Source organism: Nonomuraea sp. PA05 (assembly GCF_008086045.1).
Classification (GTDB): domain Bacteria; phylum Actinomycetota; class Actinomycetes; order Streptosporangiales; family Streptosporangiaceae; genus Nonomuraea; species Nonomuraea monospora.
In genome coordinates this window covers 1-113,611 of sequence record NZ_VSEY01000038.1, presented here as the reverse complement: position 1 = coordinate 113,611, position 113,611 = coordinate 1, and the positions used below count along the sequence as shown (strand labels likewise).

The window sequence follows — 113,611 nt, the reverse complement described above, 5'->3', positions numbered from 1 at the left end:
GGCGCCGGACGAGCGGCTGCGGGCGCTCGGCGAGAGGCTGGCGCCGTTCGTGCTGGTCTACCGGGAGGTTCCCGGGCTGGACGCGCCGTCCCTGTCGATCGACAACGCCGCCGGCATCGGCGAGGTCGTCGCCCACCTGACCGGGCTCGGGCATCGCCGGCTGGTCTACCTGGCCGGGCCGCCCGGCAGCGCGGGCAACGCCGAGCGGCTCGCCGCGCTGCGTGCCGTGCCCGGTGCCGTGCCCGGGGTGGAGCTGGCCGTGCTGGCGTGCGGGTCGATGTTCGGCCACGGGCACGCCGCCGCCGCGCGGGTGGTGGAGTGCGGGGCCAGCGCGGTGGTCGCCTTCAACGACATGGTGGCCTCGGGCGTGCTGACGGGGCTGCGCGAGCTGGGGGTGCGGGTGCCCGGCGAGGTGTCGGTGACGGGGTTCGACGACATCCCGTTCGCCCGTTACACCACGCCGCCGCTGACCACGGTGTCGATCCCGCAGAACGAGCTGGGGCGGCAGGCGTGGGAGCGGCTGCGGGCGCTGATGAGCGGCGAGGGCGGCGGCTACAACGTGTGTTACCGGCCCCGGCTGCTCGTGCGCGGCAGCACGGGCCCCGCGCCGGGGTGACGGTTCTCAGCGGAGCCGGTGGTCGAGGGCGGGGGCCAGGTCCGTGGTGGACAGGAGCAGCGCGACGACGTAGTCGACGAGGTGGTCGCGGCCGGTGTCCACGTCGCCGCGCAGCCAGGCCGACAGCAGCTCCCACAGGCCGCTCACGACGGTCAGCGCGGTCATCCGCAGGTCGGTCTCGCTGAGCGGCACCTCGTCGAGCAGCTCGCGGGCCTGCTCGATGTAGATGCCCGCCAGCGTCTCGATGATCTGCCTGCGGCGTTCCTGCAGCAGCGCGCTGGCGGGGAACTCGTAGGCCAGGACGCGGGCCCTGCGCTGGTCGGCGGCCAGGAAGTCGACGATGGCGCTCACCACGGCGGCGGCGCGCGGCCGCAGGCGGCGCGGGGCCTTCGCGGCGACGGCGGTGATCAGGCCGGTGGCCTGCGCGGCCTGGTCGTCGACCACGGCCAGCAGCAGCGCGTCGAGGTCGGTGAAGCTCTCGTGGAAGTAGCGGTCGTTCAGGCCGGCCCGCGCGCACACGCCCCGCACGGTGGCGGCGGCCCAGCCGCCGGTGCCCAGCACGTCGAGGCCGGCCTCCAGCAGCGCCGCCCGCCGCCGGGCGCGCCGCTGCTCGGCGGGCTCGCCGCGGTAGGGGCGCACGGAGGTTCTGTGGGGCGTCATGTTCCCGATTGTGCCGCAGGTCTTGACGCGTCCGGCAAATCTGGTGATGGTAAACACCAGATTCGGAAGGCGGTGGACGCATGGCGACGGACAACCGTTCGGCCCTCACCCTGAGGGACGTCGACCTGAGCGACCTGCGGTTCTGGGAGCGTTCCGAGCAGGAGCGGGCGCGCGCGTTCGCCTTACTGCGGGCAGAGCCCGGCCTGCGGCGGTTCGCCATGCCGAAGGTGCCGTTCCTGCGGCGGGACCCGGGCGCGTGGGCGCTGGTGCGCCACGCCGACGTGGTGGAGGCCAGCCGCCATCCCGAGGTGTTCAGCAGCGAGCCCAGCGCCACCAGCCCGGCCGACCTGCCGGGCTGGATGGACGGCTATTTCAACTCCATGATCGACATGGACGATCCGCGGCACGCCAAGATCCGCCGCATCGTCTCCCGCGCGTTCACGCCGAAGACGCTGGCCAAGACCGAGGACGACATCGCCAGCCGGGCGCGCCGCATCGTCGACGACCTGATCGCCGGCGGGCCCGGCGACTTCGTCTCGCGGGTGGCGACGCGGCTGCCGGTCGAGGTGATCTGCGACATGCTCGGCATCCCGCCGCACCAGCACGAGAGCGTCGTCCGCCTGACGAACATCGTCGTCGGCTACACCGACCCCGAGTACGTCGGCCGTCCCGTGGACTACGCCGGCGGCACCCCCAGGGTCGGCCGCCTGCGCACCGCCCGCCTGCTGGCCACGGTGTCGCTGGCGGGCTGGCGGCTGCACCGGCTGGCCGCCGAGCTGGGCAGGAAGCGCCGCGCCGCGCCGACGGGCGACCTGACCTCCGCCCTGGTCAACGCCAACATCGACGGCGAACGGCTGAGCCCGCGCGAGTTCGGCGCGTTCTTCCTGCTGCTGGTCGTGGCGGGGAACGAGACCACCCGCACGGCGCTCGCCCACGGCCTGAAACTGCTCACCGACCATCCGGACCAGCGCCGGCTGCTGCTGTCCGACTTCGACGCGCGCATCGGCGGGGCCGTGGAGGAGATCGTCCGGCACAGCACGCCGGTGATCTTCATGCGCCGCAACGTCACCCGCGACCACGACCTGAACGGGCACCGGTTGCGGGCGGGCGAGCGGGTGACGCTCTGGTACGCCTCCGCCAACAGGGACGAGAGCGTCTTCGCCGACCCCGACGCGTTCGACATCACCCGCTCCCCCAACCCGCACGTGGGGTTCGGCGGGCCGGGGCCGCACTTCTGCCTGGGGGCGAACCTGGCGCGGCGGGAGATCACGGTGATGTTGCGTGAGCTGTTCGGGCGGCTGCCGGACATCCGCGCGGACGAGCCGGACCGGCTGCTGTCCAGCTTCATCAACGGCTGCAAACGGCTGCCCTGCACGTTCTCCTGACACCCGGGCCTTCTGACACTGAACATTCCCGGCGATTTCCCCGTACCTCCTGATGGAACGGCGCGAAGGAGGCGGACGGGTGACGGTGTCGGCGAGGCTCGCACGGGCGGCGGCTGCCGCGGCCCTGACCGTGACCGTTCCGGCCGTCGTGCCGGGCGCGGCCTGGGCCGACCCGTCCCCCGCCCAGGTCAGAGCGCGGCTGGTGAAGCTGAACGAGCGGGCCGACCAGCTCGTCGAGCGCTACAACCAGGCCACGGAGGCCTACCGCAAGGCCAGGACGAAGTACCGGGCGCTGGACGCCGAGCTGACCGCCAAGGGCGAGCAGGTGGCGGAGCTGCGGGATGAGCTGGCCGCGATCGCTGTGCACAACTACCAGTTCGGCCCGTCGATGGGCTGGCAGCGGCTGGCCGTCGGCGGGCCGCCCGAGGCGATGCTCAGCGGCATGGCCTCCCTCGACCAGATGGCCCAGGACCGGGCGGCGCGGATCGCGGCGTTCGAGGCGGCCACCAAGGGGTTGCGGGAGCGGCGCGACCAGGCCAAGGGCGCGCTGGCCGAGGCCGAGCAGGCGCGCGACGACGTGCGCGGGAAGCAGGAGGAGGTGGACGACCTGGTCGAGCAGCAGACGAAGCTGCTGCGCCGGCTGGGCGCCTACCGGACCGGCAACCCGCGCGGCACCGGCCTCACCTACACCGGCCCCGCCTCCGGCAACGCGCGCGAGGCGCTGCAGTTCGCCTTCGCGCAGGTCGGCAAGCCGTACCGGTACGGCGGCACCGGGCCGGGCTCCTTCGACTGCTCGGGCCTGACGCAGGCGGCCTGGCGGGCGGCCGGGGTGTCGCTGCCGCGCACCACGTACACGCAGTGGGCGTGGGGCGCCGGCCGGCGGGTGCCCCTGGACCAGGTGCAGCCCGGCGACCTGCTGTTCAGCAAGGGCCTGGGGCACATGGGCATGTACGCGGGCGACGGCAGGATGGTGCACGCGCCGCAGACCGGCGACGTCATCAAGGTGGTCGCTCTCGACGACTACTGGCGGGGGCGGCTCGTCGGCGCCATCCGGCCGTGAGGATCCCCCTCGCCGCGTCGTTGTGAGCGGACGCTGACCTCCGGGTATAGACATCGGGGACCCCCGCCCCGCCACCGGTGCCCGATTGCCCCGATTCTCCGAATCTCCCGGTCGCGTACGGGTACGGCATGGTAATGATCTGTAAGCACCTGCCGCGCGTGGCGGGAGCCCTGGTCATCCGCCCGCCCGGCGGTGATCACGGACAGCAACTCGATGACTACTCGTCGTCGATCGAAGGGTGTGAGACTCATCCAGACGCAAGACGGAGGTGCACGATGCCGTATCTGACCCAGCTCGCCGACGTCGCCCGCCGCACGGGCCATCCGGTGACCGAGGTGGCCGGGTGGCGGAGCCGGGGGCACGGGCCGCAGCCCGAGGTGCAGGGCATCGTCTGCCACCACACCGCCGGCCCCGCCGGTGGCGGTGACTACCCCTCCCTGGCTGTGGTGCGTGACGGCCGTCCCGGGCTGTCGGGGCCGCTGTCGCAGTTCGGGCTCGGCCGGTCGGGCCGCATCTACGTCATCGCGGCCGGGCGTTGCTGGCACAACGCCCCCTCGACCTCGCCGCTGCACGACAACTCCAGCTCCATCGGCATCGAGGCCGAGAACAACGGCTCGCAGCCGTGGCCGGAGGTGCAGCTCGACGCCTACCGGCGGCTGTGCGCGGAGCTGTGCCGCGAGTTCGGGCTGGGCGCCTCGCGGGTCAGGGCCCACCGGGAGGTCAACACCGCCAAGCCCGACCCCCACTCCATCGACATGACCGACTTCCGGGCGGCCGTCGCCGCCCTCATCGCCGGCGCGCCCGGCCCATCCTGGACGGAGGAGATCATGAAGGAACTGCCGCTGGTCCGGCTCGGCGACGACAACTACGACGTCAAGACCGTCAGGGGTTGCCTGTTCGCGCGGGGGCACGTGCCGCCCGCCGCCTACGCCGGGGTGCAGGACGGGCTGGAGGGCTGGCTGAAGTCCACCCGCTGCGACGACGGGCTGGTGGCGCTGGTGCGGGGCTTCCAGCAGGCCGAGGGCATCGAGGCGGACGGCCTGGTCGGGCCGCTCACCTGGGGGCCGCTGCTGCGCGTCTGAGCGGGCGCCCAGCGTCGGACGGGGCGTGGGATACTGCGGGAATGGCGCGGATCGTCTTCATCGGGGCCGGTGACGTGGAGCTGACGCGCCGCGTCCTGTCCGCCCTGATGCTCGCCCCTGCCCTGCGCGGCGAGCTGGAGGTCGTGCTGCACGACGACGACCCCGGCAGGCTGGCCACGGCCGGGACGCTGGTGCGGGCGCTCGACGCCGAGGCGGGCGCGGAGGCGAAGATCCGCAGCGTGTTCGACCGGCGGCAGGCGCTCGAGGGGGCCGACTTCGTGGTCGCCCACCTCGACGTCGGCGGCTTCGAGGCCACGCTGCGCGACTTCGAGATCCCCCACCGGTACGGCCTGCGCCAGACCATCGGCGACACGATCGGGATCGGCGGCGTCTTCCGCGGGCTGCGCACGATCCCGGTGCTGGTGGAGCTGGCCGCGCAGATGGCCGAGGTGTGCCCGCAGGCGTGGCTGCTGAGCCTGAGCGACCCGATGGCGATGACCGGGCAGGCGGTGCACGAGGCCACCGGGTTCGAACGGTTCGCCGGGCTGTGCCACGCGGTGTGCGACACGCATGCCTACCTGGCCGACCTCGTCGGCCGCGACGAGGACGAGATCACCTTCCTCAGCGCCGGGCTCAACCACCAGTCGTTCGTGCTGCGCTTCGAGGCGGGCGGCCGCTCGCTCTACCCCGAGCTGGACGCGGTGATCGCCGCCGACGCCCAGTTGCGCAGGCACGTGCGGGTCGAGCTGTACCGCACCTTCGGCCGCTTCCCGACGATGTCGAGCGAGCACGCCGCCGAGTACGTGCCGTGGATCATGCGCCACCCCGAGGAGACCGCCAGGCTGGGCGTGCCGGTCGAGGAGTACCTGCGGCGCGTCGGCCAGAGCCTGCACCTGTACGAGGAGACCCGGCGGGCCCTGTCCGCCGGCCACAAGCTGCTCATCCGGTGGCAGCACCAGGAGCCCGCCGCGGCGATGATCCTGGCGCTGCTGACCGGCGAGGAGAAGGAGATCTACGTCAACGTGGCCAACCGCGGCCTGATCGGCAACCTGCCCGCGCAGGCGTGTGTGGAGGTGCCCGCCCTGGTCGGCGCCGCCGGGGTGCGCCCGCGGGCCGTGGGCGACCTGCCCGTGCAGCTCGCCGCGCTCAACCGGACGTTCCTGAACGTGGTCGAGCTGACCGTGCGTGCGGTGCTCGACGGGGAGCGGGCGCACATCTACCGGGCCGCGATGCTCGACCCGAACACGGCGGCCACGCTGCCGCTGCCCGCGATCGAGGCGCTCTGCGACGAACTGATCGAGGCGCACGGCGACCTGCTGCCCGCGGCGGTCCGCCGGTGAGCGCGCCGACGGCGACGGGAGGCCGCGATGAGCGAGCCGGAACCGTCGGGGGTCCGATGGCGACGGGAGGCCGCGATGAGCGAGCCGGAACCGTCGGGGGTCCGATGGCGGCGGGGGGCCGCCGATGAGTGAGTCGATGCCGACGGAGGTCCGTCGCGAGCGCATGCTGGCGTTGCTGACCGAGCAGGAGTTCGCCAGGGTCGCGGAGCTGGCCGAGGCGTTCGGGGTGTCCAGCGTGACGGTCAGGGCCGACCTCGACGCGCTGGAGGAGCAGGGCAAGGTGCGCCGGGTGCGTGGCGGCGCCGTGTCGGCCGGGCCCGCGCCGCACGTCGAGGCGTCGTTCGAGCTGTCGCTGGGCACGGCGGCGGTGGAGAAGTCGTCCATCGCCAAGGTGGCCGCCCGGCTGGTCGGCTCGGGCGAGAGCGTCCTGATGGGGGCGGGCACGACCACGACCTACGTGGCCAGGGAGCTGGTGGCGCGCCCCGACCTGACCGAGGTGACGGTGTTCACCAACGGGCTGCGCACGGCGCTGGAGCTGGAGCCCGCGCTGCCCCGCATCTCGGTCGTGGTGACCGGCGGCAGCCTGCGGCGGCAACAGCACTCGCTGGTCGATCCGCTGGGCGGCAAGCTGCTGGAGGGCATCCGCGCGCACACCGTCATCCTGGGGTGCGGCGGGGTGGACGCGGCGGGCGGGGTGACGAACGTGAGCCTGCCCGACGCGGAGATGAAGCAGCGCATGTTGCGCGCCGCGACCAGGAAGATCCTGGTCGCGGACGCGTCCAAACTGGGCGTGGTGGAGATGGCGCCGATCTGCGCGGTCGGCGAGATCGACCTGCTGATCACGGGCGAGTCGGCCGATCCCGAGTGCGTGGCCGCGCTGCGGGACAAGGGGCTGGCGGTCGAGATCGCCCGCTGAGCTAGTGGGCCCGCAGCGCTTGCGGGAGGAGGTCGCCGTGGGCGCGGGTGAGGTCGTCGGCCATCCGCCAGATGTCGTCCACGGTGAGTGAGGCGGCCGTGTTCGGGTCGACCATCAGCGCGTGCCTGACGTGGCGGGGGTCGCCTTCGAGCGCGGCCCGCACCGTCAGCTCGTTGACGCTCACGTACGTCCTGTTCAGCGCCGCGCACTGCGGGGGCAGCGCGCCGACCGCGGTGGGCCGCACGCCGGTGGCGTCCACCACGCACGGCACCTCCACCACGCAGCCCTGCGGCAGGTTGGAGATGAGCCCGTCGTTGACGACGTTGCCGTAGACGACGCGGGGCGTGCCGGTGACGACGCTGTGGATGATCTGCGGCGCGTACTCGTCGGTGCCGGCGATGTCGAGCTCGCCGCCGCCCCGGACCAGGTCGCGGGTCCGCTTGTACTCGGCCAGGTTCTCCTCGCTGACGCGCAGGTACTCCCCCACCGGGATGCGCAGCCGGTCCAGCTCGGAGTCGTGGTGCATCAGCCACGGCACGTACTCGGCCGAGTGCTCGCTGGTCTCCGTCGGGTAGTAGCCGAGCCGCCGGTACATGTCGATCCGCACCCGCCGCCGGAGCTGCGGGTCGTCCACGTCGAGGCGCGGGTAGAGGTCCTCGCCGTCGCGTTCGAAGCGCAGCACCCACGCCTGGTGGTTGACGCCGGCGGCGACGTAGGAGACCTCCTCGTACGGCACCGAGACGAGGTCGGCCAGGCCGCGCATCGTCCAGTACACCGAGTGGCACAGGCCGACGACGTTGCGCACCTTGCCCGACAGGTACCAGACGTTCATCGCCATCGGGTTGGTGTAGTTGAGCAGCAGCGTGTCGGGGCAGACGGCGGCGATGTCGTCGGCCAGCGCGTCGAGCAGCGGGAAGGTGCGCAGGGCGCGGAAGACGCCGCCGGTGCCGATGGTGTCGGCGATGGTCTGGCGCAGGCCGTACCTGGCGGGGATGTCGAAGTCGATGACGGTGGCGTCGTACCCGCCGACCTGCACCATGTTGATGACGAAGTCGGCGCCCTCGAGCGCCTCGCGGCGGTCGAGGTGGGCGGTGACGGTGGCGTTGTCACCGGTGATGCGGCGGGCGACGGCCTCGGCCACCTGGAGGCGTTCCGGGTCGATGTCGTGCAGGGCGATGCGCATGCCGCGCAGCTCGGGGAACTTGACGAGGTCGGCGAGGAGCCCGTGGGTGAAGACGACGCTTCCCGCCCCGACGAACACGATCTTCTTCATGAGGTGGCTTCCTCCCAGGTGGGCTGCGCCGCGGTGCCCCCGGCGGCGCGGGTGGAAAGGGTGCCGCAGGTCACGGCTACCGACATGCTCCGGCTCAGTGGCAGGCCGCGCAGGAGGGCGGCGAGCAGGCCCGCGTTGAAGCTGTCCCCGGCGCCTACGGCGTCCACGACGGTGGCGGGGCGGGCGGGGACCTCGATCAGCTCGCCGTCGGCGAAGGCCAGGGCGCCGTGCGCGCCGCGTTTGACCACGGGGAGGGTGCCGTGGGCGGCCAGTTCCTTGACGGCGCGTTCGAGGTCGGCGTCGTCCCGGTCCGCCCCGCCCAGCGTGACGTCCATCCCCGTGCCTGCGCCTGCACCTGCGTCCGAGACGGCGCGGGCGATGGCGAAGGCCTCGTTCTCGTTGGGGAGCAGGACGTCGGTGACGGGCAGCACGTCCGCCAGCCCCGCCCACCGGCCCGCCGGGTCGTCGTTGGTGTCGAGGGACGTGGACGCCCCCGCGGCCCTGGCCATGCCGAACAGCCCGGCCAGCCCCTGGGCCAGCAGCGGCTGCAGGAAGTACGACGAGACGTGCACGTGCGCGGCACGTTCGAGCAGGGCGGGCGGCACGTCGGTGGCGGCGAGCCGGTCGAGGCAGCCCGCGGCGGTGAGGATGGCGCGGTCGTCGCCGTCCACCAGGACGACGGTCATGGCGGTGGGGACGGCGGGGTCGACGACGCAGGCCGAGACGTCCACGCCGCCGGAGCGCAGGGCGTCCAGGACGAAGGTGCCCGCGGGGTCGTCCCCGACCCGTCCGGCGAACGCGGTGCGCAGCCCGAGCCGGGCGGCGCCGTACGCGGTGATCGCGCCGGAGCCGCCGAGCACCAGGCCGGCGGCGGGGACGAGTTGCTCGCGCTGGCCGAACTCGGGATGGCGAGGCGAACCGGACACGATCACGTCCGGGTTGGCGTCGCCCACGACAAGGAGGTCGAAGGTCGTTCTGGACACCACGGCACAGTCGCAGGAGTTGTGAAAGGTTGTCAACCCTTGCGCTTTTTCGAAGGTATTGACAAGACTTCGAAAGTAGCCATGATGGGCTCCAACATTCCGGGAGGGAGCATCCACAGTGCGAAGAAGAACCGTGGCGGCCCTGGTCACGGCGATCATCCTGGCGGCCTCCGGCTGCGGGGGACCGTCCCAGGAGGGCGCCAAGACCGTGGACCCACAGGCGAAGGTGAAGCTCACGTGGTGGTCGGGGCAGACCTCCGACGCGCAGAAGATCCTGGAGGGGCTGGCGGCCAAGTTCACCCAGCAGCATCCCAACGTCACCATCGAGGTCACCTCGGGCGCGTCCACCACCGACGAGTTGCTGCAGAAGCTGTCAGCGGGCTTCGCAAGCGGCGTGTATCCCGATATTTCCTATGCTTTCGGTAGTTGGGCGTCTCAGCTTCAGGAGTCCGGCAAGACCCTCGACCTGACCGGGAAGGTCAAGGACCCGGCGGTCGGGTGGAGCGAGTTCCCCGAGTCGGCCCGCACCACCGCCACGCCCAACGGCCAGGTCATCGGCTTCCCCGCGCTGGTGGACAACCTCTCCCTGCTCTACAACAAGAAGCTCTTCGACGCCGGGAACGTGCCGTACCCGACCGACGAGTGGACCTGGGACGACTTCAGGGCGGCGGCCAAGAAGCTCACCGACCCGGCGGAGAAGATCTACGGCACCGCGTACTCGGTGAGCGCCTCCGAGGACACCACCTGGCACTTCTGGCCGCTGCTGTGGCAGCGCGGCGGCGCCATCCTGTCGCAGGACGGCAAGCAGGCCGCGTTCAACTCGCAGGCGGGCGTGGACGCGCTGGAGTTCCTGCGCGCGATGGCCGTGGACGACAAGAGCGTCTACCTCGACCAGACCGACGAGCGCTACGCGCCGCTGTTCGGCGACGGCCGGATCGCGATGATCATCAACGGGCCGTGGTCGCTGCTGGAGCTGAAGCAGAAGAAGACCGACTACGGCGTGGCGTTCCTGCCCGGCCACAACGGCGACCACCAGACGGTCTCCGGCCCCGACCTGTGGACGCTGTTCGACAACGGCGATGCCAACCGCGCCTACTGGTCGTTCGAGCTGATGAAGTGGCTCACCTCGGCCGAGGGCGACGCCCAGTGGAACCTCGCCCAGGGCAACCTGCCGCTGCGCGCCTCGGAGAAGTCGCTGCCGGAATACCAGACCTTCGTCAAGGAGTACCCGGGCGTCGAGAAGATCGTCGCCAACCTGGCCAACGCCAAGCAGGCCAGGCCCACGATCAGCGGGTACGTCGAGATGTCGCGCTACGTCGGCGAGGCCATCGCCAAGGCGCTGCAGGGCGCGGCCACGCCGAAGGCGGCGCTGGACGAGGCCGCCGCCAAGTCCCGCCAGGCGCTGGCCGGGGGCTGACGATGTCGCTGCTGTTCGCCGGGCGGCGCCAGGCCGCCGCCCCCCGCGCGGCGGTCCCGTCCGGCCGGCTGCGGTGGCTGCACCGCAGCCTGGTCGGATGGGGGTTCGCGGGGCCCGCCACCGCGCTCGTGGTCGGGCTGTCGATCTTCCCGGCGGTGTGGGCGTTCCTCATCTCCCTGCAGAAGTGGAACGGCATCGCCCCCGCCAAGCCCATCGGCCTGCTGAACTACCAGCTCATGCTGGAGGACCCCGACTTGTTCGCGGCGGTGCGGCACACGATCGTGTTCACGGTGCTGTTCGTGCCGTCGTCGATCTTCCTGGGCATGCTCGTCGCCGTCGCGCTCAACCGGCCGATCAAGCTGGTCGGCTTCTACCGTACGTGCATCTTCATCCCGTTCGTCGCGTCGGCGGCGGCGACCGGCATCCTGGCCAGCTTCGTCTTCAACCCCCAGTACGGCGCCGCCAACAGCGTGCTGCGCACGCTGGGCCTGCCGCAGCAGCAGTTCCTGGAGAGCCAGTCGCAGGCGCTCCCGGTGATCTGCCTGATCGCGCTGTGGGGGCAGGTCGGCTTCACCGTGGTCGTGTACCTGGCCGCGCTGCAGGACATCCCGAAGGACGTGGTGGAGGCGGCCAGGATGGACGGCGCCGGCCGCTGGCGGGTCTTCCGGCACGTCACGCTGCCCGCGCTCGGGCCTGTCACGGTGTTCACCGCCATCTGGCAGACGATCACCGCGTTGCAGCTCTTCGACCTGGTCTTCACCACGACCAGGGGCGGCCCGCTGGGGGCGACGCAGACGATCGTGTACTACGTCTACGTCCAGGCGTTCAAGCTCACCAAGTTCGGCTACGGCTCGGCCGTCGCCTACGGGCTGTTCGCCGCCACCCTGCTCATCACCGTCGGGATGATCGTCTACTCCCGGCGCAGCAAGATCGAGGCCTTCTGATGAGACGTCTGCCGTTCAGCCCCTGGCACCTGCTGCTGATGCCGCTCGCCCTGCTGTTCGCGCTGCCTCTGGTGCAGATGGTGCTGACCGCGTTCATGCCGGACGGCGACATCAACCGCTTCCCGCCCCGGATCATCCCCAGCCGGCTGCAGCTCGACGGCTTCATCGGCCTGTTCACCGAGTCGCAGGCGCTGCGCTGGCTGCTGAACACCGTCGTGGTGTCCGCGATCGCGGTGCTGTCGCAGCTCGTGCTCTGCTCGATGGCCGGGTACGGCTTCGCCCGGCTGAAGTTCTTCGGCAGGAACGCCGGGTTCCTGATGATCCTGGCGACCATCATGATCCCGACGCAGCTCCTGATGATCCCGACGTACGTGATGTTCACCCGCGTCGGCCTGATCGACACCCTGGCGGCGGCGTTCGTGCCGTGGCTGGCGTCGGCGTTCGGGATCTTCCTGATGCGGCAGTTCTTCCTGTCGCTGCCGGGCGAACTGGAGGACGCCGCCCGCATCGACGGGTGCGGCACGTTCGGCGTGTTCTGGCGGGTGGTGCTGCCGCTGGCCAGGCCCGCGCTGGCGACGCTGACCGTGTTCACGCTGCTCGGCTCGTGGAACGACCTGGTCTGGCCGCTGGTCGCGATCAGCGACGAGAGCCTGTACACGATCCAGCTCGGGCTGGCCAACTTCCAGGGCACCCGGCACACGCAGTGGTCGCTGCTCATGGCCGGGAACGTGGTCGCCACGATGCCGCTCATCATCGCCTTCGTGCTGGCGCAGCGGCAGTTCGTGGCGACCATGACGTTCAGCGGGTTGAAAGGCTGAGCCTCACCAGGTCACGCGCGTCTTACCAGGTCACGTGCAGGGACGTCAGCCCGTACACGACGTTCATGGCCCGGAACGCGGGCGGCGGCCCGGCCTCGCGCAGGCCGGGGAAGCGCTCGAACAGGGCGCCGAAGGCGATCTGCATCTCCATCCTGGCCAGCGGCGCGCCCAGGCAGTGGTGCACGCCGTGGCCGAAGGCCAGGTGCCCCAGGTCGCCGCGGCCCAGGTCGAGCCGGTCGGGGTCGGCCACCAGCGCGGGGTCGCGGTTGGCGGCGGGCAGCGCGACCACCACCAGCGCGTCCGCCGGGATGCGCACTCCCGACAGCTCGACCTCGGTCGTGGTGCTCTTGAACGTGCCGTTGTGCACGATGCTGAGCCAGCGCAGCAGCTCCTCCACGGCGGCTGCGACGCGCTCCGGCTCCTTCCTGAGCTGGTCGAGCTGCTCGGGATGGCGCAGCAGGGCCAGGGTGCCGAGGGCGAGCATGTTGGAGGTGGTCTCGTGGCCCGCCACCAGCAGCAGGCTGCCGATGCCGATCAGCTCGGCGGTGGACAGGTCGTCGCCGTGCTCGCGCACCAGCATGCCGAGCAGGTCGTCGCCCGGGTCCGCCTGGGCGCGGCCGACCAGCTCGGCCATGTAGGCGCGGGCGGCCTCGCGGATCGGGGTGCGCTCCTTCAGCGACAGCGACAGGTCCAGCAGCCTCGACGTGCGCTGCTGGAACTCCTCGCGGTCCTCGTACGGCACGCCGAGCAGCTCGCAGATCACCAGGGACGGGATCGGCAGCGCGAACGAGGCCACCAGATCGGCCGGCGGCCCCGCGGCCTCCATGGCGTCGAGGTGCCCGGCCACGATGTCCCTGATGCGCGGCTCCATCCGGCGCATGCGGCGCATGGTGAACTCCGGCGTCAGCATCCGCCGCAGCCGGGTGTGCTCGGGCGGGTCGAAGAGCAGCAGATGGCCCGCCCGCTGCGCCTCCACCTGCTCCCTGGGCATGTCGGGCGCGCCCGGCGGGAGCGGCTGGCGCGCGTTGCTGAACCGCGCCGGGTCGCCGAGCACCTCCCTGACGTCGGAGAACCTGGTCACCATCCACACGTCCGCCCCGAACGGGGTGGCGACGCGCCGCACGCCCTCCTGCTCGCGCACCCGCACGAGCTCGGCGTCCGGGTCGAAGAGGGAGCGGCGCATGTAGAGGGGAAGTGTCGCGGAATCGCTCATGTCATCTCCCGAGGGGATCTGGGCTGACCGCCATCTGTGATGTTAGGTGCTCTCGCCGTCCCGTGGGCGGCCCGGCGCGACGAGATCGCCGAGCGGCCGGTGCAGGCGGTGCCCCCGGGGCGCGGGTGGAGCGGGTCACCCTCGGGTGGCGGCCAGGCGGGCGATGCGGCGCCGCTGCTCGGGGGTGATCTCGCAGGCGGGCATGCGCAGCTCGCCGGTGCCGTGGCCGAGGTGGCGCAGGGCGAGCTTGATGCCTTCGACGGTGCCGCCGAGCGTGTCGAGTACTTCGTCGGCCTGGGCCTGCGCGTCCCGTTCCGCGGCGGTGTCGCCGGCGGCCACGGCGTCGGCGAGGCGGGCGAACGGCTCGGGGAAGGCGGCCGACAGCCCGGAGACGACGCCGGTCCCGCCGCCGCGCATCACCTCGGCCAGCCGGGTGTCGGAGCCCGACCAGAGCCGGTTGCCCGGCGGGAGCGCGGCGGCGTACTCGGTGAACCGGTCGGCCGCGCGGCCGCTCAGCTTGGCGCCGGACAGCCCGGTCGCGGCGGCCAGTTCGGCGGGTTCGACGTGCACGCCGGTGCGCTCGGCGAACAGGTAGCCGTACACGGCGGCCGGGCCCGCCGCCCGCACCACCGCCTCGAAGTGCCGCAGCACGGCGCCGGGGTCGGCGGGCAGATAGTACGGGGTCAGCGCGGCCAGCCTGCGTGCCCCGAGCGCGACCGCGTCCTTCGTCAGCGCCACCGACTCCCGGGTGGCGGCGGCCCCCACGTGCACCACCACCCGCTCGGGGCCGAACACCGCCAGCGCCTCCTGCGCGAGCGCGTGCCGCTCGGCCCGTTCCAGGGCGGGGAACTCGCCGGTGGTGCCGCAGACGAAGACGCCGTCCACGCGGGGGGCGAGGCCGGCGAGGTAGGCCTTGGTGGTGGCGAGGTCGAGCTCGCCCGCCTCGTCGAAGAAGGTCGGGACGGCGGCGAGCACCTCGGCGCGCGCGACGTTGTTTGGCATGGCACTTTCGGGCATGGCACTTTCGGGCATGGTGAGGCCTCGCTGTGGCGGCTCAGGGGGGAAGGGCCGGTCCGAGTCAGGAGGTCCACTGCGGACCGGCCCGGCCTGGACGAGAATCGGTGTCAGAACGCGGGCTGCGGCTGGGGCCTGGGCCGTTCGCTCAGCGTGGCGCGGATGCGGCCGCAGGAGCCGTCGAGGTGCGCCGCGAGGGCGGTCAGCGCCGCGTCCACGTCGCCGGAGCGGACGATCCCGCTCAGTTCGGCGTGGTCCTCGGCGACGGGGATCAGGTCGCGGTCGGTGTTGGTGATCTCCAGCACGGTGGCGAACAGCGGCCGGTGCAGCTCCCACGTGGCGGTGAGCCAGCGGTTGGCGCCGAGGACGTAGAAGCCGCTGTGGAAGTCGAGGTCCGCGGCGGCGAACTTGGCGGGGTCCGGGGTGGCCGCGGCGGCGCGCATCTGCTCGATCGCCTGCTCCAGCGGGCTCCAGTCGGCCGCGTCCAGCCGGGCGACGGCCTCGCGGATGGCCAGGCCCTCCAGGGCGCCGCGCAGGGAGTAGAGCTCGACGAGGTCGGTGTCGGACAGGCCGCGGACGAAGACGCCGCGCTTGCGCGTCTCGACCAGCCCTTCGATCTCGAGCTGGCGCAGGGCGTCGCGGACCGGCCCGCGGCTCACCCCGAAGCGCTCCGCGATCCGGCCCTCGACCAGGTGTGTGCCGACGCTCAGCTCGCCGCGCACGATGAGCGAGCGGAGCTGGGTGAGCAACTGGTCGCCGAGGGGTGGGTGACGCAGCGGATTGGTGATCGTCACCAGCTCTCCTCTCGTGTCCTGGACGGAGCCTAACGTGCCGCGCTGCATACGGTCAACGTTAACCGTTGACGGTTAACCGTCTGCCGAGTCATAGTGTGCGACAACTCAATCCCCGCGGGCAACGGCAGAAAGGGCGTCGCCATGGTCGCGACCTCTCCCCCACGCACCGACCTTCGCTACACCTGGAAGGTCACGGCCTCCAGCTTCCTCGGCAACACCCTCGAGTACTACGACTTCCTCGTGTACGGCACGGCCGCCGCCGTCGTCTTCCCCAAGGTCTTCTTCCCCGAGGCCGGCGGCTTCGTGGCCACCCTGTCGGCCTTCGGCACGTTCGCGGTCGGCTTCCTGGCCCGGCCGCTGGGCGGGCTGTTCTTCGGCAGCCGCGGCGACCGGCACGGCCGCAAGTCCACCCTGATGGTCACGCTCGTCCTGATGGGGCTGAGCACGATCCTCATCGGCCTGCTGCCCGGCTACGCGACGATCGGGGTCTGGGCGCCGATCCTGCTGGTCGTGCTGCGGCTGGTGCAGGGGTTCGCGGTCGGCGGCGAATGGGGCGGCTCCATGATCATCGTGCTGGAGTCGGCGCCGCCGCACCGGCGCGGCTTCTTCAGCGCCTGGCCGAACACGGGCGGGTTCTCCGCGCAGATCCTCATCACGGGCATCTTCGCCTGGGTCTTCACGCTGCCCGACGAGCAGTTGCTGAGCTGGGGGTGGCGGATCCCGTTCCTGCTGTCGGCCGTGGTGCTCGTGGTGACGTTCTGGATGCGGCGCACCCTGCACGAGACGCCGGTCTTCACCGAGTCGGTCGCCGCCGGTCAGGAACGTCCCGCGCACGGGCCGATCCGGCGGATCTTCGCCGACGACTGGCGCAACCTGCTGCTCATCGTCGGGCTGCGGTTCGCCGAGGCGCTGCCGTACTTCCTGCTGACGGTGTTCGCCCTGTCCTACGGCGCGAGCATCGGGATCGAAAAGGGGCAGCTCAACAACGCGATCCTGATCGCCGCCGTGCTCGCCTTCGTCAGCCACGGCGCCTTCGCCGCCCTGTCCGACCGCATCGGGCGGCGGCCCGTCTACTTCTTCGGGGCCGCCGTGGTGTTCGTGATGGCCTTCCCGTTCTTCGCGATGCTGCACAGCGGGTCGATGGTGCTCATCGTGCTCGGGTACGTGCTGGTGCTGAACGTCGGGCACAACGCCATCAACGCCATCCAGCCCGCCTTCTACGCCGAGCTCTTCCCGGCCGAACGCCGCTACACGGGGGCGGCGGCGGGGCGGGAGATCGCCTCGATCTTCGCCGGCGGGCTGACGCCGTTCGTCGCCACGGCGCTGGCGGGGGCGGACGGGTCGCGGTGGCCGCTGGTGGCGGCGTACGTGATGGCAGGCGCGCTGGTGACGATGTTCGCCGTGTACAAGGCGCCGGAGTCGTACCGGCGCGATCTGAGCACCACCGGCGAGTCCGTCCGCTGAGCCCGCCTCGGGATCGCGGCGCCGGGCCCGGCACGAAAGCCGGGCCCGGCACGCGGCTCAGCCCTCCGCTGCGAGCCCGCCCAGCGCGACCGGCCGGGGCCGCTCGCAGGTGCTCCCGACGTCCACCGCCCGGCCCTCGTGGGCGGAGGCGAGGAGCGACTCCATGACGTCGAGCACGTGGAAGGCCAGCGCCCCTCCCGCCCTCGGCTCACGGTCGCCGGCGAAGTCGATCAGGCCGACGCCGCGGCCCGCGCCGGCGTACCCGGCGGAGACGGGAAGCGTGCGCGGCCCGTCGTCGCCGAGCCTGGTCAGCAGGACGTCGCCGTCGAAATGGTTGGGGTCGGGCACCACGAGGGATCCCTTCTCTCCGTGCACCTCGATGTTCGGCGCCTTGGTGGCCACCGCGTCGAAGCTCATCACCAGCGTGGACAGCGCGCCGGACTCGTGCACGAGAACGCCGGTGACGTGGGTGTCCACGGTGACCGGGATCTCCTCGCCCTGCCGGGGGCCCGAGCCGATGGTGCGCTTGGCGCGCGTGCGACTGGCCGCGCCGACCACCGTCGCGACGGGCCCGAGCAGCGTCACCAGGCTGCTGACGTAGTACGGGCCCATGTCCAGGAGCGGGCCGCCGCCCGGGACGTAGTAGAAGTCCGGGTTCGGGTGCCAGCGCTCGTGGCCCGGGGTGAGCATGGTCGCCGTGGCCGCCACGGGGCGGCCGATCAGGCCGTCGTCGATGGCCTGGCGGGCGGTCTGGGTGCCGGTGCCGAGCACCGTGTCGGGCGCGCAGCCGACCCGTACCCCCGCCGCCCTGGCCGCCTCCAGCACCCGGCGGGCGTCCTCGCCGGTCGCGGCGAGCGGCTTCTCGCAGTAGACGTGCTTGCCTGCCGCGATGGCCTGGAGGGCGACCTCGGCGTGGGCGGCGGGGATGGTCAGGTTGAGTACGGCGTCGACGCGGGGGTCGGCCATGAGCTCCGGCACGCCCAGCACGTCCACGCCCGGATAGGGCGCGACGGCCTCGCGGGCCCGCTCCAGGTCGAGGTCGGCGACCGCGACCAGCCGCACCTGCGGCAGCCGTTCGATGGTGCGCAGGTACTGGGCCGAGATGGCCCCGCAACCGACGATGCCGAGGTTCAGCGGCTGGCCCACAACATTCCCCTCTCGATGATGGTGCGCACGCTGTCGTGCTCCAGGACGTCGAGGCTGTGCCCCGGGGTCGCGACGAAGATGCGCCCCTTGCCCCAGCGGCGCGTCCAGATCGCCGGCGAGGTCACCTCCCGGTGCCAGGGGTCCCACGGGCGCACCTTCTGCGTCGTGGTGGCCAGCACGTCGTTGTAGTCGTCGGCCAGCACCCAGTACTGCTCGGTGACGAGGTCGAAGTCGCCGATCCCCTCGGTGATCGGGTGCGCGGCCGCCTCAGGCAGCATGTTGACGGTGTACGGGACGAAGTTGTGCCGTTCGGTGCCCGCGTCCTCGTCGTCGGGGTGCTTGCCGGGGTGGCAGGCGAACTGCCCGCCGATCAGGTGCAGGTAGTCGGAGGAGTTGCGGTAGGAGTCGGCGATGCCGCCGTGCCAGCCGGCCATCCCCGTGCCGGCCTCGATCGCCGCCCGCAGGCCCTTGAGCTGGTCCTGCTCGATGGCGCCCATCGTGTAGCACTGCACGATGAGATCGACCCCCGCCATGTACGCGGGGTCCGCGTAGGGCGCCGGGCTGTCCTCCAGCCGCACCTCGAAGCCGTTCTTCTCGAGGAAGGGGACGAAGAGGTCGGTGGCCGCCACCGGGGCGTGTCCCTCCCACCCGCCTCGCACCACGAGGGCCGTACGTCTGTGCTCGCCCGCCATGCAATCGCCAATCACTCGTTGAACCACAAAGAGGCCGTGCGCCACTTAAGTCCCAAAAGAGGCACACATCACTAATTGTGGCTGAGTGAGGGCCAAAACTCCCAGTGCTATTTTCCGGCGCGTTGCTGATGCCGCCTCACCTTGGTGCGGTTGCCGCAGCGGCTCATCGAGCACCAGCGGCGCCTGCCCGCCTGCGACCGGTCCACGAAGCGCAGGGCGCAGCGGTCCGACCCGCACACCCGCACCCGTCCGACCTCGGGCGACAGCAGCAGCTCGGCGGCGTCGCGGGCGACGAGGCCGAGCGCGGCGGCCACGCCGGCGGCCAGCGGCTCCGCCCGCTGCTCCAGCCGGCCGTCCGCGATCACGAGCTGGAGGAGCGGGCGGGGCGCCGCCGCCACCGCCTCGTTGATCGCGTCCACGTCCGCCGGGGCGGGCAGGCGGCCCTCGGCCGCGCCCAGCACCGCCCGGTCGATCGCCTCCCGCAGCAGCCCGGCCGAACGCAACGCGGCGTCGGACGGGACGGCGAGGCACGCGCCGGGGGCGACCAGCCCGGCGCCGTCCAGCCAGCGCACCAGGTCCTCCGGCTGTTCGAGGGTCTCCCTGGGGACGTCCCAGCGGTCGCGCAGGGTGTTGACGAAGTCGAGGCACACCCGCCCGCCGTCCCGGATCCACGCGTCGTTCGCTGTCATGTCCCTATTTTCCCTGTAATGTCGCTAACCCTATGAAGAGGTTAAGGAAGGAAGGCCCATGAACACCACAGGGGTGGCCTCCGTCGGCGGGATCCGCCTGCACTACACGCGCGCCGGCTCGGGCCCGCTCGTGGTCCTGCTGCACGGCTGGCCGCAGACGAGCCTGTGCTGGGCGCCGGTGCTCGGCCGGCTCGCCGCCGGACACACCGTGGTGGCTCCCGACCTGCGCGGGTACGGGCTCAGCGACAAGCCCGCGACCGGCTACGACAAGCGGCGGATGGCCGCCGACCTCGCGGAGCTGGTCGGCTCGCTCGGCTTCGAACGCGCGTCGGTCGTCGGGCACGACCGGGGGGCGCGGGTGGCGCACCGGTGGGCGCTGGACCGTCCCGACCAGGTGGAGCGGCTCGCCGTGCTGGACATCGTGCCGACCAGGGAGATGTTCCGCCGCCTTGACGCGTCGGTCGGGTCGGCCTACTGGCACTGGCTGTTCCACCTGCAGCCCGACCTGCCGGAGCGGCTGGTCGGCCGGGACGTGCGCGGGTACCTGGAGTACTTCTTCGAGCGGTGGACGTACAACCGGCACGGGTTGCCGGCCGAGGCGGTGGACGCTTACGTGCGGGCGTTCTCGCGGCCGGGGGCGTTGCGGGCGGGGTTCGACGACTACCGGGCGCATGAGGAGGATCTCGCGCTGGACGACGCGGACGCGGCTGCCGGGCGGCGGCTGACGATGCCGGTGCTGGCGCTGTGGGGGTCGGCCGGGTTGCCCGCCCGGTTGCCCACGCTGGAGATCTGGCGTGAGTACGCCGAGGATGTGCGGGGCTTCGAGATCGCGGAGTGCGGGCACTTCATCGCGGAGGAGCGGCCGGACGCGCTGGTCGCCCACCTGCGCGACTTCCTGCCCGGCGGCGCCCCCGCCACCTGACACCCCCGCCACCTGACACCCCGTCACCTGACACCCCCGCCGCGCCCGCCCCGGCACGTGCGTCGAGGCGGGCGCGGCGGGCGGGTCAGGGGGTGGTGAGGGCGCGGCGGGCGTAGGCGCGGACGTCGGCGTCCGTGTCGCCGAGCGCGCCGCGCAACGCCCCCGCCACCTCCGCGCTCCCCGCCCAGGCCCCCAGCGCCACCACCGCCGCCTTACGCACATCCAGGTTGCCGTCCGCCAGCGCACCCACCAGCGGCCCCACGGCGACGGCGGGATCGGCGGCGGCCAGGCAGCGCGCCGCCCCCACCCGCACCTCCCAGGCCGGATCCCCCAGCCCCTCCAGGGCCGGCGACACCAGCGGATCCCCCGTGGCAGCCGACGACTCCAGGGCGGCGGCCCTGACGAGCAGGTCGGTGTCGGCGGCGAGGACGGCCAGGGCGGGCGACGGCTTGCCGATGAGGCCGAGCCCCTTGGCCGCCTGCACCCGCACCTCCCGGGACGGGTCCGCGGCCGCGTCCGCCACCTCGGCTACCGCGTCGAGCGAGACCAGGCCCCTGATGGCCGCGATCCGTACCCGGTGGTCGGGGTCGCGGAGCCCGGAGCGGAACAGGCCGGCCGTCCCCAGGCGCAACGCGCGCAGCACGTCCAGGACGGCCGCCCGTACGGTGGCGTCGCCGCTGGACAGCCGGGCGGCGAGCGCGTCGCCGAGCGCGGCGGTGGCGGGCAGCACCTCGACCAGCTCGACCAGCCCCGTGGCGGCGGCGCGCCGCACGGTGCCGTGGGCGTCGTCGAGCGCCGTCGCGAGGGCGAGGTCCGTGCCCGGCGGAACGGTCTCGGTGAGCGTGGCGATGGCGGCGCGCCGCACCTTGGGGTCGGAGTCGGCGAGGTAGGGGGCCAGGTCGGTGACGGCGGGCTGCTGCTCGGCGAGCCGGTGCAGCTCCAGGATGCGCGGCGAGCGTCCGACGGCGGTCCGCGAGCCCCGGCCGCCGGTGGCGCCCCTGGCGGCGGCGGACGCCTGGGGGCCGCGCGTGCCCAGGACCACCGGCTCGGCGGCGACGGGCGTGAACTCCTCGACCGGCACCAGGTACGGCTCCACCGGCCGCTTGACGAACTCCATCGCCCCGTCGGCGCGCTTGCGCAGGTTGAGGTGGAACAGCCACGCGGAGTCGTCGCGCTCCGGCAGGTCGGCCCGCTCGTGGTAGAGCCCCCACCGGCTCTCGGTGCGGGCCAGCGAGGAGCGCGCCGCCATCTCGGCGCAGTCGCGGATGAAGTCCACCTCGGCGCAGCGCATCAGCTCGTGCGGCGTGCGCGCCCCCATGGCGGCGATCTCCTCCCGCATGCGTTCGAACGACTCCAGCGCGATCTCCAGCTTGGCCCCCGTCTTCGGCGGCGCGACGTAGTCGTTGACGAAGCGGCGCAGCTTGTACTCGACCTGCGGCTGCGGCGGCCCGTCCGGGTGGCGCAGGGGCCGGTAGACGAGCTCGTGGGCGGCGGCGATCTGGTCCTCGGGCAGCGCGTCCGGCTCCCGGTGGTGAGCGGCGGCGTGCGCGCCGGCGAGGTCGCCGAAGACGAACGCGCCGATCATGTAGTTGTGCGGCACGCAGGCCAGGTCGCCCGCCGCGTACAGGCCGGGGACGGTGGTCGCGCCGTTCTCGTCCACCCACACGCCGGAGGCCGAGTGGCCGCCGCACAGGCCGATCTCCGAGATGTGCATCTCCACGTCGTGGGTGCGGTAGTCGTGGCCGCGCCCGGCGTGGAACGTGCCACGGGTGGGGCGTTCCGTGGTGTGCAGGATGTTCTCGATGGCGGTGACGGTCTCGCCTGGCAGGTGGGAGAGCTTGAGGTAGATGGGGCCGCGGGCGGAGCCGATCTCGGCCGACACCTCGGCCATCATCTGCCCCGACCAGTAGTCGGAGTCGACGAACCGCTCCCCCTTGTTGTTGACCTGGTAGCCGCCGAACGGGTTGGCGACGTAGGCGCAGGCGGGGCCGTTGTAGTCCTTGATCAGTGGGTTGATCTGGAAGCATTCGATGCCGCTGAGCTCGGCGCCGGCGTGGTAGGCCATGGCGTAGCCGTCGCCGGCGTTCGTCGGGTTCTCGTAGGTGCCGTACAGGTAGCCGGAGGCGGGCAGGCCGAGCCGGCCGCAAGCGCCGGTCGCCAGGATCACGGCGCCGGCCGAGACGGTGACGAACCTGCCCGAGCGGGAGTCGAACCCGGCCACGCCGACCGCCCGGCCGCCGGAGGTGAGCACCCTGACCGGCATGACCCGGTTCTCGATGCGGACCTTCTCGCGGATGTGGCGCTGCCGCAGCACCCGGTAGAGGACCTTCTTGACGTCCTTGCCCTCCGGCATGGGCAGCACGTAGCTGCCGGAGCGGTGCACGCGGCGCACCGCGTACTCGCCGTGCTCGTCCTTCTCGAACTTCACGCCGTACCGCTCCAGGCGTCGGACCATGTCGTGGCCCCTGGTCGCGGTCTGGTGGACGGTCTTCTGGTTGACGATGCCGTCGTTGGCGCGGGTGATCTCGGCGACGTAGTCCTCGGGGGTGGCCTTGCCGGGGATGACCGCGTTGTTGACGCCGTCCATGCCCATGGCCAGCGCGCCGCTGTGCCGCACGTGCGCCTTCTCCAGCAGCAGCACACGCGCGCCCTGCTCGGCCGCCGTGATGGCGGCCATCGTGCCGGCGGTGCCGCCTCCGACGACGAGCACCTCGCACTCCAGGCGCAGGCGGTCCTCGATCGCGGGGATGTCCATCTTCACAGCTCCTTGAGGATCTTCTCGCGCAGCTCGGCGCGATCGGCGGCGGGGTCGCGGGGGCCGGGGACCTCGATGGTCGTGCGGACGCCGCCGGAGCCGAGCACCACCACGCGGTCGGCGAGCAGCAGCGCCTCGTCCACGTCGTGGGTGACGAAGACGATCGTCGCCCGGGTGTCGCGCAGCACGTCGAGCAGCAGGGCCTGCATGCCGGCGCGGGTCTGGGCGTCGAGCGCGCCGAACGGCTCGTCCATGAGCACCGCGCGGGGCGCGCCCGCCAGGGCGCGGGCGAGCTGCACCCGCTGCCGCATGCCGCCGGACAGCTCGCGGGGCAGCCGGTCCTCGTGCCCTTCGAGGCCGACGCGGGCCAGCCACTCCTGGGCGACCGTCCTGCGCTCGCCCCTGGGCAGGCCGCGGATGCGCAGCGGCAGCTCGACGTTGCGCCGCACGGTGCGCCAGGGCAGCAGCCCGTCGTCCTGGAAGACCATCGCCCGCTCGCGCGAGGTGCCGGTGACCTCCTCGCCGCCGGCCAGGACCCGGCCGCCGTGCGGGGTCAGCAGCCCGGCCAGGGCGCGCAGCAGCGTGGACTTGCCCGAACCGGACGCGCCGACGATCACCAGCACCTCGCCGGGCCGTACCGTCAGGTCGACCTCGCGCAGCACGGGGCCGCGCGCGTAGCCGAGCGACAGGGAGTCCAGGGTGATGCCCAGCGTCACGACGTCTCCTCCGCCCTGGGCAGCCAGCGCGTCACGCGGCGCCCGGCCAGCTCGACCGCGGCCGAGGTGAGCCACCCGAGCAGGCCGATGGTGATCATGCCGACGATGACGGCGGGGTAGTCGACGATCGTGTACGACATCCACGTCCGGTAGCCGACCCCGAACTCGCCCGAGATCATCTCCGCCGAGATGACGCAGATCCACGACACGCCCATGCCGACCGACAGGCCGCCGAACACGCCGGGCAGGATCCCCGGCAGCACCACGTTCGCCAGCACGTGACGCCGGCTGCCGCCCAGCGTCCTGACCGCGTCCTCCCACAGGGTGGGCAGGGCGCGGACGGCGTGCCGGGTGCTGACCAGGATCGGGAAGAACGCGGCGGCGAACGTGATGAACACGATGCCCTGCTCGTCCGTCGGGAACAGCAGGATGGCGACCGGCACCAGCGCGATCGCGGGGATGGGCCGGACGGCCTCGAACAGCGGCGTCAGCACGTCCCCCGCCCTGGCGGACCTGGCGACCAGCACGCCCGCGGCCACCCCCGCCACGGCGGCCAGCCCGAACCCGGTGAGGATCCTGATCAGGCTCTGCAGCAGGTCGAGCCAGTAGAGCTGGGTGGTGACGCGGCTCGCGGCGCTGGCGCCGATCTCGCCCAGGGTGGGGAGCCGGTCGAAGCGCAGCCACAGGTGGGCGTCGGTGACGGTGAGCACCTGCCACAGCGCGGCCGCGGCCAGCAGCGACGCGGCCCTGACGAGCCGCCGCCGCGCCTTCGCGCCGCTCCTGGCCCGCCGCCGCCCTGCCGCGGAAGACGCAGCGGCCGGGACACCCGCTTGGCCATCGGATCGGACACCCGTTCGGTCGTCGGCCGGGACGCCCGCCTGGACGCCGGGCTGGACGTCGGGCACGGGTGGATCGGCGGTCCGGGCGTCGGCGGTCATCGTGCGTCACCCCCTTCCGCTGCCGCCTTGAGCGCGTCCGCGTAGCTGACGGGCTCCACCTTCGGGTGCTCCTCGCGGTAGGCGTCGGCGCCCTCCTGGGTGGTGAAGGGCAGCAGGCTCCCGCCGGGCTCCTTCAGCCAGACCGACTGGTCGGCGAACCACCTGGTACCGGTGACGGTGTCGGGCACGTACGCCGCCCGCACCTCGCCCTGGGCCGTGGCGATCTGGCGCAGCAGGCAGGCGGGCGTGGCGGCGGGCCTGGTGGTGTTCTCGCCGGACAGCCACAGCTCGGAGGCGGTCGCCGGGTCGGTGACGGGCTCGCCGCAGGCGGCGTCGGCGCCGGTGGTCGCGGCGGGGTTCGCGGTCGAGGCCAGGTCCTGGTCGTAGGCGGCGCCGTACGCCTTGCGCAGGTAGCCGTCGTTGACGAACGCCTTGACGTCCACGCCGGAGAAGTCGGGGCTGATCTGCTTGAGGTAGGAGACGTCGCGCTCGTGCGCCTTGAGCAGCGGCTCCTTCAGGGTGAGGTCGAAGGTGGAGATGCCGTTCCTGCCGTTGTAGAGGTAGACGACCTCGGCGGGCAGCCCGGTGTCCTTCGCCACAGACTCGGCGGCCTCCAGCGGGTGTTCGTGCAGGTAGCGGGTGGCGTCCTGCTGGGCCTTGAGGAAGGCGTCCACGACCTCGGGGTGCTCCTTGGCGTACGCCTGCCGCGTCACCACCCCGTGGAAGGTCGGCACGTCCAGGGCCGACCCGTCGTAGATCAGGCGGCCCTTGCCCTGGAAGGCCAGCAGGCCCGGCCAGGCCACGAACTGGGCGTACCCCTGCACGCCGCCCGACTCCAGTTGTGCCGCGCCGATGGCGGGCTGGTGGTTGACCACCTCGGCGGTGATCTTCGCCCGCTCCATCGCCTGCACCAGCGTGCCGTGGCCGGCCGAGCCGACGCTGGCGGAGATCTTGGTGCCGGCCAGGTCGGCCAGCGTACGCGCCTCGGCAGCGGGCGGGACGAGCACCATGTTGAGCCCGCCGCGCAGGTTGTAGCCGGTGATGGAGATCAGCTCGGTGCGGGCGGCCGGGATCGCCTGCGTCCTGGCCGCGTTGATGAGCAGCGGGTAGTCGCCCATCGAGCCGATGTCGATCTTCCCGGCCACCATCTTGGCGGTGATGGGGGCGCCGGTCTCGTAGTCCTGCCACTCGACGGTGTACTGGTCGCCGAGCCGCTTCTCCAGGTAGCCCAGCGAGCGCAGCAGCGTGCCCGCCGTGACGGTGTTGATGGTCTTGGACTGGTAACCGACGACGAGCCTGGTCCTCCCCTCGCCGCCGTTCGCCGCGCCCGAGACCGAGCAGGCCGTCGCCGCCAGCAGCAGGGCGAGGGCCGTCAGAGTTGTCCGCGTTCTCCGCATCGGGCGTTCCTTCATCGCAGCAGGTAGGGGATGTTGATGGTGACCGCGTCGACCGGGCAGCGGGCCGCGCAGGGGCCGCAGTACCAGCACTCGTCCACGTGCATGTACGCCTTGCCCGTCTCGTCGCTGATCGCCAGCGAGTCGAGCGGGCACGCTTCCACGCACAGCGTGCACCCGTCGATGCACAGGGATTCGTCGATCGTCACGGGGACTTCGACCCGCTGCTCGATCAGGGCCATGCGTGCTCCTCCTTCTCGGTACGTCGCAGGTGGCCGCGCATCGTCAGCCGGTCCCCCCTGAAACGGATGAACTCCAGGTCCACCGGCCTGCCGTCGGCCAGGTGCGTCAGCCGTTCGACCATCAGCAGCGCGGCGCCGCGCGGCGTGCCGAGTGCGGCGGCGGTGTGCGGGTCGGCGTTGACGGCCTCCAGGGTCAGCTCGGCCATGCCGAGGGGCTGCCCGGTGATCGTCTCCAGCAGGACGAAGATGTCGTTGCCTGCCAGGTCCTCGTCGAACAGCGGCTCGCCGGCCTCGCGCACCAGGTACGTCAGGTCGAGCGAGAGCGGCAGGCCGTTGAGGCTGCGCAGCCGTTCGAGGTAGACGACCTGCTCGCCGGGCGGCAGCCCGAGCCGGTGGCTGACCGGGGCGGGCGGCTCGATGAGGGTCATCGTGCGGACCTGGTTGACGACTTGCCCGTGCTCGTGCAGGGTCTCGGCCAGGCCGAGCAGGCGGTGCAGGCCGTGCGGGTACTTCTCGGCCGCCACGGTGGTGCCCACGCCGGGGCACCGCTCGACCAGTCCCTCCTCGCGCAGCAGGTCCAGGGCCTGGCGCACGGTGTTGCGCGAGGTGTCGAACTCGCGCGCCAGCGCCGCCTCCAGCGGGAGCTGCCCGCCGGGGAAGCCGCCGTGGATGATCTGTCTTCTCAGCAGGTCGGCGACCTGCCGGGCACGATCCGCCCGGCGCCGCCGATCGTCGAGGGCCACCCGTTCCATGCCTTCAACCTACTAAATAAGTAGGAATAAGGGGATAACAGGGAGGTTGCGCCACCCTCCAGCGGGTCACATCCCCGCGCTCACCTGGGTTTCCGCCCCGGACCGAGGAAGATCTGCCACTTCCCCGCCGGGCAACCTGGGCACCGCCGCCACCAGATCCCGCGTGTACGGGTGGCGCGGCGCGGTGAACACCCCGTCCACCTCCCCCTCCTCCACGACCCTGCCGTCCTTCATGACCAGCACCCGGTCGGCGATGTGCTGCACGACGCCCAGGTCGTGGGAGATGAACACCATCGCGGTGCCGTACTCGGCCTGCAGCTCCGCCAGCAGGTCCAGCACCTGGGCCTGGATGGAGACGTCCAGCGCGGAGACCGGCTCGTCGCAGACCAGCACGTCGGGGCGGGGGCCGAGAGCGCGGGCGATGGCGACGCGCTGCCGCTGGCCGCCGGACAGCTCGCGCGGATGCCTGCCCGCCACCTCGGGCGGGAGGCCGACGCGGGCCAGCAGGTCCAGTACGCGTGCCCGCCGCCCGGCCCGCGGCAGCCGCAGCGGCTCGGCGATCAGGCGGGCGGTGGTGTGGCGGGGGTCGAAGGAGTCCAGCGGGTTCTGGGAGATGAGCTGGAGGGTGGGGCGGCGGGGGCGGCGGGAACGCTCGGGCAAGCCGCTCCACGGCTCGCCGTGCAGGGTGACCCGGCCGTCGTCGGGCTCGATCAGGGCCAGGGCCAGCCGGGCCACCGTGGTCTTGCCCGAGCCGGACTCCCCGACGATGCCCAGCGTCTCGCCCCGGTGCAGGGCGAAGGAGACGTCCTCGACGACGCGGCGGGGGCCGAAGGAGCGGGTCAGGCCGGACACGGCGAGCACCGGGGCCCGCACAGAGCTGACAGGAGTGCCGTTCGCGTGGCGTGCGGCGAGGGGGGCGCCGTCCGTGAGGCGGGTGCCGCGGGAGGTGGCCGACGGGACGGCGGCCAGGAGGGCGCGCGTGTAGTCGTGCGCGGGCGCCGCCAGCACGTCCAGGGCAGGCCCCTCCTCGACGACCCGGCCGTCCCGCATGACGAGGATCCGGTCGGCGATCGAGGCGACGACGGCGAGGTCGTGGCTGATCAGCAGCAGCGCGGTGCCGGCCGCCTTGCGTTCGGCGAGCAGCCGCATGATCTGGGCCTGCACGGTGACGTCGAGCGCGGTCGTCGGCTCGTCGGCGATGATCAGCTCGGGTTCGGCCGCGATGGCGGAGGCGATGAGCACGCGCTGCCGCAGCCCGCCCGACAACTCGTGCGGACGCCGGCGTGCGTGCAGCTCCGGCTCGGGCACGCCGACCGACTCCAGCAGCTCAAGCGTCCTGCTCTCCCGCCACCGGCGCGGCACGACGTCGTGCGCGGTCAGCACCTCGCCGATCTCCGCGCCGACGGTCCGCAGCGGGTCGAGGGAGACGAGCGCGTCCTGCAGCACGAGGCCGGCGAACCTGCCGCGCAGCCCGCGCCACTCCCGCTCGCCGAACGTCAGCGCGTCGCGCCCCGCGACGGTGAACGCGGACGCCCGCACGGACGAGCCCGGCCCGGCCAGCCCGAGCAGGGTGCGGGCCGTGACGCTCTTGCCCGAGCCGGACTCCCCCACGACGGCCACGCACTCGCCGGGCGCGACGGACAGCGAGACGCCGCGCACGACCTCCGTCCCGTTGAAGCCGACCCGCAGGTTCCGCACGGCGACGAGCGGGGAGGCGCCCGTGTCCTCGCCGGAGTTGGTGATCATGGGGTCCTTCCTTCGAAGCGGCGCTGGAGACGGCGTCCGACGACGGTCAGGCAGACGACGGTGAGCGTGATCGCCAGACCTGGGAAGAGCGCCTCCCACCAGGCGACCCGCAGGTAGTTGCGGGCCTCGGAGAGCATCGCGCCCCATTCGGCGGCGGGCGGCTGCGGGCCCATGCCGAGGAAGCTCAGGCCCGAGCTGGCGATGACCGCCTGGCCGAGCCCGATGGTGGCCAGGACGGGGATGGGGCCGAGCACGTTGGGGAGCACGTGCCCGGCGGTGATCGCCAGGCGGGGGCGGCCGAACGTGACGGCCTGCTCGACGTAGCCGGAGTGGCGCACGACGAACGTCTGGGCGCGGATCACGCGGGCGTAGTTGGGGATCTGGGCGACGGCGATCGCGAAGATCACGTTTCCGGTGCCTGGGCCGGTGATCGCCACCACGAGCAGGGCCAGGAGCAGCTCGGGCAGGGTGGACAGCACGTCGAACGCGCGGGCCAGCGCCTCGTCCAGCCATTTGGGTGACAGGCCGGCCGTCAGGCCCAGCAGCACGCCCGAGGTGACGGCCAGGACGGTGGCGGCGACGCCGATGCTGATGGAGTGGCGGGCGCCGTGCACGACCCTGGACAGCACGTCGCGGCCGAGGTGGTCGCTGCCGAACCAGTGCCCGGCACCGGGGGGCGCGAGCGCGCTGAGCGGGTCGGCGGCCAGCGGGTCGGCGCCGGTGAGCAGGGCGGGCGCGGCGACGGCCAGCGCCAGCAGGACGAGGAAGGCGCTCGGGAGGAGCAGCCCTGGCGCGATGGGCAGGCGCAGCGAGGCCGGGGTGGAGCGCGGGGTGGAGGCCGGGGTGAGTGCGGACATGGGCGGTCAGCCTCGGATTCGCGGGTCGATGGCGCGGTAGGCCAGGTCGAGGAGCGTGCTGATGGTCACGTACACCAGGGCCGACAGCAGCACGACGGCCATGACCACCGGCATGTCGCGCCCGGTGACGGCGTCCATGGCGACGCGGCCGAGCCCGGGCCGCCCGAACAGCACCTCGGTGATGACGGCCCCGCCGAGCAGCGTGCCGGTGAACCAGCCGGCCAGCGTCACGGCCGGGATGAGCGCGTGGCGCAGCGCGTGCCGGGCGACCAGCGCCCGCTCCGTCAGGCCGCGCGCCCTGGCGGTGACCGCGAACGGCTGCTCCAGCGCCCGTTCGAGCCCGCCCCGCAGCACCTGCCCGAGCACGCCCGCGATGGGCAGCCCGAGCGCGAGCGCGGGCAGCACCAGCGCGGCCGGCCCCTGCGCGCCGGAGACGGGGAACCAGCCGAGCGTGAACGAGAAGACGGCCAGCAGCACGATCCCGATGAGGAACGGCGGCACCGACACCGCCACCAGCTCCGCCACCGAGGCGACCGAGGCCATGCCCCGCGCCGCCCGCCCGCGCCCGGCCGTGACGAGCGCGATGACTGCGGCCAGCGTCACCCCGACGGCCGCGGCGGCCAGGGTGAGCTGGACGGTGGGCGCGATCTGGGTGGCCAGCACCTCGCCGACGCCCCGCTGGAGCTGGTAGGAACGTCCGAGGTCGCCGTGCAGCAGCCGCCACAGGTAGGCGAGGTACTGGACGACCTCGGGCCGGTCGAGCCCCCACTCCCTGATGATCGCGGCCCGGATCTCCGGCGTGTCGACGCCGTCGCCGATCAGGATGTCCACGGTGTCGCCCGGAGCGATCAGCAGCGCGACGTAGGAGGCGGTGGCGGCGGCCCACAACACGGCCAGCCCGGTCCCGAGCCGCCTGACGACGCCGAGCCGGCCGATCATGTGCCTATCCGCACGTCGTACGCGCCGGCGGGCGTGCCGGAGGCGGGGTTGAAGCCGAGCCCCTGGACGCTCTTCTGCGCGGCGATCTGGTCGGCGGGCACGTAGATCGGGAACACGATGGCCTTGTCCCGCACCACCACCTGCTGCACCTTGGCGTACAGCTCCTTGCGCCGCTCCTGGTCGGAGGTCCGCGAGGCCTCGGCGATCCACTTCTCGACGTCCGGGTCGGAGAAGTGGGTGCGGTTGAGCGCGCCCTTGCCCGGCAGGAGCAGATTGAGCGCGGCGCCGGCGTCGGAGTCGCCGCGGGAGTTCTCGAACACCTCGTAGTCGTTGTCGTCGAGTGCCTTCTGCGCCGTGCCCTGGTCGACGATCTTGACCTGGAAGTCGATGCCCGCGTTCTGCTTGACCTGCGCCTGGATGGCCTGGGCGAGGATGTCGCGCCGGTCGCGGATGAACGCCGCCGAGGCGATCGTGCGCACGCTCAGCCTCTTGCCGTCCTTGACCCGGTAGCCCAGGGCGTCGCGCTGCTTCCAGCCGGCCTCGTCGAGCAGCGCGTTGGCCTTGGCGACGTCGCCGCCGAAAGTGTTCTCCAGCGAGGTGTCGTAGAACGTGCTCGCCTTGCCGACGACGCTCCACGCCCTGGTGGCGGTGCCCTGGTAGACGGCCTTGAGCACGGCGTCCAGGTCCACGGCCGCGCGGAAGGCCTCGCGTACGCGCTGGTCGTCGAACGGGGCGCGGGAGGTGTTGAAGTAGTAGGAGAAGGAGGTGCCCGAGTTGAGCGCGGTCTGCAGCGTCAGGCCGGGATCGTTCTTGATGAGCCCGGCCTCGGTGGCGGGCACGCCCTCGATGACCTGCACCTGGCCGGAGGTGAGCGCGCCGACGCGGACGGCGGCCTCGGGCAGGAACCGGTAGGTGATCTCCGACAGGTGGGCGGGGCCCTGGTGGGCGGCTCCGGCGGGCGGCCACTGGTAGGCGGGGTTGCGGCGGTAGTGGATCTCCTGGCCGGGCACGTACCTGTCGAGGATGAACGGCCCGGTGCCGGCCAGATCGACGCCGCCGAACTTGAGGTCCTTGGCGCTCTTGAGCGACTTCGGGGAGACCTGACCGGCGTAGGGGGAGGCGAGGAAGTCGAGGAAGAGGGCGTCAGGCTCCTTGAGGGTGATCTCCAGCGTGGCCGGCGAGGTCACCTTCGCCTCCTGGTACGCCCGGAGCTGGATGCCGGCCACGGCCGTGTTGTAGCCCTCGACGAAGAACTGGTCGAGGTTGGCCTTGACGGAGGCGGCGTCGAACTTCGTGCCGTCGTGGAAGGTGACGTCGTCGCGGAGGGTGAGAGTGTAGGTCAGCTCGTCGTCCGACACCTTCCACTCCTTGGCCAGCCAGGGGCCGAACGAGCCGTCCTTGTTCCTGGTCAGCAGCGCGTCGAACTGGTTGAACACCAGCAGCCTGACCTTGTTCTGCGCCCACTGCTGCGGGTTGAGGGTGATCGGCTGGGTCTCGATGGCCCAGGTCAGGGAGGTGGGCGCGGCGGCTGCCCGCTGGGTGGCAGGCTGGGCGCCGCACGCGGCCAGGGCCAGCAGGAGGACGGGGATGAGGCGCTTCACCGGCGGTTCCAGGCTTCTGCGAGCAGCTCGTACGAGCGCACGCGGTCGTCGTGATCATGGGTGATGGTGGTGACGAGCAGCTCGTCGGCCCCGATGACCCGGCGCAGCACGTCCAGCCGTTCGGCGACCTGTCCTGGGGTGCCGACGAACTGGGTGTCGAGGCGGTCCTTGACGAGCTCGCGGTCGGCGTCGGTCCAGGGGTGAGCGGCGGCCTCGGCGGGCGTCGGGAAGGGCATGGCGCCGGCGCCCGTCCTGATGCTGCGCACCCACAGGCCGTAGGGTGAGGCCAGCTCGCGGGCGGTGGCCTCGTCCTGGGCGACGACGGCGTCGGCGGAGACGACGATGTACGGCTCGGCCAGCGCGGCGGACGGTTTGAACGCCTCCCGGTAGGCTTCGACGGCTTCCAGCACGGAGGCGGGGCTGACGTGGTAGTTGGCCGCGAACGGCAGGCCCCGCTCCCCCGCGACCTGGGCGCTCTGCCCGCCGCTGCTGCCGAGGATCCACACGTGCAGGTCGGCGCCCTCACCGGGGACGGCGTGCGCCTCGTGGGTGCCGTCGAGGAAGGCGAGCACGTCGTCGATCTGGCCGGCGAAGTCGGGGGTCTGGGCGCCGGGCTGCTGAAGCAGGGTGGCGTAGTGGGCGAGCTGCGGGTGGGTGACGAGCTTGGCGAAGTCGAACGGCTTGGGGATGAGCAGCCCGTCCACGAACCGCTCGGCCGGCGGTTCTGCGGGCGGCTCGGCGGGGGCGGCCTGGCGGGCGGTCAGCTCGGCGCGGCGCTGGCCCGAGCGGCCGATGCCGAGGTCGAGCCGTCCCGGATAGAGGGCGTCGATGAGGCCGAACTGCTCGACGACCGACAGCGGTGTCTGGTGGCCGAGCTGCACGGCCCCGGACCCCACCCGGATGGTGGAGGTGGCTGCCGCGATCAGCCCGATCAGCACGGCGGGCGCCGAGCCGGCGACGCCGGGCGCGAAGTGGTGCTCGGCCACCCAGTAGCGGCGGTAGCCGAACCGCTCGGCCTGCCGTGCCAGGTCGATGGTGTTGCGCAGCGCGTCGGCGGCCGTGCCGCCGGAGGGGATGGGGGCCAGGTCGAGGATGGACAGCGTCATGAGTCACTTCCGGGGGAGGGGAACGGCCTGCTGGGGATCTCGGCCCGCAGGGCAGGCGCGATCTCGGCCTGGAACAGCTCCAGCGCTCCCCGGTGCTGCGCCGGGGTGAGCCCGTCGGCGTCGGCGTGCAGGTGCATGACCTCGTGCCCGAACCGTTTGTGGTAGCGCAGCACCTTGTCGATGATCTGCTGCGGGCTGCCGACGAGGATGGAGCCGCGCTCGATGGCGTCCTCCAGGGTCGGGAAGACGACCGGCAGGCCGAGGCGGCGCTGGAACAGCACGCGGGCCTCGAAGATCGGCCGGTAGGTGTCGATGGCCTCCTGGGAGGTCCTGGCCGCGTAGTAGCCGGCCGTTCCCGCGCCCACGAGCGCGTCGGCGGGGTCGTGCCCGTAGTGCGCCCAGCGTTCGCGGTAGTGGTCGATCAGCTCGGCGTAGGGGTCGATGGGGTTGGTGACGTTCGCGGAGAACAGCGGGTCGCCGTAGCGGGCGGCCAGGTCCACCGACTCCTTGCTGGTGGCGCTGCCGTGCCAGACCCTGATCGGCCGCTGCAGGGGCCGCGGCCAGGTCTCGGCCTCGGTCAGCGACGGACGGAACCGGCCCTGCCAGGTGACCTTGTCCTCCCGCCACAGGCGGCGGAACAGCTCGTAGGACTCCCGGTTGCGCTCCCACTGGTCCTCGGCGGTGACGTGGAAAAGCTGGGCCTGCGCCGCCCCGTTCCCCTTGCCGATGATCAGCTCCAGGCGGCCGCCCGACAGGTGGTCGAGCGTGGCATAGTCCTCGTAGGCCCGCACGGGGTCGAGCAGGCTGAGCGTGGTGACCGCGGTGAACAGCCGGATCCTGGACGTCTTCGCCGCGATGTGGCTGAGCACCACCGGCGGGGAGGAGGAGATGAACGGCCGCTCGTGCCGCTCCCCCACGCCGAACCCGTCGAAGCCCAGCTCCTCGCCGAGCACGGCGTTGGCGACCACCTCGCGGAACCGCTCGGTCGGCGAGCTCCCGCCGGTGTGCGTGATCAGCGTGATGAGCAGGAATTTCATCGTGCCCCCGCACGGTGACCCGTGTGGTGACCCGCGTGGTGACCCGTGTAACGGCTCGCCGGGCGGGGCAGTCCGAGCAGCTCGCGCAGCGTCCGCGCCTCGTACCTGCTCCTGAACGCCTGACGGCCGCGCAGCTCGGCCGTCAGCCCTGAGGCGATCTGCCACAGGTCGTACGGCACGGCCCCCGGCCGCAGCCGGAACCCCTGGATCCCGGCGCGCCGCCACTCCAGCAGCAGCCCGGCCAGGTCACGCACGTGCCCGGTGAAGACGGCGGCGTCGGAGGCGAGCTCGGCCCCGTCCAGCTCGTCGAGTCGCGCCTTGCGGGCGGCCGCGTCGTCGCCGAGGAACACGACGAGGTCGGCGAAGATCTGCACGTCCGGGGACAGCTCGCTGACCTCGGTCACGATGGCGCGGGCCTGCTCGGCCGAGTGCGGCGTGACGAAGACGACGTCGGCGTGGGCCGCGGCGAACTCGTACGGCAGCCGGCTGTGCGCCAGCGCGGCCACGACCGGCTGGCCCTGCGGCGAGCGGGGGGTGATGGAGGGGCCCCTGACCGAGAAGAAGCGCCCCTCGAAGTCGATGTGGTGGAGCTTGTCGCGGTCGATGAACCGGCCGGTGGGCACGTCGCGGATCTCGGCGTCGTCCTCCCAGCTGTCCCACAGCAGCCGCGCCACCCGCACCGCGTCGCCCGCCTCCGCGAACAGGTCGCGTACGTGCGGGTCGCCGGACAGGTCCACGCCGCCGGGCCGGTTCAGCACCTGGTCGAGGGGCGGGAACTCGCGGCGGCCGAAGTGGCGCGCCTCGAAGCTGCGGGCGGAGACCTGGGGCCGCCAGCCGGCGCGCCCGCCGCTGACGTGGTCGAGCGCGGCGATGCCGATGGCGACGTGGAACGGCTCGGTGTGCGTGGTGGTGGCGGTCGGCACCAGGCCGATGTGGTGGGTGAGCGGCGCCAGCCTGGCGGCGAGCAGCACCGCGTCGAGGCGGCCCCGTACCTGGTCGGTCCGGTCGTCGGGCGTGTCGGGCAGGGTGGACTGCAGGCCGAACGCGTCCTCGATGGTGACGAAGTCGAGCAGCCCGCGCTCGGCCTCGGCGACCAGCCCCGCCCAGTAGCGGGCCGAGAACAGGGCGCGCGGCGCGGCGCTCGGCTCCCGCCAGGCGGCCGGGTGCCAGCCTGCGCCGTCGAGCGCGACGGCCAGGTGCAGGGTGCTCATGTCAGCTCCAGATGTTCGCGCAGGGTGCTGCCGGTGTAGTCGGTACGGAAGGAGCCGCGTTCCTGCAGCAGCGGGACCACCCGGTCCACGAAGTCGTCCAGCCCGCCGGGCGTCAGGTGCGGCACGAGGATGAACCCGTCGGCGGCGCCGGCCTGCACGTGCTCGTCGATGAGCCGCGCCACGGTCCGCGGCGTGCCGACGAACGTCTGCCGCCCGGTCACCTCGATGACCAGCTCCCGGATCGACAGGCCCTTCTCCGCGGCCAGGGCCCGCCACTTGGCGGCCACGGCGGCCCGGTCCTTGATCGCGACGCGCCCCTGGGAGACGCCCTCGTCCAGGGCGGGCTCGATGTCGGGCAGCGGCCCCTCCGGGTCGTGACCGGACATGTCGCGGCCCCACACCTGTTCCAGGAAGGCGATCGCGGTCTGCGGGCCGACCTGGAGCCGGCGGATGGCGGCGGCGTTCTCGGCGGCCTCCTCCTCGGTGTCGCCCAGCGCGAACGTCACCCCGGGCATGATCTTGAGCTGGTGCGGCTCGCGGCCGTACCTGGCCAGGCGGCCCTTGACGTCGGCGTAGAAGCGTTTGCCGTCCTCCAGCGAGCCGTGCCCGGTGAAGATCACGTCGGCGTTGGCGGCGGCGAACTCCCTGCCCTCGTCCGAGTCGCCGGCCTGGATGACGACCGGGTGCCCCTGCGGGCCGCGCGGCAGCGTGAAGCGGCCCTCCACGGAGAAGTGCGCGCCCCGGTGCCCGACCGTGCCGATGGCGTCCGGGGTGAGGAAGCGGCCCGCCGCCTGGTCGCCGAGGACCGCGTCCGGCTGCCAGGAGTCCCACAGCTCGCGTGCCAGGCGGAGGAACTCGGCGGCCCGCTCGTACCGGTCGGCCCGGTCGAGGTAGCCGCCGCGGCGGAAGTTCTCGCCGGTGAAGGCGTCGGAGGTGGTCACCACGTTCCAGGCGGCCCGCCCGCCGCTCAGGTGGTCGAGCGTGGACAGGCGTCTGGCCAGCTCGTACGGCTCGTTGAAGGTGGCGTTGACGGTCCCGGCCAGGCCGAGCCGGTGCGTCACGGCGGCCAGCGCGCTGAGCAGCGTCAGCGACTCGGGCCTGCCCACCACGTCGAGGTCGTGGATGCGGCCCTTCAGCTCGCGCAGCCGCAGCCCCTCGGCCAGGAAGAAGAAGTCGAACTTGCCGCGCTCGGCCGTCCTGGCCAGGTGGGTGAAGGAGGCGAAGTCGATCTGGCTGCCCGAGCGGGGGTCGGCCCACACCGTGGTGTTGTTCACGCCAGGGAAGTGGGCGGCGAGGTGCACCTGCTTGCGGCTCATCAGGCGCCCCGCCCGTGCGGGAGGTCCCAGGTGGCGGGCAGGCCCTCGGTGGTCTCACGGAAGGCGGGGAGGCTGTGGAGGTCGCGGGCGTAGCCCCACAGGTGCTCGAAGCCGGACAGGTCCCACTCGCTGATCTCGTGGTCGCGGTTGTGCAGGGCGTCGTACCTGGCCAGCGTCACCCACAGCCGGACGTCCGCCTCGGTCAGGGTGTCGCCGGTGAGGTAGCGGCGGCCGGCCAGCCGCTCGTCGATCCACTCCAGCGCGGCCAGCACCCGCAGGCGCTCGTCCTCCCGCTCCTCGCCCTCGGCGCGGGCCACCCGGGTGACGCCGGTGTTGATGTCGTGGTGGATCCACGCGTTCAGCTTGTTGATCTCGGGCCGGAGCGCCTCCGGGTAGAGGTCGGCCTCGGGATCGGCCCATCGCCCGAACTGGGTGGCCAGGTCGATGGTGATGTCCGGGAAGTGGTTGCTGACGATCCTGCCCAGCTCCTTGTCCCAGAGCACCGGGACGGAGACGTGCCCGCCGTAGCCCTCCTCCGTGGCCGTGTACGCCTGCTCCAGCAGGGTGAACCCGTTGACCGGGTCGGGGCCGCGCCGCTCCCTGAAGGCCCAGCCGCGGCCGTCGCGCTCGTCGTCCACGTACGACAGCGACACCACCTCCTCCAGGCCCTTGAGCCTGTGGACGATCGCGGCGCGATGGGCGTACGGGCAGACCCAGGCGAGGTAGAGGTGGTAGCGGCCGGGCTCGGCGCGGTGGCCGCTGGAGCCGTCGGCGGTGATGCGGTCCTGGAAGGGGTAGAGGGGGCGGTTCCAGCCCGGTGACAGGTGCAGGCGGCCTGGGCCGTACTGGCCGTAGGCGACGTGATCGACGGGACTCGCGTACGCGGGAATCCCAGTAGAGAGGGTCACACTCGACTCCACGTGCGGAGGGATCAGTCTTCTGGGTGCGGGAGGAAACGGCCGAAGCGGCCCTGGTGGTACAGCAGGGGGCGGCCGGTGCTGTGCGTCTCGACCTCGGCGACGAGCCCGACGACCAGCAGGTGGTCGCCGACCTCGGCCCGCTCGTACGGCAGGCAGACCAGGTGCGCGGAGACGTCCAGCAGCAGCGGCGCGCCGAGCGGCCCCGGCCGCCAGCGGGTGGGCGACGCGAACCGGTCGACACCCTTGCGGGCGAAGCGGGCGGCCAGCTCGGCCTGGTCACTGGCCAGGATGTTGACCGCGAAGTGGTCGGCGGAGGCGAGCAGCGGCCAGGTGGTCGAGGAACGGTCCACGTAGAAGGAGACCAGCGGCGGTTCGAGGCTGACGGAGGAGAACGAGGTGGCCGTCAGCCCGGCGGGGACGCCGCCGGTCTGCGCGGTGATCACCACGACGCCGCTGGCGTGCACGGCGAGCGCGCGGCGGAAGTGCTCGGCGGCGACGGCGCGCCCGGGCAGCGTTTCCGTCATGCCGCGCTCCCCTCGGGGGCGAGGCGGGGGCGGATGGACGGCAGGACTGATCTGGTGGGGGTCACAGGAGGGTCCTCACGGGAGAGCTTTTGCGCTTGTCGAAGGAGGCGGAGGTGTACGCGTGATCAACGACACTGGGCGCTGCTGACGTGGCCGTGGTCCACGTGGGGGCGCCTGGTGAGGAGGAGGCCCTGGCTCATGGTCACGACGCTAAGCCGACATTCCGGATAAGTCAATATTTCCTACTGGTTTTAAAGGAAATAGTGTGCCCGAGGGCCCGCACCCGTCTCCCGTGAGGGTCACTCCACGGTGGGCAGATCCATGGGCGGTCCGGCGGGCAGGCCGAACGGCGGGTCGTTGGCCAGGTCGAAGGCGGCGGCCAGGATGGTGAGCACCTGGATCATGGCCTGGGGCGCCAGCGCGTACTCGCCCCGCCGCCGCTGCATGATGAGCCGGGCTCCCTGCAACGCCCGCAGGTGGTGGTAGAGCTGCCCCGTCGTGGTCTGCTCGCCGTCCCTGCTGAGGCATTCTTGCAGGTCAGTGCTGGTGCACCGGCCCTGCCGCAGCAGCTCGGCGAGCAGCGCCAGCCGGGGCCGGCTGCCCAGGGACTCCAGGACGCCGGCCACGGGCGCCCAGTCGGCCGACAGCAGCGTGGCGAGGGAGACCTGCCGGTCCCACAGGCTCTCGCCGCCGGCCATCCGCGAGGCTCCGGCGTACCCGACCGTCCCGGCCTCGTCCGCCTCCTTGGCCTGGCGGAGCATGCCGGTCGCGGCGGCGGCGAGGGACGGCGGCGCAGCGGGCGGGCGGCGCGCCGTGTTCGCGATGCCCGCCCGGCTCTCCAGGCGGGCGATGCGGCGCTCGAGTTCGGCGAGTCTGTCCTCGCTCATCGCACTCTCCTACGTAAATTCATAATTACGAAAGAGCGTAGGCGACACGTGCGGGCCTGACAACCCACCAAGGTTCAGCCGAGCAGGCCGCGCAGCCCCTTGGCCAGGAACAGCAGCGCGAAGACCAGGATCAGCAGCAAGGTGAGCGCCCCGTTGTGCCGGATCAGCCAGCCGCGCATCCACGCGAGCCGCCCTTGCCCGCCCTCGCCGAGCGCGGTGGCGTAGGGGGTGAGCACCCCGAGGCTGCCGATGACGACGAACACGGCGGCCACGACGGCCTGCTGACCGGCGGGCAGCGGCTCGCCGGAGGCTGCGATGGCCCCGCCGGCCAGCGAGGCGAGGTTGACCGGGTTGGCCACGATGAGCAGCGCCGCCACCGCGACGATCTTGGGGGGTGTCATGGTGTCCATGGCGGCGATCCAGCGGGGCGGCTCGGGCGCCGCGCCGTCCGTGCGGCGGACGGCCCTGCGGATGCCGACGGCGGCCGCCGCGAGCAGGAGCACCCCGATGACCAGGGCGAGCCAGCCCAGCCAGGCGGGCCTGGCGTGCCCGCCCGCGCCGAGCGCGCCGAGCAGCGCGATGAGGGCGATCAGCACGACCCAGCTCATGACCAGCCAGGTGAGCGCGAACAGCAGCGCCTTGGCCCGGCCGTTCGCGCTGACCAGCAGGGCGATGACGGCCACGACCGGGAACGGCGAGACGATCAGGCCCATCGTGTAGGGCAGCATGTCGGCGAAGGCCTTACCCATGGTCACTCTCCCGGTGGGCGGCGGCCGCGGCCTCGTTGGAGTCGTAGAAGGTCAGCCCGCTCATGCCGTAGTGGGCCAGCAGGCGCCGCAGCCCGGTGGTGGCGCGGGCGACGGCGAAGGTGACGCCGCGCTCGCGCAGCGCGGCGGCGGTCTCGCGGAGCGCCTCGGCTCCGGTGACGTCCACGTCGGTGACGGCCTCGGCGTCCAGCACGATCCACTCGGCGCCGTCGTCGGCCATGCGGGTGATCTCGCTCTTGAACGTGCCGGCGTTGGCGAAGAACAACTGGCTCTCGAACCGGTAGACGACCAGCGGCCCTTCCGCCGGGCCCTCGGTGTAGCGGCCGTGCTCGCCCGGCCGCAGGGTGGCGGTGCTCGGCCGGGAGGCGCGCCGGACGACGTCCACGGCCGACAGCAGGAACGCGATGACCACCGCGGTCAGCGAGCCGAGCACGGGGACGCCGAGCAGGCACACCACCGCGATCCAGAACTCCGACCGGCGCAGCCGCCACAGCTCGGCCAGCCTGCGCACGTCGATGAGCCGGACCACCGCCACCGCCACGATCCCGGCCAGCGCCGTGTTGGGCAGATAGGCGAGCAGCCCGGAGCAGAACGCGACCAGGGCGGCGACCACGACCGCGCAGACCGCACTCGGTATCTGCGACCGGCTGCCCGCGGCGTCCATCGCGGCGGTACGGGAGGCGCTCGACCCGACGGTCATGGACTGGGTGAACCCGGCGGCCACGTTGGCCAGCCCGAAGGCGCGCAGCTCCTGGTTGGCGTCGAGCGGATACCCGTGCTGCTCGGCGTAGCGGCGGGCGGTGAGCAGCCCGTCGGCCAGGGTGACGGCGCAGATGGCGATGGCCCCGGGGACGAGCGCGGCCCACTGCCCCAGCGTGATCGACGGCCAGTGCGGCACGGGCAGCCCGGACGGGACGTGACCGAGCACGGACACCCCGAGCTTGTCGAGCCCGGCCCAGGTCACCACCGCCGTGGCGGCCACCAGGGCGACGAGCGGCCCCGGCAGCGCGGGCAGGAACCTGCGCAGCGCGACGATCACGACCATGGTGGCGACCCCGACGACGACGCTCCACGGACGCGCCTGCGGGATCCTGGTGAGGATCTCCCACAGCTCGGGGAAGAACCGCTCGGCGGTGGTGTGGATGCCGAGGATCTTCTTCACCTGGCTGGTGAGGATCTCGACGGCCAGCCCGGCGATGAAGCCGACCAGGACGGGCTCGGACAGGAAGTTCGCCAGGAAGCCCAGCTTGAAGGCGTAGAACAGCAGGAACACCGCCGCGCAGACGAGCGCCTGGGCGTAGGCCAGCTCGACGTACTGCGGGCTGCCCGGCCGGGCGGCGATCGCGACCAGCAGGGAGGCGATGAGCGCGGCGATGGGCGCGTCCGGGCTGGCCACGAGCTGGCGGGAGGAGCAGAGCAGCGCGAACACCAGCATCGGCACGATGGCGGCGTACAGGCCGGCGATCGGCGGCAGCCCGGCGATCTGCGCGTACCCGATGTTGAGCGGGACGGCCAGCGCGGCCAGCGTGACCCCGGCGGTGATCTCCCCGGGCCACTTGAGCGGGCCCCGCATGCCGGCGGCGAACCAGCTCACGGCCACGCCCCGCCACCCGCCGCAGGCCGCCCACCCCGAATCCGGTCCATGTCACTTCCCCCCAGTTGCGACTGGCCTACCCTCTGTGACCTGGGCTGACGCCTGATGGCGGCGGCACCCTGGCAGACCTGCCAGACCTGCCAGGAAACGGGACACGCGACCCGACATCGCTGGCCCGGGACGACGGGGCGCCCTGATAGTCGCCTGATGGACATGATCAGTACCGATAAGGTCCCGGCGGCAGAACGGTCCGTGTTCTGGAGGGAGGTGAGCACGAAGGTCTGGACGCACTACGACGCGCTCCTGCGCCTTCCTTGCTCGTCACCGAAGTCACCCAAGTCACCCAAGTCGCCTCAGTCACCTCAGTCACCTCAGTCACCACCGCGCGACCTACAGGACCTGAGCGCCTCCGAGACCTCCCAGCTGTCCGCCCTCGCCCTCGCCCTCGACGTACTGACGCTGTCGCTGGCCGACGCGCTCGACACAGAGCCCCCTGTCCCCCCGCGCACCGGGCAGCAGGCGCTGACGGCCAAGATCCACGCCTTCATCCAGGACCATCTGGGCGACGCGCGGCTGGCTCCGGCCATGATCGCGGCGGCGCACCACATCTCCCTGAGGTATCTGCACAGGCTCTTCCACGAGGAAGGGCGCACGGTCGTCGGCTGGATCAGAAGGCAACGCCTCGAACGTTGCCGTCGCGACCTCGCCGACCCGTTGCTGGCCGGGGTTCCGATCGGTGCCGTGGCCGCCCGGTGGGGCTTCGCCAGTCACACCCATTTCAGCCGGGCGTTCCGCGGCGCCTACGGTCTGACGCCCAGCGCCTACCGGGAACGGCGGTCCGGCTCCTGAGCCGCATTGTGCACGGACGGTCGAACGGTGTGCGTCCACCGGTCCGGACAAACGCGACCGCGGCCCGCATCCTCGGCCTTACGAACCCCGACGATCCACGGCCTCGGCCAGCCTGTGCTGAAGCCTCGACGAGAACGAGGAGACCATGACCATGTTCCGAAGAACACGCATCGCTCTGATCGTGACGCTCGCGGCCATCTTGGCCGCTCCGGCCGCGGTCGCTCACGCGGGCAGCGCGTTCGCCGGCCGCCCGGGCGCGGTGTCGGACTTCAGCGGCGACGGGTTCGCCGACGTCCTCGGCATCGACGCCGCCGGCCGGCTGCTGTACTACCCGAACAACGGGCTGCGCCTGACCGGCCCCTCGCAGATCGGCGACGGCTGGTCGAGGTTCCGGCATGTCAAGGCCGGCGACTGGAGCGGGGACGGGTTCGCCGACGTCCTCGGCATCGACACCGACGGCTACCTCTTCTACTACCCGCACAACGGCAACCGGCTCGACGGCCCGATCCCGTTCGGCCACTTCAGCCGGGCGACGCGCCACCTCGCGGTGGCGGACTGGAGCGGCGACGGCCACGCCGACCTGCTCGTCGCCGACGCGACCAACGGCGACCTGTACTACTTCCCGAATCAGAACAATCAGGCTCCGACGGGCACCGGGCAACGCATCGGGGCCGGCTTCGCGTCGTTGCAGCACATGGTGGCGGCCGACTGGAGCGGCGACGGGTTCGCCGACGTGATCGGCTCGGACAGCAGCGGCAACCTCTGGTACTACCCGCACCAGGGCAGCGGCCTCGGGGCGCGGCAGCAGATCGGTTCGGGCGGCTGGCAGAACTTCCGGTTCATCCGCGCCATGGACTTCAGCGGTGACGGGTTCGCCGATGTCCTCGGCGTCGACTCGGGCGGCAGCCTCTGGTACTACCCGCACCAGGGCAGCGGCCTCGGCGCACGCCAGTCGCTCGGCAGCGGCTGGGGCGGCTTCCTGAACATCCTCTGATCAGGCCCCGGTCGGTGGCACGGTGGCACGGGCGAGCCCCCGTGCCACCGACCGGCCGGGCATGACCGGTTCCGGCCAGCGGCCCGCACTTTGCACGCGTCCGCGATTGACGTAGCTTCGCGTGCACCGGACCTCTGCCGAGGAGGGACATGTTCCCGCGCTCGCTCAGGCGCGCCGCCACGGCCGCCGCCTTGTCGCTGCTACTCGCCGCCCCTCTGTCCGTCCCCGCCGCGGCCACGACCGCAGCGCCCGGAGCGCCGGGCATCGGGGACGTCTACTTCCCCGACTACGGGAACGGCGGCTACGACGTCAGGCACTACAGCCTGAAGCTGGACTACCAGCCGGGCGCCGACCGCCTGGACGGCAAGGCGACCCTGCTGGCCACCGCCTCGCAGTCGCTGACGCGCTTCAACCTGGACTTCCTGCTGGACGTGCGGGAGGTCAAGGTCAACGGCGGCCGGGCGGCGTTCGCCAGGACGGGCGCGCACGAGCTGGAGATCACCCCGGCCCGGCCACTGCCCCGCTTCCTGCCGTTCGTGGTCGAGGTGACCTACGGGGGCGTGCCCAGCTCGATCGAGGTGCCCGGCGTCGTCCGGCCGTGGATCAAGCGGGCCGACGGCGCGCTCGCGCTGGGCGAGCCGGAGATCGCCTGGTGGTGGTACCCGAGCAACGACCACCCGGCGGACAAGGCCACGTTCGACGTCTCGGTCACCGTGCCCGAGGGCAAGCAGGCGATCAGCAACGGCGTGCTCGCCTCGCAGCGCACCTCGCGCGGGAAGACCACCTTCCACTGGCTGATGGACAAGCCCATGGCCACCTACCTGGCCACGCTCTACATCGGCGACATCGAGGTGCACAAGGGGCGCTCGTCCACCGGCCTGCCGGTGTTCACGGCGTACGACAGGACCCTCGGGCCGCGCCTGGAGTTCGCGAAGGCCAGCGTCGAGCGCACGCCGGAGATCATCGACTGGGAGGCGAGCGTGTTCGGCCGCTACCCGTTCTCCTCGATGGGCGGCTCGGTCGTCAACGAGAACGTGGGCTTCGCGCTGGAGACGCAGACGCAGCCCGTCTACGACTCGATCTTCTTCGAGACCGGCCCGGACGTCGCCGTCGTCGTGCACGAGAACGCCCACCAGTGGTTCGGTGACAGCGTCGCGCTCAAGCAGTGGCGCGACATCTGGCTGAACGAGGGCTTCGCCACCTACGCCGAGTGGCTGTGGTCGGAGAAGGAGGGCACGGGCACCGCCGCCGAGCTGGCCAACGCGCTCTACGACGAGCTCCCGGCCGACCATCCCCGCTTCTGGGTGCGGGTTCCCGGCGATCCGACCCCCGCCTTCCTCTTCTACGCCTCGGTCTACTGGCGTGGCGGCATGACGTTGCAGGCGTTGCGCAGCGAGGTCGGCGACGAGGACTTCTTCGCCATCATCAGGGCCTGGGCCAGGACGAAGCAGCACGGCAACGGCGACACGGACGAGTTCGTCTCACTGTCGGAGAAGATCTCCGGCAGGCAGCTCGACGCGCTGTTCCAGACGTGGCTGTACGAGCCGGTCAAGCCCGCCACCCCGCCCGCGGCGGTCACGGCACGGGCGGGGGAGGCTGGGCCGCCGGCCTCGTACGAGCGGCACAAGAAGTTCCATGAGCTGCTGCACGGACCCGCCTGAGTGAGACCGCGCGGCGAGCCGGGTCAGCCCCAGGCGATCGGCAACTCGCTGGGGTAGCGGCTCAGGTCGGGGCGCAGCTCGACCTTCTCCAGCGGGATCGTCAGGCGCAGCCCCGGCAGCCCGCGCAGCGCGATCTCCAGCTCGGCGCGGGCCAGCGGCTGGCCCAGGCACTGGTGGACGCCGTAGCCGAAGGCCACGTGGCCGCGGGCGTTGCGGCCGAGGTCGAGCGCGTCCGGGTCGGGGAAGGCGGACGGGTCGTGGTTGCCCGACAGGAGGTTGAAGATGATGCCGTCGCCGGCGCGGATGAGCCGGCCGCCGATCTCCACGTCCTCGGCGGCGACGCGCACGATGAGGTTCTCGGCGAGCGTGATGTAGCGCAGCAGCTCGTCCACGGCGTTCGCGACGACGGCCGGGTCGCCGGTGTCGCGCAGGGCGGCGAGCCGGTCGGGGTGCCACAGCAGGGCCAGCGTGCCCAGGGAGATCATCTTGGCGGTGGTCTCGTGGCCGGCGACCAGCAGCGTCATGCCGCTCATCGCGGCCTCCTGCGCGGTCAGCTCGCCGGCCGCGACCCGCTCGCGGGCGAGACGGCTGACGATGTCGTCGCCCGGGTCGCTCCGCCTGCGTTCCACCAGCTCCAGCAGGTACGTGAACAGCGCGACCGACGCCTGCGTCTTGTCCTGCTCCGAGCAGAGCGGGTTGACCAGGACGCCGCTGTTGCGCTGGAAGAACTCGTGGTCCTCGTACGGCACGCCGAGCAGCAGCGAGATCACCAGCGACGGGACGGGCAGCGCGAAGTCCTGGACGAGGTCGGCCGGCGGGCCCTTGGCCGTCATCTCCTCCAGGAAGCCGTCCACGATCTCCTGGATGCGCGGGCGCAGCCCGTTGATGCGCCTGAGCGTGAAGTCCTTGATCAGCATGCGGCGGTGCCTGGCGTGCCCGGGGTCGTCCATGCGGGGGAAGGCGGGCGGCCTGGACAGGGCGGCGGCGCTGAGCGGCAGGTTCGGGTTGCGGTCGTCGGCGCTGATCCTCGGGTCGCCGAGCGCGGCGCGGATGTCGTCGTACCGGCTGATCGCCCAGGCGAGGGAGCCGTCCGACAGCCGGACCCGCTGCAGCCCGTCCGCCTCCCGCCAGCCGGCGTACTCGGGCGGCGGGTCGAAGGGGCAGGCCGATGGGCGTGCGCCGGGGAAGGGCGGGAAGTCGTCGTTCATCGATCCTCCTGTGCTGACGGTGGTGCGCAGGATTCCGGCCCGTGAGGTCGGGCAGCCCCTAGTATCCCCGCGCGCCCGCCAGTCGCAGGGCGAAGTCGCCGTACTGGTAGACGAGCTGGTCCTCGGTCAGCTCGCCGTCCTCGCGGTACCAGACCGGCACCCCCATCCCCAGGTCCAGGATCGCGTACGAGGTCAGCTTGGCCGAGGCGACCTTGAACCGCCCCTGGCGCACCCCGTCGGCCACGATCTCCCTGAACTTCCCCTCGTAGCACGCCCGCCGGTCGAGCACCCCGGCGCGGTGCGGCTCTTCGAGGCTGCGGATCTCCCGGGTGCCGACGAACGCCTCCAGCCGGTGCCGGGCGTGGAAGCGCACGTGCGCCTCGGTGGCGCGGCGCAGCCGTTCGGCGACGTCGTCGCAGCCGGAGACGGCGGCCCGGTGCCCGTCGAGCAGCGCGTCCATCGTGGCGATCATGATCTGGGCGAGCAGCTCCTGCTTGGAGCCGACGTGCTTGTACAGGCTCGGCCCGCGGATGCCGAGGGCGGCCCCGATGTCGGCCATGGTGGTCGCCTGATACCCGCGCTCGGCGAACAACGCCAGCGCCGCCGCCCTGATGTCCACGGCCCGCCCTGTCATGCCCCACAGGCTAATGGCTGCTAGCCGGTCTTGACCAGCGCCGCCGTTCCCGCCCAAGATGGGGCTAATGGTCATTAGCCTAGGGAGGGGTTCCGGTGGCGGTCGATCTGTCGCACGTGCCACACGTGGTGGAGCTGGCCGAGCGGACGGCGGCGTTCGTGCGCGAGGTGGTGGTGCCGGAGGAGGAGCGCCACGACGGCGTGGCGGCGCGCGGCGGCGAGGCCATGCGCGTCCGGCTGCAGGCCGCCGCCAAGCAGGCCGGGGTGTTCGCGCCGCACGTGGCGGCCGAGTACGGCGGGCAGGCCCTCGACATGCGCGGGCGGGCGGCGGTCTTCGAGGAGGCCGGCTGGTCCCTGTTCGGGCCGCTCGCGCTGAACGTCGCCGCGCCCGACGAGGGCAACATGCACCTGCTGGAGTTCGTGGCGAGCCGGGCGCAGAAGGAGCGCTACCTGCGCCCGCTCGCGCTGGGCGAGATCCGCTCCTGCTTCGCCATGACCGAGCCCGCCCCGGGCGCGGGCTCCGACCCGGCCGCGCTGAGCACCCGGGCGGTCCGCGTGCCGGGCGGCTGGCGGATCGACGGCCGCAAGTGGTTCATCACCGGGGCCGACGGCGCGGCGTTCGCCATCTGCATGGCCCGCACGTCCGGCGAGCCGGGCGATCGCGGCGGCGCGACCATGTTCCTGGTGGACGCGGACAACCCCGGCATGAAGGTCGTCCGGCACATCGACACCCTCGACGAGAGCCTGTACGGCGGGCACTGCGAGGTGGACTTCGACGGGTGCGTGGTGCCGGACGAGGCCGTGCTCGGCGAGGTGGACCAGGGCTACGACTACGCCCAGGTGCGGCTGGGCCCGGCCCGGATGACGCACTGCATGCGCTGGCTCGGCATCGCGCGCCGGGCCCAGGAGATCGCGCTCGCGCGGGCGGCCGAGCGGCGGCTCTTCGGCTCCCGGCTGGGCGACCTCGGCATGGTGCAGGGCATGATCGCCGACTCCGAGATCGACATGGCGGCGGCCAGGGCGCTGACGTTGCAGGCGTGCTGGGAGCTGGACAAGGGGCACAGCGCCAGCCAGTCCACCTCGATCGCCAAGGCGTTCACCGCTGAGGCGGTCTGGCGGGTGGTGGATCGGGCGCTGCAGGTCTGCGGCGCGCTGGGCGTCTCCGGCGACGTGCTGCTCAGCCGGTTCCTGCGCGAGGTGCGCCCGTTCCGCGTCTACGACGGGCCGACCGAAACCCACCGCTGGGCCATCGCCCGCCGCGCCCTGCGCACGGCGACCCGGTGACCGGCCACCCGCCCGACCATCGCCCGGCTCACGACGACCCGATGACCGGTCATCCGCCGGACCATCGCCCGGCGCACGGCGACCCGATGATCGGCTCCCCGCACGGCCATCGCCCCGCGCCCGACGCCGCGGTGACCGGTTCCCCGCCTGGGCTGGATCTGGGCGCGCTGACGCGGTACCTCGCCGCGCACGTCCCCGAGGCGGCCGGCCCGATCACGGCCGAGCTGCTGCCCGGCGGGCGCTCCAACCTCACCTACCGGCTGAGCGACGGCCACCGCGCGTGGGTGCTGCGCCGCCCGCCGCTCGGCGGCCTCACGCCGTCCGCGCACGACGTGGCGCGCGAGTACCGGGTGGTCGCCGCCCTGCACGGCACGGGCGTCCCGGTCGCCCGCCCGGTCGCGCTGTGCGTGGACCCGTCGGTGCTGGGCTGCGCGTTCTCCCTGGTGGAGTACGTCCCCGGCGTCGTGGTGCGCAGCCGTGAGGACCTCGGCCGCTACTCCGACGCGGAGGCGGCCCGCTGCGCCCGCGCGCTGATCGACGTGCTCGCCGCGCTGCACGCCGTGCCGTACGAGGAGGCGGGCCTGACGGACTTCGGCCGTCCGGACGGGTTCCTGACCAGGCAGGTGGCCCGCTGGTCGGACCAGTGGCGCCGGGTGGCCACCCGGGAGCTGCCCGACGTCGAGACCCTGGCCGCCCGGCTGGCCGAGGCGGTTCCCGCGACGGGCACGGGCACAAGAACGGGAACGGTGGTGCACGGCGATTTCCGCCTCGACAACGCCATCCTGGCCGTGGACGACCCCGGCACGGTGCGGGCGCTGGTCGACTGGGAGATGGCCACGCTCGGCGACCCGCTGGCCGACCTGGGCCTGCACCTGGTCTACCGCGACCCGGCGTTCGAGCCCGTGCTCGGCGGTTCGGCCGCCTCCACCAGCGAGCGCCTGCCGCCCGTCGCGGACCTGGCCGAGCGTTACGCCCGCGCGTCGGGACGCGACCTCGGCCGGCTCGACTTCTACCTCGCCCTCGGCTACTTCAAGATCGCCGTGATCGCCGAGGGCATCCACGCCCGCCACATGAAGGGCATGACCGTCGGCGAGGGCTTCGACACGGTCGGGGCCGCGGTCCCGCACCTGGCCGACGCCGGGCTGCGGGCGCTCCTCAGTTCTTGATGCCGGTGAGCGTGACCCCCTCGATGAAGTAGCGCTGCAGGAAGAAGAACAGGACGATGATCGGGGCGATGACGGCGGCGGAGGCGGCCATCAGGTAGCCCCACTGGGTGAGGTAGACGCTCTGGAAGGAGGCCAGGCCGAGGGAGAGCGTGTACTTCTGCTCGTCGTTGAGGTAGAGCAGCGGCCCGAGGAAGTCGTTCCAGGTGCCGATGAACGTGAAGATCGTGACCACCACGATGGCGGGCCTCGACAGGGGCATGACGATCGTCCAGAACACCCGCCACGGGGAGGCGCCGTCGATGTAGGCGGCCTCGTCCAGCTCGAACGGGATCGTCAGGAAGAACTGCCGCAGCAGGAACACGTTGAACACCCCGCCGCCCGCCCCGGCGAACCAGCTCGGCACGGTAAGCGGGACGAACGTGTCCAGCGCGCCGAGTTCCTGCCACATGACGAAGGTGGGGATCAGCGTCACCGCGTACGGCAGCATGACGGCGCTGAGCAGCACGGCGAAGGTGACGTCGCGGCCGCGCCAGCGCAGGCGGGAGAAGCTGAAGGCGGCCACCGAGCAGGTGAGCACGGTGCCCAGCACGCTGATCACCGCGATGATCACGGTGTTGACGAAGTACAGCCAGAACGGCTGCGCGGTGAGCGCCTCGGTGAAGTTCGACCACTGGAACGGCGAGGGGATCCACTCCGGCGGCGCGATGAACATCTGCGCGTCCTGCATGAGCGCGCTGCGCACCAGCCACACGAACGGCAGCAGTGTCGGCACCGCCCCTGCGGCCAGCGCCAGGTAGAGCAGGACCTTGCCGTACCTTCGGGGTTTGCGCAGGCCCGCGGTGGGCGCCACCTTCGCCGCGCGCGGCGGCGCCTGCACGGCCGTCATCGGGCGCCCGCCATCTCGTAGTAGACCCACCGCCGCGCATTCCTGAACAGCAGGAACGTGATCATCACGATGATCATGAACAGGACCCAGGCGAGCGCGCTCGCGTACCCCATCTCGCTCTCCCTGAACGCCACCCGGAACAGGTAGTACACGTAGAAGAGCGTGGCGTTGTTCGGCCCGCCCTCGGTCATCACGTACGCCTGGTTGAACACCTGGAACGTGCCGACCACGCCCACCACCAGGTTGTAGAAGATGGTCGGCGTCATCATCGGCAGCGTCACGTGCCAGAAGCGCCGCCACGCGCCGCCGCCGTCGATGGAGACGGCCTCGTACAGGTGCCGCGGCACGCCCTGCAACCCCGCCAGGAAGATCACCATGGTGTTGCCGAAGCCCCAGGTGCTCATGACGATCAGCGACGGGATGGCCGTCGACTCGTCGTAGATCCACTGCCCGGTAGGCAGCCCGGCCTGGCGCAGCAGCGAGTTGAGCAGCCCGAAGTCGGGGTTGAAGATCCAGATCCAGAGCACCACGTTCGCGATGGCCGGCACCAGCGTCGGCAGGTAGAAGACGGTCCGCCAGACCGGCAGGCCGCGCACCTTCTGGTTGAGCAGCATGGCCACCGCGAACGACACGATCAGCACCAGCGGGACGGCCCCGAGCGTGTAGTAGGTGGTGGCGCTCAGCGACGTCCAGAACAGCTCGTCGCGGGCCAGCTCGGTGTAGTTGCCGAACCCGACGAACGCCGGCGTCCCGCCCACCTGCCAGTCCGTCAGGCTGAACACGAACGAGGCCAGCATCGGCCCCGCCGTGAAGATCACGAATCCGAGGATGGCCGGGAGCGCCATGAGCACGCCCCAGCGCCGCTCCATGCGGCGCTGCCCCGACAGGCCGGTCCCGTTGCGAGCCACCTCACGGCTCCTGCGTGTGCTGCCACCCCTGCAGCATGCCGGTGATCTTGGGGGTGACCACCTTGAGGACGTCGGCGGCGGGCCGCTTGCCCGACTCCAGCTCCTGCAAGGCAGGGGTGAGGACGTCGCTGGAGATCGCCGACAGGTTCTTGACCCGGTTGCGCAGGTCGGGCACGCCGTGGTCGCGCGCGTAGTCGACGACCGCCGTGCGGAACTCGGGCGGGTGGCCGTCGTTCTTCGTCCAGGAGTCGATGGCCGCCTGGTCCTCGTAGTACTTCTTCTCCTGCGGCATCCACAGCCCCTGCTCGTACAGGTCCACGTAGCGCGGGTCGATGTGGAAGGCGAACAGCTCCACCGCCTCCTCCACGTGCTTGGTCCCGGCGAACACGGACGAGGCGCCCGCGACCTGCGAGGTGGTGAACGGCTCCGCGTACTTGGGCAGCACGCCGATGCCGTAGTCGACCTTGCTCTCGTTCATGTCGAGCAGCGCCCAGTGGCCGTCCACCACCATCGCCACCCGCTTGGTCTTGAGCAGGATGTTGGTGCCCGGCACGTCGTCGCCGGTCGCGGCGAGCTGGCCGGGTCCTGGGGCGACGCGGTGCTTGTAGATGAGGTCCTGGAGGTTCTGGAAGACCTGGATGGACTCGGGGCTGTCCAGCAGGCACGTCCTGCCGGCCTCGTCGGCGAAGTCGGCGCCGTTGCTGCGCAGGAAGCCGTACCAGGCGGCGGCGTAGGTGAGGCTGATCGAGATGCCGAACTGGCGGACCTGCCCGGGGTCGAAGCCGGACTCGTCCGGGTGCTTGCCGTTCTGGTCCACCGTCAGCTTGTAGGCGTTCTCCACGAGCTGGTCCCACGACCAGGCGGAGGCGGCCACGGCCGGTGGCGCGGCCAGGCCGGCCGCGGCGATCGCGGACTTGCTGTACCACAGCAGCTCGATCTCGTTGGCGGTGGAGACGCCGTGCAGCTTGTCCTGGCCGTACCAGAGGTAGGCGTCCGGCAGGTAGCCGGCGAGCTGCGGGTACTTTTGCAGGTACGGGAAGAGGTTGACCAGGTTGCCCTGCTCCGCCAGCCGGAACGACATCGACATCGGCACGTAGCCCACGTCGGGCGTCTTCCCGCCGGCCACGAGGCTGTTGAGCTTGACGTCGTACTCGTCGGGGGTGAAGACCGGTTTCACCTTGATGTCGGGGTTCTTCTGCTCGAAGGCCTTGAGCATCTTCTCGACGGCGGCCTTCTCGAACGTCGAACCCCAGTACATGAACTGCAGCTCGGTGGCGCCGGCTGCCCCGCCGCCACCGCCCGAGCCGCAGGCCGCCGTTCCGGCCGCGCCCAGCGCGGCCAGGGCGCCCATTCTTAACAGATCTCTTCTCTTCATGGGGGGTGTTTCCTTTTCAGGCGTTCAGGCTTGTTGAGCGAGAGGCATCCAGACCCGCATCGGACCGCCGTCGCGGTTGTCCCACTGGTGGTACGGGACGGCGGTGGCGGTCGCGCGTCCGGCGGGGGCTTCGCCGGCGCCGGTGGTGTAGGGCAGCCCGTGCGGTGGCGCGGGCGGCAGGCGGACGGCGTCGGCCTCGATGAGCACGGTCCTGCCGACGCCGGGCAGGTCACGCTCGACGGTGCGCAGCGCGGCGCCGGGGGCGAGGGCCAGGTCGTCGAGATCGGTGTCCTGGTCGATCTGCTCGAAGCAGTAGACGAGGGGGCCGCGTTCGACGGCCGCGCAGCCGCGCAGGGCGTCGATCCTGCGGTGCGGGCGGACGAGGCGGGGCGTCAGGTCCAGGTCGAGGGTGAAAGTGTCGCCCGCCTGCCACTCGCGCCGGATCGCGGCGTAACCGTCAGGGCCCGGGGCCGGGGTGGTGGCGGCGCTCCAGGCGGGCACGCGGAGCCGGAGCGTCCACTCGCCGCCCGGCGCGGACCGGACGGTGAAGCGCACCCGGCCGTCCCACGGGTAGTCCGTCTCGACGTCGAGGGTGACGCCGCCCGCGCGGATCACGCCCGGCGCGTACTGGTGCACCGAGACGCCGTCGTCGCCGGTGGTGGCGACGTAGTGACCAAGCGAGGAGACCAGCCGCATGATGTTCGGTGGGCAGCACGCGCAGGCGAACCACTCCCGCCGCCTGCCCAGGTAGGCGTCCTCGAACAGGTCGGCGCGGCGCTGCAGCGGGTTGACGTAGAAGAAGCGGGTGCCGTCGGCGCTGGTGGAGGCGGCGAAGGCGTTGTGGAGGGTGCGCTCGATCAGGTCGGCGTAGCGGCCGTGCCCGGTGGCCAGCAGCAGCCGCCAGTTCCAGTGCACGCTGGCGATGGCCGCGCAGCTCTCGTTGTAGGAGCGGTCGGGCGGCAGCTCGTAACGCTCGCCGAACGCCTCGCCGTCGTGGCGCGAGCCGTGGCCGCCGGTGATGGCGGTCTTGGTGGCGACCAGGTCCTCCCAGCGGCGTACGGAGGAGGCCAGCAGCTCCGCGTCGCCGGCCTCGACGGCGACGTCCACGACGCCCGCCTCCAGGTAGAGCTGGCGCACGGCGTGCCCGGCGGCGGTGCCGGCCTCACGGACGGGCAGGTGGTCCTGGGCGTACAGGGGGCCCATGCCGGTGTTCTTGATCAGGCCCTTGCCGCGGTTGTCGATGAGCTTGCGGGCCAGCTCCAGGTAGGACCGCTCCCCCGTGAGCCGGTACAGCTCGACCAGGGCCGTCTCGATCTCGGCGTGGCCGTCGATGCCGTCGTCGCCGTCCACGAGGAAGCGCCGGACGAGCAGGTCGGCGAAGCGGCGGGCGACGCCGAGCAGGTCCTCGCCGAGCCCGGCGCGGGCCGCCGCCACGGCCGCCTGGATCAGGTGGCCGGCGCAGTACATCTCGTGGCTGTACTCCAGCTCGGTGAAGATCTTGTCCGGTTTGACGACCTGGTAGTGGGAGTTCAGGTAGCCGTCGGGGCGCTGGGCGCGGGCCAGCAGCGCGGCCGACTCCGCGACGAACGCGCGGTAGGTCTCGTCGTGCTCGTCGTCGGGGTGCCTGCAGTGCTCCCAGGCGACCGCCTCCAGTTGTTTGTACAGGTCGGAGTCCTGGAACCGGTAGCCCTGGAAGACGCCTTCCGCCTCCCCCGCCGCCAGCCTCAGGTTGGGCGCCGCGCCGGACTTCTCCATCTGTTCGAGGCCGAGCGGGATGCTCGCCTGCCGGTTGATCTGCTGCCAGCGGCCGAAGGGGCCCGCGTGGATCTCGACGTCGTCGATGCTCAGTGGCCGCTGGGCCGCGGTGGAAGGCGCCAGCGGGCCGCGGACGCGGCCCGTGAGGTCAGACATCGTGCTCCCTGTGATCGGGAAGAGGTTTTCCTCGCCCGCAATGTAAGATGTGATACAGCACCAGTCAAGAGATCGACAGGTGCGCGAATCCGAGGCAAACGGTTGCCCTCCCTTGCTCCCGCACCGCGTCCTTGATCGCAAGCCGCACTGTCCGAAAACCTTTTCTTCGTTATCGGAACGTTGCATTGCTGCAAGGGGAGCAGAGCGCCCTTGACAGACGGCTACGGGTGGGTTTTGCTTCCGAAAACCTTTTAGATCTTTCGCAATCCCCGCCCTTGCGGCGGGTGCCCGCACCCCCTGGCGAAAGGTTTCCGCCATGAGACGACCGGTCGTCGTCGCCGTCCTCCTCCTCGCGTCCCTCATCGCGTCCCTCTTCACCGCCCCCGCCGGGCCCGCCCACGCGGCCGGCCCCGCGCAGCTCGTCGACATGTTCGGCAGGACCGTCAACTCCTACGGCGTCAAGCTCGTGGACTGGCAGGGCTACCTGGCCAACCCGTACGTCGAGCTCACCGTCAGGCCGCCGGCCGACATGCGCTTCCCGCTCACGATCGACCTCAAGGCCGAGGGCACGTCCAGGCTGATGATGGACCTGCCCAGCCAGCTCACCGCCACCGGCGCCACCAAGACCCTGACCTTCGCCAGCGCCTCCGAGCAGAAGGCCTTCCGCCTGGCCATCCACTCCAAGCGCGGGCCCGGCGCCGACGAGCAGCACACGCTGCGGCTGTCCATCAGGGACGCGGGCGGGGCCACGTACCAGCACTCCCTGCCCATTCACGTGCAGCAGGACGAGAAGACCGCGCTGCAGCCCACCATCCCGATCGCCTTCGACTACCGCTACGACACCATCACCGGCTACTTCTCGAACACCGGCGTGCGCACCGCCGCCGAGGAGGCGGTCAAGGACTGGTTCCGCTTCTTCGACCTGCAGCCGTTCGACACCGTGGCTGCCGGCGCCGAGCCCAACCACCTGCCCGGCAACGACTGGCAGAACACCGTCAACGTCACCAACAACGCCGCCTACAACGGCATGTACGTCTTCTTCCGCGGCATCCAGGCCCCGTACTCGACCGGCTACCCCGCCAGCAACGGCCGCTACAGCACGCGCGGCGGCCAGCAGGTGCCCGGCCCGCTGCACCGCTCGACCGCGATGATCCTCGAGTACGACGAGGCGAACAAGCAGCTGTTCACGTCCCTCGCCGACGAGGACTGGTACCGGACCGAGATCCAGGGCTCCGTCCTCGACGTGCACGGCCTGGTCATGCACGAGTACGGCCACGCCGTCGCCTTCCACAGCGACTGGGCCGGGATGCGCTCCTACGTGGCGGGCGGCGGCAACGACCCGGACGTGGTCGCGTACCAGGGCCGCGCCGTCCCGCTCGACAGCAGCTACCACATCCCCGGCGACCAGCCCAACTGGGACCGCATCAGCGGGCAGAGCGGCGGCTGGACCCACCTGTTCCCCACCCGCCGCTGGATGCTCACCAAGCTGGCGCTCCTGGTGGCCGAGAACGCCGGGTGGAAGCTCAACCGCAACCTCACCCCGTTCCTGCCGCCGTCCATCACCACCACCTCCCTCCCCCAGGCGACGCCGGGGGCCGCCTACCAGCACACGCTGTCGGCCCGGGGCGGAGTGCCCTTCTACGACTGGCAGGTGACCGGCGGCTCGCTGCCCGCCGGGCTCACCCTCGACCGCTTCACCGGCGCCATCACCGGCACCCCGACGACGGCCGGCACATCCACCTTCACCGTCCAGCTCCGCGACTACGACCGGCTCAGCACGCCCGTGACCCGGTCCTTCACCCTCACCGTCGGCGGCACCCCCGCCGCGAACCTCGCCCTGAACGCCACTCCTTCGGCCTCCTACACCTCGCCCTGGGAGAGCGTCGCGGCCCTCAACGACGGCATCGACCCGCCCTCGTCCAACGACACCGTCAACCGGAGGTGGGGGACGTGGCCGCAGACGGGGACGCAGTGGGGCGAGCTGACCTGGGCTTCGGCGCAGACGTTGCGGTCGGCTGAGGTGTACTTCTTCGATGACAACGGTGGGGTGCGGGTGCCTGCTTCTTGGCGGCTGCAGTACTGGAACGGGAGTGGGTACGTTGATGTGCCCGGGACTTATCCGACCGCGGTGAACGGGTATAACCGGGTGACGTTCGGAGCGGTCAGCACCAGCCGGCTTCGGGTCGTGTTGCAGAGCGGGGCCGGGTCGGTCGGGCTGTTGGAGGTCAAGGCCTATGGCTGAGCTTGCCTGGAGCGGCTGAGCCTGCCTGGAGCGGCTGAGCTTGCTTGGAGCGGCTGAGCTTGCTTGGAGCGGCTGAGCTTGCTTGGGGCGGCCGGGCGCTGGATTGCCCTGCGCGGCAGGGACCGGCGCCTGGCCTCCCCGCTTCGCGCTCCTCGCTTAGGCCATGCCGCCTCGCCAAGGCCATGGCGCCTCGCTACGAGCGGCCGCCGCCCTCTCGGCCTGGCCGCCCTGCACAGGCCACACCACCCCACCTAACGCACGCCACCCCACCAACGCACGCCACCGCGCCTCACGCACGCCACCCCATCTACGCACCGCACCGCGCCTAACGCATGCCACCACGCTCAACCCACGCCGCTTCGCCGTGGCCGGACCAGTTCGCGGGGGCCGTGCCGACTGCCTCCCTCAAACCTCACCGGCGGTCGCGGGAGGCGGTATCGGGATGGCCGGGAACGGGTTGTCGGGCAAGAGGATGATCCGTCGCGCCTGCTTCGGCTGCCCCGCCGCATCCAGATGAAGCAGCGCCGCACCGATGCCGGCCGCCCCCACCATGTACCCGGTGTCGGCCGTCACCTCACCGGGCCGCAGCCGCCGGTAAGCCTGGTACCAGCGATAACCCTGCCCGTTGGGGTCGGTGGCGCGCCCGATGAGGTCGGCGGCGAGCGTCCGCGCGTACTCCAGGTGCGCCGGATCCCCGGTCACCGCCCACAGCCCGACGAACAACTCGATCACACCCGCCGCACCACAACACTGGCAGGCAACGTTCCAATACCCCTCGGTACGCCGTCGCGGCACCCCGCTGCGCACGATCCCGCGCGCCAGCCGCTCCACCCACTCCAGATCGCCGGAGTCGCCCGTCACCCGGTGCAGCTCGTAGAACATCCTGGCCACACCCGCCGACCCGGAGCAGAACCCGAGGTAGTGCAGGCTACGGGCGTGCGGCACGTGGTGCGGGACGACCGCGCACGCGCCGGTCACGACGCTGACCTCACGGACGAAGGCCGCGCCGCTGCGGGCCGCGTTCAGGAACTGGTTGTCGCCCGTCACCCCGTACAGGCGGGCGAGCAGGAACGCGGTGCCGGCCGTACCGGCCAGGAAGCCGGGGGTGACGGCGTCCACGGGCAGGTCGGCGCAGTCGCCGAAGCGGTGGCCCGGCACGGGCAGGCGGGCGATGCGGCGACCGGCCTCCACCGCCGCCTCCTCGTACGCAGGCACGCCGAGATGGGTGGCGGCCCGCAGCAGCCCCAGGATGATCCCGCCCTCGCCCCGCTGCGCCGGGTCGCGCGACCACGTCACCCCGTCGCCGCCGCTGCGGCCCCGCTGGACGATGAGGTCGGCGATGGCCGCCGCCTCCGCCTCGAACTCGGGCTCGCCGAGCGTCCAGCCCGCCTCCATGAGGGCGACCATCACGCCGGTCAGCCCGTGGTAGAGGGACAGGTCGTCCTGCTCGCGCCAGGTGGCGGCCAGCCGGCGGGCTCCCGCTCTGGCGTCCTCCAGGTACGCCTCGTGCCCGGTGGCGGCGGCCAATTCCAGGAAGAACAGCACGACTCCGGCCCCGCCCGAGTACAGCGACCAGGGTTCGGCGGTGACCGCTGACGCGCCGCGGGTGTCGGGGTTCGCCCGCCAGCGCCGCCCGTGCTCGTCGTCGGTCGCGGCCGATCGGATCCACCGGCCGGCCAGGATGGCGGCGGTCAGCGGGGAGTCGGCACGTGCGCTCGACGCGCGCATCTCGTCCAGGCTCATGCTGTTATTTTCCCATACGGTTGGTAGGAATACTCGGAATCTTGGAAAATCAACCCGCTGGAAACCGCCTTTCCATTATGGCGGCACCACACGGCATCGCCGGTCACGCGACGGCGACGACACCCGCACACAGCACCCCCCTTCGCCATGAAGCCAACCCTTCCTACTTGCTTTTGGGGTAATTGCTGGACGCGTAGGCTGTGGCGGTGATCAACGTGGTGGAGTGGACCCGGCTGGAGCCGTGGAGGGTGGCCCGCGCCCGTACCGATCGGGACGAGACGGTGATCGTCAAGTGGTCGGGGCCTCACGCCGCTCGTACGCACACCGAGGAGTGGCGGCTGCGGACGGAGGTGGCCGCGCTCAGGTTCCTGGCGGAGGACCTGGGGGTGCGGGTGGCGCCCCGGGTGCTGGCCGATGACCTGGTCGCTGGGCACGTCGTACTGGAGGACCTCGCACCCCGCACCCCGCTCGACGGCCTGCTGCGCCGCGACGGCGCCGGAGCCCACGCGACACGCCTCGCCGCATTCGCCCACGCCCGTGGCGAGCTGGGCGCGCTCACGGCGGGACACGCGAGCCTGTACTACCGGCGGCGCAGCACCCTCGGCCCCGTCGACCCCACCGCCGACCTGCTCGGACACGTCGGCGGGCTGCGAACGTCGGGAACGCCCCAGGCCGACGCACTGGGGGTGCCCGCCAGGGGCGGGGTGGCGCGGGAGCTGGAGGCGGCGCTGGACGAGCTGGCCGACCCTGGACCGTTCCTGGTGTTCAGCAACGGGGATCCGGACATCAACAACGTCCTGGTACACGAGAGCGGCCTGCCCGGCCCGAGGCTGATCGACTTCGAGTTCGCCGGATACAGGCACGCGCTGCACGACGCGGCGTACCTGCACGTGCCGGGGCCTGCGTGGATGTGGGTGGGAGCGTCAACGAGCCGTTTCCCGCTCGCCGACGCAGCGGACTCCCCTGCCTCAGCACGGACACCGGCGGCCAAGGCAGCCCATCCCTCGCGACCGGAAGCCCCCGGCAGCGCGGCATTGCCGGATTTAGGGGACATCTATCGACGTGCGCTGGCGGCCGGCGTTCCGGAGGCCGAGGACGAGGGGCGTTACGGGCGCGGGCTGGTGGCGGCGTGCGTGGCGTACGCGCTGAGCCGCCTGACGCGGCTGCCCGTCCTGGACGCCCGCCCGGCCGGAGACGACAGCCGGGCTCAGCTCGTGGCGACGATGGAGGCCACGGCGCGCACCGCCGACACCCACCGGGCGCTGCCCCACCTGGCCGGATGGTGCCGCCACCTGGCCGCCGCCCTGCGTCGCCGCTGGCCGGACGCGGACATCGACGTCGCGGCGCTGAGCCCGTACACGCCGCGAGCCCGCTGACCCGAACCGCGTCCCGCACCCCACCGACCAGGCCAGATCCAGAGCACATCGCGTCCCCACGCGCCCCGTACCAGCCGGATCCATGCCACATCGCGTATCCACGCGCCCCACTTCCTCCCGCACCCCGTACCAGCCGGATCCGCCACATCGCCTGCCCACGCGCCCCGCCTCCTCCCGCCCCCCGTGACGGTTCGAACGGCATCGCCGGATCAGGACGGCGACCCGAACGCCGCCGCCCCGACCCTGAGTGCCCTCTCCTCCGAACCGGCCGTCAGCTCGTGTTGCCCTCCGCCGACGAGCAACGGTGCAGCACAGTGGCCCGCTTCGTGGAAGCACCGCTCAGCCGCACGAACGGCTGCACGGTGGTCGTCCCCGCCCCGACGCTGATCAGCGCGAACGTCGACCGGGCCTCGAAGAACTCCTGATGGTTGGCGAAGTTGGCCGGCCCGAACGTCCCCTCGAACGGCGCCGACCCGTTGACCGCCCAGCCGAGCCGCAGCTCGGCCCCGGCGTCCACGCCGACGTCCGCGGTGACCTCGGCCTTGATGAACTGCGACGACGTCACTGTTACGGTGCGTGGTGGGGTGAGCGCCAGCCAGCCGAGCGCCGGCGTGACGCCGAACGACCCGGCCTGGCAGCCCGCCTGCGCCGCGGGCACGGCTCCGGCGGGCTGTACGGACGTGACAACCGCCGCGGCCAGCGCCACGGCGCCGATCGCCGCCGCGCCCGCGATCCGGCCGCGCGAGGACCTGGTGATGTGTTTCATGAGACTCCCCTTGCCTGGTGTGCTTCTCCGGCCGGCGCCGCCGGTCGATGCATCGGTCCCCGGGTCGAACGGAACGGCGCCTGCCCCCCAGGCGTGACAATCGGTTCCGCCCTCTGGGACGCCCGTTCCAGGGCCGTGCCAAGGGGTGCGGATCGCGTACCGAACCAGATGAGAAGCCCCTAATGTCCCTCTAACGTGGCAGCCACGGCCGGCCGAGATCCTCATTCATGCCAGGGCGGACGACCCGCCCCGGTCAACTGACGAAAGGTACGACATGAAGGCGATCAAGCTGGCCGTCGCCGGCGCCCTCCTCGGCACCGTGCTCGGCGGCCTGGCCATGGCCACCCCCGCCGCCGCCGACTCGCGCGCCTGCAAGGGCACGATCCGGGCCGCGAGCGTTGACGACGTACACGTCCCCAAGGGCGCCACCTGCACCCTCCTTGGCACCCGCGTGGACGGCAACGTCAAGGTCGGCGGCGGGGGCACCCTGGTGGCGCGCGGTGTCCGGGTTGACGGCGACATCCAGGCGGAGGGCTCCCGCGCCGTCTCCGTCACCAGTGGCTCCAAGGTGGGCGGCAACATCCAGGTGGAAGACAGCGGCTCCGTGACTGTGACCTCCTCCCGGATCGACGGCGACATCCAACTGGAGGACAACCGGCGGTACGTGCGCGTCAACAGCAACAAGGTGGACGGCAACATCCAGCTCAAGGACAACCGCAAGGGTCTGCAGGTGCACCGCAACAAGGTGGACGGCAACCTGGAGTGCGAAGGCAACCGGTCGAAGGTGAGCGGCGGCAAGAACTCCGTGCGGGGCGACAAGGAGGGCCAGTGCCGCCGCTTCTGACGCGATGAGCACGAGCCCCTGAGGAGCCCCGGCCACCCTGGGCTCCTCAGACCATCCGGTCAGTGGCGCGGAGACGCTCGGGCCTGCCCCAGGCCAGGCGTGCTCGGGCCTGCCGGGGTGCGCTCAGGTAGTTGCGGCTGGAGGTCTTCAGGCGTTCTCAGTGTGCAGGCGGCGGAAGTCGGCCAGGCTCTGGCGGTAGAAGGCCAGGTCGCTCTCCAGCTTCACCCTGGTGAAGCGGCCCGGCTCGGCGTCACGCGCCGCCGTGCCCATCTCCGTCCAGAACGCCTCCCGCGGCAGCTCCCCGGCCCCTTCCGGAAGAAACTTCAGCGCCTCGGCGACGGCGTCGGCGGCGAAGCTCCAGTCGGCGACCACGGCGCGGAACCGCTCCGGGTCCGGCGACGGGTCGGCGGCGAAGAACAGGCCGCCTTCCAGAGCCCGGCTCGCGTACGTGGCGCCGACCAGCACCCACTGGCCGGCGTCCAGCAACTCGGACACGCCCGCGCCGAACGTCACGCCCGACCGCTTGGCCGTCCGCTCCGCCTCGTACGGAACCAGCACCTCCACCCCACCTGCCCGCACCAGCCAGCCGTCCGGCGACTCGGACACCGACGCCTGCGCCGACCCGCCGGAGACGACCAGGTCGAGGTACAGGTGCGCCTCGATGAGGGAGCGCGCCCGGCCGTGCTCAGGCATGCAGTACTCCCGGATCGCGGTGGGTGCCGTGCTCAGGCATGCAGTACCTCCGGACCACGGTGGGTACCGGGGGCCGACATGCAGTACCCCGGATCATGGTAGGCGTCGGGGTCAGACATGCAATGCCCCCGGATCGCGGTACATGTAGGGGTCAGGCATGGCGGGCCGCCAGGTCGCGGTAAGTGTCGCGCACGATGAGCAGCCGTTCGAGCTGGAACCGGCCGGGCTCGGCAGCCCGCACCTCGCGACCGCGCTGCGACCAGAACCCGTCGTCGGGCACCTCGTCGGCGCCCGGCGGGATGAACTTCACGACCTCCTCCACGGCCGCCGTCGCCACCGACAGCGTGCGGTGCGCCTCGGCTCCGTCGTCCACCGGCACGTTGCCCGCCGTCAGGTCGGCCACCCACAGCCACTCCCCCGCGTCGAGCAGCTGCGAGGGCTCCGTGCCGCCGAACGTCGGGTAGCCCGACGGCATGACCGGCCGGTCCGGGACGCCGAACAGGTACTCGCGCTGCCTGCCGCAGGTCTCGCAGGTGCCGGAGTAGCGGTTGGCCAGGCCGCCGTCGGCGCTGACCAGGCCGCTGTCCCAGGTCGTGTCGACCGAGCCGCACGTGCACGGGTGCAGGTCGAGGTAGAGATGTGCTTCATCCCTCGTCCGTGCTACCGCGAAGGTCATGTCCGTCCTCTCCCTCGAAGGTTCTTATCATGCCCGCACTGCTTGGCGGTCTGTGCCCGCTCCAGTGCGGGGGGCGTCGGTGCCCGGGTTTGCACGGTGGCCGTCGGTGGCCGGTGCTGTGCGGTGGCCGTCGGTGGCCGGTACTGTGCGGGGGCCGTCGGTGGCCGGATTTGTGCGGTGGCCGCACACGCACGGACCGTCTTCGGAGCACAGGCATTCCTCCTCCTTCTCCTCCTCCTCGGACGGGTACCAGCCGGTGCCGTTGGCGAAGGTGCGGGCGCGGTTCCAATACGCCTGCCGGGCTCCGGGTCTGGGGTCGGCGAGCAGTCTGGCCAGGTCGGCGGCCAGTGGAGCGGGGACAAGGTGCAGCGGGACGGTGGCCGCCACGTCGTGCAGGACGCCGAGCCGGGCGGGGCGTTGGGCGTGTGTGGCGGCGCGGACCTGGCGGACGGCCTCGTACAGTGCGGCGACGGCCGCGTGCTGCTCGGGGTTCAGGCCGAGCACCGCCGCCAGGGTGCTGGCGGCGGTGGCGGCGGCGGTGCGCTCGTTCGCGCCGATGGTGCGGCTTTCGTTCACCTCGAACGTCAGCAGTCGCCCGTCCTCCTGGCCCACCCGGTCGGCCTGCCCCATCCGGCCGATCTGGCCCGCCTGGTGCGCCGCGCCCGCGTGGTGTGGCCGGCCCGGCTGGTGGGTCGGTTGGGTGCCGTTCTTCTGCTTTGTGGGGGTTGCTGGGCGGATCTCGACGGGGATGGGCGGGCGGCCGGGGATTTCGATGTCGAGCAGGCCGGGGCCGTACGTACGGGCGCGGGCGCCCATGAGGGCGACGGCCCTCGCGACGGCGTCGGCGGCGGCCACTTCGGGGAGTGTCGGTCTGGTGCGTAGTGCGGCGATGTGCTCGGGGGCCAGGTCGCCTGCTCTGGCCAGCGCCACGAGCTTCGCCGCCGCGCCCGGCTGGCCCTGGGCCAGGCCTGCCTTCTCGGCCTCGGCTCGGATGGCGGTGGTGATGTCGGCGGTGGTGGGCCGTTCGCCGTTGAGGGCCTCGGCGATCGGGCCCGATGCGGTCGGGTGGCCCTGGTGTGCGTACGAGGCGGTCGGGTGGCCGTTGAGTGACTCGGCGATCGGGCCCGGTGCGGTCGGGTGGCCGTTGTGGGCGTCCGAGGCGACCGGGTGGCCGCCGTGCGCGGCCGGTGCGGCCGGTGCGGTCGGGTGGCCGTTGAGCGCTTCTGCGAGAGTGCGGGGGGACGGCGCGCCGGACAGGGCGTCGATGAGGCCGCGAAGCCTGGCCAGCGTCGCCGAATCCGGCAAGCCGGTGGCGTCCGGCGCACCCGCCGACACGCCGGCGGCGTCCGGCGCACCTGCCGACACGCCGGCGGCGTCCGTCGAACCTGCCGACACGCCGGCAGCGTCCGTCGCACCCCCGGACGTGCCGACGCCACCCGCCGGTCCCCCCGGCGGAGCAGCCGATGGGCGGGAGTGCCACGGCGGGGCGGGTGGGGTGTGGCCGCGGCGTTCGATGTCGGCGGCGAGCGCGTCGATGGCCGCCGCGATCCGCTCCCTGGCGCTCGGATCGCCGCTCTCCCGCCACTTCCGCGACAGATGGGCGTGCTCGTCCAGCCGCGGCGTCAGGCAGTGATCGGTGCCTTCCCTGACGGGCGACAGTTCCCCTCGGACGAGCCCCTGTCCCATGCCCGCCACCTGCGCGGCCCGTTCCTGGGCGACGTGGGAGATCTCGTGCACCAGCACCGACGACACCACGTGCGGGTCCACGCGCGGCCCGATGCGCATCACGTGCGGGTCCTCCGCGGTGCCCGCCCTCAGCTCGGTACGTCCGACGAGCCCCGTTCCCGGGTCCTCCGCCAGGACGCGGACGTGCTGGTCGACCGCCCCCGGGAGCTGGATGACGAGGGTGTTCCGGCCTTTCCAGCCGATGTTGGCGACGGCGCCGCCGAAGTCGGAGGCGATGACGTCCTGGGCGCGGATCTCGGCGACCGTCAGGTCCGGGACGCCTTCGGGGCGGCCCGACGCGGAGAGGGGGCTGCCGGGAAGCTCCGGTGAGGTGACGGACGGCGCACCCGGCGCCGCACCGGACCCGGGGCCCGCGCCGGTCCCCGCCGTAGGACCCTGGCCCGTGCCCTGGCCCGTGCCCTGGCCCGTTCCCTGGCCCGTGGCTTGGCCCGTGGCTTGGAAGGTGCTGCCCCCGGCGGGCGACTGAGCCGCCTGCGAGTCGGGCATCTCCCACACCGGCCGCGGATCCGCGGGCAGCGCGTTCCTGCTTTCGAGCTCCCCCGCCACCTGCTCGGTGAAGGTGCCGGACACGGTGGAGTGCAGGAAGACGTCCCGCAGATCCACCCCGTTCGCATCGGCCGCCGCGAGGATGTGCGGCGGCAGTGTGGCGAACGCCTCGGCGAAGCCGCCGTCCGGCGTCTCGCTGCGCACGCTGCCGTCGAAGCCGACCAGGTACCGGTGCAGGCCGTCCGGCTCCCGCACGTGCACCCTGGCGACCTCGCCCCGCGCGCGGGCCGCGACCCGCGCGTCCTCCATGATCTGGACGATCCCTGTGCGGCCGGAGCCGGGGTGGAAGCGGAAGGTGGGCACCCCGTCGAGGGAGACGGGGGTGTGCAGGCCGGCCTCCATCCTGGCGTGCAGTTCGTTGAGCTCCTCGCCGAAGAGGGCGATGAGGGCCGTGCCGCCGGTGGCGGCCGGTACGCGGACGACCTCGCTGCCGGGCCGCACGTCGCCGTTGCGGTGCCGTTTGACGCGTTCGAAGGTCAGGTCGTAGTCCACCCTGACGCGCACGGTGTAGAGCTTGCCGGTCTCGAACATGCTGCGCTCGCGGCGCGCGCCCTGGTGGGCGCTGGCGCTCTGGGACGACTGCGCGCCCATCCAGGAGTTGAAGCCGACGCCGAGCACCTTGAAGCCGGAGCCGGCGGACATGCCCACGGGCAGGACGTGGCCGCGGGAGACGGACATGTTCTGCGCGTCGGCCTTCCTGTCCACCTCGCCCTTCTCGCCCTCGTACGGCCCGGCCACGACGGTCAGGTCCGACATGCGGGCCTTGACGGTGACGTCCACGCCCTGGTTGCGGAACACCGGCTGCACGGTGTGCGGCAGGACGTCGCCGTCGCGGCCCGCCACCCGTTCCAGGCCGGTGATGAGGCCGGAGTGCGACAGCCACGCGGACAGCGCGCCCGCCCGCTCGGCGACCGCGGCGTGGCCGATCATCTTCGTGAGCCGCCGGCTGATGGCGTCGTACAGCGTGGGCCGGTTCGCGTCCTCGGTGAGCACTTCGGGGAAGTGGCCGGGCTCCAGCTCCACCTGGCGCGGGTCGATCACGACGGGGGCCTTGCCCGGGTCCTGGTCGGCTCTGCGCACCATGTCGCTCGGCAGGCCGCGCTGCAGCTTGACGCCGTACTCGCGAGTGACCGCGGAGCGCCTGCGCCGGATCCAGGTCGTCGCCGACCGGACTCTGGAGGCCGCTCCGGGCGCGCGCCGTTCGAACGGGACCGGCCGCACCCGGGCGGGCCTGGTCTCGACCTCGATGACCAGCCGCATGTCCTGCTCGACGGTGGTCATGCCGTTGAACCTGGCCAGCCGCTGCAGCCGCATCCTGTTCTCGTTGACGGTGCTGGAGAAGGAGCGGGTGCGCTTGGTGGACAGCCCGCCCTTCATCTCGTCCTGGCTGTCGCTGTCGCTGTAGTCGAGGCCGGCGGAGTACGAGCGGGTGTACGACTCGGTGTGCGAGGCCTCCTTGCCGCGGTAGCGCTGGATGATGACGCCGTCCTCGTCGGTCTCGTCCACCAGCACCGCCTTGCGCGGGTCGGCGCCCGGGGCGTGCTCCAGCCGCACCCGGACGGTGACGACCTGGACGGAGTCGACGTCGGCCCCGGTCTGCACGTCGTACTCGCGCTGGAACCCGCGCCGCGACCACATCTCGTCGATGTGCACCTGCGGCCTGGTGCCGTTGAGGTCGGCCCTGATCTGGCGGCGCAGGTTCGGCGTGCCGTCCACGGCGCCCGGCACCGCGGCGTCGAGCGCGTTCAGCACCTCGTCCATGACGTCGACCTCGTTGCCCCGCGTGTCGGAGACGACGAACGCCTGCGGCATGCTCATGCCCATGCCGTGCTCGTACTGCGGGGCGATCACGACGTGCCTGAGCCGCTCGTTCATGGCCTTGGCGGCGTTCAGCACCCGCTGGAGCCTGGTCACCGTGGCGGCGGGGGCGGCGTTCGCCGCCGCGGCGGCGACGGTGACGGTCTGGCCGAGGTCCGCGACCTTCTGCAGCGCTTCGAGCAGCTTCTGGGGTGTGTGTCCTGTGCCGATGCCGAGGTCCTCGCCGCGGGCCAGCGCCGCGGTGCGGGCCTTGACGTACTGCATGACGAGCGGCACCGCGAGGGTCCTGTGCAGCTTCATGGTGCCGTTCATGAAACGCTCGACCGCGTCGGCGACGACGGGCAGCGGCAGCGTCAGGTCGCCGGCGGCGTACAGGCGCAGCGCGTCGTGCTCGGGGACGGTGAACAGGCCGTTGCCGTGGCTGCGGAACTGGCCGCCCTGCCAGTTGCCGGCGTCCTGCCCGATCGGGGTGGCGTGCTTGGCGCGCAGCTTCACCACGACGTCCACCGGCACGTGGAAGCGATACTTCCGGCCGACGGAGATGCCCAGGAACTCGGTGCCCCAGACGGCCACGAGCGCGGTCGCCAGCGCCCTGACCCGGGAGCGGGACGGCAGCCCGAGTGTGCCGGAGTCGCTGGTCGTGCCGCCGTCGTCGGCGTCGCCGAGGCTGTTCATCAGGCCGACCGCGATGTTGTTGGACCCGCCCCAGGAGATGCCCACGCTGCGCAGCGCGAGCAGGATGCGGCCGGTCACCGAGTCCACGACGTCCAGGAACCGCGCCTCGCCCAGCTCGCCGCGCACCTCCAGGGACGTGCGCGTGGGCGCGACGCCGCTGGGGTCGAGCACGAGGTCGTCGGTGACGGGGCCCTCGAACAGGTGGGCGGCGAGGTGGTGGCGGCTGAGGACGGGCCAGAGCTGCACCAGCGGCGCCACCTTGCCCCGCAGGAAGCGCGGCAGCAGCTCCCAGATCTTCTTGATGTCGCCGAGCTCCCGGCCGCCGTCGAAGTGCTCCAGCGTGGCCAGCTCCATGAGCTTCTTCGACGGTTTGCCCATCGCCCCGGCGAAGCGCGGCCCGCCGTCGCGGGGCATCATGTCGCCGGGCACCATCAGCAGGGGGTTGACGGAGCGCGGCTGGACGAGCGGCCGGACCTCGCCGTCGTGCACCAGGTTGACCTCGATCGTCGCCTTGGTGGCGAGGCCCGCGGTGAGCTTCTCCTTGCCGTCCTCCTCCATGCCGACCTTGTTGACCATGCTGGAGGTGCTGGTGCCGGCCGAGTACGTCCGGTCGCCGCCGGCGTTCGGGCCCGCCTTGTGGGTGACGCCGTCCTGCCCCTGCCCGGGGCCGTCGGTCTTGACGACCGAGGCGCCGCCGCCGTAGTTCCGCGACCGGTTGATGCCCCGCCCTGAGGTGTCGCTGGCGATGTCGAGGTGCGTGCGCACCTTGTTGACCAGGCCCTTGGGGACGCCCCGGCCGGCGAAGTCCTGCCGGACGACGATCTGCAGCGCGTGCAGACCGGCGGTGGGGATGATCCCATGCGTGTGGAGGGGGATGAGCACGCCGCTCTGCGCCATCTGGTCGAACCCGCTGCGGATCGGGCTCTCCTCCAGGTGGGCGGCGATCTCGTCCTCGTTCAGGATCTGGATGGCGCGGATGAGGTCGTTGCGGCTGTACTGGCGCACCCCGTTCACGACCTTGCCCACCAGACCGAGCTCGGCGAGCTGGTCCAGGACCTCGTCCTTGAGCCCGTCCAGCCCCTCGACCTCGCGGACGTCGGTCGGGCCCGCACCGCGCATCTGCTGGGGGCCGTCGCCGAGCCACTGCGGCAGCTCGGTCTTGCGTCCCTGGACGGACTGCTGACGGGGCGAGCCGCGCAGCACCGGGTTGCCGTCGGCGTCGAGCTTGGGCTTGCCGTTCTCCATGACGACCGTGTCGCGCGGCGCGGGGTCGCCGGCCAGGAGGGCGTCCAGCACCTGCTGGCGCATCAGCAGCTCCGTGTCGAACGGCCCCAGCTTCTGCGGTGGCTTGCCCGCCCGCTCCACGGTGAACGTGAGCATGGCCACCTTGCGGTAGGCCTGCGAGATCCCGGCCCGCTTGTCCACCTGCGGGTGCACGGCGACCTCGTTCGCGGAGGACGAGGACGACTGCGACACCGGCCTGGTGCCCTTGGCCTCGGGTGTGACCCCGTCGGGCTGGTAGTCGCCCATCGGGCCGAACACGTCCACGCCTGTCAGCGCCTGGTTGAGCCCGGCCGACGCGTGGCCCTCCAGCGAACCGCCGTACTCGACCTTGGTCGGGGACGTGGCGGTCTCGGTGAGCACCTCCTCCTCCAGCGCGTCGGCGGTCCACCCGCCCTCCATCCGGGTCTCCTCCGTCACGATCTCGGCCGTGGCCGTGATGCGGACGTCGGGCTCGCCGTTCACGGAGAGGTTCACCGTCAGGCCGGTGTCCAGCACCTGCCGGAAGCGCGCCTGTACCTCCTGGGTGACGAATTTGCGCAGGTCACGGCGCGCGTTCGTGCCGATCTCGGTGTAGTCGCCGCCGAGGGCGGCGGCCATCGCGTCGAGCGCCGCCTCCAGGCCGGTCATGCTGATGACCTCCTGGTTGGGCGGCTTGGGGCGCCGCTTGTCCGGGTCGATCGTGACCGGGTCGCGCGAGGTGCGGTCGGCGTAGGAGTGCCACACCCAGATCCGCTGGGTGGAGGTGTCGCCGGGGCTGCCGGAGCTGACGGTGCCGGCCGGGCGCCACTCCCCCGCCTTTCCGGTACGCAGCTCCACCGTCCACGTGGCGGCGGCGTCGTACAGCATCGACTCGCTGCGGTTGTCGGCGACGGAGCCGCCCTGCTCGAACATGCTGCCGCCGCCGGAGGCCGACCAGCTCCGCCCGGCGCTCGCGCCGACGCCGACGGCGAACACGTCGGCCACCGCCCTGGCCCAGGTGCCGTCCTGCAGCAGCGGCGTCAGCGCGCTGCTGTTGAAGTCGCCCGAGACGCCGGCGCCGCCGGACGCGGTGGCGGTGTAGGACTGGCCGGTCTGGTAGAACATGCCCACCGTCACCTGGGACGCCTTCACCCCCGGGTCGAGCACCTCGACCAGGTCGGAGAGGGTGAGCTTGAGCCGCAGCTCGGCCGCCTTGCCCCGGCCGGCGCTCAGCACCAGGCCGTCACCCGCCACGACCTTGTGGAAGTCGGCGCGGATGTGGTTCTCCAGCTCGTCCGGCGTGTACCGCTTGGGGATGCCGTTGCGCTTGAGCTGCTCGTTGACGTGGTCGGTGAGCGCGTCGAGGTGGGCCAGCCGGCCGGTGGGCATCGACTCCGGCAGGGAGAACTGGCTGGGCAGCGCCTTGCCCAAGGCCTCCAGGTACCGATCGTGCGCCTGCCTGACCTCGTTCGCGGCGGCCTTGACGAGGGCGGCCACGCCCAGCTCGCCGGGGGCCGGCGCGGGGGCGTTCGGCAGCGCCGCGAGCAGCCGCGCGTACCGCTCGTACGCCTTCCTGGCCTGGGTCGCCTCGTGCAGCGCGGAGTTGTAGGCGGCGGCGATCCTGGTGTGGCGGCCCTGCTTGTCCCTGAGGCTGCCGGCCTCAGCCTCGGCCGTGTCGGCCCGCAGCGCCGCGCCGCTGTCGTGCTCCTCGCGCGCCTGCCTGGCCTTCTTGGCGGATTCGCGGGCCTGCTTGCCGGCCTCCTTGGCGCTGTCCTTCTTGCCGTCCCGCAGCTCCTCCAGGGTCTTCTCGGCGTCCGCCAGCCTCGCGGCCAGCTCCCGCGCGTCCTCCGGGCGCGGGTCGGCGCCGAGCCTGGGTGGCTGGAGGCTCGGCCGTGCGGTCTGCGGGCCCGCCGCCCAGGGTGGAGGCGGTGGTGTGACGCCCCGGGCGCGCAGGTCGTGCAGGACGCCGTCGATGTCCACGGCCAGCAGGCGCTTGTCCGGCATCGTCTGCGCCTGGTGCCACTTCTCCGTCAGGTACGCCAGCTCGTTGAGCCGGGCGGCCACGCACTCGTCGCCCGCCGGTCGGGTGGTCGCGCCGGGCAGCATCCGGCGCAGCACACCCTGCCGTCGGCCGCCCTGGTCGGCGGCCACGTGCTGCAGCGTGTCGGTGATCTCGTGCAGCCAGACCCGGCCGAGCTGCTCGTCGGCGATGCGGGGAGCGAAGGTCACCACGTGCGGGTCGGCGGCGGTGCCCGACGTGACCGTGGTCTGCGCCATCGTCCGCTGGCCCCGGTCGCCGACCACGGCGCGGAAGTGGTGGGTGCCGTTCGCGGTGCGGACCGTCAGGAGGTCGCCGGACCAGGAGACGTCCCGCACCTCCTGGCCACCGTGCTGGAAGTGCGCGGGGCGCACGTCGGCGGCGCCCTGCTTGATCTCGTCCGTGGTGAGGTCGGCGGGGCGGCCGCCGTCGGTGACGTAGCGGGTGCCGGGGATCGGCTGGGATGTGACGGTGCCGGGCGCGCTGGTGTGGGCCGATGGGGGTTCGAAGCCGGGGGTCGTGTCGGCCGACAGCCCGTCGTCGGCCGCCGCGATCAGCAGGAGGGCGGCGGCGTCCACCGCCAGGTCGGCCTGGGTCGTGACCTGGGTGGCGCGGGCGTCGAGTGCCTTGCGGATGCCGGTCATGGTGGCGTTCGACAGGACGCGGTGGCGGCCGTCGGAGCGGGGGATGATCACCTCGCCGTTGGGGCCGATCACCGCGAGGGGGAAGGTGGTGGTGAGGGCCTCCAGCAGTGCCGCCCGCGCTCTGAGCGGGGCTGGGGTGGTGCTGGTGGGTGCGGGGTTGCTCGCCGGGGACGTGCCGGTGTCCGGGTCGGTGGGGATGTCGGCGGTTCGGGTCGCGGTGGTGTCGTCCGCCTGGACGGGGAGGGCGGTGTCCGCGTCGGGTTGCTGGTCGGGGGCGGTGTCGGACTGCTGGTCCGGCACGGTGTCGGGCTGCTGCTGGGGGGCGGTGTCCGGCTCGGGCGCGGTGTCGGACTGCTGGTTCGGCGCGGCATCAGGCTGCTGCCTCGGGGCGGCGTCGGCCTGCTGCTGGGGCGTGGCGTCCGCCTGCGGCTGCGGGGCGGCGTCCGGGGCTGACTGCGCGGCGGATGGCGCGACTGAGGGCGCGGCTGAGGGCGACTCTTGACGGGCTGGAGCGGCGTCCGGGCTCGTGTCCGGGCTCGTGTCCGGGCTCGGCGTCACGTCCGGCTGCTGGTCGGCGTCCACCTCCTCGTCCGGAGCCTGCACGGCGGACGGCTGATCCGGGGACGACGCCGGGCGGCGGGTGGAGACGTCCACGTCCGGCGCCCCAGGCCTGGCGCCCTGAGCACCGGCGCCCGCCGGAGCGGGAGCGGCCGAGGTCCGCCCGGACGAGACGGTGACCGGTTCAGGGGTGCGCACGGCGGTGGCGGGAGCGGCGGGCTGGTTGCCGTCGGGCCCCGCAGGCGCACCGGCCGGCGTGTTGGCGGGACCGCCGGAAGGCCCGCCACCGGCGCGGGCCGCGTCGGTGCGGGCCGCCGCGTCGTGTGCCGAGGCGAGCGTGGAGAGCGGATGCGCCAGCGCCGTGACCACGTCCGGGTTGAACGGGCTGATGCTCCCGGTACGTCCCACACCGCCCATGAAGGCGCCCATCATGGAGTCGGCGGTGAACGGGTTCTGGTACTGCCCGTACACCAGCCCGTTGCCGAGGAAGCTGCCCACCGGCGAGGCGATCACGTTCGTCAGGCCGGTCGTCAGCGCGCGGCCGGTGAAGCCGGGCACGACCTGGGTGACCCGGGAGACGGGCCCGGCCAGCACGGTGCTGGCGGCCGCGCCGCCGCCGGCGCCGATGCTGACGGCCGCGAGCTGCCGCCAGTCCAGGTCCTTGCGGGTGCCCATGTCGATCTGCTGCTTCTGGGCCCAGAAGTCGATGACGAACTCTTCGCCGATCTCCTCGATGAGCTCCTTGCCGAACGGCGACGCGAGCAGCCGCACGATGAGGCCGCGCCCGGTGGCGCCGCTCAGCGCGGCGACCCTGGCCAGTTGTGTCGCGCCGATCTCCCGGCCGGCCATGGCGGTGAGCCTGACCAGGATGCGGCTGATCGCGGCTCTGGCCGCGGCCGCGTACGGGCCGACGAGGGCGGTGGAGGCGCCCGCGCTGAAGAAGGCGACGATGAGCGCGATGGCGATGGCGATGACGGTCACCCAGAACGCCACGTTGATGGAGAGCTTGGAGAACTGGGTGTTCACGGCGAAGTTGCTGGTCTGCTGCGCGAAGGCTCTGGCGTTCCTGCTCACGCCGGCGATGCCTTTGTCGGCGCCGTACAGGTCTCGGGCGCGGTTGACGAACCTGCCGGTGGCTGGGGCGCTCCAGCCGGTCACGATGGCACGCACGGCGGTGCCCGCGGGCTCGGCGGACTTGACGCTGCCGTCGGACAGCCCCGCGTACGAACGTGCCAGCGAGGACAGGCCGCTCTCGGTGGCGTCCGGCCACTTCTGCCCGGCGGACAGCATGGGGATCAGCCAGCGGACGACCCAGTCCGGCAGTTGCTCGGTCTCCCAGACAGGCTGGACGTCGGCGTCGATGCCGACGACTTCGTGCTGTGCCGACACCGCACTGCTGGTGCGGGCGCCGACGTCGCCCTGGTGCGCCATGAAGCCTTTTTCAGACTTCGCGCGTCATGCGCGTGAGATCGTGGTCGATGTCGGCGTCGGTCTGCCGGGTGTTGTCGATGGCCTGGCGCAGCCGGTCACCGGCGTCCACGATCTCCTCGGCCAGCCGCTTGCACTGCGTGATCATCTCGGTGGGCCCGCCGTCGCTGAAGTGCGCCCGCAGGAACGCCTCGCCTTCCGCGCCGACGCCCCACGGCGCCGCGGCCAGGTGTTCCTCGATCTCGGCGGCCAGCTTGGGCAGCTCCCTGCTGACCTCCTCGGCGGTGGTGGACCAGGCGGACATGCCCCGGTCCACGATCGACTTGGCGATGAAGGCGCCGTCCCAGTTTCCGTTCACCGACTGCCTCCCATGTCCTCGGCGAGCCTCGACAGGACGGTTTCGACGTCGCCGTCGAGGTGCGCCTTGAAGTGGTCGGGCGGGATCACCGGCTCGAAGATCTCGATGACGCGCCGCTGGGCCGCCTCGGCGGCCTTGTGCGCGGTCTCGGCGATCGTGTCGGCCAGGGCGCGCGCGTCGGGGCGCCGGTAGATGCGCGGGTCGAGGTCGAGCCGGATCAGCTCGCCGCGTGCTCCGACGGTGACCGAGACCAGGCCGTCGCGGGAGGTCTCGGTGGCTTGGACGGCTCTGGCCTTGGCATGCAGCTCCAGCCCCTCGTCCTGCAGCCGGGTGAACATCTCGCGCAGCTCGTCCGCGTACGCCCGCATCGCCGCCACATCGGGCCGCTCCGGTGACCCCATAACCCCCTCGCGACATTTCCGTCGTGTTACGCCACACCTGCCTTACGTGTCAGTTTCCGTCACATGAACACCAGGAAACAAGGTCTTAGCCTAAAAGTGATGATTTTCGGCGGTGATCCGTACGCTCTCCTCGCGGAGGTCCGTGACCTCCGGCCGGGGCGCCCAGGCCCGCCACACGCCCCGCTCCACCCGTTCCAGCCCCAGCTCGCGCGCGGTGTTCACGGACCCGCCGAGGTGTTCCAGCAGCAGCAGCCCGTCCCACTCGCCGTGCACCTGGAACGGCTCGCCGCGCCAGGTGCACACCACGGTGACGAACCGCAGCCACTCGCACTCGGTCACGGGGACGGTGCGCACGTGGCAGCCGGGCTCGACCGGCTCGAAGCCGTCCAGCGGATCGGCGCTGCGCAGGCGTACCCACAGCTCCAGGGCGTGCGGCTCGGGGCTTGCCGGGAACTCGGCGCCGCGCCAGCGGGCGCGGTAGGAGTGCCAGGAGGTCATGGACGCCTTCCGATCAACAGCCAGCGCCGCAGGTCGCCGTGGTAGATGGCCCGGCGGTGCTCGGTCCCTTCGTGGGTGAGCTCCCAGATCTCGGCGCCGTGGGGCAGGCCGACGCCGTTCACCTTGTATTCGCGGATGACGTTGTCGACGCTGGGCACCAGCCCCATGCCGAAGAACGGCGGCTCCTCGACCACCCAGCCCGCCACGGCGTCCCTGCCCTCCTCGTCGGTCCCCCCGTACGGCGTGCGGTAGAGCTCGAGGCCGACGGGACGCCAGCGCAGGATGTTCAGCGAGCCGCTCTCCGTCAGCAGGCCGGGGCCGCCCAGAGCGGCGGCGAGCACCGCCGGGGTGGCGATGTGCGCGACGTCGAGCGCGTGATGGCAGTAGCCGGACACCCTCGGCTCGGCGGTCATCAGCAGCTCGGGGATGTCGCCGGCCGCGAGCAGCTTCTGCACCACGGGCACCCCCGAGCCGGGGTCGAGCCGCAGGTCCTGCACCAGCGTGGGCACGGCGAGCCGGGCCACCGTCCCCGGTTCCAGCAGGAACGACACCCGCAGCCCCGGGTTGACGGCCAACCCCCAGCGCGGGTCGGGCCAGCCGGCGGCCAGCTCGGTCAGCGAGGCGACCCGGCAATGCGTCGCGGCCCCGCCGGAGGCCAGCCGCATCGCCTCGACGGAGGTGAAGGCCAGCAGCCAGGTGCGCTCGTCCGCGACGGCCGTCGCCCAGGCGGGCGCCTCGGTGCCCGCCGCGGCGGCGGCGGTGATCGGCAGCGCGAGCTCGGTCTCGCGCAGCAGGCTCAGGCACAGGGCCTGCCGCCCGTCGCGGTGCGCGGCCCACAGCCGCTCCTCGAACGGGCCGGCCGGTGGTTGATCATCGGCAGTCATCCGCCCATTTTGTCCTGTTCGCCGCGTACGTAGCGACGCGGGAGGGTTGCTCCCCGTTCGCATCGGGCTGACGATGGAAGTCCATGACCGGACAGCGCGAATCCGCCCGGCGGTTCACCGTCTCGATCGGACTGCACGGCAGCCTGATCGTGGCCCACGCCAGCGGCGACCTCGACTACCGATGCGCCGACCTGCTGCACCGGCAGGTCGCGGACGCCTGGCAGGTCACGCCCTCCATGGGGCTGGTGCTCGACCTCGGCGGCCTGACGTTCTGCGACTCCATGGGCATCGGCGCGCTGGTGGTGCTGCTCAACCAGAGCCGCGCGCAACGCTCCCCGCTCGTCCTGTCGAGCGTGCCCGACCGGGTGGAGCGCATCCTGTCGCTCAGCGGGCTGCGCGACTTCTTCCACGTCGAGGCGTCGGTGGAGGCGGCGATCCAGGCGGCCAACGGTCTGTGAGATCAGCGCACCGGAACGGGGCGTCCCTGCCGGGCGGCGGCGCGCAGGGCCCGGTAGAGGAGGCGGGCGTCGCCCAGCCGGTGGCGCAGCAGCCGCTCCAGGCCGCCGATCGGGACGAGGTTCTGCGGGGCGCGCGGGTCCTTGTAGTCGACGCCCGCCAGGGGCGGCAGGGCGTGGGTGACCGAGTCGGCCAGGCTCACCAGCGTGTCGAGGCCCAGGTCGGCGCTCGCCTCGCAGCGGACGACGCCCGACCACGGCAGGCCCGAGGGGGCGGGCAGCCGGACGTACCAGGCGTGGCGGCGCCAGCTCGTCCCCATGAGGAAGATCGGGGTGCGTTGCCCCGGCTCCAGGCGCGACACGGTGGCGGCCTGCGGGGACGGCAGGTAGGCGGTGTGGTGGGTCTTGATGTAGCCGACGGTACGTGGCAGGTGCGTGCGTCCCCGTAGCGGGCCGTCCACCAGGAGGAGGTCGTCCTCGGCCGACTCGGCCCTGTGCCGGATCGCGAGGTCCACCTCCAGTTGGGTGAGGTGGCTCTGGAGGGCCAGGATCAGGTCGTCCATGCCGGGGCGCGGCGCGCGGCGGGCCCGGTAGCGGGCGGCGGTGGTGGTGATGTCGGCCGCGTGCGGGGAGGCGCTGAACAGGGCGTGGCTCACCTCGACGGCGGCCAGGCGGGCGGGGGCGCCCCGGGCGCAACGGACGATCCCGGCGGCGCAGGACGCGGCGATCCCGGGCACGGGCGCGCCGCCGCCCGAGGCGGCGTCCTGCGGCATGGGCCCGCCACCGGTCGCGGCGTCGCCCGGTGCGTACGTCCACAGGCGGGCGTCGATGCGGCGGACGCCGTCGGCGATCAGCAGCACCTCGGGCGGCGCGGTGCCGGGATCGGGCGTGACCGGGCGCCAGCCGCCGGCGGGCAGCTCGACGTCCAGGTCCAGCTCCGCGCTGGTGGCGTCCAGCTCGGCCAGCGCCTCGGCGTTCAGCGCGGCCGTGTAACCAGGATCCCACGGGTCCACCGTGAACGCGGTTGTCACGCCATCACCCGGTGCAGATGCGATCCCTTGGCGTCCCGCCGCACCTCGAACCGCACCGGGACGCGATCGGCCAGCGCGGGCACGTGCGTGACCACCCCGACCATGCGCTCACGCCCACCGGCCAGGCGTTCCAGGGTGGCGGCGACCGTGTCCAGGGTGGCCGGGTCGAGGCTGCCGAAGCCCTCGTCCAGGAACAGCGAGTCGAGGCTGCGCGCCGCCGTCGCCGACAGCCCCGCCACCTGGTCGGACAGCGCCAGCGCCAGGGCGAGCGCCGCCTGGAACGTCTCGCCGCCCGACAGGGTACGGGCGTTGCGGCGCAGGCCCGCCTCGGCGTGGTCGATGACCTCGATCTCGTTCCTGGCGCCGAGAGCCAGCTCGTACTGGCCGTCGGACAGCTCACGCAACGTGCCGGAGGCGGCGGTGACGAGCAGGTCGAGCGCCTCCGTGCAGAGCCAGCGCTCGAACGCGTCGGCGCGCAGGCACTGGGCCAGCTCCTTGGCGACCCTGGCCCGCTCCTCCTCCGTCCTGGCCCGCTCGTCCAGCTCCCTGGCGGTGGCGCGGTTCTCCTCGACCCTGGCCAGGCGCGCCTGCGCCCGGGCCCTGGCCGCGACCACCAGCTCGCCCAGGCGCGCGCTGTCGGGAGTGGCGCCGGTCGGCGGGGCCGCGGTGGTTCCGGGGACGTCCACGCCGTGTTCGGTCAGGTGCCCGACCACGGTGGACCACAGCGTGCGGGCGTGGTGTTCCGCCTCCGCGACTCGCTCGTCGCCCTTGCTCAACGCCGCCCGCTCCTGGACGGCGGTGGTGTCGCGCCAGGTGAGCAGGTCCGTCCAGGCGTGGTGGAGGTCGTCGCGGGTCAGGGGTGGCGCGCCGAGGGGCACCACCGTGTCGCGGGCGGACTCCAGGTCGCGCCAGAGGCGGTCGGTTCTGCGGGTGAGCTCGTCGGCGCGGCGGTGGGCGGTGGTGAGGCGGGCTCGGGCGTCGCGGGCGGCCTGCCGCAGCTTGGCGGCCCGGCGCTCCGCCGCCCGGACGGCCGCGAGCCGCCCCTCCAGGTCGTCACGATCGACCCCGGCCGGCAACGCGGTCACGTCGGGAACGGCGCGCTCGGCAGGATCGGCCGCCGGGTCGCCGGTAGCGGGCTCGATCAGGCCGGCCGCCGGGTCGCCGGTCACGGGATCGATCAGACCGGCCGCCGGGTCGCCGGTAGCGGGATCGGCCAGGCCGGCCGCCAGGTGGCGGGTCGTGCGGGTGGCGCGTTCGGTCAGGTCGCGGGCCGTGCGTTCGAGGTGGCGCAGCTCGGTCTCCGCCTCCGTGCGGCGGTTGCGGGCCTGCTCCGCCTCCTTGCGGCAGGTTTTGACGTGCCGCTCGGCGGCCCGCAGGCCGGCCGAGACGGGATGGTGCGGCAGCCGTTCGACGGGCCGCAGGCACGTGGGGCACTCCTGCCCGACGACCAGCCGCCGCGCCAGCTCGGCCCCCGCGTGGGCGTCACGCAGCCGCTCCCCCGCCTCCTCAGCCTCGGCGAGCGCGGCTTCGAGTGCGCGGGCGCGCTCGGCGAGCGGTTCGAGGCCCGCCCGCGTCAGATCGGCCCGCTCCTGGACGCCCCGCAGCTCGGCGACGACGCGTTCGTGCTCATCGAGAGTCCTGATCCGGTCGGCCAGCACGTCGGGATCGTCCAGCGCGGCCAGGTCGTCCTCGGCCCGCTGCTCCTCCGCCTCGGCGGACTCGACGTCGCAGGCGTGGTCGCGCACCTCGCCCGCCGCCGCGCGCACGGTCTCCGCCAGGGTGGGCACCTCGGCGGGCATGCCGAGTGCGGCCAGCGCGGCGACCCGCCGCCGGGCGGCCTCCCGCTCCCCGGCGAGGTGGCGGATCTCCTCGGCCGAGTCCCTGAGGGCGTCCAGGTCACCTCTGACCTGCTCGTCCAGGGTGCGGAGCGCGGCCAGCCGGGTCCTGGCCGCCTGTTCGGCGGCCTCGTCGGCGTCGGTGAGGCGGGCCAGCCGCTCGCGGGCGAGCGTGGCGGCCTGCGCGGCGCCGCTCTCCTCCTGGACGGCGCGCTGCCTGACCCGTTCGTAGACCTCGGCGTCGAGGAGCTGCACCAGCAGGTCCTGGCGTTCGCGCGGCTGGGCGTGCAGGAACTCGGCGAACCTGCCCTGCGGCAGCACCACGCACTGGGTGAAGAACTTGTACTCCAGCCCGGTGACCCGCTGCACCTCGGCGGTGACGGCGGCGCCCTCCGCGACCGGCCGGGCGACGGCGCTCATCAGCTCGTCCAGCGTGGCCGTCGCCGGCACGGACGGCACCAGCTCCTCCAGCCGGGCCTCGGCGGTGTGCACCTTGCCCTTGGCGTCCCGCTTGAGCGCGCGGACCACGGCGTACCGGCGGCCTCCCGTCTCGAAGACCAGCGCCACCTTGGCGGCGACGGCGGACGGGGCCAGGGCGTGCGCGATGACGTTCTCCTTGCCCCAGCGGGGCACGGTGCCGTACAGGGCGAAGCAGATGGCGTCGATCAGCGTGCTCTTGCCCGCGCCCGTCGGGCCGACGAGGACGAAGTAGTCGACGTCGGAGAAGTCGACCGTGACGGGCTCGCGGAAGCTGCCGAAGTCGTCCAGGTGCAGCCGCAGCGGCCTCATGAGCCGTTCACCTCCTCGTGCAGCCGGTCGAACAGGGCGGCGACCTGGTCGTTGTCGCGTCCGGCGCCCGCCAGGTAGTCGCGGAACAGCTCGCGCGGGCTGCGTGCGCCGGCGCCGGGCGCCGGGGGCTGGCGGGGGTCGCGTACCGGCTGGAAGCGCTCGTGCACGGTCACCTCCAGCGCCGTCGGCAGGATCTCGCGGACGGTGTCGGCCAGCCCGGGGCGCGGTTTCTCGGCCACGATCACGCGCAGCCAGGTCTCGGTGAGGCCGGCGGCCATGGCCTCCAGCTCCTCCAGTGTGCCCGTCCTGGTGGCCAGGGGGCGGGCCGAGGAGATCGTCGCCTCGCGCACCACGGCGGGGCGGCCCGGCTCGACGGTGACGAGCAGCGCGCCGGGCGTGTTGTCCTCCTCGCCGAAGTCGACGGCCAGCGGCGAGCCGCTGTACCAGATGGGGCAGGGGCCGGGGATCTGCTGGCGGCGGTGCAGGTGGCCGAGCGCGGCGTACTGGGTGGTGGCGGGGAAGGCAGTGGGCTCGAAGTAGTAGGAGAAGATCGACTGGGCGCGGCGCTCGCCGCCGCCGAACCGGCCGCTGGGCAGCGTGCCGTGGGTGGTGACGAGGTTGACGGTGCCGGCCTCGAAGCCGGTGGTGAGCGCCTGGACGAGCTCGGCGACGCGGGCGGCGTAGTCGCGGTTGTGCTCGGCGGGGGTGCCGGTGAGCACGTCGGCGGCGCGTACGACGTACCGGTGCGACAGGAACGGGAGCACGGCCAGCCGCACGGGCTCGCCGGAGCGGGCCGTGAACGCGAGCGCGCCGCCCTGGTCGGGGCGGCGGAACGTGCCGGCGACGTGGATGCCAAGTTTGCCGAGTATCGGCCGGTACACCTCAAGGAGCTGCGGGTTGTCGTGGTTTCCCGCGAGCACCACGACGTCGCGGCCGCCCTCGCGCAGGGCGAGCACCGCGTCCAGCACCAGCGCCTGCGCCTCGGGGGTGGGGGCGGAGGTGTCGAAGAGGTCGCCCGCCACGATGACGGCGTCCACGTCCTCCTCGCGGGCCAGCGCGACGAGCTCGCGCAGCACCGCGCGGTGCTCGTCGAGGCGGTGGCGGCCCTTCAGTACCTTGCCGACGTGCCAGTCGGCGGTGTGCAGGATCTTCATGCGAAGCGTCCTTAAAAGGGAGGGATGTCGTCGTCGGCGCCCGGCAGGCCGGCGAACGGGTCTGCGCCGGCGATGGGGCCGCGGGACACCTTGACGGGCGGCGGGGCCGCCGCCTCGGCCGGGCGGGTGGCCCAGGCGGGGAACGGGAAGGTGACCGCGAGCGGCACGGGGATCTCGGGCTGGGTCACGAACATCGTGCCGGGACGGGCGATCGTGGCACGTTCCCTGGCGGTGGCGGGCAGCCAGCCGTACTCGGGGCGGGTGGCCTCGGCCGGGTCGAGGCGGCCGGCGACGCGGACGGCGCAGTTGGCCACGATGCGCCGCTCGACCTCGGAGGCCGTCTGCTGGGCGCCGATGAGGATGACGCCCAGCGAGCGGCCGCGTTCGGCCACGTCGAGCAGGATCTCCTTGATGGGCGACTCGCCCTCGCGGGGCGCGTACTTGTTCAGCTCGTCCAGCACCACGAACAGCAGCGGCCTGGCGGTGCCCGCGCTCTCCTTGCGGGAGAACTCGCCGCGCAGGGTCACGCCGACGACGAACCGCTGCGCCCGATCGGGCAGGTTGTGCAGGTCCACGATCGACACCTGGGCGTCGGAGACGCCGATCGAGTGCGGGCGGCGGCCGGACAGGTCGCCGCGGACGATCGGCGACAGCGGCCGCACGGCGCTGCGCAGCCGGCGCAGGAACGCGTTCACGGTGCCGAGCGGGGTCGGCGCGCCCGTCCAGGCGGCGCGGGTGCCCTCGTCGGCGAGCTGCCCGCCGAGGAAGTCGACCAGGTCGGCGAACGTGCGGCAGACCGGCCCCGCCTCACCGTCGGGGCGGCGCACCCGCACGGCGCCCGACTCCCCGACCGGCTCCGCCCAGGACTGCAGGCGGGCCGCCATCTGGCCGACGAGCAGGGAGTACTGGGCGCGCTCGTCGTCGGCGTCGGTGAAGACGAACCGCAGCAGCTCCTCGGCGCAGAACTCCGCCAGCGTCCAGTAGTAGGAGCTGACCGCCTGGGTTCTGGCCTGGACGTTCGGCACGCCGTTGGGGTCGCCGGGGCGCGGCGGGGCGAACACGTGCACGCTGCCGAACGGGGCCGCGGGCAGGCCGAGCCGGTCGTACTGGGCGCGGGCGGCGGCGTCGAGGCGGGTGTTGGCGTGGTCGAGGAAGAGCAGGTCCTCGCCTTTCACGGAGAAGATCAGCGCTTTGGTGTTGGCGGCCTCCGCGCCGAGCACTCCGGAGTTGAAAATGGAATACACCAGGAATGTGGCGAACGACGTCTTCGTCGCCACTCCGGAAACGCCGGAGATCGACACGTGGGCGCCGCGGGTGCCGTCCAGGAAATCGAAATTCAGGTACATCGGGCGGCCGTCGCGGCCCAGCCCCATGGGGACGCGGCGGTCCATCACGTCGAAGTAGAGCGCCTGGTCGCGGTCGCCCGCCTGGGCCCGGTAGGCGAGCGCGCCGGGCAGCGGCGGGATGAACACCTCCGGCTCGACCCTGGTCACCCGGACCTCCGCGCATTCGACGACGGCGGCGGGCAGCGCGCCGTCGGCGATGAGGAACACGTCGGAGTCGAAGGCCGCCCCCTCGTGCCTGGCCTCGACCGCCGAGACCACCCCCGCGACCAGCACCTGGCCGAATCCCGGGGTGTCGCGTCTGGTCACCACGACGTCGTCGAGCTGGACGATCCGGCCCGGCTGGAGGCCCACCCAGAACGACAGGGGGGAGGCTGCCTGCGTGCCGAGGACGCGGCCGACCGCCTCCGCCGACGCAGCGCCGTCGGCGTCCGGCGGCCCGCTGCCGTTCGCGCCCGGCAACACGCTGCCCTTTTCGATCACAAGTGCGCTCCCGCCCCAGGGGTTCATCCGTCCTTCCGCTGCATCCTAATCACCAGGAAATTGTTCCTTCGCCCTTTCAATTGATCGTTTCCGCCCATTCCTTCTCAGGCGGCGCGGCCACGATCGGCGGATCCCCCCACGGCGTTTCCAGCGCGACTCGCAGGGCGGCGGCCCCCTGCTCGCCGAGCCGCCGCGCCAGCACGTCCTCCATGACGGCGATACACCGCTGCGCCAGCTCGTGCGCCCGCTGCCCCTCGGCGGTGGTGCGGATCAGCCGGGCGCGCGCCGAGGACGGGTCGGGCACCTGCTCCATGAGGCCCGCGTCGATGAGGCCGTGCACGGCCTGGTGGGCGCTCTGCCGGGTGACGCCCATGCGCCTGGCCAGCTCGGACACCGTGGTGCCCGCGTTGTCGAGCGTGGCGAACACCCAGGCCTGCGCGATGGTCAGCGGGCGCTCGCCCGCGGCCTCCATGCTGGCCAGGAGCCCTTCGTCGAACCAGCGCCTGGCTTCGGCCAGGCGCTGCGGCAGGTTGCGGGCCGGCTGGGTCATGTCGGTGTGCGATCCAAGTCCTCGTCGGTACGGCGTCTTGCCGAAGTCTCCCACCCCTTCTAATGTCAGGTGACCTGACAATACCGTCTCACCTGGGGAGGGACCCCTCATGACCATGGAATACGCCACCTCCTACCGCACCCGCTCACACATCCCTCCCGGCCCGGGCAAGCCGTACTTCGTCGAGAAGGGCATGGGCGACAGGGCCCACCTGTTCGGCGACCTCATCACGGTCTACGCGGGCGGCGAGCAGACCGAGAACACGTTCAACTTCTTCACCTGCGAAGGCCCCAAGGGGAAGATCATCCCCGCACACCTGCACGCCGGCACCTACGAGGTCTTCTTCGTCACCCAGGGCGCCGTGCGGCTGTTCGTCGAGGACCTGGAAGGCGAGCAGCAGGAGAAGCTGCTCACCTCGGGCGACTTCGGGTTCGTGCCGAAGAACTGCCCGCACGCCTACCGCATCGAGCGGCACGCCAGCCAGATCGTGGGCGTGGCGGCGGGGCCCGGCGGCACGTTCGAGCGCTTCTTCGAGTCGCTCGGCACTCCCACGGACGAGCTGGGGCTGCCCGCCGCGCCGTACGTGCCCGCGCCCGAACGCTTCGGCACCGTGCCGCAGCGCTACGACGTGCGGTTCCTGCCCGATCACGAGTGGCGCGCGTGACCGTGCTCCTCCTGCTCAAGTTCTTGCTCGCCGGCGTCCTGGCGGGCGCCCTGTACCGCACGGTGAATTCGCGCGAAGCCCGGCCTGCGCCTCGGCCCGCACCGGAAATCCCGCCCAGCCTCTGGCCTTACTAAGGCGACCGCCTTAAAGTTGGCACGAGCTGTCAACGACATGGGGGCCGCGATGACCTTGCCGAACTATCCCTTCGACCGCGACACCACGATGGACCCACCCCACGAATGGGCCGAACTGCGCGACCAGTGCCCGGTCGCGCACGTCCGGCTGCCCAGCGGCGACACCGCCGTCCTGCTCACCCGCTACGACGACGTCCGCACAGCCCTGACCGACCCGCGCTTCCGCCGCGGCGGCCCCGACGCCGCCCGCGTCTCGACCACCCAGGACGGCGGCATCTTCAACCGGGCCGCGTCCGGCACGGACATGCGGGAGGGCGAGGGCCACCTGCGGTGGCGGCGGCTGCTGACCCGCTCCTTCACGATCAAGAAGATGGAGGCGTGGCGGCCCCGCGTGCAGGCGATGACCGACGAGCTGGTGGACGACCTCCTCAAGTCCGGCTCCCCGGCGAACCTGTCGGCCCAGCTCGCCCTGCCCCTGCCGGTACGCGTCATCTGCGCCCTGGTCGGCGCGCCGAGCCACGACCAGGACAAGTTCGCCCACTGGTCGCAGGTCATGCTCACGCTGACCCGTTACAGCCAGGAGGAGGTCGAGCAGGCCTACCGCGACTTCGACTCCTACGTCTCCGCCCTCGTGGACGCCCGCCGCGCCGACCCGGGCGACGACCTGCTGAGCGAGCTGACCCAGATCTCCGACACCGAGGACGGCCGGCTCGGCCACCAGGAGCTCATCGCCACCGTCCGGGCGCTGCTGCTGGCCGGGCACGAGACCACCTCCAACATGATCGCCATCATGACGGCGATGCTCCTGTCGGAGCGTGAGCGCTACCAGGCGGTGATCGACGACCCGGCGCTGATCCCGGGCACCGTGGAGGAGGTCCTGCGCCTGGACACCACGCTCAGCGTGATCGGCTTCCCCCGCGTCGCGGCCGAGGACGTCGACCTCGGCGGCACGACGGTCCCGGCCGGCTCCACCCTCATCCCGTGCCGGCCCGCCGCCAACAGGGACCCGCGCAGGTTCGACGACCCCGAGCGGTTCGACCCGCGCCGCGCCAACGCCGCCCAGCACCTGTCGTTCGGCGCGGGCGCGCACTACTGCCTGGGCCAGCCGCTGGCCCGGCTGGAGCTGCAGGTCGTGCTCGGCACGCTGATCCGCCGCCTGCCCGGGCTGGCGCTGCGTGACGGCGTGGACGGGCTGCGGCTGCGCAAGGGGCTGCTGTCGGGCGGCCTGGAAGACGTCTGGGTCACCTGGTGACCCCGCCCCGGGTGGCGGCGCCGGTCGGCGCCAGAAGCCTGATCATGGACACGGCCGAGCGGCTGTACGCCACCCGGGGGCTCGCCGCGGTGTCCCTGCGGCAGATCGGCGAGGCCGCGGGGCAGCGCAACAAGTCGGCGGTGCAGTACCACTTCTCCGGCCGGGACGACCTGATCAAGGCGATCCTGGCCGAGCACGCCGAGGCCATCGAGCGGCACCGGCTGGCGATGACGGCGCGGCACGGCGACCCCGAACGGATGCCGCTGCCGGAGCGGATCGGCTGCATCGTGCTGCCGCGCATCGAGCACCACATCGACCTGGGCACCCCCTCCTGGTACGGGCGTTTCCTCGCCCAGGTCACGGTGGAGCCCGCGCTGCGCGAGTACGCCGTCCGGGCGCACCTGGACACGCCGTCGCTGCGCCGCCTGCACGACGCCGGCGCCGCGCCGGGTCCGGGTGCGGCGCGCAGGAAGGACATGACCCGTCAGCTCATCGTGCACATGTCGGCCGAGCTGGAGACGGAGCTGGCGCGGGAGCAGCCGGATCCCGGGGACGCCGCAGCGGCCTGGCGCCGGCTCGGCGCCGACCTGGTCACGGCGGTCAGCGAGCTGGTCGGCGCTCTGGGCGGCACGGACGGCGGGCGGTGAAGGGTCGTTGGGCGGTCGAGGGGCGACGGGCGGTGAAGGGCCGCTAGGCGGTCAAGGGGCGACGGGCGGCGAAGGGCCGTTGGGCGGTCAAGGGGCGACGGGCGGCGAAGGGGCGCTGGCGGCACACCCCGGCCGGGTCACTCCGGCAGCCCCAGCATGGGCCGCAACAGCGCGGCGGTGCGCGCCCCCGTCACCGAGGGCCCGGCCGCGCGGGCGAGGTCGGTCACGATGTTCAGCGCCGCATGCGTCCGGAACCGCAGCTCGGCCGCCTCCTCCCCCACCCGGGCCTGGGCCACCAGCCCGATCCAGGTGTCAACGTGCCGCCGCTGCGCGGCCCGCAGCCGCCGCAGGTCGGCCGGCGGCAGGTTCTCGCTCTCGGAGACGTAGACGGCGGCCAGGTCGGCCTGCTCGAAGGTGATCTCGACGTAGGCGTCGATCAACCGCCCCAGGGCCTGCGCAGGTGAGGACGCACCGGCCAGCGCCGCGGCGGCCGTGTCCGCCAGCCGCCCGGCGGCACGATGGTAGGCGGCGGCCAGCAACTCGGCCTTGCCCGCGTAGTGCGAGTACACGCTGGAGGCGTTGATTCCGGCGGCCTGCCCGATGTCGGCGATGCTCACCTGGTGGTAGCCCCGCTCGTGGAAGAGCCGGATGGCCTCGGCGAGCAGCCGCTCCCGCCGCGGCAGCAGCGCGAACCGATCCTCCCGGTCCCGCCGGGAGGACGTCCGCGGCGGCGGCGCGGGCAGGTTCACGGCGGTGAGGACGGCGACGCAGTCGAGGATCGTGCGCTCGGCCTTGCCCCTGGACAGGCTCGCCCGATGCGTGGCGGGGCTGGCGATCACGCTCAGCGCCGCGGAGATCACCAGGGCGGCGTCCTGTTTGGGCAGCGAGGGCCGCACGTCCAGCAGCAGTTCGCGCAGCGTGCGCACGGCGCCGTCGAACGGCGCGGTCAGCTCCGCCCGCTGCTCCGGGTCGAGGTAGCGGCTCTCCCACTGGTAGAGCCGGGCGACGGCGCGCCGGTCGAGGGTGTAGCGGACGAGCGCCCGCAGGGCGGCGCGCAGCCGGTCGGGCGGGGTGGGCTCGCCGGCGCCGGAGTGCACGCATTCGGCGAAGCGCACGCCCAGCTCCTCGACGGCCGCGGCGAGCACGGCCTGCTTGTTCGGGAAGTGCCGGTAGAGCGCGGGGCCGGTGACGCCGACCTCCTGGGCGATGTCCTCGATGCCGACGTTGTGGTAGCCGCGGGCGCAGAACAGCTCGGCGGCGGCGAGCGCGATCGTCTCCTTGCGGTCTTTGGGCCGTTGGCGCCGGGTTGTCGGCATGGGGAGAGTGTAGCGGGCGCGCGGTGATCCACAAATCGTTATCTGTTTCGCTGAAACGAAGCTTCGAGCTGGGCGAACTCGTAGATAAGTAAGTCGTGATTCGGGCGTATTGACAGTAGAACGATGTTCGGGTTCTGATGGAGACGCCCAATGCCCAGCGAAGGGAGCGTTCGATGGTGACCGAGGAGGACGTGCGCGCGGCTCTAGGGGCGCACACGGTGCCGGAGCTGCTGCGGCGCAACGCCGCCGAGCACGGCGACCGGCCCGCGCTGACCGGCGCCGACGGGCGCACCTGGACGTGGCGGGAGCTGCGCGACGACGTGCTGGCCGCGGCGGACGGGCTGCGGGCGCTGGGGCTGCGGCGCGGCGAGCGGATGCTGATCGGCATGTCGAGCCGCCCCGAGCACTGGATCGTGGATCTGGCGGCGGTCGAGCTGGGCGCGGTCCCGTGCACGACGTACGCGACGCTGACGGCCGAGCAGATCCGGCAGGTCGCGGTGCACAGCGGGGCCGGCGTGGTGGTGCTGGAAGGCCCCGCCGAGCTGGCGCGCTGGGAGGCGGCGCTGGCGGACATGCCCGCCTTGAAGGGCGTGGTCGTGGTGGAGCACGCGGACGACGCCGCAGGGGCGGACGGCACGCACACGCGTTACGCCGACCTGCTCGCGACGGGGCCCGGCGAACCGGCGGACGCCGCAGAGGACGTCGTGGCGAGCCAGGACGACCCGGTGACGATGATCTACACCTCGGGCACGACGGGCGACCCGAAGGGCGTGGTGCTGTCCCACCGCAACGTGCTCTACCAGTGCGCCCTCCAGGAGCTGGTCCAGCCGGTCCCCGCGCACCCCAGGACGGTCGCGTACCTGCCGCTGGCCCACATCGCCGAGCGGGTGCTCGGCATCTACCTGCCGCTCTACGCGGCGGGCCACGTGACGATCTGCGTCGACTCCACCCGCCTGCTCGCCACGCTGAACGAGGTCCGCCCGCAGGCGTTCTTCGGCGTGCCGCGCGTGTGGGAGAAGTTCGCGGCCGGGCTGCAGCACGCGCTGTCCGCCCTGGACGGCCCTCAGGCCGAGGCGGTCGGGCAGGCGCGCGAGCTGGCCGCCGAGGCGTACCGGATCCGCGCCACCGGCGCCGGCCTGCCCGGCGAGCTGGCCGAGGCGCTGGAGCGGGCCGACCGGCTGGTGCTGCGCCCGTTGCGGGAGCGGATCGGGCTGGCGGAGGCGGTCCGGCTGGGCAGCGGCGCCGCGCCCATCCCGGCGCAGGTGCTGGAGTTCTTCGGCAGCCTGGGCATGACGATCATGGAGGTGTGGGGGCTCAGCGAGACGACGGGCGCGGCCACCAGCACCTTCACCCACCACTACCGGGCCGGCACGGTCGGCCTGCCCATGCCGGGGATGGAGATCAGGCTCGCCGACGACGGCGAGGTGCTGGTGCGCGGCCCGCTGGTGTTCCTGGGCTACCTCCAGCCGAACGGGGGGATCCAGCCGGTCGTGGACGAGGACGGCTGGCTGGCGACCGGCGACATCGGCGGCCTCGACGAGGACGGGCTGCTGCGGATCACCGACCGCAAGAAGGAGATGATCATCACGTCGAGCGGCAAGAACATCGCGCCGAGCGCGGTGGAGTCGCTCCTGCGGGCGCACCCGCTGATCGGGTACGCGGTCGTGGTGGGCGATCGGCGGCCGTACCTGACGGCGCTGCTGATGCTGGACGAGGAGGCCGCGCCCGCCTGGGCCGCCGCCCAGGGCCTGGGAGCCGCCGGGCTGAAGGAGCTGGCGGCCGAGCCGCGCGTGCTGGAAGAGGTGACGGCCGCCGTCGAGCGGGCGAACGCGGCGCTGTCGCGGCCCGAGCAGGTCAAGGCGTTCCGGGTGCTGGACCACGCGTGGAGCCCGGCGAGCGGGGAGCTGACGCCTTCGCTGAAGCTGCGGCGGCGGGTGATCGAGCGGCGCTACGCCGAGGTGATCGAGGAACTCTATGCGAAAGGCTCATGATCTTGACCCAGAATGAGGCGCTGACCGACGAGCGGCGCGACTTCGTCGCCGCGATCGAGGACTTCTGCCGGCGCGAGGCGGGCACCCGCGAGCAGTGGCTGAAGCTGACCGACGGCGGCGCCGAGCCGCACAACGCGGAGCTGTACGGGAAGATGGCCGAGCTCGGCTGGCTGGGCGTCTCCGTGCCCGAGCAGTACGGCGGCGCCGGCCAGGGCATGGTGGACCTGCTGCTGTTCCTGGAGACCACCGCCTACTGGCAGGTCCCGATCGGCGGTTTCGCCACGTCCGCGATCACCGCCGCCTCCTACGAGAAGTTCGGCGGCGAGGAGCAGAAGAGCCGCGTGCTGGGCGACTTCCTGCGCGGCGGGGTGCTGGCGGTGTCGATGTCGGAGCCCGGCGCCGGCTCCGACGTCGCCGCGCTGACGTGCAAGGCCGAGCGGCGGGACGGCGGCTGGGTGGTCAACGGCCAGAAGACGTGGTGCTCCAACGCGCACATCGCCGAGCACATCCTGCTCGTCGCGCGCACGTCCGCGGCCGGTGACCGGCACGACGGGCTCACCATGTTCTCCGTGCCGGCCGGCGTCGAGGGGCTGGAGATCCACGGCATCGAGACGATGGGCGGCAAGGAGGTCAACGACCTCTACTTCACCGACTGCTTCCTGCCGGACGACGCGGTGGTCGGCCAGGTCGACCACGCCTGGCGCCAGCTCATGGCGGGGCTGAACCTGGAGCGGATGATCCTGGCCGGGCTGATGCTGGGCACCGCGCGCAGGGCGTTCGACGACACGGTCTCGTACGCGCGGGAGCGCACGCAGTTCGGCCGCCCGGTCGGCAGCTTCCAGGCGCTGCGGCACCGGCTCGCCGACCACGCCACCGAGCTGGAGTGCACCAGGCTGCTGGTGCACGACGTGGCGCGGCGGATCGACGCCGACCCGGCGCGGATGCTGCCGCGCGAGGCGTCGATGGCCAAGCTGAAGGCCACGGAGGTGGCCAAGGCGATGGCGCTGGACGGCATGCAGATGATGGGCGGCTACGGCTACGCCACGGAGTACGGCATGGAACGGCTGCTGCGCTCCACGGTCGTCTCCACCGTCTACGGCGGCACGAGCGAGATCCAGCGCGACATCATCGGCAAGACGTACGGGCTCTGAGAAACGGTGAAGGCGTGCCCCCGGATCACGAAAGGGGGCACGCCTTCTCACATGTTCCGGGCGCCTGCCCTGATCGCCTCCCTGATGCGGAAGTAGGTGCCGCACCGGCAGATGTTGCGGATGCCGTCGAGGTCGTCGTCGGTGATGGCACGGCCCTCGGCGGCGACCCGGTTGACCAGCGCCACCGCGGCCATGATCTGGCCGGGCTGGCAGTAGCCGCACTGGGCGACGTCGTGGTCGAGCCAGGCCTGCTGCATGGGGTGCAGCTCCGTGCCGGCCGTGGCCGCCAGCCCCTCGATGGTGGTGACCTCGTCGTCCGGCTGGAGATCCTTGACGGGGATCGCGCACGGGTTGACCGCTTTGCCGTTGAGGTGGCTGGTGCAGGCCTTGCACACGTTGATGCCACAGCCGTACTTCGGCCCGGTGATGCGCAGCACGTCGCGCAGCACCCACAGCAGGCGCACGTCGTCGGCGACGTTCACGGTGACCTGCTCGCCGTTGACGCGGAAGGTGTGTTCGGGCACTCGGGTCTCCTCGGCTCAGCGAGCGTGGTCGAGGCCGTCGGTCGGGGACGGCGGTACGGGCGGGACGGTGGGCTTGGGGGTGAAGGAGAGCGTGCCGTGGTTGATCGGGAAGCTGGTGGGCATCGTCCCGGTCGCGCGGCCGTACGCGCAGGCCACGGCCGCCATCGAGGAGGCGACGGCCAGCTCGCCCGCGCCGCCGGGCTCGTCGGAGGTGGCGGGCATGATGATGATCCGCAGGTCGAGCGGGGTGTTCCACTGCCGGGTGTAGAAGTAGTTGTCCCAGCTCGCCTCCAGGAAGTAGCCGTCGCGCAGGTGCAGGCTGGAGGTCAGGGCCAGCGCGATGCCGTCCGAGATGCCGCCCATCATCTGCGCCTCCAGGCCGCGCGGGTTGACGGCGAGGCCGGGGTCCACCGCGAAGACGACCTTGGTGACGCGTGGCCCGGTCACGCCGTCGCGAATGGGCCGGTTGACCGTCCCTGACCGGCAGTCGATCTCCACCAGCGCGGCGCTCACCGACTTGTACTCGGCGTGGAAGGCGATGCCCTGCGCGGTGCCCGGCTGCATCGCCCGTCCCCACGCGCCGGCCTCGGCGACCTTCGCCAGCACCGCCCGTGAACGGGCGTCGCGCAGGAAGTCGTGCCGGAACCGGTAGGGGTCCTTGCCCATCCTGGCGGCGAGCTGGTCGACGATCAGCTCGCGGGCGCAGGTGACGTCGGGTGAGTAGACGTTGCGCATGCTGCCGGTGTTGAAGCTCTTGTCCGTCTCGGCCAGGAGCTGGCTGCTGGCGCCGAAGTCGTACGACATCGCCTGGCTGAGGTGGAAGAACGTCTGCGAGAAGCCGACGTCGCCCACGGGGAGCCGTGCCGCCAGGGCGGTGAAGATCTCGCCGAGCCCGTGGCCGAGGTCGGTGGAGACGCTGGTGTGCCGCTGCTTGTAGCTGAGCACGGTGCCGCCGAGGTAGGAGACGCGCACCCGGGAGGTGGCCATCGGGTGGGCGCGGCCCTGGCGGGCGTCGTCGGCGCGGTGCCACATGAGCTTGACGGGCTTGCCGACCTTCCTCGACACCTCGGCGGCCTCCAGCGCGGCGTCGAAGAAGAGCTTGCGGCCGAACGAGCCGCCGCCCTCGGTGACGTGCACGGTGACCTTGCCCACCGGCAGGCCGAGCTTGGCGGCGATGCTCTGCTGGGCGACGATCGGCGACTTCAGCGCCGACCAGATCTCGGCGCGGTCGGCCCGCACGTCGGCGATGGCGCAGTTCGGCTCCAGCGCGCTGTTGCCGCGGAAGTAGAACGTGAACGCGCCCTCGACGACCGGCGTCGGCGGCCTGAGGCCGAGGGGCAGCTCGGCGGCCTGCAACGCGCGCAGCACGCTCTCGTCGGACTTGCCCGCCGCGGTGCCGGGCTTCCACGTCACCTCGAGCGCGCGCACGGCGTCGATGCACTGGCCGAACGTCTCGGCGCGGACCGCCACCCCGGTGGAGATCACCACGGCGTCGGTGACGCCCGGCATGGCGCGCACCTCGGCGAGGTTGGCGACCGAGCCGACCTTGCCGTTGATGGTCGGCGGGCGGCACACCATCGTCGGCTTGGCGTCCGGGACGTCGAGGTCCATGGTGAACTTCTTGCGCCCGGTCACCGCGGCCAGCGCGTCCACCCGGTTGTGCGGCCTGCCGATGACGGTGAAGCTCTCGCGCGCCGCCAGCGTCACGGACACCCGCGTGGTCCGGTTGCTCGCGGCCTTCCCGGCGAGCTCGCCGATGCCGAGGCTGCCGCCCGACCGGTCGCTGATCACGCCGGCGGCCAGCTTCAGCTCGCCGACCGGCGAGCCCAGCTCGGCCGCCGCGGCCTCCAGCAGCCGGAGCCGGGCGACGGCGGCCGCCACCCGGATCGGCGTGTAGGTGGAGATGGTGGTGTTCGAGGCGCCGGTGAGCTGGTTGAACAGCAGCTCGGGACGGGCGTCGGCGAGCGTGACGCGCACCCGGTCCAGCGGGACGGCCAGCTCCTCGGCGATCAGCATGGCCGTCGAGGTGGTGATGCCCTGCCCCACCTCGGCCCTCGGCAGCGCGAACGACACCGTGCCGTCGCTGCCGACCTCGACCGAGATGAGGCCGGAGGTGGGCAGCGCCGCCGCCGTCATGACGTCGTTGAGGTCGATCAGCTCCGTGAGCTCCGGCGAGGGCAACCGCAGGTCGCCGGACGGGGCGGGCGGCGACAGCTCGGCGGCGGCCACCAGCGTGGGCGCCGCCAGCACGTACCCGAGGAACCGCCGCCGCCCGACCGGCTCGCTCAGCACGCCGTCGTGCGGACCGGTCATGATTCCGGTCGGTTGATCGTCGGGATCTCGATCTTGGTCTCCTGGCCCTTCGTGAGGAAGAACAGGATGTACTGCCGTACGGCCTCGTCGATGACCCAGGCGGTCTCGGGCACCAGCGGCAGCGGGATGAGCCCTTCGCGGAACCTGACCAGCTTCGGCCAGACGGCCTTGATCAACGGGTCCCAGATCGGCTCGCGCTTGATGCCGTCCCAGTCGGCCACCTGGTCGCCGACCAGGTAGCGGGCCAGGGCGTTGCACAGGGGACGGCTGATGCTGGCCGGGCTGGTCTGCTCGGCGAGCTGGCTCAGCAGGATGTCCGTCAGCTTGACGCCCTCGGGGGTCGGGCCCATGTTCCTCGGCAGGATCTGGTCCGACTGGGCGTAGGCGGCGTCCCAGGTGGCGGGGATGTACTCGTCCCTGATGCCGAGCAGGTGCGCGGTCACCTGCCACACGTGCAGGTACGCCTCGGTCTCGGCGGGCTTCATCGGGACCCGCCACTCCAGCAGCTTGCGCATCGCGAAGGTCGGCAGCGTGTGCCAGGTGACCAGCATGTCCTCCTGGCTGATGGGGATGTCGCCGCCCCAGTGCGGCGACTGCTGCAGCAGGTGCCGCACCGCGGCGTGCACCAGCCGGGTCTTGACGCACTCGACGACGACGGAACCGCCCGGCCGGTAGGCGTCCAGGGCTCCGACGGCGAAGCCGAAGATGCTCGTCTTGGCGACGCGGTCCTCCATGTCCGCGCCGCCCTTGGAGTAGTAGACGGAGCGGGCCTCGTTGGGGATGGCCGTGGCCAGCATGCCGCCGCCCACCCCGTTGCACAGGTTCAGATAGATGCCTCGGGACTTGTTGAACGTGGCCGCGACCTCCAGCTTGGCCGGGTCGGCCCACGACGGGACCTGGCGGGCCCGCTCCATGAAGTCACGCAGATCGGCCGGCAGCCCGTCGGGTAACGGCTGGTCGTTGCGCGTCCAGTTCCACAGCAGACGGTTGACCTCGGGGATGGCGCCGCGGTCGAGCAGCGAGGCGAGGAGCTGGTCGGCCTCCTCGTCCCACACCCACCGCGGGTCGGCACCGGCCCCCGATCCCGCGATGGAACCGCTCGGCGCCCACGTCCACTCCAGCAGGGGGCGCGCGTGCGCCGGGGTCGCCATGCTCAGCGCTCCCAGCGCCCCGAGGGCGCCGCCCGAGATCAACATCTTGCGCCTGCTCAGCTCCGTCATGGACGGAACTCCTTTCTGACCTGTTGCAACGCCGATGAACGGCCTGATGGTGGTTGCCGCCGGACGGGATCCGGCCAGGTCCCGGCCCGCTCCCGCGCGGGCCGGGATTCCGGTCGCGGGACCGGTCAGGACGGACGGTTGGTCTGCGGGATCTCGATGCTGATCGGCTTGGCCTCCGACAGGAACAGCAGCGCCGCCTTGCGCAGGAACTCGTCGAACAGCCAGTACGCCTCCGGCGCCAGCGGGAAGGGCAGCAGCCCCTCGCGGACCGCGACGAACGGCCCCCAGGAGAGCCTGAGCAGCGGGTCCCAGACCGGCTCCCTCGGGATCTTCAGCCAGCCGGCGATCTGGTCGCCGAGCATGAAGCGGGTGAACGCGCCGAGGATGGGCTTGCTGAGAATGCCGGCGTCGACCGAGGAGCCCAGGTTGAGCAGGATGTCGGCCAGCTTGATGCCCTCGGGCGTGGCGGCCAGCACCGGGGTGAGCGTCTGCGCGGCCTGGCTGTTGGCCTCGGCCCAGGACGCGGGGATGTACTCGTCCTTGATGCCCAGCATGTGCGCGCCCACCTGCCAGGAGTGCAGGAACGCCGCCGACTCGGAGGCGGGGATGGGCACCTTCCAGGCGACCAGCTTCTGCATGACGGTCGTGGGCAGGCTGTGCCAGGTGACCATCATGTCGCGCTGGCTGATCGGGATCTCTTCGTCGGCGACGTCCGGCCAGTGCGGCGACTGCGGCAGCAGGTGCCGCACCGCGGCGTGCACCAGCCGGGTCTTGACGCAGGTCACGATCATCTCGCCGTCGGGGCGGTAGGCGTTGGTCGAGCCGATGTCGTAGCCGAGCTTGGCGGTCTTGGAGATGCGGTCCTTCATGTCCGCGCCGCCCTGGGAGTAGTAGACCGCGCGCGCCTCCTTGGGGATGACCGTGCTCATCATGCCGCTGGCCAGCCCGTACAGGACGCCGAGGTAGAGCCCGCGCTTCTTGTTGAACTCGACCGCGAGGTCCAGCTTGCCCTGGTCGGCCCAGGCCGGCAGTTGCCTGGCCTCCTCCATGAAGTCGCGCAGGTCCGTGGGAAGTCCGGCGGGGAGCGGCTGGCCGTTCCTGGTCCAGGTTCGTAACAGCTCGTTGACGCGGGGCACGTCGCCCCGGTCGAGCAGCGAGGCCACCAGGGGGTCGGCCTGCTCGTCCCAGACCCATCGCGGGTCGAGCCCGGCCCCCGTGCCCGCGACCGAGCCGGCGGGGGACCACGTCCACGCGTGTGCGGGGGTCGCGATGCTCAGCGCACCGAGAGCGCCCAGCGCTCCACCCGCCTTCAACATGTTGCGCCTGCTGAGTTCGCCCATGCTTGCGCCTCCTCCTTTTTCGAGGCCCGAGAACACGTGCTTGATACGGTGAAACACTGGATGCTTCTGCGTATCATGAGAGCACAACGTGACGGCCATCACAAGACGCAGCAGCGGCCGTTAGGTGATTGAGGCAGAATGAACGTCAACGGAGGTGATCGTGGAATCTGCGCTGTCCGTGCTCATGACCCCGTCGGATTCGGAGTCGCTGCTGGAGCGCGCCTACCTCGACGCCGTCGAGCGCGTCGACGAGATGGACGAAGCCCGCATGCGCATCCTCGACGCGGCCTACGAGCAGTTCTGCCGCATGGGCATTCGCCGATCGACCATGGAGGACGTGGCCAGGCGCGCCAAGGTCTCCCGCATCACCGTCTACCGGCGCTTCGCCACCAAGGACGTGCTCGTCGAGCATGTGGTGCGGCGGGAGTTCCGGCGCTACTTCGACCAGTTCCTCGGCGAGATCGAGCAGGCCGGCACCGCGGCCGACCGGGTCGTGCTGGGCTTCGTCAGCTCGCTGCGCGCCATCCGGTCCAACCCGCTGATCGGCGGGCTGATCGCCGCCGAGCCCGACCTGCTCGTGCCGTCCATGTTCAGCGACGGCGGCCAGACCCTCGCCACCGTGCGGCACTTCGTCGCGGGCCAGCTCCGGCGCGAGCAGCGCGCCGGGCACGTGCCCGCCGACCTGGACGCCGACCTGGTGGCCGAGATGATGGTGCGCGTCTCGGCGTCCTTCCTCGCCATCCCCAGCCAGGTCGTCGACCTCGACGACGACGCCCGGCTCGCCGACGTGGCCAGGCGGTTCCTCGTCCCCATGCTGCACGCCACCGGCCCGGCCGCGGGTGAGTGATCGCCAGCAGGTTGAACGTGCGGCGGTCACTCACGCACGCGCACCCTCGCCCGTCAGAAGACGACCAACGACCGGATCACATCACCCGACCCCATCGCCGCGAATGCCTCGCCCACGTCCTCCAGCCCGATCCGCCGGCTGATCAGCCCCTCCAGGTCGAGCCGCCCGGCTCGCCACAACCGCAGCAACCGCCCGAAGTCGGTGCGCACGTCCCCGGACCCGTACAGACAGCCGACCAGCCGCCGCTCGGTGGCGAACAGCTCGGCCGCGTTGAAGGGCACCACGTCATCGCGGCTCCCGGCGCCGACCACGACGGTGGTGCCACCGCGCCGGGTGGCCTGCCACGCCTGCCTGATCGTGGCCGACCGGCCCACGACCTCGAAGGCGTAGTCGAACCCGCGCCCCCCGGTCAGCTCCTGAGCCGCCTCGCCCAGCTCGTCCGGCGTGGCCACGTGGGTCGCGCCGAACGCCCTGGCCGCCTCCAGCTTCTCGGGCACCCGGTCCACGGCCAGCACCGGAGCGGCGGCCGCCAGCTTGGCGCCCTGGATCACGTTGATCCCGACCCCGCCACAGCCGATCACCACGACCGACGACCCAGGCCGTACCCGCGCAGTGTTGATCACGGCCCCGACGCCTGTCAGGACCGCGCAGCCGACCACGGCGGCCACCTCGAACGGCACGTCGTCCGGGATCGGGATGGCGGCGCGCGCGTCCACCACCGTCTCCTCGGCGAAGCAGCCGACGCCCAGCCCGGCGTGCGCCGGCTCGCCCTCGAACGTCAGGGTGGAGGCGGGCGGCCGGACGCTGACACACAGGTTCGGCTGGCCGCCCAGGCAGAAGGCGCAGTCGCCGCAGGGCGGGATCCAGGACAGGATGACGTGTGTCCCGACCGGCGGGCCGCTCACGCCGGGGCCGAGCTCGACGATCTCCCCCGCGCCCTCGTGGCCGGGCACCAGCGGCAGCCGGGCGGGCAGACGGCCCTCGCACATCGACAGGTCGGAGTGGCAGACGCCGGCGGCGCGCAGCCGCACCCGCACCTCTCCCGGGCCTGGCGGCCGGACGCTCAGGTCGCCGGTGACCTCGACGGGCTTGCCCGTCTCACGCAGGATGACGCCTCGCATGGGTGTGCTCTCCCCCGGGTTCAGAGCTGGACGGACGTGGTGGTGAGGAACTCCTCCAGGCCGAAGCGGCCGTACTCGCGGCCGTACCCGGACTGCTTGAAGCCGCCGAACGGCGCCAGGCCGTTGTGGACGCCGTCGTTGATCCGGATCTGACCGGCGCGCAGCCGCCTGGCCACCCGGCGGGCACGCTCGGGGTCCTCGGCGCGCACGCCGGCGGCCAGCCCGTACGCGGTGCCGTTGGCGATGCGGACCGCCTCCTCCTCGCCGTCGTAGGGGAGGATGACCAGGACCGGGCCGAAGATCTCCTCCTGCGCGATCCGCGACTCGGGCGTCACGCCGGTGAGCACGGTGGGCCGCACGTAGTAGCCGCGTTCCAGCCCGTCGGGCGCGTCGGGGCCGCCGGTGAGGATGGTCGCGCCGTCCTCGGCCGCCGAGCGCAGGTGCGCGCGTACGCGTTCGCGCTGCACCGCCGAGACCAGCGGGCCGAGCCGGGTGGCCGGGTCGCGCGGGTCGCCCGGCGTGTACGTGACCGCCTCGTCGGCGGCGACGCGTTCGGCGTCCGCGAGCCGTTCGCGCGGCACCAGCAGCCGGGTCAGCGCCGAGCAGGTCTGGCCGGAGTTGAGGTAGCAGGCCGCCACCCCCTTGCGCACGGCGTCCTCGAACGCGGCGTCGCCGAGGTCGTCGAGCAGCACGTTCGCGGACTTGCCGCCCAGCTCCAGGGCGGTGCGCTTGACGCCGGCGGCGGCCAGCTCGGCGACCCGCCGGCCCGCGCGGGTGGATCCGGTGAACGACACCATGTCCACCAGGGGATGCGCGGCCAGCGCCTCCCCGGCCTCCGGCCCCGTGCCGGAGACCACGTTGAACACCCCGGCCGGGATCCCGACCTCGTGCATCACCTCGGCCAGCACGAACGCGTCGAGCGGCGTCACCTCGCTGGGCTTGAGCACCACCGTGCAGCCCGCGGTCAGCGCCGGGGCGACCTTGGCCGCGATCTGGTGCAGCGGGTAGTTCCACGGGGTGATCGCGCCGACCACGCCGATCGGGTCCCGGTACACCACCGAGGAGCCCATCGGCTCCTCGAACGCGATGGCCGCGGCGACCTCGGGCATCGACAGGAACGTCCGGATCGGCGAGCCGACCTGGATGGCCCTGGTCAGCTTGATGGGCATGCCGAGCTCGTTCACGATCGTCTCGGTCAGCTCGTCGGCGCGCTCCCCGAGTGCGCCCGCCACGGCGGCGCAGAGCCCGGCGCGCTCGGCGGCGGGCCTGGCCGACCAGGCGGGCAGCGCGGCGGCGGCCGCCTCGACGGCCCGCGCCACGTCCTTGGGGCCGCTGCGGGGCACCTCGTCGAAGGGCTCCTCGGTGGCGGGGTTCACCACCGGTATCGCGGCGCCGCCGCTCGCCGGTACCCATTCACCATCGACGTAGATGCGATGCGGCATGACCCACCCTCGGCTCGGAGGAGCATTATTCTAGATTTTAATTCTAGAAGCCGAGACGCGGCGACGTCCACCACCCCGGCCGGCCGAACCCTTGGCCCGGCCGGCCGTACTCAACCACCTCGCCTGTCAGCCGATACGCAGGGGCAGCGTGCGCGGCCCCCGCACCTGACTGGCCGCCCACGTCACCCCCTCCGGATCCGCCAGCCCGAACACCGGAACCCGTTCCAGCCAGACCTCCAGCGCCACCCGCAGCTCCATGCGCGCCAGATGCGAGCCCACGCACCGATGGATCCCGAGCCCGAACGCCGCGTGCCGGTTGACCTCACGGTCGATGACCACCTCATCGGCCCGCTCGAACTGCGCCGGATCCCGGTTCGCCGCCGGGAACGACAGCAGCACCCAGTCCTCGGCCTTCATGTCCACGCCGTTCCAGCGCATGTCCTGCCTGACCAGCCGCGCCATCGTGACCGGCGCGTAGGCCCGCAGCAGCTCCTCCATCGCCGTCGGCAGCAGCGCGGGCTCGGCCACCAGCCGCTCCCGGTCCCGCGGCGTCCCGGCCAGGTGCCACAGCGAGGCGCCGATCGCGCTCCACGTCGTGTCGATGCCCGCGATGAGCAGCAGGATGATCGTGCCCAGCACATGGTCGGGGTTGAGCTTCTGCCCGTACAGCTCGGCCTCGAGCAGGTACGTGATCAGGTCGTCGCGCGGCTGGTCGAGATGGTCGCGGATCTGCGCGACCAGATAGTCCGCCAGCGCGGCGAACCCGTCGGCCCGCTCCTCCGGCGGCTTGTTCACGCTCTCGAGCGAGGTCTCGATGAACCGGCGGAACAACGGCCCGTCCTCGGGCGGCAGCCCCAGCAGGTTGGCGATCACCCGTACGGGGATGTGCTGGGCGTACTCGTGCGCGGCGTCCACCACGTCCCGGCCCTCGAACGCGTCGATCAGCTCGTGACAGTACGCCCGCGTCGCCTCCTCCTGCTTGCGCACCGCGCTCTTGGTGAACGCGGGCAGCAGCAGCTTGCGCGCGTCGTGGTGGAACGGCGGGTCCGACGAGATCGGCGGCACACTCCCCATGGGGGCCAGCTCGATCGGCGGCCGGACGTTGCTCACGACGATCGCCCGCGAGGAGAACCGGTCGGTGTCGTATGCGATGGCCGCCACGTCCTCGTACCGGGTGGGCAACCACACCCCGCCGAATCTTCCGGTGTGCGCGATCGGGCACCGGTCCCGCAGATCATCCTGGATCGGGTACGGGTCCGCGGCCCAGACCGGATCCACGTGGGAGAAGTCGCTGGCCCAGTCGGACACCGGATCGGTGACGATCTCGCTGATCGTCGGCAGCGGGCGGTTCTTACGCGCCTCTTCGAGGTCGGGGCCGAAGCGGTCGTCCACGCTCATCGGGCGGCTCCGTTCCCGGCCTCGATGGCCCGCTCGGGGCAGTTGGCCTGCGCCAGCCGCGCCTCCGGCTCAAGGCCCGTGGCCACCTCGCCGGCGGCCAGCACCGTGCCGTAACCTTCGTCGTCCTCGCCGAACAGGTCTGGGGCGAGGTCGTAACAGCGGCCGTGCCCTTGGCACCGTTCGGGGTCGATCCGTACCTTCATTGCCTCGTTCCCGTCTGTGCTGGGGGTTTGTCCGGGGGTGGGGTGAGGGCGGTGAGCAAGCGCTTGGGGGTGGGTGGGTCCGTCCCCTGAGGGAATTAAAAAAGCGTTCATTTGTCGCGTCAAGAGCGGACGCGTCACGGACCGCTTCGTCTGAGGCGCTTGGAGATGTCAGAACGGCGCGGGAGATGTCAGTAGGCGCGTGTACGGCAGGAGGTCCGGCCCGGTAGATGGCGGCGAGCGGGCACGGGGCGGCTTTCGGACAAGAACAGCGGGCCGTGGGTACGCGTGCCGCCGTCGGGGAGCCGGAGCAGGTGGGCGGTGCCGCTTTCCCAGTACACCCACTCGATCGCGCCGCCCTTGGACCGGACGGGGGCGCGCCGGTGCTCCAGGTCGAGGTCCTCGACGTTCAGCGCCAGGATCTCGGCGGCCCGGGCCGCCGTCTCGCAGAGCATCCGCCACGGCCTCGTAGAGCATCCGCCACAGCGCCCGCTCCCGCAGCGGGATGTCGCGGCGCGACAGCAGCCGGTGGATCGTCGTCCTGGCCACCGCGCGGGTCTCGTCGGCGTTCTCCTTGCGGCGTTCGGCCTCAGCCGGGATCGACGGGGCGGCCCAGTGCTTCTTGGTCTGGCACCAGGTCAGCCAGGAGGTGATGGCGGCGCGGTTGCGGTTCCAGGTCGCCGGCGCGCATCGGCCCACAGCTCAGTGAGCGCGGCGCCGATCTCGGCGTCGGTGACGTCGGCGAGTGGCCGGTCGCGGCCGAGCAGCGCGGTGACGCGGTCGATGGCCGAGGCGTAGGCGCGGTGGGTGTTGGAGTTGGCCGTGCGGGAGGGCCAGGAAGGCGTCGGCGGCCGCGGCGAGGGTGACGTTCCCGCCGCGCAGGGCGCTGACCTTCGACGCGGCGCTCATGCCGGCCGCCGAGCAGCGCTCGTTGAGCTGGCCCGAGTGATGTACCGGATAACGTGCTGGAGTCGCGCACCACCCCGGCAAGGGCTTCTGCTGGTCGCCGCGCCGCCATGATCGCTCAGGTACGAACTTCTCTTCTGTGCGGCGCCTCTGATTGCCGCGTCCATGCCACGCTCTACGAGGCGGCAGTCTGAGCTCGAATCAGACGGCGACCGGCACCGGTGTCTCGGTGCGGGCGGGGCGGGTGGTGCGGCGGCCGGCGATGAGGATGATCAGCAGGCCGGCCACGACCCAGGCGGCCAGGGTCCAGGCGGGGGTGGCGGCGCCGGTGCCGTCGAAGAAGCTGAGGGCGCGTACCAGGCTGCCGGAGGCGCCGGGCGGCAGGAGCTGGCCGAGGGTGGCCCAGCCGGTGGGCAGCCAGTACGGGCCGGCCATGCCGGACAGCGGGTTGCCGATGAGCATCATCACGGCGGCACCGGCTCCGAGACCGGCGAAGCCGAGCAGGGACTCCAGCGCGAGGAACGGGATGGACAGGGCGGCCATGCCCAGCGACAGGCCGAGTGCGGTCAGCCAGTAGGTGCCGTGCAGGGAGCCGAACCCGAACTCCAGGACGGCGGCGACCGCGGCTCCGGCGACCAGGGCGAACAGGATCGCGCCGGTCACGCGGCGGCGCAGGTTGACGTGGCCGGGGAACAGGCGCAGCAGCACGATCGCGGGCATGATGCCGCCGAAGATCATGGGCAGCGCGCTGGCGGTGAAGCCGGCGCCGCGGGGGTCGTCGGCCGGGAAGGGCACCAGGTCGGAGACGGTGGCCTTGCTCTGCTGCTGAGCGGCCATGCCGGTGCCCAGCGCGGTGATCGCGGCGGTGGCCTGCTGGCCGCCGGCGGTGGCGGTGTAGACGGTCAGGCCGCCCGGAGCGAGGGCCAGGCCGCCGGCGACGTCGCGCTGTTCGATCGCGCTCTGCAGGGTCTGCGCATCCGGGTAGAGGGTGACGTCCCAGGCGTTCTTGTCCAGGCCGTTCTGCAGGGCTTGGGTGGCCGGTCGGGGTCCGGCCAGGCCGAGCGGCACGTGGTGCGGGCCGCCCTTGACCGACGGCAGCGCGAAGGCGCACAGCATCACGACCACCACCGCTGTCAGGCCCAGGACGATGCCGAGCAGCATGCGCGCGGCGGTGGCGGGCGGTGGACCGGCCAGGGTGTCGGCGGCGGGGGCGGGCACGGGGCGGTTCTCGTGTTTCGGGGACATCGACGGCTTCTTCCGTGTCTTGCAGGTCATCGAAGGAATGAGCGGGGGCGAGCGGTGGTCGGGGGGTTGTGGTGGTCGGGGGTTTGCGGTGGTCGGGGGGTTGCGGTGGTCGGGGGTTTGCGGTGGTCGGGGCCGCTCAGCCGCGGCGGGGCTCGCCCGGGGCGCGGCGGGCCGCGAACGGGGCGTGTTCGGGGCGGATGCCGACACCGATGAGGCGGGCGGGCACGGCGGACAGGGGCGGGAAGAGTTTCAGCAGGGCGACGAGGGGATTGGGCGGGGTCAGGGCTTTGCCGGTGATGATCGGGCCCATCAGGGCGCGGTGCAGGATGCGTTGCATGGTCTGGGTGACGGCGGTGGGCAACAGGCGACGGCGGCGGACGGCGTCCAGGTCCTTGCCGGTGAGGCGGTGCCGGCGCAGGGGTTTGGCGAGCAGGGTGGCGGTGGCGACGGCGTCCTGGACGGCGAGGTTGATGCCGACGCCGCCGGCGGGGGACATGGCGTGGGCGGCGTCGCCGATGCACAGCAGGCCGGGCTGGTGCCAGCGGCGTAGCCGGTTGAGGCGGACGTCGAGCATCCGGACGTCGTCCCAGGAGGCGAGGACCTCGGGGGCTTTCCGGGTGGCTCCGTCGGTGCTGTCGGCGGTTGCGGAGACCTCGGCTGCTTCGGGGACGGCTGCTTCAGAGACGGCTGCTTCAGAGACGGCGGCTTCGGGGACGGCGGCTTCGGGGACGGCGGCGAGCAGGTCGCGGCGGAAGGCGTCCAGGCCGCGAGCACGCAGGGAGGCGTCGGCGCCCTTGGGGATGAAGTGCGCGACCTGCACGTACCCCTCACGCGGGATCAGCCCGAACGTCTTGCCGTTGGCGATCCGGGGCAGCAGGGAGGCGCCGGGACCGGAGGTGACGGGCAGCTTGAACCACCACACGTCGAAGCCGACCGGCCACTCGCGGACCTGCAGCCCGGCCTCCTGCCGGGCCAGCGACCAGCGGCCGTCACATGCGACGGTCAGCTCGGCGCGCAGCTCGCCGAACCCGGCGCGATCGCGGTAGCGGACGCCGGTGATCCGGTCGCCGTCCCGTAGCAGGCCGGTCACCTCGGTGCTCATCCGCAGCGTGAAGGTGGGCTCGTCGCGGCCGGCCTCGGCGAGCAGGTTGAGCAGGTCCCACTGCGGCACCATCGCGATGTAGGGGTGGCGCAGTTCGAGGCGGGTGAAGTCGGCGATGCTCACCTCGCCGCCGCCGGGCAGCGGGAAGGCCATGCGCTCCAGCCGGGTGTGCGGCAGGGCGGCGAACCGCTCGCCGAGGCCGAGCTCGTCCAGCAGGTCCAGGGTGGTGGGGTGCACGGTGTCGCCGCGGAAGTCGCGCAGGAAGTCGGCGTGCTTCTCCAGCACGGTCACCTGCACGCCCTGGCGGGCCAGCAGCAGGCCGAGCACCATCCCGGCCGGGCCGCCGCCGATGATCGCGCACGTGGTGGTGTCGTTCCTCATCGTGTCCGCCTTCGTTCGCGGGTGGGAAGTGCCGGTCAGGAGACGGCGATGGCGCGCAGGAACGACTCGGCGAACATCGCGCAGGTCTCCTCCACCCCAGGCAGGTCGAGGCCGGGCACCTGCCCGGCGGCCGGGCGGGTGATGAAGTGGATCAAGGCGGGGGCGATCATCTGCTGGATCAGCAGGGGCAGCGGCAGGGTGCGGATGCGTCCGGCGGCCATCTCGGCGGAAAGCCACTGGCCCAGCCCGGCGAGCATGCGCGGGGCGAAGTGCTGCAGCAGGCCCTGCAGGGCGGGGTCGTGCGGGTGGGCCAGCGCCTCGGCGAGCATGGCGGGCATCACCCGCGGCTGCCGGGCCAGCGCCTCGGCCAGCAGGCGGTAGAGGTGGCCAACGGTCTCGCGCAGGTCGGCGTGCGGGCCGGCGACCACCTTCTCCACGTCCAGGATCGGGCTGTAGGTCTCGAAGATGGCGCGCAGCAGCTCGTCCCGTCCGCCGAACGCGCCGTACAGGCTGTGCACCGAGCATTGGGCGGAGGCGGCGACCAGCTCCAGCGTGAACGCGGCCAGGCCGTGCTCGCCGATCAGGTGCGCGCCGGCCTCGATCGCGCGCTCGCGCACCGGCCGCTGCCCGCCGGGGTCCACCCCGGCGGCGCGCACGGCCTCGTCCAGGGCCTCGCGGGAGCCGCCGATCCGGCGCAGCAGCGTGCTGCGCGACACGCCGGCCTCCTTCGCGATGGCCTGGACGGGCACGTCGGCCACGTCCTTGCTCAGGCGGTCGGCGGCCCGCAGGGCGGCCTGGACCACGTCGACGGGGATGCGGCGGCTGGTGTCCGGCACGTCAGGAGCTCCTTCGTCCATCGGCATCACACTCTGACACATGCATCAACATAGCATACAGTCTTGTTTCATGCGAAGATGAGTTCCGGTCGGGCGTCTTTCCGCAGGGTGACGGCCGACGACGACATCCCCCTCGCGGCTGCCACGCCGAGCACGTCGGCGAGATCACAGCCAGCACCTCATCCGCATCCATCACGTGGGAGGTTTCCGCATGACCGTGAGCATGACCGGCGGACCCGCCGGCCGAGCGTGGCCGTCCGTCCCCCTCGCCCTGCCCGCACCCTCGCGGACGCCGGCGCAGACCAGGAAGGCACTACCCGCATGACCCCGGCACCCCCGTCTGCGCCGCGCGTCCTGATCGTCGGACTCGGTATCAGCGGCATCGCCACCGCGATCGCCCTGCACAAGGCCGGCTGGCAGCCGGTCATCATCGAAAAGGCGCCCGCGCGGCGCGGCGGCGGCTACTTCATCGCCCTGTTCGGTGTCGGCCGCATCGCCGCCGAGCGGCTCGGCATCCTTGGGGGCCTGCACAACCGCATCCCGGTCCCGAGCGTGAACCACCAGGTCGACCGGGCAGGCCGCCGCCGGCCAGGGGTCGGCTTCGCCGACGTGCCCGGCGCGCCGTGGATGATGATGCGCGGCGACGTCGAGCGGGCCGCCTTCGCGGCGCTGCCCGACGACGCCGAGGTCCGCTTCGCCACCGTGCCCGAGGCGATCGAGCAGGACGCCACCGGGGTGAGCGTGAGGCTGCGCAACACCGCCGACGGCACCACCCAGACCGAACGCTTCGACCTGGTCGTCGGCGCCGACGGCCTGCGCTCCACGGTGCGCACCCTGGCCTTCGGCCCGCCGCAGCGCTACCTGCACCGGCTGGGCTACATGATCGCGGCGTTCGCCATGCCCGGGCCCTTGCCCGGCCTGGCCCAGGGTGAGGGGGCGATCCTCACCGAGTCCGGCCGCTCCTTCCAGGTCTTCCCCTTCGGCGACGGGCCGCCCACCGTGCTGTTCTCCTACCGCACCGACGACGTCGACGCCGAGTTCACCAAGCCGCCGGCCCAGCGCATCCGCGAGGTCTACGGCCCCGAACCGCTCGGCGCGCTGATGGAAGCCGCCGTGCAGGTGCTGGAATCCGGCGGCGAGTACCTGTTCGACTCCGTCGAACAATCCCGCCTGGACGCCTGGCACCACGGCCGGGTCGTTCTCATCGGTGACGCCGCCTGGTGCGTCACCCTGTACGCGGGCATGGGCGCCACCAGTGGCATCGCCGCCGCCGACCTGCTCGGCATCATGCTCCAGCGCCACCCGGGCAACCTTCAGGCGGCCCTGACCGCCTGGGAGACCAAGCTGCGGCCCTACGTCACCGAGTACCAGAAGGCCGGCGTCACCAACCGGGCCTTCCTCACCCCCACCGGCCGCGCCGAGATGGTCCGCCGCGCCGTGCTGATGCGCGTACGGCGGCGGCTGATCGGCAACGCCTGGCTGCGCCGGCGCCTGCTGAACAGCAAGCCGATCCGCATCCGCAACACAGACCTCGCCACCGTCTGACCCGCCACGACGAACCAGGACGCCGGGCACAGGCACCCGCGGCCCGCACGACGCCGCCACCGGCACCGGCACCGGCGGCGGCACCATTCCCGCAGGCGGCGGTGCGCCCCGTGCCCGGCGACACGCAGGCATAGATCATGAAAGCAGTGCGGTACCACCAGTACGGCAGCAGCGACGTCCTGGTGTGCGAGGACGCCCCCACCCCCGCCCCCGGACCGGGGCAGGTGCTCATCAAGGTGGCCGCCACCTCATTCAACCCGGCCGATGCCCTGCTGCGGGCCGGTCATCTGCGCCAGGTGCTCGCGCTGGAGCTGCCGCATGTGCCCGGCGTGGACGTGGCCGGATCGGTGGCCGGCCTCGGCGCGGGCGTGACCGGCTGGGCGCAGGGAGCGGCGGTGGCGGCGTTCCTGCCGCTGACCGGCGACGGCGCGGCGGCACAGTACGTGCTCGCGCCGGCCGAGGCGCCGGACGCCGTCCCCGACGGCGTGGACCTGATCGACGCCGCGGCGCTGCCCGGCGTGGGACTGACCGCCTGGCAGGCACTGTTCGAGCACGGCGGCCTGCAGGCCGGGCAGCGTGTCCTGGTCAACGGGGCCGGCGGCGCGGTCGGCGGCCACACCGTGCAACTCGCGCACCGGGCAGGCGCGACGGTGACGGCGACCGCCGGCCCGCGCAGCGCCGAGCGCGTCCGCGGCCACGGTGCCGACCGGCTCATCGACTACACCCGCACCCCTGTCACCGACGCCGGGCACGCCCCCTTCGACCTGGTGGTCAACCTGGTGCCGACCTCACCGCACGACAGCGACGCCCTGGCCGCCCTGACCGCCGACGGCGGCGTCTTCGTCACCGCCACCACCCCGCCGTCCGCCGACCCCGGCCGTGGCGTCCGGACCGTGCGGATGGCCGTGCGCAGCGACGCCGCCCAGCTGTCCGGCCTGCTCACCCGCGTGGCAGCCGGACAACTGCGCCTCGACGTCGCCCAGCGCCTGCCGCTGCCGGAGTTGCCCGCCGTCCACGCCCAGGCCGACCAGGGCAGCCTGCCCGGCAAGACCGTCATCGTCGTCTGAGACACCGCTCGGCGAGCTCGGTCATGGACCAGGCGCACGACACGAGATCACGAAGCCGACAGGAAGACGAAAGGACCTGTGATGAGGCTCAAGAACAAGGTCGCTCTGATCACCGGCGCCACCGGCGGGATGGGCCGCGCCTCGGCCCGGCTGTTCGCCCAGGAGGGGGCCGCCGTCGTCGTCGCGGCCCGGCGCGAGGAGCGCGGCCTGGCGCTGGTCAAGGAGATCACCGACGCGGGCGGCCGGGCGCTCTGCGTCCCGCTGGAGGTGACCGAGCCCGAGCAGTGGGCCGAGGCCGTCCGTCGGACGAAGGAGTTGTTCGGCGGCCTGCACATCCTGATGAACGTGGTCGGCAGCAACGACCTGACCGTGATCCCGGACATCGACGTCGCCAAGTGGAACGAGATCTTCGAGATCAACGTCACCGCGATTCTCGTCGGCATCCAGGCGTGCGCGCCGCTGATGCGGGACTCCGGCGGCGGCTCCATCGTCAACATCGGCTCGGTCGCCGGCCTCACCGGGACCTTCTCCTCGGCCTACTCCGCCTCCAAGTGGGCGCTGGAAGGGCTGTCCAGGTCGGCGGCCTACACGCTGGCGGACTGGGGCATCCGCTGCAACGTCATCCAGCCCGGCTTCATCGAGACCGACATGACCGCGGGCATGACCGCCAACCCGGCGGCGCGCGAGATGGCCGAGCGCACCATGAACAACACCGTCCTGCTGCGGCGGACCGGCAAGGCCGACGAGATCGCCTCCACCGCGCTGTTCCTGGCCAGCGACGAATCCTCCTACATCACCGGGACCGACATCGTGGTCGACGGGGGCTGGTTCACCGCAGCCCCCTACCTCGGCAACGAACGAGCCCAGAACTTGCTGGGCCTGATCAAGCAGCAGAGCGCGGCCCAGGGACCTGCCCAGCCCTCCGCATAGCCCGGCGACAAAGCCCATGGGCGGGCGGTTCGTGCTCCGTACCAGGGCGCATGACCTGCCCGCCCGGTGCCGCTGCCCGGTCGGCGGCACCGCCCCGATCGCGCGCCCGCACCCGCTCTCCCCCGACCGAAAGAGGAAACCCGACCGTGGCATCCCGCGCTGGGCGCCGCCCTGGCCGGCCCGACACCCGGGAGGCGATCCTCACCGCGGCCCGCCACGTCTTCGTCGACAAGGGATACGACAGCGCCTCCGTCCGCGCCATCGCCACCCACGCCGGGGTCGACCCGGCGCTGGTCCACCACTACTTCGGCACCAAGGACCGGCTGTTCCTGGCCTGCGTCAGCGTCCCGTTCGACCCCGCGCAGGTCATGCCGCAGATCCTGGACGCACCCCGCGAGGAGATCGGCAGCGTCCTAGTGCGCGTCGTCCTGACCCTCTGGGACTCCCCCGCCGGGGCCGGCGCCGCGGCGCTGCTCGGCTCCAGCCTGAGCAACGAGTGGATCGCCAAGCTGCTGCGCGAGTTCGTCACCACCCAGATCCTGCGGCAGGTGATCGGCCACCTCGGCCTCGACGAGCAGGAGGCACCCCACCGGGCCGCGCTGGCCGCCACGCAGATCATCGGCCTGGCCGTGATCCGCTACGTTCTCAAACTCGAACCCGTCGCCTCCGCACCGGCCGAGCGGTTGGTCGCCGCCGCCGGCCCGGTCGTGCAGCGCTACCTGACCGGTGACCTGCCCGGCGCGTGGCCGGAGCGGGCAAAGCTTCTCCCGCCGGATGGACACCGTCCCCGTCACCCGCGAGGCCCGGCTTGACCGTGCACCCCAGCGAGCATGATCACCTCGATTCGGCCATACCTGGGGATCCCGTCCTGCGCTGACTCACCCGATCATCTGGCGGTCGGGGGGACACCTCCGGAAGCGGAGGCATGGTGACCACGTCGTAGGCGCGGACGGTGCCGGTGTAGATCGAGGCGACCACTCGCAGGATGTCCTCCCAGTTCCGGCGCACTTTCCGCAAATCGATCTTTACCCGGGCCAGGGTGTTGAGCGGGCCGTAGTCGGCCTCGGAGCTGATCCGCCAGCCCTTGGTCGGGCAGGTCCGCCAGTGCCGGCCGGTAGGAGATGCCCAGCAGTTCCAGGAGCCCGAAGGTCAGGTCGGAATAGGAGCCTGTGTCCGAAACGACGATCTCGGGCAGGTCCCCGCCGTCCAGCCCGAAGATGACGTCGACCATGTGCAGGGAGGTCCCCGAAACGATCTTCGCGCCCCGCCCCATGCCGCGATCGTTGACTGGGGCAGAGCACGTCTTCGATGGGTGCAGTATTCCGTGATCAGTACTGCCAGATAGCGTTGCGACGGTGTCGCGCAGGGTGGACTTCGAGATCATCGATAGCCTCGACGGCAAGAGGGCCATCGGTTGTGGCGTTGATCCTCCGGCGGATGGCTTCGAGCCTGAGGCGCAGGCGTTGGCGTGCCTGGCGCTCCTCGATGTCGGCCCACTCTGATACCGACTGGTCCCGCGGGTCGGCCCTGGCCCAGGAGTAGACGTCGACCTTGCGGCGGAGGGACATCGGGAGCGGCCGGTGACCGGCCCGTCGTGCCTGCCGCAGGCACGCGGCACTGTAACGGAGATCAGCCATCGTCACTGATCGCCATGGGATTCCCCTCAGGCCACCTCCGTCGAGAATCGGACGATCAATGTGATGGGCAGTGCGGGACATGAGGCTCCCTGGGTAGCACCGCCAGGTATGTCCTGGCGCACTACTGGAAGCCGGTCGGTTCAGTTGATCGCTGGCGAGTCATGGCGGGACCATAGCATCGCGGGCGGCGAGGTAGGCCCTCCAGTCCCTGTGCAAAGGCAAGTACACGCAGACGTACAGAGGGGGCAGCCGGGCCTCAGCGAGGCAGCCAAGTCGGCTCATCCCAGGCGATGTGGTGCTCGTAGATCCACCGGGTCGGGTCCTGGCCGGTGCGGGCCAGGCGTTTCAGGGCCAGGCTCATGATCAGGTTGCGGGGTATCCGGGCGATGGGGCCGAGCGTTTTCCAGCTGTCGGTGCGCTTGCCCTGTGCGACGATGCGTTCCACCCGGTGGCGGCGCAGTTGTTCATAGGCGGCGAACGCGCGGGCGATGTCCGGGCTGTCACGCAGGCATTTGGCCAGTACAACGGCGTCTTCGAGGGCCATGGCGGCCCCTTGGCCGATGGAGGGGACGGCCGCGTGGGCGGCGTCCCCGATGATGATCAGGCGATCGCGGTGCCAGTTCGGTACTGAGGGGACGTCGTAGGCGGTCCAGCCGGTGACGAGCCGGTCGGTCGCCTCGATGAGGGCCAGGGCCGGGCCGCGGTCGTGCCGGAACGCCTCGACGAGTTCTGCCCGCCACTGCGGCGCGCGGATCGAGGCCAGGTCCGCGCGGGCGGGCTCGGCGGGGCGCATCAGGTTCGCCGCCCACCACACCTCTCCGCCGGGGTGGGCGGCGTAGGCGAAGAACGCGTGCCTGCCGAAGATCCCGTTCATTGTGCCCGGTTCGCTGTCGACCCGGACGCCGCTGGCGTAGCCGCCCACGTTGACCATCCCGCCGTAGCGCTCGCCGGGCGCGGCCGGGTCGATGATGTGGCGGGTGCGTGAGCGTAATCCGTCCGCGCCGATCAACAGGTCGCCCTGGACGGCGGTGCCGTCGGCGAACGCCGCCCGCACATCTTCGCCCGTGCTGCGGGCGTCGCTCAGGCGTTTGCCGTACTGGATGCGCACCCCGCACCGTGCGGCCTGCTCGCGCAGGGCGCGGTAGAGGTCGGCGCGCTTGACGGTACGGCTGACCGTGCCGTCCGGCAGGGCCGGGCCGTGCGGTAACCGGCCGATCCGCCTGCCGGAACCGCTGGTAAGGATGATGTGCGGGGTCTCGAAACCAAGCCGGGTGATGTCGAAGTCGAGGGTGCGCAAGGCGTCCAGGGCGTTGACCGCGAGCGTGACGAAGTCGAGGGTGCGCAAGGCGTCCAGGGCGTTGACCGCGAGCGTGACGAAGGCGCCCACCTGCACCCAGCCGAAACCATCGATGAGCTGAGCCTTCTCAAGGCGGCACTACTCCTGGCCGGTGAAGGCATTCGTCCCTGGCAGACTGTCACAAGCGTCCGGGCATCTCTGCAGTGAGAGAGTCTCTTCTACTCCAGACCCTCTGAAGTTGATGAGGGTCGCGAACCGGCATTGCCAAAACGATTACTGCATAGTGTAATCACACAGTTACGAACAGTAATGCTGTCATCGCTGGCAGCACTGGCACCGGAGACCGCATGCGACAGATCCGCCCAACCTGCGCCGTCCTCACCGGCACGCTCCTCACCCTCGCCCTCACCGGACTCTCACCGGCCAACCCCGCCCACGCCGCCGACATCATCATCATCGACGGCCACACCCAGACGGTGAAGGAATCAGACGGCACTCCCGTCCTCTGCCCGACGAACCAGGTCCTGCTCGGCCGCTCCACTCCGGCGACGAGAATGGCCGCACCACCTACTACTGCGGCCTCATCCTCATCGACGGGCAGCAGGTCCAGGTCGGCGCACCGACCTGGAGCAACTCCCAGAAGGAGAGCAACTCCTTCTACTCCGCCCCGCCCAACGAAACCCTGGTCGGCCGCCAGCACTCCGGCGACGAGAACGGGTCTACCAAATACGCCACTGCCACCATGAGCGCGTGGGGCCGCACCGTCGAACTGACCTCCTACCGCTGGAGCCCCGGCCAGAAGGAAAGCAGCAGCTACTCCAAGGCCGGTGACTACGAAGTCATGGTCGGCCGCCAGCACTCCGGCGACGAGAACGGCCAGACCCGCTACCAATACGCCCGGATCGCCGACTAGCCCCACCGCGACGCGGCGGCTCTCGATGACACCCCTGAACCTCGGGTCTTTCCCCCGCGCGCTCGCTTGACTGCTGACCGCTCTGGGTCGACATCCCGGCCCAGAGCGGTCTTCTGCCGCAGCAGGAAAAGTCGGAGAAGGCCATGCCGACACCCGCGACAGTTGATCTCCAACCGGAAACTGTCATCTTCGATGACGCAAACACCGCCACTTAGACGCGCACCGAACTGACAGTGTCCAGGTCGGGAGCACCTCTCACTGTCATCTCCGCTACGTTCAGACAGGTGTGTCTGGCGGCCTTGAAGACGACGGTCCGTCACAGCAACTGGAAGCGGACATGGAAGCGCGCCATCGAAGTTGGGTGCGGCTCCTTTCGAGGGACCATCCGAGACCCTCCTTGAGAGTGAGCCGGGCGTCCACGTATCGGCAGGCTCGCTCGCCACCCGGCTCGAACTCGGCAAGGCGCTGGTGGCCGTGCAGGAGACTGCGCAGCTGATCGAGAAGGCTTGCGATGGCCTTTGGGTGCTGATCTGGAGGGCGAGCGACATGGGCTCAACGCCGAGACCTCATTGTCGGGAACGTCATCGCTCCGTCCTGCGGCATCCGGCGTACGGTGTGCGGGAGCCCGGCCCGGACGCGATCCATCCCGGCGCCCCCCGAGACGGGCCCGCGCCAGAGATCCGGTCGCGCGACGGTGAGGTCGAGCCGGGTTCCATATCCAGACGGAATCGGCCGTGGGGTTCACGTGCGCCCGGAACAGCGGGCTGAGCG

The 113,611-nt window shown here is 72.2% G+C and carries 95 protein-coding genes and 1 pseudogene (1 of these 96 cut by a window edge); 33 read left to right on the top strand and 63 right to left on the bottom strand.

Going from position 1 to position 113,611, the window contains the following annotated elements:
* Positions 1-616, top strand: partial view of a LacI family DNA-binding transcriptional regulator gene (locus FXF51_RS44720; protein ID WP_148440876.1) — the 3' portion only. It extends 488 nt beyond the left edge of the window; only the last 616 of its 1,104 coding nucleotides appear in the window; its start codon lies off the left edge, out of view; the stop codon is at positions 614-616.
* 6 nt (positions 617-622) lie between these two features.
* Here the strand turns inward: FXF51_RS44720 and FXF51_RS44715 are convergent, their stop codons facing one another.
* Positions 623-1,276: a TetR family transcriptional regulator gene (locus FXF51_RS44715; RefSeq protein WP_148440875.1), complete on the bottom strand. Its 654-nt coding sequence runs from the start codon at positions 1,274-1,276 to the stop codon at positions 623-625.
* Positions 1,277-1,356: 80 nt separating this feature from the next.
* Between FXF51_RS44715 and FXF51_RS44710 the strand changes: the two genes are divergently transcribed.
* The 5 genes from FXF51_RS44710 (at position 1,357) to FXF51_RS44690 (ending at position 7,059) form a co-directional block, all read left to right on the top strand.
* Entirely contained in the window at positions 1,357-2,661 is a 1,305-nt protein-coding gene (locus tag FXF51_RS44710) for a cytochrome P450 (RefSeq protein ID WP_148440874.1), read from the top strand.
* Between the two features lie 79 nt (positions 2,662-2,740).
* Positions 2,741-3,721 carry an NlpC/P60 family protein gene (locus tag FXF51_RS44705; protein ID WP_262380249.1) on the top strand — a complete coding sequence of 327 codons (981 nt, stop codon included), beginning with the start codon at positions 2,741-2,743 and terminating at the stop codon, positions 3,719-3,721.
* A gap of 275 nt (positions 3,722-3,996) precedes the next feature.
* The gene (locus FXF51_RS44700; RefSeq protein WP_187414924.1) at positions 3,997-4,803 is read left to right on the top strand and encodes an N-acetylmuramoyl-L-alanine amidase; all 807 of its coding nucleotides are present in this window, start codon (positions 3,997-3,999) and stop codon (positions 4,801-4,803) included.
* 41 nt (positions 4,804-4,844) lie between these two features.
* Positions 4,845-6,143, top strand: coding sequence for an alpha-glucosidase/alpha-galactosidase (locus FXF51_RS44695; RefSeq protein ID WP_148440871.1), 1,299 nt, complete (start codon positions 4,845-4,847; stop codon positions 6,141-6,143).
* Positions 6,144-6,279: 136 nt separating this feature from the next.
* Positions 6,280-7,059, top strand: coding sequence for a DeoR/GlpR family DNA-binding transcription regulator (locus FXF51_RS44690; RefSeq protein WP_222871744.1), 780 nt, complete (start codon positions 6,280-6,282; stop codon positions 7,057-7,059).
* 1 nt (position 7,060) lies between these two features.
* Here the strand turns inward: FXF51_RS44690 and FXF51_RS44685 are convergent, their stop codons facing one another.
* Positions 7,061-8,332, bottom strand: a complete 1,272-nt coding sequence (locus FXF51_RS44685) for an alpha-glucosidase/alpha-galactosidase (protein ID WP_148440869.1) — start codon at positions 8,330-8,332, stop codon at positions 7,061-7,063.
* Entirely contained in the window at positions 8,329-9,315 is a 987-nt protein-coding gene (locus tag FXF51_RS44680; protein WP_222871743.1) for a carbohydrate kinase family protein, read from the bottom strand. The genes FXF51_RS44685 and FXF51_RS44680 overlap by 4 nt, the downstream gene beginning before the upstream one ends.
* A gap of 118 nt (positions 9,316-9,433) precedes the next feature.
* Between FXF51_RS44680 and FXF51_RS44675 the strand changes: the two genes are divergently transcribed.
* Genes FXF51_RS44675 through FXF51_RS44665 form a run of 3 tightly spaced genes read left to right on the top strand, consistent with a single transcriptional unit; the run spans position 9,434 to position 12,494 of the window.
* A complete protein-coding gene (locus tag FXF51_RS44675; protein ID WP_148440867.1) occupies positions 9,434-10,732 on the top strand; it encodes an ABC transporter substrate-binding protein in 1,299 nt (432 codons plus the stop codon).
* Positions 10,733-10,734: 2 nt separating this feature from the next.
* A complete protein-coding gene (locus tag FXF51_RS44670) occupies positions 10,735-11,676 on the top strand; it encodes a carbohydrate ABC transporter permease (protein WP_148440866.1) in 942 nt (313 codons plus the stop codon).
* Positions 11,676-12,494 (top strand): carbohydrate ABC transporter permease, encoded by an 819-nt coding sequence (locus FXF51_RS44665; RefSeq protein ID WP_148440865.1) that lies wholly within the window; start codon positions 11,676-11,678, stop codon positions 12,492-12,494. The genes FXF51_RS44670 and FXF51_RS44665 overlap by 1 nt, the downstream gene beginning before the upstream one ends.
* A gap of 22 nt (positions 12,495-12,516) precedes the next feature.
* On the opposite strand, the gene FXF51_RS44660 is transcribed toward FXF51_RS44665, so the two are convergent.
* The 3 genes from FXF51_RS44660 to FXF51_RS44650 all read right to left on the bottom strand — a co-directional run bounded on the left by FXF51_RS44660 (position 12,517) and on the right by FXF51_RS44650 (position 15,515).
* The gene (locus FXF51_RS44660) at positions 12,517-13,707 is read right to left on the bottom strand and encodes a cytochrome P450 (protein WP_148440864.1); all 1,191 of its coding nucleotides are present in this window, start codon (positions 13,705-13,707) and stop codon (positions 12,517-12,519) included.
* 135 nt (positions 13,708-13,842) lie between these two features.
* Positions 13,843-14,709: a dihydrodipicolinate synthase family protein gene (locus FXF51_RS44655; RefSeq protein WP_187414923.1), complete on the bottom strand. Its 867-nt coding sequence runs from the start codon at positions 14,707-14,709 to the stop codon at positions 13,843-13,845.
* A 122-nt stretch (positions 14,710-14,831) separates the two neighbouring features.
* Positions 14,832-15,515: a GntR family transcriptional regulator gene (locus FXF51_RS44650; protein ID WP_148440862.1), complete on the bottom strand. Its 684-nt coding sequence runs from the start codon at positions 15,513-15,515 to the stop codon at positions 14,832-14,834.
* A gap of 141 nt (positions 15,516-15,656) precedes the next feature.
* On the opposite strand from FXF51_RS44650, the gene FXF51_RS44645 reads away from it, so the two are divergent.
* Positions 15,657-16,979, top strand: a complete 1,323-nt coding sequence (locus FXF51_RS44645) for an MFS transporter (RefSeq protein WP_148440861.1) — start codon at positions 15,657-15,659, stop codon at positions 16,977-16,979.
* Between the two features lie 57 nt (positions 16,980-17,036).
* On the opposite strand, the gene FXF51_RS44640 is transcribed toward FXF51_RS44645, so the two are convergent.
* From FXF51_RS44640 to FXF51_RS44630, 3 genes are all read right to left on the bottom strand, one after another.
* The gene (locus FXF51_RS44640; protein ID WP_148440860.1) at positions 17,037-18,125 is read right to left on the bottom strand and encodes a Gfo/Idh/MocA family protein; all 1,089 of its coding nucleotides are present in this window, start codon (positions 18,123-18,125) and stop codon (positions 17,037-17,039) included.
* Complete coding sequence (locus FXF51_RS44635; RefSeq protein ID WP_262380248.1) at positions 18,110-18,754, bottom strand: ThuA domain-containing protein; 645 nt, start codon at positions 18,752-18,754, stop codon at positions 18,110-18,112. The genes FXF51_RS44640 and FXF51_RS44635 overlap by 16 nt, the downstream gene beginning before the upstream one ends.
* A gap of 170 nt (positions 18,755-18,924) precedes the next feature.
* Positions 18,925-19,506, bottom strand: a complete 582-nt coding sequence (locus FXF51_RS44630) for a CGNR zinc finger domain-containing protein (protein WP_148440858.1) — start codon at positions 19,504-19,506, stop codon at positions 18,925-18,927.
* Between the two features lie 58 nt (positions 19,507-19,564).
* On the opposite strand from FXF51_RS44630, the gene FXF51_RS44625 reads away from it, so the two are divergent.
* On the top strand, positions 19,565-20,428 hold the full coding sequence (locus FXF51_RS44625) for an alpha/beta fold hydrolase (RefSeq protein WP_148440857.1): 864 nt from the start codon (positions 19,565-19,567) through the stop codon (positions 20,426-20,428).
* 85 nt (positions 20,429-20,513) lie between these two features.
* Here FXF51_RS44625 and FXF51_RS44620 read toward each other — a convergent pair whose 3' ends face one another.
* The 19 genes from FXF51_RS44620 to FXF51_RS44530 all read right to left on the bottom strand — a co-directional run bounded on the left by FXF51_RS44620 (position 20,514) and on the right by FXF51_RS44530 (position 41,736).
* Positions 20,514-23,183, bottom strand: coding sequence for a fumarate reductase/succinate dehydrogenase flavoprotein subunit (locus FXF51_RS44620; RefSeq protein WP_148440856.1), 2,670 nt, complete (start codon positions 23,181-23,183; stop codon positions 20,514-20,516).
* A gap of 2 nt (positions 23,184-23,185) precedes the next feature.
* Positions 23,186-23,899 (bottom strand): ABC transporter ATP-binding protein, encoded by a 714-nt coding sequence (locus FXF51_RS44615; RefSeq protein WP_148440855.1) that lies wholly within the window; start codon positions 23,897-23,899, stop codon positions 23,186-23,188.
* Positions 23,896-24,837, bottom strand: a complete 942-nt coding sequence (locus FXF51_RS44610; RefSeq protein ID WP_148440854.1) for an ABC transporter permease — start codon at positions 24,835-24,837, stop codon at positions 23,896-23,898. The genes FXF51_RS44615 and FXF51_RS44610 overlap by 4 nt, the downstream gene beginning before the upstream one ends.
* The gene (locus FXF51_RS44605) at positions 24,834-26,234 is read right to left on the bottom strand and encodes an ABC transporter substrate-binding protein (RefSeq protein ID WP_148440853.1); all 1,401 of its coding nucleotides are present in this window, start codon (positions 26,232-26,234) and stop codon (positions 24,834-24,836) included. Before FXF51_RS44605 ends, FXF51_RS44610 begins: the two co-directional genes overlap by 4 nt.
* An 11-nt stretch (positions 26,235-26,245) precedes the next feature.
* On the bottom strand, positions 26,246-26,473 hold the full coding sequence (locus tag FXF51_RS44600; protein WP_148440852.1) for a ferredoxin family protein: 228 nt from the start codon (positions 26,471-26,473) through the stop codon (positions 26,246-26,248).
* Positions 26,464-27,225, bottom strand: coding sequence for a GntR family transcriptional regulator (locus FXF51_RS44595; protein WP_148440851.1), 762 nt, complete (start codon positions 27,223-27,225; stop codon positions 26,464-26,466). The genes FXF51_RS44600 and FXF51_RS44595 overlap by 10 nt, the downstream gene beginning before the upstream one ends.
* 66 nt (positions 27,226-27,291) lie before the next feature.
* A complete protein-coding gene (locus FXF51_RS44590) occupies positions 27,292-28,971 on the bottom strand; it encodes a dipeptide ABC transporter ATP-binding protein (protein ID WP_148440850.1) in 1,680 nt (559 codons plus the stop codon).
* Positions 28,968-29,828, bottom strand: a complete 861-nt coding sequence (locus tag FXF51_RS44585) for an ABC transporter permease (RefSeq protein ID WP_148440849.1) — start codon at positions 29,826-29,828, stop codon at positions 28,968-28,970. Before FXF51_RS44585 ends, FXF51_RS44590 begins: the two co-directional genes overlap by 4 nt.
* A 6-nt stretch (positions 29,829-29,834) precedes the next feature.
* Positions 29,835-30,767 (bottom strand): ABC transporter permease, encoded by a 933-nt coding sequence (locus tag FXF51_RS44580; RefSeq protein WP_148440848.1) that lies wholly within the window; start codon positions 30,765-30,767, stop codon positions 29,835-29,837.
* Positions 30,764-32,368 carry an ABC transporter substrate-binding protein gene (locus FXF51_RS44575; RefSeq protein WP_262380247.1) on the bottom strand — a complete coding sequence of 535 codons (1,605 nt, stop codon included), beginning with the start codon at positions 32,366-32,368 and terminating at the stop codon, positions 30,764-30,766. Before FXF51_RS44575 ends, FXF51_RS44580 begins: the two co-directional genes overlap by 4 nt.
* Positions 32,365-33,474, bottom strand: a complete 1,110-nt coding sequence (locus FXF51_RS44570) for an LLM class flavin-dependent oxidoreductase (RefSeq protein WP_148440846.1) — start codon at positions 33,472-33,474, stop codon at positions 32,365-32,367. The genes FXF51_RS44575 and FXF51_RS44570 overlap by 4 nt, the downstream gene beginning before the upstream one ends.
* Positions 33,471-34,511 carry an LLM class flavin-dependent oxidoreductase gene (locus tag FXF51_RS44565; RefSeq protein WP_148440845.1) on the bottom strand — a complete coding sequence of 347 codons (1,041 nt, stop codon included), beginning with the start codon at positions 34,509-34,511 and terminating at the stop codon, positions 33,471-33,473. Before FXF51_RS44565 ends, FXF51_RS44570 begins: the two co-directional genes overlap by 4 nt.
* Positions 34,508-35,722 (bottom strand): LLM class flavin-dependent oxidoreductase, encoded by a 1,215-nt coding sequence (locus FXF51_RS44560; protein WP_148440844.1) that lies wholly within the window; start codon positions 35,720-35,722, stop codon positions 34,508-34,510. The genes FXF51_RS44565 and FXF51_RS44560 overlap by 4 nt, the downstream gene beginning before the upstream one ends.
* A complete protein-coding gene (locus FXF51_RS44555) occupies positions 35,719-37,038 on the bottom strand; it encodes an NtaA/DmoA family FMN-dependent monooxygenase (protein ID WP_148440843.1) in 1,320 nt (439 codons plus the stop codon). The genes FXF51_RS44560 and FXF51_RS44555 overlap by 4 nt, the downstream gene beginning before the upstream one ends.
* Positions 37,038-37,946: a glutathione S-transferase C-terminal domain-containing protein gene (locus tag FXF51_RS44550; RefSeq protein ID WP_148440842.1), complete on the bottom strand. Its 909-nt coding sequence runs from the start codon at positions 37,944-37,946 to the stop codon at positions 37,038-37,040. Before FXF51_RS44550 ends, FXF51_RS44555 begins: the two co-directional genes overlap by 1 nt.
* Before the next feature lie 23 nt (positions 37,947-37,969).
* The gene (locus FXF51_RS44545; protein ID WP_148440841.1) at positions 37,970-38,482 is read right to left on the bottom strand and encodes a flavin reductase family protein; all 513 of its coding nucleotides are present in this window, start codon (positions 38,480-38,482) and stop codon (positions 37,970-37,972) included.
* Between the two features lie 299 nt (positions 38,483-38,781).
* Positions 38,782-39,369 carry a helix-turn-helix domain-containing protein gene (locus FXF51_RS44540; protein ID WP_148440840.1) on the bottom strand — a complete coding sequence of 196 codons (588 nt, stop codon included), beginning with the start codon at positions 39,367-39,369 and terminating at the stop codon, positions 38,782-38,784.
* Between the two features lie 74 nt (positions 39,370-39,443).
* A complete protein-coding gene (locus tag FXF51_RS44535; RefSeq protein WP_148440839.1) occupies positions 39,444-40,118 on the bottom strand; it encodes a GAP family protein in 675 nt (224 codons plus the stop codon).
* Positions 40,111-41,736, bottom strand: coding sequence for a SulP family inorganic anion transporter (locus FXF51_RS44530; protein WP_148440838.1), 1,626 nt, complete (start codon positions 41,734-41,736; stop codon positions 40,111-40,113). The genes FXF51_RS44535 and FXF51_RS44530 overlap by 8 nt, the downstream gene beginning before the upstream one ends.
* 207 nt (positions 41,737-41,943) lie before the next feature.
* Between FXF51_RS44530 and FXF51_RS44525 the strand changes: the two genes are divergently transcribed.
* The 3 genes from FXF51_RS44525 to FXF51_RS44515 all read left to right on the top strand — a co-directional run bounded on the left by FXF51_RS44525 (position 41,944) and on the right by FXF51_RS44515 (position 45,234).
* On the top strand, positions 41,944-42,579 hold the full coding sequence (locus FXF51_RS44525) for a helix-turn-helix domain-containing protein (protein WP_222871742.1): 636 nt from the start codon (positions 41,944-41,946) through the stop codon (positions 42,577-42,579).
* 151 nt (positions 42,580-42,730) lie between these two features.
* Positions 42,731-43,573, top strand: coding sequence for an FG-GAP repeat domain-containing protein (locus FXF51_RS44520; RefSeq protein ID WP_187414922.1), 843 nt, complete (start codon positions 42,731-42,733; stop codon positions 43,571-43,573).
* Between the two features lie 149 nt (positions 43,574-43,722).
* Complete coding sequence (locus FXF51_RS44515) at positions 43,723-45,234, top strand: M1 family metallopeptidase (protein ID WP_148440835.1); 1,512 nt, start codon at positions 43,723-43,725, stop codon at positions 45,232-45,234.
* A 23-nt stretch (positions 45,235-45,257) separates the two neighbouring features.
* Here the strand turns inward: FXF51_RS44515 and FXF51_RS44510 are convergent, their stop codons facing one another.
* The gene (locus FXF51_RS44510; protein ID WP_148440834.1) at positions 45,258-46,442 is read right to left on the bottom strand and encodes a cytochrome P450; all 1,185 of its coding nucleotides are present in this window, start codon (positions 46,440-46,442) and stop codon (positions 45,258-45,260) included.
* A 58-nt stretch (positions 46,443-46,500) separates the two neighbouring features.
* A complete protein-coding gene (locus tag FXF51_RS44505; RefSeq protein WP_148440833.1) occupies positions 46,501-47,076 on the bottom strand; it encodes a TetR/AcrR family transcriptional regulator in 576 nt (191 codons plus the stop codon).
* Positions 47,077-47,171: 95 nt separating this feature from the next.
* Here FXF51_RS44505 and FXF51_RS44500 point away from each other — a divergent pair, with 95 nt between their 5' ends.
* Entirely contained in the window at positions 47,172-48,359 is a 1,188-nt protein-coding gene (locus FXF51_RS44500) for an acyl-CoA dehydrogenase family protein (protein ID WP_148440832.1), read from the top strand.
* A 41-nt stretch (positions 48,360-48,400) separates the two neighbouring features.
* A complete protein-coding gene (locus tag FXF51_RS44495; RefSeq protein WP_262380246.1) occupies positions 48,401-49,525 on the top strand; it encodes a phosphotransferase family protein in 1,125 nt (374 codons plus the stop codon).
* Here the strand turns inward: FXF51_RS44495 and FXF51_RS44490 are convergent.
* From FXF51_RS44490 to FXF51_RS44475, 4 genes are read right to left on the bottom strand one after another with little or no spacing between them, the layout of a single operon-like run.
* Complete coding sequence (locus FXF51_RS44490; protein WP_148440831.1) at positions 49,515-50,411, bottom strand: carbohydrate ABC transporter permease; 897 nt, start codon at positions 50,409-50,411, stop codon at positions 49,515-49,517. The genes FXF51_RS44495 and FXF51_RS44490 overlap by 11 nt on opposite strands.
* Entirely contained in the window at positions 50,408-51,319 is a 912-nt protein-coding gene (locus tag FXF51_RS44485; protein ID WP_222871741.1) for a carbohydrate ABC transporter permease, read from the bottom strand. The genes FXF51_RS44490 and FXF51_RS44485 overlap by 4 nt, the downstream gene beginning before the upstream one ends.
* A 1-nt stretch (position 51,320) precedes the next feature.
* The gene (locus FXF51_RS44480) at positions 51,321-52,694 is read right to left on the bottom strand and encodes an extracellular solute-binding protein (protein WP_148440830.1); all 1,374 of its coding nucleotides are present in this window, start codon (positions 52,692-52,694) and stop codon (positions 51,321-51,323) included.
* A gap of 24 nt (positions 52,695-52,718) precedes the next feature.
* Positions 52,719-54,605: a glycoside hydrolase family 127 protein gene (locus FXF51_RS44475; RefSeq protein WP_148440829.1), complete on the bottom strand. Its 1,887-nt coding sequence runs from the start codon at positions 54,603-54,605 to the stop codon at positions 52,719-52,721.
* Positions 54,606-54,921: 316 nt separating this feature from the next.
* Between FXF51_RS44475 and FXF51_RS44470 the strand changes: the two genes are divergently transcribed.
* A complete protein-coding gene (locus FXF51_RS44470; RefSeq protein WP_148440828.1) occupies positions 54,922-56,847 on the top strand; it encodes an Ig domain-containing protein in 1,926 nt (641 codons plus the stop codon).
* 405 nt (positions 56,848-57,252) lie between these two features.
* Here FXF51_RS44470 and FXF51_RS44465 read toward each other — a convergent pair whose 3' ends face one another.
* Positions 57,253-58,590 carry a lanthionine synthetase LanC family protein gene (locus FXF51_RS44465; RefSeq protein ID WP_148440827.1) on the bottom strand — a complete coding sequence of 446 codons (1,338 nt, stop codon included), beginning with the start codon at positions 58,588-58,590 and terminating at the stop codon, positions 57,253-57,255.
* A 206-nt stretch (positions 58,591-58,796) separates the two neighbouring features.
* On the opposite strand from FXF51_RS44465, the gene FXF51_RS62185 reads away from it, so the two are divergent.
* Complete coding sequence (locus FXF51_RS62185; protein ID WP_222871740.1) at positions 58,797-59,966, top strand: phosphotransferase; 1,170 nt, start codon at positions 58,797-58,799, stop codon at positions 59,964-59,966.
* Between the two features lie 271 nt (positions 59,967-60,237).
* On the opposite strand, the gene FXF51_RS44455 is transcribed toward FXF51_RS62185, so the two are convergent.
* On the bottom strand, positions 60,238-60,732 hold the full coding sequence (locus tag FXF51_RS44455; protein ID WP_148440826.1) for a hypothetical protein: 495 nt from the start codon (positions 60,730-60,732) through the stop codon (positions 60,238-60,240).
* Between the two features lie 274 nt (positions 60,733-61,006).
* Here FXF51_RS44455 and FXF51_RS44450 point away from each other — a divergent pair, with 274 nt between their 5' ends.
* Complete coding sequence (locus FXF51_RS44450; protein WP_222871739.1) at positions 61,007-61,576, top strand: hypothetical protein; 570 nt, start codon at positions 61,007-61,009, stop codon at positions 61,574-61,576.
* Positions 61,577-61,723: 147 nt separating this feature from the next.
* Here FXF51_RS44450 and FXF51_RS44445 read toward each other — a convergent pair whose 3' ends face one another.
* The 7 genes from FXF51_RS44445 to FXF51_RS44415 all read right to left on the bottom strand — a co-directional run bounded on the left by FXF51_RS44445 (position 61,724) and on the right by FXF51_RS44415 (position 75,781).
* On the bottom strand, positions 61,724-62,269 hold the full coding sequence (locus FXF51_RS44445; protein ID WP_148440825.1) for a hypothetical protein: 546 nt from the start codon (positions 62,267-62,269) through the stop codon (positions 61,724-61,726).
* A 151-nt stretch (positions 62,270-62,420) separates the two neighbouring features.
* Positions 62,421-62,945, bottom strand: coding sequence for a hypothetical protein (locus FXF51_RS44440; protein ID WP_148440824.1), 525 nt, complete (start codon positions 62,943-62,945; stop codon positions 62,421-62,423).
* A gap of 27 nt (positions 62,946-62,972) precedes the next feature.
* Positions 62,973-73,643: a hypothetical protein gene (locus FXF51_RS44435; protein ID WP_148440823.1), complete on the bottom strand. Its 10,671-nt coding sequence runs from the start codon at positions 73,641-73,643 to the stop codon at positions 62,973-62,975.
* Between the two features lie 10 nt (positions 73,644-73,653).
* Positions 73,654-73,998 carry a hypothetical protein gene (locus FXF51_RS44430; RefSeq protein ID WP_148440822.1) on the bottom strand — a complete coding sequence of 115 codons (345 nt, stop codon included), beginning with the start codon at positions 73,996-73,998 and terminating at the stop codon, positions 73,654-73,656.
* Positions 73,995-74,399: a YbaB/EbfC family nucleoid-associated protein gene (locus FXF51_RS44425; protein ID WP_148440821.1), complete on the bottom strand. Its 405-nt coding sequence runs from the start codon at positions 74,397-74,399 to the stop codon at positions 73,995-73,997. Before FXF51_RS44425 ends, FXF51_RS44430 begins: the two co-directional genes overlap by 4 nt.
* Positions 74,400-74,489: 90 nt before the next feature.
* The gene (locus FXF51_RS44420; protein WP_148440820.1) at positions 74,490-74,897 is read right to left on the bottom strand and encodes a hypothetical protein; all 408 of its coding nucleotides are present in this window, start codon (positions 74,895-74,897) and stop codon (positions 74,490-74,492) included.
* Positions 74,894-75,781, bottom strand: coding sequence for an SseB family protein (locus tag FXF51_RS44415; protein WP_148440819.1), 888 nt, complete (start codon positions 75,779-75,781; stop codon positions 74,894-74,896). Before FXF51_RS44415 ends, FXF51_RS44420 begins: the two co-directional genes overlap by 4 nt.
* A gap of 83 nt (positions 75,782-75,864) precedes the next feature.
* On the opposite strand from FXF51_RS44415, the gene FXF51_RS44410 reads away from it, so the two are divergent.
* On the top strand, positions 75,865-76,239 hold the full coding sequence (locus FXF51_RS44410) for an anti-sigma factor antagonist (protein WP_148440818.1): 375 nt from the start codon (positions 75,865-75,867) through the stop codon (positions 76,237-76,239).
* 2 nt (positions 76,240-76,241) lie between these two features.
* Here FXF51_RS44410 and FXF51_RS44405 read toward each other — a convergent pair whose 3' ends face one another.
* The 5 genes from FXF51_RS44405 to FXF51_RS44385 all read right to left on the bottom strand — a co-directional run bounded on the left by FXF51_RS44405 (position 76,242) and on the right by FXF51_RS44385 (position 83,421).
* A complete protein-coding gene (locus FXF51_RS44405; RefSeq protein WP_148440817.1) occupies positions 76,242-77,267 on the bottom strand; it encodes a hypothetical protein in 1,026 nt (341 codons plus the stop codon).
* Positions 77,264-79,891, bottom strand: coding sequence for an AAA family ATPase (locus tag FXF51_RS44400; protein ID WP_148440816.1), 2,628 nt, complete (start codon positions 79,889-79,891; stop codon positions 77,264-77,266). The genes FXF51_RS44405 and FXF51_RS44400 overlap by 4 nt, the downstream gene beginning before the upstream one ends.
* Complete coding sequence (locus tag FXF51_RS44395) at positions 79,888-81,045, bottom strand: exonuclease SbcCD subunit D (protein ID WP_148440815.1); 1,158 nt, start codon at positions 81,043-81,045, stop codon at positions 79,888-79,890. Before FXF51_RS44395 ends, FXF51_RS44400 begins: the two co-directional genes overlap by 4 nt.
* 11 nt (positions 81,046-81,056) lie before the next feature.
* Complete coding sequence (locus FXF51_RS44390; protein WP_262380244.1) at positions 81,057-82,871, bottom strand: ATP-binding protein; 1,815 nt, start codon at positions 82,869-82,871, stop codon at positions 81,057-81,059.
* A gap of 76 nt (positions 82,872-82,947) precedes the next feature.
* Positions 82,948-83,421, bottom strand: a complete 474-nt coding sequence (locus tag FXF51_RS44385) for a MarR family winged helix-turn-helix transcriptional regulator (RefSeq protein WP_148440814.1) — start codon at positions 83,419-83,421, stop codon at positions 82,948-82,950.
* A gap of 109 nt (positions 83,422-83,530) precedes the next feature.
* Here FXF51_RS44385 and FXF51_RS44380 point away from each other — a divergent pair, with 109 nt between their 5' ends.
* The 3 genes from FXF51_RS44380 (at position 83,531) to FXF51_RS44370 (ending at position 86,118) form a co-directional block, all read left to right on the top strand.
* Positions 83,531-84,085 carry a quercetin 2,3-dioxygenase gene (locus FXF51_RS44380; protein WP_148440813.1) on the top strand — a complete coding sequence of 185 codons (555 nt, stop codon included), beginning with the start codon at positions 83,531-83,533 and terminating at the stop codon, positions 84,083-84,085.
* A gap of 183 nt (positions 84,086-84,268) precedes the next feature.
* Positions 84,269-85,471 (top strand): cytochrome P450, encoded by a 1,203-nt coding sequence (locus FXF51_RS44375; RefSeq protein WP_148440812.1) that lies wholly within the window; start codon positions 84,269-84,271, stop codon positions 85,469-85,471.
* Complete coding sequence (locus FXF51_RS44370; protein ID WP_148440811.1) at positions 85,468-86,118, top strand: TetR/AcrR family transcriptional regulator; 651 nt, start codon at positions 85,468-85,470, stop codon at positions 86,116-86,118. Before FXF51_RS44375 ends, FXF51_RS44370 begins: the two co-directional genes overlap by 4 nt.
* A 137-nt stretch (positions 86,119-86,255) precedes the next feature.
* Here FXF51_RS44370 and FXF51_RS44365 read toward each other — a convergent pair whose 3' ends face one another.
* Positions 86,256-87,434: a TetR/AcrR family transcriptional regulator gene (locus FXF51_RS44365; RefSeq protein ID WP_148440810.1), complete on the bottom strand. Its 1,179-nt coding sequence runs from the start codon at positions 87,432-87,434 to the stop codon at positions 86,256-86,258.
* Between the two features lie 173 nt (positions 87,435-87,607).
* Between FXF51_RS44365 and FXF51_RS44360 the strand changes: the two genes are divergently transcribed.
* Positions 87,608-89,425, top strand: a complete 1,818-nt coding sequence (locus FXF51_RS44360; RefSeq protein ID WP_148440809.1) for an AMP-dependent synthetase/ligase — start codon at positions 87,608-87,610, stop codon at positions 89,423-89,425.
* Between the two features lie 2 nt (positions 89,426-89,427).
* A complete protein-coding gene (locus FXF51_RS44355; protein ID WP_262380243.1) occupies positions 89,428-90,576 on the top strand; it encodes an acyl-CoA dehydrogenase family protein in 1,149 nt (382 codons plus the stop codon).
* Positions 90,577-90,623: 47 nt separating this feature from the next.
* On the opposite strand, the gene FXF51_RS44350 is transcribed toward FXF51_RS44355, so the two are convergent.
* The 4 genes from FXF51_RS44350 to FXF51_RS44335 all read right to left on the bottom strand — a co-directional run bounded on the left by FXF51_RS44350 (position 90,624) and on the right by FXF51_RS44335 (position 95,973).
* Positions 90,624-91,100 carry a (2Fe-2S)-binding protein gene (locus tag FXF51_RS44350; RefSeq protein ID WP_148440807.1) on the bottom strand — a complete coding sequence of 159 codons (477 nt, stop codon included), beginning with the start codon at positions 91,098-91,100 and terminating at the stop codon, positions 90,624-90,626.
* 15 nt (positions 91,101-91,115) lie between these two features.
* Positions 91,116-93,413 carry a molybdopterin cofactor-binding domain-containing protein gene (locus FXF51_RS44345; protein ID WP_148440806.1) on the bottom strand — a complete coding sequence of 766 codons (2,298 nt, stop codon included), beginning with the start codon at positions 93,411-93,413 and terminating at the stop codon, positions 91,116-91,118.
* On the bottom strand, positions 93,410-94,633 hold the full coding sequence (locus tag FXF51_RS44340; RefSeq protein ID WP_148440805.1) for an oxygenase MpaB family protein: 1,224 nt from the start codon (positions 94,631-94,633) through the stop codon (positions 93,410-93,412). Before FXF51_RS44340 ends, FXF51_RS44345 begins: the two co-directional genes overlap by 4 nt.
* 125 nt (positions 94,634-94,758) lie before the next feature.
* The gene (locus FXF51_RS44335) at positions 94,759-95,973 is read right to left on the bottom strand and encodes an oxygenase MpaB family protein (RefSeq protein WP_148440804.1); all 1,215 of its coding nucleotides are present in this window, start codon (positions 95,971-95,973) and stop codon (positions 94,759-94,761) included.
* A 184-nt stretch (positions 95,974-96,157) separates the two neighbouring features.
* Here FXF51_RS44335 and FXF51_RS44330 point away from each other — a divergent pair, with 184 nt between their 5' ends.
* Complete coding sequence (locus FXF51_RS44330; protein ID WP_148440897.1) at positions 96,158-96,820, top strand: TetR/AcrR family transcriptional regulator; 663 nt, start codon at positions 96,158-96,160, stop codon at positions 96,818-96,820.
* A 53-nt stretch (positions 96,821-96,873) separates the two neighbouring features.
* Here FXF51_RS44330 and FXF51_RS44325 read toward each other — a convergent pair whose 3' ends face one another.
* The 5 genes from FXF51_RS44325 to FXF51_RS61300 form a co-directional block, all read right to left on the bottom strand.
* Positions 96,874-97,941 carry a Zn-dependent alcohol dehydrogenase gene (locus FXF51_RS44325; RefSeq protein ID WP_148440803.1) on the bottom strand — a complete coding sequence of 356 codons (1,068 nt, stop codon included), beginning with the start codon at positions 97,939-97,941 and terminating at the stop codon, positions 96,874-96,876.
* A gap of 20 nt (positions 97,942-97,961) precedes the next feature.
* Positions 97,962-99,383, bottom strand: a complete 1,422-nt coding sequence (locus FXF51_RS44320) for an aldehyde dehydrogenase family protein (protein ID WP_148440802.1) — start codon at positions 99,381-99,383, stop codon at positions 97,962-97,964.
* A gap of 126 nt (positions 99,384-99,509) precedes the next feature.
* Complete coding sequence (locus tag FXF51_RS44315; protein ID WP_148440801.1) at positions 99,510-100,781, bottom strand: cytochrome P450; 1,272 nt, start codon at positions 100,779-100,781, stop codon at positions 99,510-99,512.
* Complete coding sequence (locus tag FXF51_RS44310) at positions 100,778-100,984, bottom strand: ferredoxin (protein WP_148440800.1); 207 nt, start codon at positions 100,982-100,984, stop codon at positions 100,778-100,780. The genes FXF51_RS44315 and FXF51_RS44310 overlap by 4 nt, the downstream gene beginning before the upstream one ends.
* Before the next feature lie 188 nt (positions 100,985-101,172).
* The gene (locus FXF51_RS61300) at positions 101,173-101,436 is read right to left on the bottom strand and encodes a hypothetical protein (RefSeq protein ID WP_187414921.1); all 264 of its coding nucleotides are present in this window, start codon (positions 101,434-101,436) and stop codon (positions 101,173-101,175) included.
* 50 nt (positions 101,437-101,486) lie between these two features.
* On the opposite strand from FXF51_RS61300, the gene FXF51_RS61295 reads away from it, so the two are divergent.
* The gene (locus FXF51_RS61295) at positions 101,487-101,690 is read left to right on the top strand and encodes a hypothetical protein (RefSeq protein ID WP_187414920.1); all 204 of its coding nucleotides are present in this window, start codon (positions 101,487-101,489) and stop codon (positions 101,688-101,690) included.
* 398 nt (positions 101,691-102,088) lie between these two features.
* On the opposite strand, the gene FXF51_RS44300 is transcribed toward FXF51_RS61295, so the two are convergent.
* The 3 genes from FXF51_RS44300 to FXF51_RS44290 form a co-directional block, all read right to left on the bottom strand.
* Positions 102,089-103,132 (bottom strand): hypothetical protein, encoded by a 1,044-nt coding sequence (locus FXF51_RS44300; RefSeq protein ID WP_222871738.1) that lies wholly within the window; start codon positions 103,130-103,132, stop codon positions 102,089-102,091.
* A 136-nt stretch (positions 103,133-103,268) separates the two neighbouring features.
* Positions 103,269-104,615, bottom strand: coding sequence for an FAD-dependent oxidoreductase (locus FXF51_RS44295; protein ID WP_148440799.1), 1,347 nt, complete (start codon positions 104,613-104,615; stop codon positions 103,269-103,271).
* Positions 104,616-104,650: 35 nt separating this feature from the next.
* A complete protein-coding gene (locus tag FXF51_RS44290; RefSeq protein WP_411268427.1) occupies positions 104,651-105,451 on the bottom strand; it encodes a TetR/AcrR family transcriptional regulator in 801 nt (266 codons plus the stop codon).
* Positions 105,452-105,772: 321 nt separating this feature from the next.
* On the opposite strand from FXF51_RS44290, the gene FXF51_RS44285 reads away from it, so the two are divergent.
* From FXF51_RS44285 to FXF51_RS44270, 4 genes are all read left to right on the top strand, one after another.
* Entirely contained in the window at positions 105,773-106,996 is a 1,224-nt protein-coding gene (locus FXF51_RS44285) for an FAD-dependent monooxygenase (protein WP_148440797.1), read from the top strand.
* Positions 106,997-107,133: 137 nt separating this feature from the next.
* A complete protein-coding gene (locus tag FXF51_RS44280) occupies positions 107,134-108,063 on the top strand; it encodes an NADP-dependent oxidoreductase (RefSeq protein WP_148440796.1) in 930 nt (309 codons plus the stop codon).
* A gap of 81 nt (positions 108,064-108,144) precedes the next feature.
* Entirely contained in the window at positions 108,145-108,993 is an 849-nt protein-coding gene (locus FXF51_RS44275) for an SDR family NAD(P)-dependent oxidoreductase (protein ID WP_148440795.1), read from the top strand.
* Positions 108,994-109,139: 146 nt separating this feature from the next.
* Positions 109,140-109,805: a TetR family transcriptional regulator gene (locus FXF51_RS44270; protein ID WP_148440794.1), complete on the top strand. Its 666-nt coding sequence runs from the start codon at positions 109,140-109,142 to the stop codon at positions 109,803-109,805.
* A gap of 22 nt (positions 109,806-109,827) precedes the next feature.
* Here the strand turns inward: FXF51_RS44270 and FXF51_RS63960 are convergent.
* Positions 109,828-110,266 (bottom strand): annotated as a pseudogene (locus FXF51_RS63960) (Tn3 family transposase).
* A gap of 94 nt (positions 110,267-110,360) precedes the next feature.
* On the opposite strand from FXF51_RS63960, the gene FXF51_RS63120 reads away from it, so the two are divergent.
* Positions 110,361-110,495, top strand: coding sequence for a hypothetical protein (locus FXF51_RS63120; RefSeq protein WP_262380241.1), 135 nt, complete (start codon positions 110,361-110,363; stop codon positions 110,493-110,495).
* Between the two features lie 391 nt (positions 110,496-110,886).
* On the opposite strand, the gene FXF51_RS44255 is transcribed toward FXF51_RS63120, so the two are convergent.
* Positions 110,887-112,023 carry an FAD-dependent oxidoreductase gene (locus FXF51_RS44255; RefSeq protein WP_187414918.1) on the bottom strand — a complete coding sequence of 379 codons (1,137 nt, stop codon included), beginning with the start codon at positions 112,021-112,023 and terminating at the stop codon, positions 110,887-110,889.
* 646 nt (positions 112,024-112,669) lie between these two features.
* Between FXF51_RS44255 and FXF51_RS61290 the strand changes: the two genes are divergently transcribed.
* Positions 112,670-112,840, top strand: coding sequence for a hypothetical protein (locus FXF51_RS61290; RefSeq protein WP_187414917.1), 171 nt, complete (start codon positions 112,670-112,672; stop codon positions 112,838-112,840).
* The last annotated feature ends 771 nt before the right edge of the window (positions 112,841-113,611 follow it).

Excerpts from the sequence above, each read along its gene's own strand:
- FXF51_RS44520 (WP_187414922.1), top strand. The coding sequence starts at position 42,731 with ATGTTCCGAAGAACACGCATCGCTCTGATCGTGACGCTCGCGGCCATC.
- FXF51_RS44600 (WP_148440852.1), bottom strand. The coding sequence starts at position 26,473 with ATGGCCCTGATCGAGCAGCGGGTCGAAGTCCCCGTGACGATCGACGAA.
- FXF51_RS44415 (WP_148440819.1), bottom strand. The coding sequence starts at position 75,781 with ATGACTGCCGATGATCAACCACCGGCCGGCCCGTTCGAGGAGCGGCTG.
- FXF51_RS44475 (WP_148440829.1), bottom strand. The coding sequence starts at position 54,605 with ATGTCTGACCTCACGGGCCGCGTCCGCGGCCCGCTGGCGCCTTCCACC.
- FXF51_RS44695 (WP_148440871.1), top strand. The coding sequence starts at position 4,845 with ATGGCGCGGATCGTCTTCATCGGGGCCGGTGACGTGGAGCTGACGCGC.
- FXF51_RS44715 (WP_148440875.1), bottom strand. The coding sequence starts at position 1,276 with ATGACGCCCCACAGAACCTCCGTGCGCCCCTACCGCGGCGAGCCCGCC.
- FXF51_RS44375 (WP_148440812.1), top strand. The coding sequence starts at position 84,269 with ATGACCTTGCCGAACTATCCCTTCGACCGCGACACCACGATGGACCCA.
- FXF51_RS44420 (WP_148440820.1), bottom strand. The coding sequence starts at position 74,897 with ATGACCTCCTGGCACTCCTACCGCGCCCGCTGGCGCGGCGCCGAGTTC.
- FXF51_RS44560 (WP_148440844.1), bottom strand. The coding sequence starts at position 35,722 with ATGAGCACCCTGCACCTGGCCGTCGCGCTCGACGGCGCAGGCTGGCAC.
- FXF51_RS44515 (WP_148440835.1), top strand. The coding sequence starts at position 43,723 with ATGTTCCCGCGCTCGCTCAGGCGCGCCGCCACGGCCGCCGCCTTGTCG.
- FXF51_RS44570 (WP_148440846.1), bottom strand. The coding sequence starts at position 33,474 with ATGACGCTGTCCATCCTCGACCTGGCCCCCATCCCCTCCGGCGGCACG.
- FXF51_RS44315 (WP_148440801.1), bottom strand. The coding sequence starts at position 100,781 with ATGAGCGTGGACGACCGCTTCGGCCCCGACCTCGAAGAGGCGCGTAAG.
- FXF51_RS44450 (WP_222871739.1), top strand. The coding sequence starts at position 61,007 with ATGAAGGCGATCAAGCTGGCCGTCGCCGGCGCCCTCCTCGGCACCGTG.
- FXF51_RS44325 (WP_148440803.1), bottom strand. The coding sequence starts at position 97,941 with ATGCGAGGCGTCATCCTGCGTGAGACGGGCAAGCCCGTCGAGGTCACC.
- FXF51_RS44710 (WP_148440874.1), top strand. The coding sequence starts at position 1,357 with ATGGCGACGGACAACCGTTCGGCCCTCACCCTGAGGGACGTCGACCTG.
- FXF51_RS61295 (WP_187414920.1), top strand. The coding sequence starts at position 101,487 with ATGTCGCGGCGCGACAGCAGCCGGTGGATCGTCGTCCTGGCCACCGCG.
- FXF51_RS44490 (WP_148440831.1), bottom strand. The coding sequence starts at position 50,411 with ATGACGGCCGTGCAGGCGCCGCCGCGCGCGGCGAAGGTGGCGCCCACC.
- FXF51_RS44525 (WP_222871742.1), top strand. The coding sequence starts at position 41,944 with ATGATCAGTACCGATAAGGTCCCGGCGGCAGAACGGTCCGTGTTCTGG.
- FXF51_RS44280 (WP_148440796.1), top strand. The coding sequence starts at position 107,134 with ATGAAAGCAGTGCGGTACCACCAGTACGGCAGCAGCGACGTCCTGGTG.
- FXF51_RS44365 (WP_148440810.1), bottom strand. The coding sequence starts at position 87,434 with ATGCCGACAACCCGGCGCCAACGGCCCAAAGACCGCAAGGAGACGATC.
- FXF51_RS44690 (WP_222871744.1), top strand. The coding sequence starts at position 6,280 with ATGCCGACGGAGGTCCGTCGCGAGCGCATGCTGGCGTTGCTGACCGAG.
- FXF51_RS44470 (WP_148440828.1), top strand. The coding sequence starts at position 54,922 with ATGAGACGACCGGTCGTCGTCGCCGTCCTCCTCCTCGCGTCCCTCATC.
- FXF51_RS44505 (WP_148440833.1), bottom strand. The coding sequence starts at position 47,076 with ATGACAGGGCGGGCCGTGGACATCAGGGCGGCGGCGCTGGCGTTGTTC.
- FXF51_RS61300 (WP_187414921.1), bottom strand. The coding sequence starts at position 101,436 with ATGCTCTGCGAGACGGCGGCCCGGGCCGCCGAGATCCTGGCGCTGAAC.
- FXF51_RS44480 (WP_148440830.1), bottom strand. The coding sequence starts at position 52,694 with ATGAAGAGAAGAGATCTGTTAAGAATGGGCGCCCTGGCCGCGCTGGGC.
- FXF51_RS44440 (WP_148440824.1), bottom strand. The coding sequence starts at position 62,945 with ATGACCTTCGCGGTAGCACGGACGAGGGATGAAGCACATCTCTACCTC.
- FXF51_RS44385 (WP_148440814.1), bottom strand. The coding sequence starts at position 83,421 with ATGACCCAGCCGGCCCGCAACCTGCCGCAGCGCCTGGCCGAAGCCAGG.
- FXF51_RS44360 (WP_148440809.1), top strand. The coding sequence starts at position 87,608 with ATGGTGACCGAGGAGGACGTGCGCGCGGCTCTAGGGGCGCACACGGTG.
- FXF51_RS44625 (WP_148440857.1), top strand. The coding sequence starts at position 19,565 with ATGAACACCACAGGGGTGGCCTCCGTCGGCGGGATCCGCCTGCACTAC.
- FXF51_RS44610 (WP_148440854.1), bottom strand. The coding sequence starts at position 24,837 with ATGACCGCCGACGCCCGGACCGCCGATCCACCCGTGCCCGACGTCCAG.
- FXF51_RS44300 (WP_222871738.1), bottom strand. The coding sequence starts at position 103,132 with ATGTCCCCGAAACACGAGAACCGCCCCGTGCCCGCCCCCGCCGCCGAC.
- FXF51_RS44545 (WP_148440841.1), bottom strand. The coding sequence starts at position 38,482 with ATGACGGAAACGCTGCCCGGGCGCGCCGTCGCCGCCGAGCACTTCCGC.
- FXF51_RS44295 (WP_148440799.1), bottom strand. The coding sequence starts at position 104,615 with ATGAGGAACGACACCACCACGTGCGCGATCATCGGCGGCGGCCCGGCC.
- FXF51_RS44655 (WP_187414923.1), bottom strand. The coding sequence starts at position 14,709 with ATGCCAAACAACGTCGCGCGCGCCGAGGTGCTCGCCGCCGTCCCGACC.
- FXF51_RS44565 (WP_148440845.1), bottom strand. The coding sequence starts at position 34,511 with ATGAAATTCCTGCTCATCACGCTGATCACGCACACCGGCGGGAGCTCG.
- FXF51_RS44380 (WP_148440813.1), top strand. The coding sequence starts at position 83,531 with ATGACCATGGAATACGCCACCTCCTACCGCACCCGCTCACACATCCCT.
- FXF51_RS44320 (WP_148440802.1), bottom strand. The coding sequence starts at position 99,383 with ATGCCGCATCGCATCTACGTCGATGGTGAATGGGTACCGGCGAGCGGC.
- FXF51_RS44555 (WP_148440843.1), bottom strand. The coding sequence starts at position 37,038 with ATGAGCCGCAAGCAGGTGCACCTCGCCGCCCACTTCCCTGGCGTGAAC.
- FXF51_RS44330 (WP_148440897.1), top strand. The coding sequence starts at position 96,158 with ATGACCCCGTCGGATTCGGAGTCGCTGCTGGAGCGCGCCTACCTCGAC.
- FXF51_RS44630 (WP_148440858.1), bottom strand. The coding sequence starts at position 19,506 with ATGACAGCGAACGACGCGTGGATCCGGGACGGCGGGCGGGTGTGCCTC.
- FXF51_RS44580 (WP_148440848.1), bottom strand. The coding sequence starts at position 30,767 with ATGATCGGCCGGCTCGGCGTCGTCAGGCGGCTCGGGACCGGGCTGGCC.
- FXF51_RS44410 (WP_148440818.1), top strand. The coding sequence starts at position 75,865 with ATGACCGGACAGCGCGAATCCGCCCGGCGGTTCACCGTCTCGATCGGA.
- FXF51_RS44685 (WP_148440869.1), bottom strand. The coding sequence starts at position 8,332 with ATGAAGAAGATCGTGTTCGTCGGGGCGGGAAGCGTCGTCTTCACCCAC.
- FXF51_RS44285 (WP_148440797.1), top strand. The coding sequence starts at position 105,773 with ATGACCCCGGCACCCCCGTCTGCGCCGCGCGTCCTGATCGTCGGACTC.
- FXF51_RS44395 (WP_148440815.1), bottom strand. The coding sequence starts at position 81,045 with ATGAAGATCCTGCACACCGCCGACTGGCACGTCGGCAAGGTACTGAAG.
- FXF51_RS44645 (WP_148440861.1), top strand. The coding sequence starts at position 15,657 with ATGGTCGCGACCTCTCCCCCACGCACCGACCTTCGCTACACCTGGAAG.
- FXF51_RS44620 (WP_148440856.1), bottom strand. The coding sequence starts at position 23,183 with ATGGACATCCCCGCGATCGAGGACCGCCTGCGCCTGGAGTGCGAGGTG.
- FXF51_RS44495 (WP_262380246.1), top strand. The coding sequence starts at position 48,401 with ATGACCGGTCATCCGCCGGACCATCGCCCGGCGCACGGCGACCCGATG.
- FXF51_RS44700 (WP_187414924.1), top strand. The coding sequence starts at position 3,997 with ATGCCGTATCTGACCCAGCTCGCCGACGTCGCCCGCCGCACGGGCCAT.
- FXF51_RS44595 (WP_148440851.1), bottom strand. The coding sequence starts at position 27,225 with ATGGAACGGGTGGCCCTCGACGATCGGCGGCGCCGGGCGGATCGTGCC.
- FXF51_RS44425 (WP_148440821.1), bottom strand. The coding sequence starts at position 74,399 with ATGGGGTCACCGGAGCGGCCCGATGTGGCGGCGATGCGGGCGTACGCG.
- FXF51_RS44335 (WP_148440804.1), bottom strand. The coding sequence starts at position 95,973 with ATGGGCGAACTCAGCAGGCGCAACATGTTGAAGGCGGGTGGAGCGCTG.
- FXF51_RS44540 (WP_148440840.1), bottom strand. The coding sequence starts at position 39,369 with ATGAGCGAGGACAGACTCGCCGAACTCGAGCGCCGCATCGCCCGCCTG.
- FXF51_RS44455 (WP_148440826.1), bottom strand. The coding sequence starts at position 60,732 with ATGAAACACATCACCAGGTCCTCGCGCGGCCGGATCGCGGGCGCGGCG.
- FXF51_RS44670 (WP_148440866.1), top strand. The coding sequence starts at position 10,735 with ATGTCGCTGCTGTTCGCCGGGCGGCGCCAGGCCGCCGCCCCCCGCGCG.
- FXF51_RS44275 (WP_148440795.1), top strand. The coding sequence starts at position 108,145 with ATGAGGCTCAAGAACAAGGTCGCTCTGATCACCGGCGCCACCGGCGGG.
- FXF51_RS44510 (WP_148440834.1), bottom strand. The coding sequence starts at position 46,442 with ATGAACGACGACTTCCCGCCCTTCCCCGGCGCACGCCCATCGGCCTGC.
- FXF51_RS44660 (WP_148440864.1), bottom strand. The coding sequence starts at position 13,707 with ATGAGCGATTCCGCGACACTTCCCCTCTACATGCGCCGCTCCCTCTTC.
- FXF51_RS44535 (WP_148440839.1), bottom strand. The coding sequence starts at position 40,118 with ATGGGTAAGGCCTTCGCCGACATGCTGCCCTACACGATGGGCCTGATC.
- FXF51_RS44445 (WP_148440825.1), bottom strand. The coding sequence starts at position 62,269 with ATGCCTGAGCACGGCCGGGCGCGCTCCCTCATCGAGGCGCACCTGTAC.
- FXF51_RS44340 (WP_148440805.1), bottom strand. The coding sequence starts at position 94,633 with ATGACGGAGCTGAGCAGGCGCAAGATGTTGATCTCGGGCGGCGCCCTC.
- FXF51_RS44590 (WP_148440850.1), bottom strand. The coding sequence starts at position 28,971 with ATGATCACCAACTCCGGCGAGGACACGGGCGCCTCCCCGCTCGTCGCC.
- FXF51_RS44665 (WP_148440865.1), top strand. The coding sequence starts at position 11,676 with ATGAGACGTCTGCCGTTCAGCCCCTGGCACCTGCTGCTGATGCCGCTC.
- FXF51_RS44605 (WP_148440853.1), bottom strand. The coding sequence starts at position 26,234 with ATGCGGAGAACGCGGACAACTCTGACGGCCCTCGCCCTGCTGCTGGCG.
- FXF51_RS44465 (WP_148440827.1), bottom strand. The coding sequence starts at position 58,590 with ATGAGCCTGGACGAGATGCGCGCGTCGAGCGCACGTGCCGACTCCCCG.
- FXF51_RS44310 (WP_148440800.1), bottom strand. The coding sequence starts at position 100,984 with ATGAAGGTACGGATCGACCCCGAACGGTGCCAAGGGCACGGCCGCTGT.
- FXF51_RS44585 (WP_148440849.1), bottom strand. The coding sequence starts at position 29,828 with ATGTCCGCACTCACCCCGGCCTCCACCCCGCGCTCCACCCCGGCCTCG.
- FXF51_RS44400 (WP_148440816.1), bottom strand. The coding sequence starts at position 79,891 with ATGAGGCCGCTGCGGCTGCACCTGGACGACTTCGGCAGCTTCCGCGAG.
- FXF51_RS44345 (WP_148440806.1), bottom strand. The coding sequence starts at position 93,413 with ATGACCGGTCCGCACGACGGCGTGCTGAGCGAGCCGGTCGGGCGGCGG.
- FXF51_RS61290 (WP_187414917.1), top strand. The coding sequence starts at position 112,670 with ATGAGCGCGTGGGGCCGCACCGTCGAACTGACCTCCTACCGCTGGAGC.
- FXF51_RS44435 (WP_148440823.1), bottom strand. The coding sequence starts at position 73,643 with ATGGCGCACCAGGGCGACGTCGGCGCCCGCACCAGCAGTGCGGTGTCG.